We start from the raw sequence: 112,627 nt of genomic DNA, 5'->3' as shown, positions 1-112,627 counted from the left end.
GAACGTCTTGCTGGATGACGCGGCGGGTGCCCTGGAGTTGATGAAGAAACTCAAGGCGCTGGGCGTGCGGCTGTCGATGGACGACTTCGGCACCGGCTATTCCTCGCTGAGCTATCTGCGCACCTATCCCTTCGACTGTCTGAAGATCGACCGCAGCTTCGTCTCCAACATCGAGGTGAGCGAAAGCAACGCGGCCATCGTCGAGGCGATCGTCAGCATGGGACGGGCACTGTCGCTGACGGTGGTGGCCGAGGGGATCGAGACTGCCGGCCAGCTGGCGCGCATCGCCGATCTCAAGTGCGACCAGGCCCAGGGCTTCCATCTGCAGCGGCCGTTGTCCCAGGCGCGTTTCGCGGCCTTGCGGCAGGAGCAGTCACAGCCGCGGGAAGCGTCGAACGATGCCAGCCGCACCTTGGTAGTCGCTGGGCCCTAAGCGGAATCCAGGGCCGCACCCAGCAGCAATGCCGCGAGCACCAGAAACAGCCCACCTGCCACCTGGTTCAGGCGCGCGAGGGTGGTACCCGAGGTCAGGCGGCCATTCAAGGCCGTCACTGCCGCGGCGTAGCTGCAGTGAATGATGAGGCTCAACAGGCAGAAGCTTGCCACGAGCGCCGCCAACTGCGGCAGCACCGGGCGGTCGGCCTGGATGAAGGGCGGAAACAGCGCCAGAAAGAAGATGATCAGCTTGGGGTTGGTGAGGGACACCAGCAAGCCCTGCAGGAGGTGTCTGCCAACGCAGACCGAAGGCCGAGTGGCGGCAGGCTGCCGGCCTTGGGTCGCGGGACTGCGCAGACGCCGCAGCCCCAGCCAACCCAGGTAGAGCGCGCCGACCAGCTGCAACCCCTGCAGGGTCCTTGGCAAGCTGCTCACCAGGGCGCCGAGCGCGGTGCTGGCCAGGATGGCCACCAGCAGTATGCCCAGCACCACCCTGAGGATGCCCGGCAGGGCGCCGCGCAGCCGCAGCTGCAGCGCATTGGTGATCGTGAGCAGTACGCCCGGGCCGGGGCTGGCGATGGTGAGGCCGCACAGCAGGAGGTAGAGGGCGAAGTGTTGCATTGACGTGTCTTAACCTGCTGGCATGGGACGACCGGAATGGCTGTCTACCTAGGGAGCTGACCGGTGCCGGCCATGGGTATCCAGTATGGCCGGCCGGCTTGCAGGGGTCGCGATGCAGAATCCCGGCTTTTGTACCGGACAGCCGCTCGGGCTGGCCAGGTGCAGCAGGTGCCGTCTTCTTCTATCTCAGGCTCAGGGCGGCGGGGGAAGCGGATTGCCAGCCTCCGCCCAACGCCTTGAAGGTGCTTATTGCCGCCTGTGCGGCTGCCGTTTGCGCCTGGGCACGCGCATCGGCCGTGCGTAGCAGGCGTTCATCGGCCTGCAGAACATCGACCAGGGGCAGCACGCCCTTCTGGTAGGCGAGAGCGGCGGCCTGGCGGGCTTGGCTGAGCGAGGCCTCGCCCGCCGTCAGCAGAGTGACCTGCTCTTCGCGCTTCAACTGGCCGGTCAGGGCATCTTCCACGTCTTCGGTGGCGCGCAATGCCGCCAGCCGATAGGCCGCCAGCGATTCTGCGCGCTGTCCCTCGGCCGCCTGGATCTGCGCATCGATCCGGCCGAAGTCGAACAGCCGCCAGCGTACGCCCAGGGCAACGAGCGCCTGATTGGCGTCGTGGCTGAAGAGATTGCCACTGGAAATCGTGGTGGCGCTCCCGAGCAGAGCGCTCAGGGAGATCTTGGGATAGTACTCGGCCATTGCGGCGCCGATCCGGGCATTGGCGGCGGCCAGGCGGCGCTCGGCCGCGATCAGGTCCGGACGTCGACGGAGCAGGTCGGCGGGCGTGCCTGCCGTTTCGAGGCGGGGGGCGTCGGGAATGGACGCGGCGCCAGCCAGTTGGGTACGCCAGGTGCCAGGTGGCGCCGCCAGCATCACGTCCAGTGCATTCATGGCCCGCTCCAGCGAGAACTCCAGGCCGGGTATCGAGGCCTGGACCTCGGCCAAGCCTCCTTCGGCCTGGCGTAGCTCTCGGTCGGTCGCCAGGTCCTTGCCGTTCAGTAGCCTGACCATCGACAGCAAGCCCTGCTGGGTGTCCACCTGATGGCGAGCGATCGCCAGGCGTGTCTGCAGTCCGCGGATGTCGACATAGAGATCGGCGGTCTGGGCAGCCACGGCAAGGCGCACGGCACGGGCACCCGCCACGCTGGCCTGGTAGTCGGCCTGGGCGGCTTCACTACTTCGGCGCAGACCGCCAAACACATCAAGCTCCCAGCTTGAGTCAAGATTGGCCTCATAGGAAGAACCGCTCCTGGCGTAGCCGGGCGCTGAATCGAGCACCCGTCCAAGCGGTGTTTCCAGCGACTGATAGGCACGACCGGCTTGGCCACCAAGATCGCCTGCCGGCAATAGCGCGGCATCGGCTGCCCTAAGGCCAGCGCGAGCCTGGGTAATGCGTGCGCTGGCTTGCGCCAGATCGAGATTCTGCGCGAGGGCCTGGTTTACCAGGCGGCTCAGGAGCGGATCGTTGAAACGGTCCCACCAGCCAGCCAGCGCCTGATCGGCCAGGGGCGCTGGCATCGGCTCCCGCTGGAAGTTTGCTGGAAGCGCAACTTCAGGGGCGCGGTAGTCAGGCCCCACCGTACAGCCGCTCGCCAGGGTGGCGCTGGCGAGCAGAATAATCTGGAGTCTGGAACGCATGGGCTTTTATCCTGAGCAACGCCTGAACGGTTTTGGTGACTAAAGTGTATATTGGTCACCTTCCGCATCATTTTGCAACTGCCGGAACACCCAACCTCATGACTACCGAATCCGTTTCTCCTGGCCAAGCTCGTGGACCGGCCGAGCACGACGTTCGCCACCAGATCATGGTGGCAGCGAAAGACCACTTCAGCCACTACGGCTACGAGAAAACCACGGTGTCCGAACTCGCCCGGAGCATCGGGTTTTCCAAGGCCTACATTTACAAGTTCTTCGATTCGAAGCAGGCGATTGGCGAGGCCATCTGTGCGGATTGCCTGAGCGGAATCGAGGCAGAGGCCAGGGCCGCGGTGGCCTCGGCTACCCAAGCCCCCGAAAAGTTGAGAAGGCTGTTTCAGAGCCTTCCGGCGGCAACCCTGCGGCTGTTTTCAGACGATCGAAAGCTTTACGAAATCGCCATTTCTGCGGCGTCGGGCCGCTGGCCGGCCACGATCAGCTACGAAGCGCGGATGCAGGAGCTCCTCAAGGAGATCCTGGTGCAGGGCCGCGGGGAAGGACAGTTCGAGCGCAAGACGCCGATCGACGACGTGACGATGGCGACCTATCTCGTGTTGCGACCCTATCTGAATCCGCTGATGCTCCAGCACAGCTTCGAGCATTTCGATGTCGCTCTTACCCAGCTGTCCAACCTGGTGCTACGTAGCCTCTCGCCCTAAATTGTTTAGTGACTATTGACTAAAATGGTCACTAGTATCAAATTGCGCGCTCTGCTGGCATCCTCTCGGAGCTTCCATGTTCGCGCGCCGTCTGCTTTCCACCGCTGTGGGGGCTACCGTCCTTTCGCTGTCCCTTGGCGGTTGCAACGCCCCTTCCCAGGGCGATCCCCGCACGCAGGCGCCTTTGGTGCGAGCTGCGGTGGCGGAGCCCGCCGAGAGCGCTGGTCGTACCTTTACCGGTATCGTCGCCGCGCGGATCCAGAGCGATCTGGGCTTCCGCGTGACAGGCAAGGTCGCCGAACGGCTGGTGGACATCGGTGAAACCGTCAAGCGCGGGCAGCCGCTGCTGAAGCTTGATCCCATCGATCTGCAACTGGCCCTGCAGGCGCAACGCGAGATCGTGGCCGCTGCCCAGGCGCGGGCCCGCCAGGCGGCGGACGATGAGGCGCGCTACCGGGATCTACGGGGCACGGGGGCGATCTCGGTCTCCGGCTACGATCAGATCAAGGCTGCGGCGGATACGGCCAGGGCCCAGCTCAAGGCTGCCGAAGCCCAGGCGGAAGTCGCCCTCAACGCCAGCCGTTATACCGTCCTGGTGGCCGATGCGGATGGCACCGTGGTCGATACCCTGGCCGAGCCCGGGCAGGTCGTAGCCGCTGGACAGAGCGTGGTGCGCCTGGCTCGTGCGGGCGCCCGGGAGGTCGTCGTCCAGCTGCCGGAGACCTTGCGTCCGACGCTTGGCTCCGTGGCCCAAGCCAGCCGTCTGGGCGCTACGGAACAGCCGGGACCGGCACGGCTGCGGCAGTTATCCGATAGCACCGACCGCGAGACGCGTACCTTCGAGGCGCGCTATGTGCTCGAAGGGACGCTGGCCAGTGCGCCCCTGGGCACCACCGTGAGACTGCGTATTCCGGAAGAGTCCGTGCCGCGGGCGAATGCCTTGCAGGTGCCGTTGGGCGCCCTGTACGACGCGGGCAAAGGCGCGGGGGTCTGGCGTATCCAGGGCTCGCCCGAGCAGGTCGCCTGGGTACCCGTGCAGATTCGTCAGGTATCGGATGACACTGCCTTGGTGGAGGGGCCGCTGCAGCGGGGTGACCGGATCGTAGCCCTCGGCGTTCATCTGCTCCACGAAGGCCAGACGATCCGCTTGGCCACAGCTGCCAACAGTGCCCTGGAAGGTAAGCAGCCGTGAGCGACAGCCGATTCAATCTGTCGGCGCTGGCCGTCCGCGAGCGCTCCATCACCCTGTTTCTGATTCTGCTGATCTCGGTCGGCGGGGTACTGTCGTTCTTCAAGCTGGGCCGGGCGGAAGATCCGGCCTTCACGGTCAAGGTCATGACTATCGTCACGGCCTGGCCGGGTGCCACGGCGCAGGAGATGCAGGATCAGGTCGCCGAGAAGCTGGAAAAGCGTCTGCAGGAATTGCGCTGGTACGAGCGCTCGGAAACCTATACCCGTCCGGGCTTGGCCTTTACCACCCTGACGCTGCTCGACAGCACACCGCCGGCCGAGGTGCCGGAGGAGTTCTACCAGGCGCGCAAGAAGATCAGTGACGAAGCCAAGACCTTGCCCGCCGGGGTGATCGGGCCAATGGTCAACGATGAATACGCCGACGTCACCTTCGCGCTCTTCGCACTCAAGGCCCGGGGCGAGCCGCAACGGCTGCTGGCACGCGAGGCGGAAACGCTGCGCCAGCGTCTGCTGCATGTACCGGGGGTCAAGAAGGTCAATATCCTGGGTGAGCAGACCGAGCGCATCTATGTGGAGTTTTCCCACGATCGCCTGGCGACCCTGGGCGTGGCACCGCAGGACATCTTCGCCGCGCTCAATGCCCAGAATGTCCTGACGCCCGCGGGCTCCATCGAAACCCGCGGCCCCGAGGTCTTTGTCCGTCTGGATGGCGCCTTCGAGCAGCTCGATGCCATCCGCGACACCCCGGTGATCGTCAAGGGCCGCACCTTCAAACTGGCAGACATCGCGACGGTGACGCGTGGCTATGAGGACCCCGCCACCTTCCTTATCCGCAGCGGTGGCGAGCCGGCGCTGCTGCTTGGCATCGTCATGCGCGACGGCTGGAATGGCCTGGATCTCGGCAAGTCACTCGAAAGCGAAGTCGGCGCCATAAACGCTGAGATGCCTTTGGGCATGAGCCTGACCAAGGTGACCGATCAGGCGGTCAACATCGCCTCGTCGGTCGATGAGTTCATGGTCAAGTTTTTCGTTGCGCTGCTGGTGGTCATGGTGGTGTGTTTCGTCAGCATGGGCTGGCGGGTGGGCATCGTCGTGGCCGCTGCGGTACCCCTGACGCTGGCCGCTGTCTTCCTGATTATGGCCGCCACAGGCAAGAATTTCGATCGCATTACCCTAGGCTCGTTGATCCTGGCCCTGGGGCTGCTGGTGGACGATGCCATCATCGCCATTGAGATGATGGTGGTGAAGATGGAGGAGGGCTATAGCCGGGTCAAGGCGTCGGCCTATGCCTGGAGCCATACCGCCGCCCCCATGCTGGCCGGCACCCTGGTAACGGCCGTGGGCTTCATGCCCAATGGCTTCGCCCGCTCAACCGCAGGCGAATACACCAGCAACATGTTCTGGATCGTCGGCATCGCGCTGGTCACCTCCTGGGTCGTGGCGGTGGTGTTCACGCCCTACCTGGGCGTCAAGCTGCTGCCAGAGACCAAGACCGTCGAGGGTGGCCACACCGCGCTTTACGACACGCCGCGCTACCACCGCTTCCGCCGCGTTCTCGGCCAGGTGATTGCGCGCAAGTGGCTGGTCGCGCTGCTGGTGATCGGCCTGTTCGTGGCCGCCATCCTGGGCATGGCTGTCGTCAAGAAGCAGTTCTTTCCCATCTCCGATCGCCCCGAGGTGATGGTGGAGGTGCAGATGCCCTATGGCACCTCGATCACCGAGACCGAGCGGGCGACGGCCGAGGTCGAGGCCTGGCTCGCTCAGCAGGACGATGCCCGAATCGTGACCTCGTACATCGGGCAGGGCGCACCGCGCTTCTTCCTGGCGATGAGCCCGGAACTGCCGGATCCGTCCTTCGCCAAGATCATCATCCGCACCGACAACCCGGAGGCACGCGAATCGCTCAAGTTGCGCCTGCGCGAGGCAATTGCCGCTGGGCTTGCGCCCGAAGCACGACTGCGGATCACCCAGCTGGTGTTTGGGCCCTATTCACCGTTCCCGGTCGCCTACCGGGTCAGCGGCCCTGATCCGCAGGTGCTGCGTCGGGTGGCAGGGGAGGTGGAGCAGGTGATGCGTGCAAGTCCGCTGATGCGCACCGTCAACACCGACTGGGGCACCCGTACGCCGGTGCTGCGCTTCAGGTTGCAGCAGGATCGCCTGCAGGCCATGGGACTGAGCTCCAGCGCCGTCGCGCAGCAGCTGCAATTCCTGCTCAGCGGCGTGCCGGTTACGGCGGTGCGCGAAGACATCCGTACCGTCCAGGTGGTGGCGCGCGCGGCGGGCGACGTTCGTCTCGATCCTGCGCGGTTGGGCGATCTCACGCTAGTTGGGGCTCAGGGCCAACGCATTCCGCTGTCGCAGATCGGCGATTTGGAGGTGCAGCTGGAAGAGCCGCTCATGCGGCGGCGCGATCGGGTGCCGACGATCACCGTGCGCGGTGATATCGCCGAAGAGCTGCAACCGCCGGACGTTTCCACCGCCGTGCTCCAGCAGCTGCAGCCGATCATCCAGCGGTTGCCGGCGGGCTATCGGATCGTACAGGCGGGCGCCATCGAGGAGTCGGGCAAGGCGATGGCGGCGATGCTGCCGATCTTCCCGCTGATGATCGCCTTGACGCTGCTCATCATCATCCTGCAGGTGCGTTCCATGGCCGCGATGATCATGGTCTTCCTGACCAGTCCCCTGGGGCTGATCGGGGTGGTACCGACCCTGATCCTGTTTCAGCAACCCTTCGGCATCAATGCCCTGGTCGGGCTGATCGCGCTGTCGGGCATCCTGATGCGCAACACCCTGATCCTGATCGGCCAGATCCATCAGAACGAACAGGACGGCCTGCCCCCCTTCCAGGCGGTGGTCGAGGCGACCGTGCAGCGCGCAAGACCGGTGATCCTCACGGCGCTGGCGGCGGTGCTGGCCTTCATCCCCCTTACCCATTCGGTGTTCTGGGGCACCCTGGCCTATACCCTCATCGGCGGCACCCTCGCGGGTACCGTGCTTACCCTGGTGTTCCTGCCGGCGATGTATGCCATCTGGTTCAGGATCAAGCCATCTCCTGAGCACGGCTGATCACTTCTGTCCCCTTCATTCCACTCAAAGGCACCGACATGTCGAACGCAGAAGTTGTCCTCATCACCGGGGTGTCGTCTGGCATCGGACGCGCTACCGCCATCCGATTGGCAGCGCGCGGGTGCCGGGTGTTCGGAACGGTTCGTAACCAGCAAGTCGCCCAGGCCATCCCGGGCGTGGAGCTCGTCGAAATGGATGTCCGCGACGAAGATTCGGTAGGGCATGCCATTGCCGCCATCATCGCCCGGGCCGGACGGATCGATGTCCTGATCAACAATGCGGGCGGGACCTTGCTCGTCGCCCTGGAGGAAACATCGATCGGCGAAGCCCGGAGCCTGTTCGACACCAACGCCTTCGGCCTCCTGCGCACGATCCAGGCGGTGCTGCCACACATGCGTGCGCAAGGCGCCGGTCGCATCGTCAATGTCAGTTCGGTGCTCGGCTTTCTGCCGGCACCGTACATGGCGCTCTATGCGGCCTCCAAACATGCGGTGGAAGGGCTTTCGGAAACGCTGGACCACGAGGTACGCCAGTTCGGGATTCGCGTGGCCTTGGTCGAGCCCTCGTTTACCCGGACGAACCTGGATCTCAATGCGCCCCAGACCGCCGTCAAGATCCCGGAGTACCAACAACAGTTTGAATTGGTCGCCCACGCCATCCAAAAGAATGTGCAGAAGGCACTCGATCCCGATGGTGTAGCCGGCACGATCGTCGATGCCGCGCTGGGCGCTTGGAAGATGCGGAACACCCCCAAAGGAGAGGCAACGCTCCTGTCCAGGCTGCGTCGCTTCATGCCAGCCGGTCCCGTCGAGAAGGGCTTGCGAAAGACCTTCGGGCTGGCCTGACCGGATACGCGCCAACCTGCGGGCCACCTCCCTTGCAGGACACGCCCTTGAGTCCACTGAGCGAAGACCTCCCATGACACACCTGGACAGCACCCCTACCGACGTGCCACCGGCTCCCGGCGAAAACGCACCGACAGGTGTGGCGGCCGGTACGCCATCACCCTGGCCAGTGTTCTGGGTAGCCGCCATCGCGGTATTTCTCGTAGCCATGGATGGCACCATGCTGTTCGCGGCGTTCAGCGCCCTGCGGGCCGGGTTCGCGGACGCGACGCCGGCAGATCTTTCCTGGGTACTCAACGCCTACACGGTGATATATGCCGCCATGCTCATTCCGGCGGGTGGCTTGGCGGACAGGCATGGACGCAAGAAGGTATTCCTCGCCGGGGTCTGGTTGTTCGTGGGTGCGTCCGTTGCCTGCGGCCTTGCGGGCTCCGTCGAATGGCTGGTGGCGGCAAGGGTGGCGCAAGCCATCGGGGCTGCCTTGCTCACGCCCGCGTCGCTGTCGCTGGTCCTGGCCGCCTTTCCGATCACCAAGCGGGCGGTGGCGGTAAGCCTGTGGGGCGCGGTCGGGGGCCTGGCCGCGGCCGTCGGTCCCAGCCTCGGCTCTTTCGTCGTCGCCTCGCTCGGTTGGCAGTGGGCGTTCTACCTGAACGTACCCCTGGGCGTCTTCGCGCTCTGGCGTGGAACAAGGCTGCTGACTGAGACGAAACAACAGACCGAAGGGCGGCCGCTGGATCTGGTGGGCATGGGCTTGCTGGTGATCGGCATTGGTGCCCTGGCGTTATCCCTCGTGCAGTCCGACTCTCCCGCCTGGTCACGGCAGGCGCTGCTGGGCGCACTGGGCATCGGGCTGGCGTGCCTGATCGGATTCGTGGTCTGGACGCGCTTCACCGCCGCCCCTTTGGTGGATCTGCGCCTCTTTCACAACCGCACCTACAGCTACGTCAATCTCGCGACCCTGAGCTTCGGCATCGCGTTTTCGATGATGTTCTTCGCCTTCTTCTTCTACATGAGCGCGATCTGGAAGTACCCGCTGCCCCTGGCCGGCCTGGCCATGATGCCGGGACCGCTGTTGGTGGTACCCACCGCTGCACTGTCGGGCCGGGTAGCGAGCCGTTATGGCCACCGCCGGCTGCTGCTGATCGGGTGCCTGGTCTATGCCATGAGCGGACTGTGGTTCCTCCTGGTTCCAGGGCTCGAACCCGCCTATCTGACACAGTGGCTGCCGGGCATGGTGCTCAGTGGCGTGGGCGTCGGCCTGGTGCTGCCCTCGCTGGCGGGCGCAGCGGTCAGTCGCCTGGCCGCCGATCACTACGCCGTGGGCGGTGCCATCAACCAGGCCATCCGCCAGATCGGATCGGTCATGGGCGTGGCCTTGACCGTCCTGCTCCTCGGCAGTCCCAACCTGCAACGCGCTGACTTCGATTCCGTTTATCTGTGCCATATCGGTTTGGCGCTACTCACCGCAGCTCTCTGTATCCCGGTCAACACGCTGCCTGCGGCCGCACCTGTCCGCAATCCAGATAAGCGCTAGGTAACCTGGAGGTGGATCGTGCGAAAGGCATTCAGATACCGCCTTGGAGACCTTCAGCCGTCATCTCCCTAACAGGAGCATCGGGCATACGCGCCTTGATCGGGCGCGAACAAGACACGAGGCCGCCCGCAGGCGCTTCGTCCATCGAGAGAAGAGGTAATGCAATGCAAGGCAACGACAGAACACGCATCGTGGTCACCGGCGTGGGTACCGTCAGTCCGCTGGGATGCGGTACCGAGGCCGTCTGGGCGCGGCTGCTGGCCGGTCGCTCGGGACTGAGCCTGTTGCCGGCCGAGGTCAGCGACGGGGTGGGCAGTCTCATCGCCGGTCAGGTACCGAGCCGCGCCGAAGATCCGGAAGCGGGCTACGACCCCCTGGTGGCCATCGCCGCCAAGGACCTGAAGAAGATGGATCGCTTCATCGAGTTCGCTCTGGTGGCGGCCAAGGAAGCGCTCGACCAGGCCGGCTGGCAGCCGATCAGCGAGGCGCAACGGGAGCGGACGGCGACCATCATCGCGTCCGGGGTCGGCGGTTTCGGTGCCATCGCCGAGGCGGTACGGACCACCGATGCGCGTGGCCCACGGCGGCTCTCGCCGTTCACCGCACCCTCGTTCCTGGCCAATATGGCGGCAGGCAACGTTTCCATCCAGTACGGCTTCCGCGGTCCGCTGGGCGCGCCGATCACCGCCTGCGCCGCCGGTGTCCAGGCCATCGGCGACGCCGCCCGGCTGATCCGCAGCGGCGAGGCCGACATCGCTCTCTGCGGCGGGGCGGAGGCGGCAATCAATCGTGTGAGCCTGGGCAGCTTCGCCGTCGCCCGCGCCCTGTCCACGGGATTCAACGAGCGTCCGCAGGAGGCTTCGCGTCCCTTCGACAGTGATCGCGACGGCTTCGTCATGGCCGAAGGCGCGGGGCTGCTGGTGATCGAGACCCTGGAGCATGCCCTGGCACGGGGCGCCACACCCCTGGCCGAATTGGTGGGCTATGGCACCAGTGCCGATGCCTACCACCTCACCGCCGGCCCGGAAGATGGCAGCGGTGCCCGCCGCGCCATGACGCAGGCGCTGCGCCAGGCCGGGATCGACGCGACCGAAGTCCAGCACATCAACGCCCACGCCACCTCCACCCAGGTGGGTGACAAGGGCGAGCTGGCCGCCATCCGCGCAGTGTTTGGCGATGCATCTCCGGTAGCCATCACCTCCACCAAGTCGAGCACCGGGCATCTGTTGGGTGCCGCGGGCGGCATCGAGGCCATCTTCACCGTGCTCGCCCTGCGTGACCAGGTCGTGCCGCCGACGCTGAATCTGCACCATCCGGATCCGGCTGCCGAAGGCCTGAACCTCGTTGCCCTGCAGGCACGGCAGATACCGATTGAGTACGCGCTGTCGAATGGCTTCGGTTTCGGTGGGGTGAACGCCAGCGTGCTGTTCAGGCATTGGATGGGGAGCTGATAGTTGCTGAACGTGCTTGCACGGGTGGCCCGGCCGGCCACGCGCGCGGCGGTGCACATGATTTTTGGACTCGCGTAGCGGTAGGAACGGCGTTTCCCTGCGTCGTTTCAGATAAGAAATGAGTCCACCAGGAAGAGAAGGCTCTCTTCCTGTTTTTCTCCAGCCGCTGTCCAAAACCTGACTGGGCAGCCGGCACCCACGTAGCTCCCAGGAATGACGAGTGCGCATCGATGTAAGTGCCGAAGAGATGCGCTAGGTAAGCATACATGCAAGAATGTTTGTAAAAGGCCGGCGAAACGTTAGACTGCCAAAACAGACGCCTTTGAAACGAGATAGCGATGCGCCGTACAAAAGAAGACGCTGAGCAGACACGCCAGACCATTCTGGATGCAGCCGAGGCGTTGTTTCTCACCAATGGTGTTTCACGCACCAGCCTCGAAATGATCGCCAGAGAGTGCGGGCTCACGCGAGGAGCGGTGTATTGGCATTTCAGGGACAAGGCGCAGCTGGTCCACGAGATGCTCAATCGCATCCGCATTCCGCTTGACGAAGTCACCCAGCAGCTGAGTATGGATGGGGAGGGCGATTGCCTGATGAGGCTGTACGAACTGTGCGTCGAGTGCATGGAGAAATTCGTTCAGCCGGGACGGGAGCGTCGTGTCATGACCATCCTGATGCACCGTTGCGAATTCACTCAGGAACTGCAGGAAGTCGAACAGCGGGAAAATGCCCTGACCCGTGAATTCGTGGCGCTCGTCGAGCGCCTCTTCGATGGCCAACGGCAGCGCCTGCAGGTCGCGGTGACGCCGAGAAGTGCCAGCCTACAGCTGCATAGCCTGTTTTGCGGCACGCTGGCTGGCATCCTTCGTGACCAGGACATCTTCGCGCCGCTCATGGATGTACGGCTGATCTTCACCCTCTACTTCAGGTCGCTGGTGAAAGACTGGCCCTGAAGGTGGGCGAGCGGCGCCAGTGGCGCAAGGGACCGGCACTGACGCCTTGCTCCCACTGGACGCGGTACTGAGCTGTCCCGGGCGTCGGTTTTCAGCCTTCAGGGGCGCTCCTGCAGGGCGATCGCTCTTTTCCGGCAGCGACCCGCACAATTTCGGGACGCTACGCCGTTCAGGCCGGCGCGCTCCCGGTCGCTACTTAAAACGAGCGGTGTAATCCGCCAGGTTGCCGGGCGTGATCAGCTCGTACGGCACCCAGACATCCGCCTGGACCGGTTCCTTGCGGATCATCCTGAGCGCGGATTGCACCGCCTGTACGGCCTGGCCGCGGGGGTCCTGGAACACCGAGGCGGCCAGCAGTCCGCGCTTGATGGCCGCCTGACCATCGGGCAGACCATCCACCCCCACCACCGGAACCTGACCCTTGCCCATTCCGGCCTGTTGCAGCGCCATGGCGGCGCCGATGGCCATCTCGTCGTTGTTGGCGACGATGGCGTCGAAATGGGTCCCGGCAGTCAGCCAGTTGCTGGTCAGGTCCATGCCCTTGCTGCGGTCCCAGTCCGCGTTCTGCTGGGCGATCACCTTGATGTCGGGATAGGCCTTAAGCGCTTCCTTGAGACCTTCGGAGCGACCGCGGGTGGCGTTCTGGGTCAGCTCGCCCATGATCAGGGCGATGTTGCCCTTGCCGTTCAGCTGCTTGGCGATGAACTGCCCCTGCAACTGTCCGGCCTGCAGGTCGTCCGAGGCCACTGCGACCACCCCAGCGGGCAGCTTGGGATCGTCCGGGCGCCGGTTGACGTACACCAGCGGAACCTTGGCCGTGGTGGCGGCGCGGGTAATGTTGACGGTGGCGGCGGTGTCCACCGGCAGCACGATCACGGCGTCCACGTTCTGCGCCAGGAAGCTCTGCACCTGGTTCAGCTGGCGAACGACGTCGCCCTGGGCATCCTCGAATTGCAGGCTGATCTTTTCCGCCTTGCCCGCCTCTTCCAGATTGCGGCGGACATAGGTCATGAAGTTGTCGTCGACCTTGGCGATGCTGACCCCGATACGGTAGTCGGCGAGGGCCAGGGGCGTCAGGGCGAAGGCGAAGGCGGCGCACAGCAGGTTGCGAAGCAGCATGTTCAGTTCCTCTTGTTGTTATGCGAGCGGAAACATCTAGCGGGGACTACAGGGTGAAGGCCGTTCTGAAGCGCTCCAACGCACGCTCGGTATCACCTTCGGCAGCCCAGCCTTCGAGGCCGACCACACCGCGATAGCCGAGCCTGGCGAGGGCCCGGGCAATGGCCGGGTAGTGAATCTCGCCGGTCCCCGGCTCGCAGCGCCCCGGGACATCGGCTACCTGGATCTCGCCAATGGCCGACCCGGCCCGATGGATCAGCTCGATCAGGTTCCCTTCGCCGATCTGGGCATGGTAGAGGTCCAGGTTGAGCCGCAGGTAGGGACTGGCCACCGCCTCGATCAGGGCCAGGGTCTCTTCGGCGCGGGCGAAGGGCACGCCGGGATGGTCCACCGCGGTATTGAGGTTCTCCAGCAGGAAGACCCGGCCGGCGGACTCGCCCAGGCGGGCGATCTCGGCGAGGGCGTCACGCGCCGCCAGCCAGTGATGGCCGCTCACCTCGGCCAGCGGCTTGACCGGCAGGCCGCGTGGGTCCAGGCCGGTGCCATGCAGATTGAGCGAAGGGCAGGCCAGGCGCTCGGCCACGGCCAGGGATTCCCGGGCACTGGCCAGCAGGGCGGCACGGCCTTCGGCGCTCACCAGGTCGCCTGAGACATAGCCGGTCATGGAGGTGAAGCGCGCGCCGGTGGCCGCCAGGGCGTCGATGTCGTGGCGCGTCCAGTCCCAGATCTCCACGGCGAAGCCCAGGGCGTGCAGGCGGCGGACCCGCTCTACGAAGGGCAGGTCGAGAAAGACCATTTCGGCGCTGACAGCCAGGATGAAGGGCGATGAGGTCATGGGCTTCACTCCGCGACGGCGACCGGCTGGCCGGTCTGCACCGATTCGATGGCGGCCAGGGCGATGGCCAGCGCCGCCCGGGCATCGTGGCCGCCCACCGGCACCGGGGTGCCTTCGCGCACGGCATCGACGAAGGCGCGCAGCTCGGCCAGGTAGGCGTCGCGCAGCAACTCGGCGTCGGAGCGCTGGGTGGTCTGGCTGATGCCTTCGGCGCCGTAGTAGACCAGCTCGCTGGTCCGGGCGTCCCCGGCGGTCAGCATCCCCGCGCTGCCGAACACCTCGCCGCGCACGTCGTAGCCGTACACCGCCTGGAAGTTGGCCTCGGCGGTGGCGATGGCGCCGTTGTCGTAGCGAATGGTCACCACGGCGGTGTCCAGTAGGCCGCGGTCACGGAAATCGGGGCGCACCAGGGCGTCGGCCACTGCGTAGACCTGCACGGCGCGGGCGCCCGGATTGAAGAAGTTGAGGGTGTCGAAGTCGTGGATCAGGGTCTCGAGGAAGATGGTCCAGGGTTTCACCGCCGCCGGATCGTGCAGCGCCGGATCGCGGGTGAGGGAGCGCAGTAGTTGCGGTGTGCCGATCCGCCCCTGGACGATCAGCTCCCGTGCGCTGCGGAAGCTGGTGGCGAATCGCCGGTTGAAGCCCACCTGCAGGGCCACGCCAGCCTCCGCGCAGGCGGCGATGGCCCGGTCGGCCTCTTCCAGGGTCACGGCCATGGGTTTTTCGCAGAACACCGGCTTGCCGGCGCGGGCGGCGGCCACCACTAGTTCGGCATGGCTGCGGGCCGGGGCGACGATGACCACGGCCTCGACGGCGGGATCCTCGATCAACGCCTGGGGGTCGGTGTGGATATGGGCGACATCCAGGGTTTCGCCAAGCCGGGCAGCGGCGCCAGGCGCCGGATCGGCCAGGGCGACCAGCCGCGCGCCATGCAGGTGCCGGGCGAGGGCGGTGGCATGAAAGGTACCCATGCGACCGGTACCGATGAGGCCGAGGGCGAGGGGGGGCTTCGTCTGGGGCATGAGGCGTTCTCTTGTGGTTGTTATAGGCGTGGGCGATGTGCCCGACGGGGAGGGAGCAACCGCCATGCCAGGGCAGAAAAGGCAGCCAGGTCGCGGCCTACGGGACTTGCCAGTCCGCGTTTATGTCTATAAAAAAGACATGTCCAGCTTGACATGTCCAAAGGTTGGACGAGGAGCCGAAGATGCAGGAGCAGGTCGCCCCGAGCGAGCTGACGCGGGAATTGCAATTCGTCAGCGAGCTGCAGCGGTCGTCGGTCGCCGAAGGTTTCCAGCGCGAGCTGGATGCCGCCTGGACCGACTGCCTGGCGGGGGCCACGGAACTGGTCCCGGTGCGGCCGGTGATCCGGGCGTCCTGGCTGCGCAGCCGCGCGGCGGGCATCGTCGCGGAGGAATTCCACTACGAGTTCGTCGAGTCGCAGGAACTGGCCCGCCGGCTGCAGCGGCAGCGCGAGCTGCTGGACATCGCCGCGCCGGTCATGGCCGAGCTGTTGCGCTACAACCCGGACGGGCACCTCAACCTGGCGGATGCCGAGGGCGTGACCCTGGCCGCCTGCGGGCTGGATCTCACCCCGCTGGGCAGCCGTCTGCTGGAGTCGGTGCAGGGCACCAACTGCACCGGCCTGGCCCTGCGCGAGCAGCGGCTGGTATTTGTCCTGGCGGGCGAGAATTTCAAGCGCGAGCTGCGCGAACGGCGGATGCACTGCGCCTCGGCACCGGTCCGCGACACCCAGGGACGGCTGCTCGGCGCCCTGACCCTCACCGCGGCGGTGGGCAACTTCCACTGCCATACCCTGGGCACGGTCCAGGCCGCGGCCGATGCGATCTCCCGCCAGCTGGCGCTCACCGCGCTGCTGGACGAGCAGCAGCGGGTGCTGGAGGTCCTCAACGAAGGCGTCATCCTGCTCGACGACGACCGCTGCATCCGTAGCCTGAACGGCTATGCGCGACGCCTGCTGCAGCTCGACGATCCACAGCGGGGGCGCCCCTTCGCCAGCCTCATCACCCAGGACACCGACCTGGACCTCTGGCTGGATCGTCGCTGGGAACGCCAGGACCGCGACCTCACCCTGTTGCTACCAGACGGCAGCGGCTTGCCGTGCCTGGCCTCCGCCGCGCCCATCGCCCAGGGCGGCTGGGTGCTGTCGCTGCGAGAGAATCGCCGCATCCGCGAGATCACTCGGCAACTGCTGGGTACCCGGGCGCGTTACAGCTTCAGCGATATCCAGGGCCGCTCGCCAGCCTTGCAGAACGCCTTGCGCGTGGCTCAGGCAGCCAGCCACAGCGAGGCCACGGTGCTGGTACTGGGAGAAAGTGGGGTAGGCAAGGAGCTGTTCGCCCAGGCGATCCATAACGCCAGCGCCCGGCGGCATGGGCCCTTCGTCGCTGTGAATTGCGGCGCCATCCCGCGCGACCTGGTGCAGAGCGAGCTGTTCGGCCACGTCGAGGGCGCCTTCACCGGCGCCGCCCGCGGCGGTGCGGCGGGCAAGTTCGAGCTGGCCGATGGCGGCACGCTGTTTCTCGACGAGATCGGCGACATGCCCCTGGAAGCCCAGGCGAGCCTGCTCCGGGTGCTGCAGGAGGGCGAGGTGACCCGGATCGGTGCCAAGAAGGCCCAGGCGGTGGACGTCCGCGTCATCGCCGCGACCCATCGCGACCTGGCCCAGGCCGTGACCGGCGGGAGCTTCCGTGGGGATGTCTTCTATCGCCTCAATGTGCTTCCCCTGCAGGTACCGCCATTGCGGGAGCGTCGCGAAGACATTCCGCTGCTGGTGGCTACTCTGCTCAAGGCGCTGAGCCGTCACCTGGAACGGCCACCGCCGGCCATCGCGGACGAAGCGCTGACGTTGCTGCTGGCCCATAGCTGGCCCGGCAACGTGCGGGAGCTGGAGAACGTCATCGAGCGGGCGGTCAATCTGGCCCAGGGGCCGCTCATACAGCCGGGAGACCTGCCACCTTCGATGGTCGCCAACACGCTGTCCACGGATACCGAGGGCGAGCGCCTCACCCCCCTTGAAGCGGGGCAGCGGGACCTGATCCGTGCCACCTTGCAGCAGACCCGCGGCAACCTTCGTCAAACCGCGACCCGGCTCGGGATCTCGCGCGCCGGGCTTTATGTGAAGCTGCGCCGCTACGCCTTGAATCCGGCGGATTTCCGGCCAGGACGCTGAAGTCCGGCAGCGCCCAACTGAAGCGAGCCACGTTCTGGCGAGCGCGTCCTGGCCTGCCGCTCGCTGGCAGCCCCGGCAGCATCAGGCCACCCGGAAGCGGCCGACCAGGGCTTGTTGCTGTTCGGCCAGACGGGCCAGTTCGCGACTGGTGACGGCGGTCTGTTCGGCGCCGGCGCTGACCTGGATCACCAGGTCGTTGATGTCGTTGACGTTGCGGCTGATCTCTTCGGCGACCTGGCTCTGCTGTTCGGCGGCCGAGGCCACCTGGATGTTGCGGTCGTTGATCAGGGTCACGCCCTCGGCGATCTCGCCCAGCAGCTCGCCGGCGCGGACCACGTTGCTGGCGCCGGTCTGCACCTGGCTCAGGGTCTCCTGCATGGCCTGGGTAGCACGGTCGGAGCCGCTCTGCAGATGAGTGATCATCTGCTGGATGCTGCCGGTGGATTGCTGGGTCTTCTGGGCCAGGGAGCGTACCTCGTCGGCCACCACGGCGAAGCCACGCCCGGCTTCGCCGGCGCGCGCGGCCTCGATGGCGGCGTTGAGGGCCAGCAGGTTGGTCTGCTCGGCGATGCCGCGGATCACGTCCAGCACCGAGGAGATGGCATCGCTTTCCTGCTTGAGTTCGGCGATGATCTCCGAGGTCCGCTCGGCCTGCACCGACAGCCCCTGAACCAGGCCGATGGTGGCCTGCAATTCGCGGCGGCCCTGGCTGGTGTTGCCCTCGACCTGGCGCGAGCCTTCGGCCGCCTCGGTGGTACTGCGGGCGACGTCCTTGACCGTGGCGCTCATCTCGGCGATGGCGGTGGCGACCTGATCGGTCCCCAGACGCTGCTGGGCGACGTTCTGGCTGGTCTGGATGGCGACCGCCGACGCCTCTTCGGCGGCGGTGGCGACCTGCACGGTGGCGGCGCCGATCTCCTGGATGACCTGGCCGAGCTCCTGGCTCATCAGATTGAGGTTGCCGGTGATGGTGCCGAACTCGTCCTTGCCCTGGTAGGCGCAGCGGGCGGTGAGGTCCCGGGTGGCCAGGCGGGTAAGGGTGCCGTTGACCTGTTCGACCGCCTGCTTGATGTTGCGAATGATCACCCAGGCCAGCGCCGAGACGGCCACCAGCACCAGCAGCACCAGGCCGAGGGTGGTCCAGAGATCGCGACTGGCGCCCGCACGGGCCTGTTCGGCCTGGGCGCCGACGCTGGCACCCAGGTCCGCCTCCACCTGGCCCATCAGGTCGATACGTTGGGTGGCCAGGTTGAACCAGTCCTCCGGCTTGACGCCCAGGGCATCGCCAAGCGGCACGGTGAAGGCCAGCTGTTGCAGGCGGGTGACTTCCATGGCGCTGGGCTGCTTGAAGGTGTCGTCAAGCTGACGGATGAATTCAGGCGTGGCCTTGCGCTGGAAGGCGTCGGCGTAGGCGGAGAATTCGCCCAGGTTGCGGGCGAAGCGCGACAGCAGGCCAGCGTCGAAGCGATTCTGGTTGAAGGCCAAGCCCAGCAGTACGCGCTCGCGGCCGGCGCGTTCCTTCATCTCGACGAAGAGATTGAGGGCGCCCAGGGCGCGCAGGATTTCAGGATCATCAACACCCGCTTCGAGGGCATGGGTGTAGCCGATCAGCGCCTTGATCAGGTCGGTGTAGGCCGCGCCGGACTGGGTGCTGTTGAGCGCCAGGCCATCGACCTTGCTGCGCAGGTCACGCAGGGTGTCCAAGGCGCGCATGGCGGTCTGGATGGCGGCGTCGTTACCGGTGGCCAACGCACGTAGGTTGTTCTGTGCCTTATCGCTATCTTCGCGGAAGGTCTTGAGCTTGTCCTGCATCGACTTGCCACCACTGCCGAGGAACACGCCGCTGGCACCGCGCTCGCGCTGCAGGCTGGTGACCAAGGCACTGACGCGCTCGGCCGTGGCACTGGCGGTCACGGTGTGCTCCATGTTCTTGAGCGTTTCGTAGCGATCGGCGGTGTAGAGGCCCGAGATCACCAGGAAGCCGGCCAGGGGCAGGAGCAGGATCAGCAGGAGTTTGGTACTGAGAGGGGCGTTCCTGAGCATCGTGAAAGTCTCTGAGGCGGTCAGCGGGTGCGCCGACGACAAGGTAAGGAGCCGGCGAGTCGAGGTCGATTCCGAATATGTCGGCACCTGCAGACGAACCTTTATCGTCAGATTATTTTTTGCTGCGAGCGTGGGGGTGAGACGCACTGCCAGGCGATAAACCTGGTGGTCTGAGCGGCGTCCGGGAATGCCGGACGCTATCATCAGACTTCAATCAGCCCAGCTGTGCCCTGATGAGCAGGGCGTAGCCCAGCACCAGCAGCGGCCAGCCCACCACTGGCCCGAACACCAGGCGCCACAGCGACAGGCGCGGCACGAAGCCCACGCCGTGGACCAGCCCGGCCGAGACGCCGAGCATCACCGCCATCAGCAACGGATGGCTGTACTGGCCGCTGGCGTCGAGCATCAGCCCCGGGTGGATCAACAGCAGCAGCGCCAGGGGCGCCGCCAGCAGCAGGGACAGCGTTCGCCCCAGCGGGTGGACGCGGGGCAGGGCCTCAGCACTCGGCATCGTCATGGATATCGAGCTCCCGGGTGCTTTCCAGCCAGAGGGCGTTGATGATGCCGAAGCTCGCGGCGAGCAGGACACCGAGGATCCAGGTGAAGTACCACATGAAGGAGTCTCCTTGAGAGGGGCTGATCAGTAGAGGCCGTGGGGGTTGGCGTCGATGAAGCGGTCGTCGACCTTGCCCCACATGCGCACGTAGCTCCACAGGGTGTAGGCCAGGATGAGCGGCACGAAAATGGCCGCGGCGACGAACATGATGCCCAGCGTCTTGTGGCTGGAGACGGCGTCCCAGATGGTCAAGCTCGAGGCCGGGTCCAGGCTCGACGGCAGCACGAAGGGAAACAGCGCGCAGCCGGCGGTGGCGAGGGTGCCGACGATGGCCAGGGACGTGCCGGTGAAGGCCAGGCCGGCCTGACGCCAGCTGCTGCCGAGCAGCGCCAGGACGCTGCCGAGCGCGGCCAGCACCGGGGCGAGCAGGGTCAGCGGCTGGGTATGGTAGTTGGCCAGCCAGCCCGGATTGCCGGCGGCTACCACCTTGTGCAGCGGATTCAGGGCGCTGCCTGGATCGCCCTGGCTGACCAGCATGTAGCCGTCGAAGCCGTAGGCCAGCCAGACACCGGCCAGACCGAAGGTGACGAGGTGGAGCAGGGCGCACAGGCCGGTGGCCCGGCGGGCGCGCTCGCCCAGGGCATGGTGGGTGCGCAGCATCAGCCAGCTGCCGCCATGGGCGCAGAGCATGGCCAGGCTGACCGCGCCGCTGAGCAGGGCGAAGGGGTTGAGCAGGGCGAAAAAGCTGCCGCTGTAGGTGGATCTCAGGGTGTCGTCGAGTTGGAAGGGCACGCCCTGGAAGAGATTGCCGAAGGCCACGCCAAACACCAGGGCCGGTACCAGGCTGCCGGTGAACAGGCCCCAGTCCCAGGCGTTGCGCCAGCGGGTGTTGTCGAGCTTGCTGCGGTAGTCGAAGCCCACCGGACGCAGGAACAGGGCGAAGAGCACCAGTAGCAGTGCCCAATAGAGCCCGGAGAAGGCGGTGGCATAGACCATCGGCCAGGCGGCGAAGAGGGCGCCGCCGGCGGTGATGAACCAGACCTGGTTGCCGTCCCAGTGCGGCGCGATGCTGTTGATGGCGGCGCGGCGTTCCTTGTCGGTCTTGCCGATCAGGGGCATCAGGATCATGGCGCCCATGTCGAAGCCGTCGGTGAGGGCGAAGCCAATCAGCAGGACGCCGATCAGCACCCACCAGGTGAGCTTGAGCACTTCGTAGTCGAACATGGCAGTCTCCTCAGGCGTTGGCCGGTGCGACGGGCTTGGCGGTGGCGGCCTGGCGCAGGGCGTCGCCGACCTGGGCAGCCCGTTCGTGGAAGTAGCGGCCGGTGTGCAGGCTGCTCGGGCCGAGGCGAGCGAAGCGGATCATCAGGTACATCTCCACGATCAGCAGCAGGGTGTAGAAGGTCACCAGGGCGCCGATGGAGCCCCACAGATCGGCCGGGGCCAGGGTCGAGGCCGACAGGTGGGTGGGCAATACCTCGCTGATGGTCCAGGGCTGGCGACCGTGCTCGGCCACCCACCAGCCGGTCTGGGTGGCGACCCAGGGCAGCGGCAGGCTGAACAGGGCCCACTTCAGCAGCCAGGGCTTCTTCAGCTCGTTGCGCCGGGTCGAGGCCCAGAAGGCGCAGATGAACAGCGCCAGCATCAGCACGCCGCTGGCGACCATGATGCGGAAGGTCCAGAACAGGCTGGCGACCCCAGGGATGGTGTCCCGCGCGGCCTGCCGGACCTGCTCGGGGGTGGCCGTGGCGGGATCGTTGACGTATTTCTTCAACAGCAGGCCATAGCCCAGGTCCTGCTTGTGGGCGTCGAAGGCTGCGCGGGTGGCGGCGGAGTCGTCGCCGGCACGTAGCCGCTCCAGCAGCGCGTAGGCCTGGGCGCCGTTGCGGACGCGGGCCTCGTATTGGCTGACCAGATCCTTGATGCCGGTGACCTGTTCGGTGGTGGAGCGGGTGGCGATCAGGCCCATCAGATAGGGGATCTTCACCGCGTAGTCGGTGCGCATCTCCTGTTGATTGGGGATGCCGAACAGGGTGAAGGAGGCCGGGGCTTCCTCGGTGTTCCACTCGGCTTCGATGGCGGCCAGCTTGACCTTCTGGACCTCGCCCACGCGATAGCCGGATTCGTCACCCAGCACGATCACCGAGATGACCGCGGCGGTACCGAAGGCGGTGGCCACGGCGAAGGAGCGCCGGGCGAAGCCGATGTCGCGGCCCTTGAGCAGGTAGTAGCTGGAGATCGCCAGCACGAAGATGGCGCCGGTGACGTAGCCCGAGGCGACGGTGTGGACGAATTTCACCTGGGCCACGGGGTTGAGCAGTAGGGCACCGAAGTCGGCCAGCTCCATGCGCATGGTCACGTAGTTGAACTCGGCGCCGACCGGGTTCTGCATCCAGCCGTTGGCCACCAGGATCCATAGGGCGGAGAGGTTCGAGCCCAGCGCCACCAGCCAGGTCACCAGCAGGTGCTGACCCTTGGACAGGCGATCCCAACCAAAGAAGAACAGCCCGATCAGGGTGGATTCGAGGAAGAAGGCCATCAGGCCCTCGATGGCCAGGGGCGCACCGAAGATGTCGCCGACATAGTGGGAGTAGTAGGCCCAGTTGGTGCCGAACTGGAACTCCATGGTCAGGCCGGTGGTGACGCCCAGGGCGAAGTTGATGCCGAACAGCTTGCCCCAGAACTTGGTCATGTCCCTGTAGACCTGTTTGCCGGTCATCACATAGACCGACTCCATGATTCCCAGGATCACCACCAGCCCCAGGGTCAGGGGCACGAAGATGAAGTGATACAGCGCGGTCATGCCGAATTGCAGGCGTGACAGGTCCACGACGGATTCCGAGATCATCCCGGCAATCTCCTCAGAAGGGGGAAAGGGTGCTAGTCCAGCAGGTGGGCGCTGACCGCCTGGGTGGCGTCGGGCGGGACCGTGGGGGCGCTGAACCAGAGGCTCTTGATCACCATCAGCAGTGCCAGCTTGATCAGCAGGATGACCAAGAGTTCTTTGACCAGGCGTCCGTTCATGGCGACCTCGCGAGCCGTGGCGCCCCTCCAGGGCGGAGTGGCGGCTGCATGCAGGATGCGCCTGCTGGCCCTGGGCAAAACTGATCCAGATCAATTGGCCAGTGGCCATCGCCTGGGGCAGGTTGTCGCAGCCGTTCAGGTCGGGTTCAGAGGCGTTAAGACAGCGTTAAGACGCCAGGGCGCAAGGTAGCACCGTGACTGACGCCGGACCGCTTCCGCGGTGACGCCAGCCCCCATGTTCAAGACCGGAGAATCCACCATGAACGTCTTCAACAAGATGGCCGCACTCGCCCTGCTCAGCACCGCCAGCTATACCGCCATGGCCGCCGAGATCAATGAAAGACGCGCCCAGGCGGCGCTGCAACCCAAGGCGGCGCACGCCGAGGTCGTGGCGGTTCAGCAGCAGGCATCGGCACGCTGGGACCAGGTGCTCGATCCCCAGGCCTATGGCCAGGCCGCGGTGCGCTATCAGGCGCGGGCCGTGGATCCGGCGTTGCTGCGAGGCGTGAACGTCGGCTAGCGCCGAGGCCGGCCCGCCTGGGCAGGCGACAGCGCGGGCCGGGCGGATGCCGGGCCCAGTCTGCATGCTATGTTGAACCCCTCGAGACGTGTGGAGGGGGACGAAGATGCAGACTGTCGCGGCCATGGCAACAGGCCTCAAGCCGCTGCGCTGGGAGGCACATGCCTGCCTGCCCCTGGTGCCGGGACAGGACATGTCTAGCTTGAGTCGCTATCGCGACGCCGGCTTCCATCATGTGTCGATCAATGTCGGCATGGACATGACGCCTTTCACGACGGTGCTGCAAACCCTCGCCGGCTTCCGTGCCTGGCTGGCTCGGCATGACGCGCACTTCTGTCTCGTCGGCGAGGTGGCCGACCTCCACCGGGCGCACGAACAGGGCAAACTGGCCGTTTCCTTCGATCTCGAAGGCTCGACCATGCTGCTCGACGACCCGGCGATGGTCGGGCTCTATGCCGCCCTCGGGGTACGCCAGATGCTGCTCGCCTACAACCGCGACAACGCCTGCGCCGGGGGTTGCCATGGCGAGGGCGGCGGTCTGACGACGCTGGGTCGCGCGGTGGTGGCGGCCGGCAACGCCGCGGGCATCACCCTCGACTGTTCCCATGCCAGCGAGCGTGCCAGCCTGGAGATCATGGCGGTCTCGACCCGGCCGGTGGTCTTCTCCCACACCAACATCAAGGCGCTCCATGATCATCCCCGGACGATCAGCGATCGGCAGATCCGCGCCTGCGCGGAACAGGATGGCGTGATCGGCCTGACCGGGCTAGGCATCTTTCTGGGTGATCCCGAGGCGTCGGTGGCCAGCTATATCCGCCAGATCGACTACCTGGCGGAACGGGTCGGGACCCGTCATATCGGCATCGGACTGGATACCGAGTTGTGCCCTGACGACCATGACCTTCCTGCGGGAGTCGACGCTGAAGACTGGTGGCCAGCACGTCACTATGGACAGCCTCACGGTCATACCCAGCTGCAACCGGAGGCGCTACCCGAGCTCAGGCAGCAGCTGGCCGGCAGGGGTTACAGCGACGTCGATATCGATGCCATCCTGGGCGGTAATTTCCTGCGCATCGCAAGTCATACCTGGCCGTCTTCGGCTGCCTGAGTCCTTGCGTAGACGGCGGAACGTTCGGCGCGGCGGCGTGCTCAGCGCAGGCAAAGCCCCTTCGTGGTGATCCCTGGGTTAGACGTACTGCGCCGCCGCGTAGCCCGAAGCCCAGGCCCACTGGAAATTGAAGCCGCCCAGATGGCCGGTGACGTCCAGCACCTCGCCGATGAAGTACAGGCCAGGCGACTTGAGCGACTCCAGGGTCTTGGACGAGACCTCGCGGGTGTCGACGCCGCCCAGGGTGACCTCGGCGGTGCGATAGCCTTCGGTGCCCGCCGGGATCAGCTGCCAGTCGTGCAGCCGCGCCGCGATGGCCTTGAGTTCGTCGGGGGTGTACTGCTTCAAGGGCTTGGACTGGAACCAGCTGTCGGCGAGCAGGGTAGCCATCTTCTTGGTGAACAGCTCGCCCAGCAGCGTCTTGAGTTCGCTGTTGGGGCGCGCCTGGCGCTGTTCGGCGAGCCATTGCACCAGGTCGAGGTGGGGCAGCAAGTCGATGCTGAGGGTGTCGCCCGGTTGCCAGTAGGAGGAGATCTGCAGGATCGCCGGACCGCTCAGGCCACGGTGGGTGAACAGCAGATTCTCGACGAAGCTCTGGCCATTGCAGCTGATCCGGCAGTCTTCCACCGCCGTGCCGGACAGTGCGCTGCAAAATTCCTTCAGCTGGGGATCGGTGATGGTGAAGGGCACCAGGCCGGCGCGGGTCGGCAGCAGCTGGTGGCCGAACTGGCGGGCGACCTGATAGCCGAAACCGGTGGCGCCCAGGGTCGGGATCGACAGGCCGCCGGTGGCGATCACCAGGGATTCGCCGCGCACCGGGCCCAGGCTGGTCTGCAATTGATATCCGCCTGGGTCGAGGCGGGTGATCTCCTGCACCGAGGTATCGAGGCGGATGTCGACGCCGCCCTGTTCGCACTCGTCCAGCAGCAGGGCGAGGATGTCGCTGGCCTTGTTGTCGCAGAACAGCTGGCCGAGCTTCTTCTCGTGGTAGGGCACGCCATGCTTGGCCACCAGGGCAATGAAATCCCACTGGGTGAAACGCGCCAGGGCCGATTTGCAGAAATGCGCATTCTGCGAGAGGAAGTTGGCCGGCTCGCAATAGAGGTTGGTGAAGTTGCAGCGGCCGCCCCCGGACATGAGGATCTTCTTGCCCGCCTTGTTGGCGTGATCGAGTACCAGCACCTGGCGCCCGCGCGCCGCGGCGCTCAGGGCGCACATCAAACCGGCCGCGCCGGCCCCGATGATGATGACCTGGGTATCGAACACTCTTGACTCCTTGCCTGCAGATAGGGGGCCACCGGCCCGCGGCGGCGCATGTTACCTGATCGCCCGCGCTGCAGGGGTGGCCGCTGTCGGCCCGCCCTGGTGCTCCGTCGCGCCCGCTCCTGCGCGGTCGCCGCGGGCGGCGCAGGGCGGTCGTCACCTAAGCGTGGGCCAGTGCCTCAGCGTTGCCGGGACCGTGCTAGGTCGCCAGATGCGTCTCGGGCTCGGCCAGGATTCCCTGCAGCCGGCGCGACAAGGCTTCCGCCGAGTAGGGCTTGTGGAGCAACTCGAAGCCCTGGGCGCCATTGGTCGCCAGCACCTGGCTGTAGCCGGAGGTCAGCAGGATCGGCAGGTCGCGATAGAGGCGTCTGATCTCGATGGCCAGTTCGAGTCCGCTCATGCCGGGCATGACGACATCCGAGAAGACCACGTCGAACTGGTCTGGCTGGTCGGCGAGCAAGGCGAGGGCGCTCTCGGCAGTTACGGCCAGCACGGCGTGGTAGCCGAGATCGCTCAGCAGATCGACGGCGAAGGTACCGACCTCGAGATTGTCTTCGACCACCAGGACGGTGATCCCGCCACCGTCGGCCGTTGCCGTGGCGTCATTGAAGGATGACGGCTGCCCGGTCGTTGGGGCGACCGGCAGATAGAGGTGGAAGGTCGTCCCGCGGCCGATCTCGCTCGTGACCCGTACCTCGCCACCGGACTGCTTGATGAAGCCGAACACCTGGCTCAGGCCGAGACCGGTGCCCTGGCCCACTCGCTTGGTGGTGAAGAAGGGCTCGAAGATCTGCTCCAGGTGCTCCCGGGCGATGCCGCTGCCGTTGTCCGCCAGGGCGATGGCCACCGCCGGCAGGGCGAGTTCGGGCTGTGCCGCGTTGGCCGGGATGCAAGCGACGGTGCTGACGCTGATGATCAGGCGACCGGCACCGCTCATGGCGTCGCGGGCGTTCACCGCGATGTTCACCAGGGCGGTATCGAACTGGCTGGGGTCGGCATAGACCAGGCAGGGGTCGTCGCTCAGGTCGAGTTCGATGCCGACGTGCGAGCCGAGCAGGGTTTCCAGCATGTCGCTCATGGCCAGCACATTCTCCCGGGCGGAAAACACCTCGGGTGCCAGCGTCTGGCGGCGGGCGAAGGCCAGCAGCTGGCCGGTCAATCTGGCGGCGCGATCCACGGTGGTGGAGATCGCTTCCAGGTAGCGCTCGCGGCGGGCTTCGCTGAGGTTCGGGCGCTTGAGCAGGTCGCAGGAGGTACGGGCGACTGTGAGCAGGTTGTTGAAGTCATGGGCGACGCCGCCGGTGAGCTGGCCGATGGCTTCCATCTTCTGCGCCTGGCGCAGGGCGTCCTCGGCGGCCGCGAGATCCAACGTCTGCTGGCGTTGCTGGGTCACGTCGCGCACAGTGGCGTAGATCAGTTCGCCATTGCGCGTGGCATTCCAGGAAAACCAGCGGTAGGAACCGTCGCGATGGCGGTAGCGGTTTTCGAAGCCGACCAGCGCAATGCCCTGCTTGACGTCGCGGAACGCCTGACGCGTGGCAACGAGGTCGTCGGTATGGACAAAGGCCAGGAATGGCTGGGCCTTGAGTTCTTCGAGCGACCAGCCCAGGGTCAGCTGCCAGGCCGGATTGAGGTTGACGAAGAAGCCCTCGAGGTCCGCCACGCACAGTGGATCGGTCGAACAGTTCCAGATCTGATCGCGCTCGGCGGTGCGCTCCGAGATGCGCTGCTCCAGTTCGCTGTTGAGCGCGGCGATGGCTTCGGCTCGGGCCTGCTGCGCCTGCTGGGCGAGGATGCGGCTGCTGATGTCGCGGGAGATGCAGACGATCTTCACCTCGCCGGTGCCGGCCACCGCGAAAGGCGAGCAGGACACCTCCCACCAGCGTGGCTCGCCACGGGCCGTGGGGCAGAAGCCCTCGACCCGGGTGGTCTGGCCGTCGACGGCACGCTTGACGGCATGGCGGATCTTCTCGACTTCCTCGTCCGGCCAGAGCGCCGCGTACTCGCGGCCCATCACCTGATCGACGGACCGCAGCTGGTTCAGCTCCAGGCCCTGGGCGTTCATGAATTCGATATGACCCCCGGCGGAGAGGACCTTGACGCAGTCCAGGCTGGCCTGGAGCAGGCTGCGGGAAAAGCCCTCGCTGTGCAGGACGTTGCGGGCGGCGAGGAAGCGGCGCTGGGCGCCGATCTCCAGCGCGATCATGCCGGCGAAGAGTTCGAAGGCGGCCAGTATCTCGGGGCTGCTCGGTGTGGCCGGTCGCGGGTCGATGGCGCAGAGGGTGCCGAAGAAACAGCCGTCGTCCAGCACGATGGGGACCGAAATATAGCTGCGCAGGCCGTAGCGCCGGGGCGTGTGATGGTGACGGTAGCGGTCGTCCAGCGCGACGTCGTCGATCGCCACCGGCTGGCGATGGTCGCGGATCTCGTCGCAGATGGTCGATTTGAGTTCCAGCTCGCCCCCGGGCTGGAGGCCGAAACCGATGAGATCGAGGGTGCTGCAGGCGATCCAGTGGTCGTCGGTCACCCGGGCGACGGCGGCGAAGCCCATGCCGGTCATCCGGCAGACCACGTCCAGGATCTTGGGCACCGCAGCGATCTCGGCGATGAGCTCGAGGTCCTGGGCCAGGGCGTACGAGGGGACGGGAGTCGAGGTGAGAATGCTCATCGGGTCGCTCGTACGGTTGCCTGCCCGGGCAGCAGGGAAGATGGCGAGCGACAGGCTGAAGCCTCCAGGAACGATGCCAGAGGGATTCGTCACAGGCCGTGCGCGGCCAGTATAGCGAGCATCCAAGCGAAGCGGGGGACGGGATGCCCGCTAAGTTGCGAGGGGCATCTCCGTCTTTGGCCTGCGGCCGCCGTCGGCGTTGCCGTGCGGCCGGGGTGGCGGGTCGAGCGCCGACGGTCAGCGGATTCCCGCCAGCGGCGGCCGTCGGTCCGCCCAGGGCTGGACGCGTTCCAGCTGGGCAGCCAGCGCCAGCAGGGTCCCTTCCTCGCCGAAACGCGCGGCGAAGTGACTGCCCAGCGGCAGGCCATTGCCGGTCCACCAGAGCGGCACCGACATGGCCGGCTGGCCGCTGGCATTGAACAGGGCGGTGAAGGGCGAATAGCTGTGGAAGGCCGCGATGACCTCGGCCAGCGGACGCTCCCCGTTGCCACCGTCCAGTTCGCCCAGGCGTGGCGGCTCGCGGGTCAGGGTCGGGGTGAGGATGAGGTCATGGTCGGTGAGGAAACCGGCCAGGGTGCGACCCAGGGCATGCAGGCCTTCCACCGCGGCGGCGTAGCGATGGGCGGGGATGTCGCCCCGCTCGCGCAGGATCACCCGGGTCCGCGCATCCAGCTCCTCTTCGCTGACCGCGGCACCGCGCATCGCGCTGAGCACCTGCAGGTAGTGACGGGTGCTGGGACCGATGATGTCGAACACCTGGTCGAGAAAGCGTGGCAGGTCCACCGGCAGGGTCGCCGGTTCGACGTGATGGCCAAGGCTTTCGCACAGCCGGGCGGTGTGGCGCACCGCGGCCAGGGCCTCGGGGCCGCTCGGCCAGGGCGCCAGGTGCTCGACCAGGGCGATGCGCAGCGGTTTCGGATCGCGCTCCAGCAGGCTGGCGAAGGGGACGGCGTGGGCCGGAGCCGCATAGGGCGCGCCCAGATCGGCACCGGCGGTGGCATCCAGCAGCAGGGCGTTGTCGCGCACCGACAGGCTCATGGCATGGGGCGTGCCCATGCCGGCCCAGCCTTCACCGACCATGGGCCCAGAAGGCATCCGGCCACGACTGGGCTTGAGACCGAAGATCCCGCAGCAGGACGCCGGCACTCGCAGCGAGCCGCCACCGTCGTTGCCATGGGCGAAGGGCACCACTCGCGCGGCGACCAGGGCGGCCGCGCCGCCGCTGGAGCCGCCGGCGCTGTGGGCGGGATTCCAGGGATTGGCGGTGGCGCCGAAGCGGCGGGACTCGGTGCTGTAGGAGGTACCGAATTCCGGCGAGGTGGTGGTACCGACGAACAGGCAGCCGGCCCGACGCAGGCGGGTCACCAGTTCGCAATCGAAATCCGGTCGGGCTTCGCCCAGGGCGAGGGAGCCATTGGTCATGCGGGCACCGGCCAGCGGGGTGAAAAGATCCTTCACCAGGGTCGGTACCCCGGCGAAGGGCGCTGACAGGTCGAGCGGTGCCTTGGCCGCCGCGCGGGCCTGGTCATACAGCCGTTCGCTTACGGCATTGAGGTCGGGTTCCACGGTGTCCAGGCGTTCGATGACGGCTTCGAGCAGCTCGCTCGCCGTGATCTCGCGCTGCCGCAGCAGCGTCGCCAGGCCGTGGCCGTCTTGGGTGTCCAGCAGGGGTTGCAGGCTATGCATGGAAGATCCTCGAGCAGAAGTCAGGAAGAGCGCGACGGGGTCGGCAGGGCGGTCTTGCGTCGCAGCAGGCCGACGGCGGCCCAGGCGAGGGCGGCGACCAGGGCGGCGCTGGCCAGGGCGCGGATGGCCAGGTGCAGATCGCCGGCGAAGGGCAGGACCGCGGCCACCACCAGGGGGCTGGCGAACGGGCCGAAATAGAGGCAGCCGGTATAGCCGCCCATGCCGCGACCCCGGGCCCGGGCGCTCAGGGCGCCCATCACCGGTGCCATGGTGTTGGGCACCAGCATGCCGACGCCGAGGCCATGGATGGTCACCGCCACCAGCACGGCTTCGTAACTGCGGGCGTTCACCAGCAGCCAGAGCCCGATGCCCATGCAGGCCAACAGCACGGCATTGCAGCCGGCCAGGCCCCACCAGCGGCGCAGCAGCGGCCACAGCAGCGGCCCGCCCAGGGTCGCCAGCAGGCCAAGGCCCGCCGAGGCGCCGATCAAGGTGCTGGAGGTCACGCCCAGTTGCACCAGCAGCAGCGGACTCTGGATGGGCACCACCACGCTGAGCACCATGCCGGCGAAGACCAGTAGATAGTTGACGATCAGCGGCAGCGGCGCGCTGTGCTGGGGGCCCTCATCGACGTGGCTCTGGGCGCTGGCGTGGCTGGGCTCCCACAGCAGCCGCAACATGAAGGGCACCAGCAGCAGCGGCAGCAGATAGAGATAGAAGGGCGTGCGCCAGGAATGCTCGCCGAGCGCGCCACCGACCACGAAGAACAGCGAGCCGACCAGGCTGATGGTGATGACCTGGCCATTGACATAGGCCAGGCGCTTGCTGCCCTGCCAGTAGTCGGCGATCAGGGTCACGCAGCAGGTCATCACCGCCGCCTCGGCCAGGCCGAAGACCAGGCGGGTGAGGGTGATGGCCGGCAGCGACTGCAACAGTGCCGGCAGCATGCCGAGCACGGCGTAGCACAGCGTCGCCAGGACCAGCAGGCGCTTGCGACCCAGGCGGTCGGCCAGCCAGCCGGCCAGGGGCGCGAAGAGGGCGATGGCCAGGGCGGGGCCGGTCATCGCCAGGGGGATCAGCAGATCGGCACGAGGTTCGACCGGGCCGAATTCGGCACCCAGCTTGGGAATGATCGGGGCGACCATCACCGAACCCATGATGGTCAGGCTGCTGCCGAGCAGGAGCACGGCGCCCTGGCGCCGACCGGCCAAGGGGCTGGAGGAGGCTTTGAGTGTCATGGGCGGATCCTCAGAAGCTGTGGGAGAGCCGCACGGCGAGGGTATAGCCCTCGGCGCGGTTGCGGGCGTCGATGTCCTTGTAGAAATGCACCCAGACCGGCGGCAGACCCGGCTGGAAGAAGCTCAGCGCCGGACCCAGCGCCAGTACCCGGGCACGATTGCCACGGCTGAGGCCGGGGGCGTCGTCGTCGGTGAGCTGGCGGTAGTAGTAGCCGCCCAGGCCTAGGGTCCAGGGGCCGATGTGCTGGCCCACGGCGAATTCGTGGCGGTATTCGGTGCCGCTGCGGTAGTCGGTGGCGTGGTTGCGGCTGTTGAAATCGGCCTGGAAGCTGGACGACACCTCGAAGCCCGAATCGGTGATGTAGCTCAGGTTGAGCATCGGCGAGATGGTCCAGTGGTTGGTGCCCGGATTGACCAACCGATTCTTGTCATAGTCACCGGTGGGCGCCTGCACCTGGAACCAGAAGTTCACCCCCAGGTTGCGCGAGGGCTCCCACTGCAGGATCAGTGGAATCACCTGGAAATCGGCCTGGCGGAAGAGGTCGGCGCTGTCGGAAAACACCGGGACGCCATTGGCCTTGATGGTGAGGTCCGCGTCCATCTTGAAGAAGGGCGCCACCCCGCCGAAGCCGTAGCGGGCGCCGAGCACCCGGGTATCTGTCATCTTCAGGTAGGCCAGGCCCAGGGACAGGACATCGATGGAAAAGTCGTTGCCGTTGTCGCGGCCATGACTGTCGCGAATGGACGTCGCCCGGTAGTAGTTGGCACGCAGGCCAAGGGTGCCATGGGGCGTGGGCGGCGGGGTAAAGCCGGCGCCGAAGTTGTAGACACCGAAGGCGGTGGTGGGGGAGCCGTTCTCGGTGGCAAGGCTTGCTGCGGTCATCCCCAGGGCGGCGAGGCCGACGGCGAGGACGTGAAACGGACGGGTAACGTTCATGGAGTTCCCTCTTCTTATTGGCCAGTTCAGCCTGAGGGAAAGCCGTTACCCGCCGTTAGCCAGATTCAGCACTTTTGCCCGGCGGCCTTGAGGGTGGTGGAAGGCAGTTGCCCGAACAGCGTCTGGTAGTCGCGGGCGAAGCGGCTGAGATGGCAGAAGCCCCACTGGGCGGCGACGTCCTGCACCGACTCGCCTGCGCCCCGGCGCAGGGCACGATGCGCCGCATTGAGGCGCAAGGTACGCAGATAGGCCAGCGGATTGATGCCCAGGGTCTCCTGGAAGCAGTACTGCAGCTTGCGGCGACTGGCGCCGACTCTATTGCACAGTTCGAGGATGCTGGGCGGCTGATCCGGATGGGCCAGGGCGTACTCTCGTGCCCGCCGGATCACCCGCAGTCGAGCGCTCGGTGCCAGTTCGTGGGGCTCGCCGGTGTCGAGCAGATCGAGCAGGTGCATCAGCACGGTGTCGCGCAGCATGGCACGCGCGCGCGGCTGCGCCAGCCAGGTCAGGATCTGCGCCTCGGGGGTGAAGAGCTCTTGGGCCAGCCGTGCCAACTCCAGATAGGCACCCCCTGCCGGTAGCCGATAGCAGCCGGGCAGGTCGCGCACGCCCAGGGTGCTGTGCTGGCAGGCCAGCAGTCGCGCCATCTCGGCTTCCTGCAGGTTGATGCAGAGCAATTCGAGATTGGCCGGGGTACGCAACTCCGGCAGGTTGTCCCCGCGTGCCACCAGCAACTGGGCCTCGTGGAGGGTATGACCGGCGCAGTGCAGGGCGCCAGCGTTGCGGATGGGCAGGCTGAAGGTCAGGGTTTCTCCCTGGGCCTCGCCGCTCTTGAGCATGGCCTGGTTGGATCTGTCCCGCAGCAGGCTGATGTCGTCCAGCCAGAGGTCGCTGAGTTCGCCCTGGAAGCGGCCCGCGGACAGCTGATCGTATTGCATGCGCCAGCCCTCGACGCAGAGCGCGTGCTCGTCGATGTCACCGGTATACCGATGCCGGACGCGCGGCGGTAACGCGAGGGAGCCGTCTTGGTGCATTTAGGAAACCTTTTGGGTAGCAAAGGGCCGTTGGCGCGGGAGCTACAAGTTTCGTACCTCAAGGCGGGAGTGCGCGGCAAAGGTGCCAAATTTGGCTAGTGCAGCAGGTTCTGCTCACCGCCTCCGCAGCAGGGCGCCGTTGATTGGCTACCCTGGGAGGACCCCACAAGAAGGATGCAGCCGATGCGCCATCTGTCCTCTGGATCTTTGCGCCCCGCGCTCGGGACCATTGCCTGCCTTACCTGTGCCACCATCTGTGCCGCCACCTCGCCGGCAACCGATATCCCCGCTCGGCAAGAGGTGTTGACCTTCACCTCGCTGACCCTTAGCGATCAGCAATTCCTGACGGGGGACAAAGGCGGTACCGAGGTCCTGCTCGGTGGCGTGCTGTCGCTGCCTCCAGGCGCGGGCAAGGTCCCGGTGGTGATCCTCCAGCATGGTTCGGGAGGCCTGGGCGCCAACATCACCTATTGGCAGCGGCGGTTCAATCAGGTCGGCATCGCCACCTTCGCCGTGGATGGCTTCTCGGGCCGGGGCATCACCAGTACCGCCACCGACCAGGCCCAGCTGGGGCGGCTCAATTTCGTTCTGGATGACTATCGCGCCGGCGCCCTGCTCGCGCGGCACGCGCGAATCGATCCAGGCAAGATCATCCTCATGGGCTTTTCCCGCGGTGGGCAGGCCTCGCTCTATGCGGCCATGGCGCGCTTCGACAAGCTCTGGAAAAGCCAGGATTTCCAGTTCGTCGGCTACCTGTCGTTCTATCCCGACTGCTCGATCACCTTTCGCGAGCAGGACAGGGTCGTCGCCAAGCCGCTGCACGTGTACCACGGACTGGCCGACAACTACGATCCCTATTCCCGTTGCGAGGGCTATTTCGCGACGCTCAAGCAGCAGGGCGCCGATCTCCGGGTTCATACCTATCCCCACGCCGAGCATGGCTTCGACAATCCCTATGTCTGGAGTCCGGTGGTGGTCGCGAAGGACAGCCAGACCGTGCGTGACTGCCGGATCGCCGAGAACGCCAAGGGTGAGTTGATCAATCAGCAGACTGGCAAGGTCTTTTCCTATAAGGACAGCTGCGTCGTGCTGGGCCCCAAGGTCGGGCCTGATGCGGCGGCGACCCGGCAGGCCACCCGGGATGTCCTGGAGGCGCTAAAGGCCCTCGTGAACTAGGGCTGACCCCTGACCAGCCCTGGTCTCGCCAGAGGGTGCCCATCCAGGTGCGGCGGAGCAGCACGCCGTCAATGGCTGGCGGCTGCTGGGAGCGATGGTCCTGGGATGATTGCAGGCCTGCGCCAAACAGCTGGCAGCCTCATTTCCCCTATGTCCTTGTTGCGACTACAGTTGTCTGACTAATCCAATAAGGCCAACAAGGAAAGTCCGATGTCCGCTCCGTTCTTGCGTACCACCCTCGCTGCCGTTCTCACCTGCTGCATCGCCTTGCCCGCCAGTGCCGCGCTCGACGCGCGCATCCAGACCGCCGCGGAGCAGGCCAAGGCGCCGACGCTCACGTTGCTGGAGCGGTTGGTGAACATCGACTCGGGGTCCGGCTACGCGCCCGGCCTGACCGAGGTGGGCAAGCTCGTCAGCGCGGAATTGCAGAAACTCGGCGCCACGGTGCAAGAGGTGCCCAACACCGCGCCGGACAAGAGCCAGCACCTGGTGGCGACGCTCAAGGGCAGCGGCAAGGCCAAGATCCTCTTGCTGGCGCACATGGATACGGTGTTCAAGGAAGGCACGGCCAAGGCCCGGCCGTATCGTACCGATGAAAAACGCGCCTATGGCCCGGGCGTGTCCGACGACAAGGGTGGCATCGTGGTCGCCCTGGCGGCGCTGCAGATTCTCAAGGCCCTCGACTTCAAGGACTACGGGCAGATCACCCTGTTGCTGGATGCCAGCGAAGAGACCGGCTCCCAGGCCGCTACCGAGCTGATCGCCAGCACCGCCAAACAGCACGACGTGGTGCTGAATCTGGAGCCGGGGCGGCCGGCCGATGGCCTGGTAGTGTGGCGCAAGGGCAGCGCCACCGCCGTGGTGGAGGTCAAGGGCAAGTCGTCTCATGCCGGCGTTTCCCCGGAACTGGGGCGTAACGCCGCCACCGAGGTGGCGCACCAGGTACTGCAACTGGGCAACCTGGGCGATGCGGAGAAGAAGACTTCGGTCAATTTCACGGTGATCGAAGCGGGTGACCGCATCAATGTGATTCCCGATCACGCCGTCGCCAAGGCCGACGTTCGCGCCGCGCTGCCCGAAGAATTCGACCGGGTGGAAAAGGACCTGGCGCGGATCGCCGCCAACAAGCGGATTGCCGACACCGAGGTGACCACGCGGCTGGAGCGTGGCCTGCCGCCGATGCCGCAGACCGCAGCGAGCGATCGGCTGCTGGCCACGGCCCAGGGCATCTATGGCGAGCTGGGCCGCACCCTGACCGTCGAGGGCAGTGGCGGCGCCGCGGATGCCAGCATCGCAGCGGGTGCCGGCGTACCGACCCTGGACGGCTTCGGCATCGTCGGCGGCAAGCTGCATACCCCCGAGGAATACGTGGAACTGGACAGCGTGACACCGCGCATCTATCTGCTCACGCGGATGCTGGTGGAGCTGTCCAAGGGGCAGTAACTGCCGAAGCGGCTCAGGACCCCTGGGTGCTGCAGGTCAGCGCCTGGGGCTGGCGATCAGGGCGCGCAGTTGCCCGCCTTGGTGAAGCCTGCCGCCTTCGCCTCGGCTTCGGAGGCGAACTTGACCTGGTTCTTCGGCGACACCTGGGCGTAGCTCGGGCAGCCTTGCGGCAGGTGATAGACGTGACTGTTGCGGTTGCCGATGATCGCGCCCTGGCTGGCCGCGGCGGGGCTATCGGTCTTGGCCGGTGCTGAGGGCGTTGACGGCGCTGGCTTGGCCGCCGGCAGAGGACTGACGATGCCGTCACCAACCGGCTGGTAGCCCAGCGTCCAGTGTCGCTCGCCGGACACGAAGGGGTTGCCATGGCCCATCACCGCGGCGATGCGACTATCCCGTTCGCGCTCCCAAGCGGTGACCGGTTGCTGCTTGTCCCAGGCCATGAGCAGTTGCTGTTGCTGGCGCGACATGTTCAGGCCGTAGCGATCGAACATATAGAAGGTGACCCGGGCGACCAGACCCTTGACCTCGTCGCGCGGTTCGGCGGCGCGTTCCTGGAAGTCGATCTTCGTCGTGCACCGGCCGTATTGCGGTTGCACGCCCTGGGCCATGCCGTAGTTGAAATTGGCCCGGTCCCCATTCACCTCGCCCACGGCGGGGTAGAGGTTGAAGAGGTCGGCCTCCATGGCGCGGAACACCGGGTCATCCGCCACGCAGTGTTCGCGACCGCCGTTCTGCCAGCATTGGCGCTGATGACCGAAGGTCCAGGCCGGCACGATGTGCTCCCACTCGGTGCGTTCGCCGCGGGTTTCCTGCTTGCGCGCCTGGAAACCGCAGGAGGCGGCATCGACCCGTCCGCCGGATTTGCCGACCCACTCCCACTTGCAGCCGCAATAGAGGTCGCCCTGGGCGCTGGTGTTCTGATCGAAATAGACTTTTTGTCTGGCGATTACCTTGGCCTCGACAAAGGTATCGGGCGCCGCGGCGAGCGCGGAGGAGGCCACCAGTGTGGCCAGGAGAAGCGAAAGCAAAAGGCGCATGTATCTTCACAGCTCGATTAGGGCGCCGAATTGTATAGCTTTTGCCTCGCTGATAGCGGGTGCAGGGTACGGAAGTCTCGGGGAGACGCTCTAGCGCGGGGGGCGGTACAGCACCGGGTCGAAACTCAGCTTTCAGTAACAATGAGATTCGCTAAGATTTGTGAACCAAATCTCAAAACCTTGTCTGATGACGCAGTCTGCACTTCTGTCCGGAGTTTTCTATGAATGGCCCCAACCCCTGCTGTGATCTGGGCGGCATGAGCACCTCGGTGCTGGAAGATGAGCTGGCCGAGCGCAAGACGCGTTTGGCCGAGGCCCAGGCCGATGCGCAGCGCCAGTTCCTGTCCTATGCGGACGACCACGCCTGCATCGCCGTCCTGGAGCGGGCCCTGGCCAAGGCCTATCGGTTTTTCTAACGGTCCGCATGCCGACCCGTGGCGTGCGCTACTGGCCCAATAGCCTTGGATTCTGGTGGCGGAAGGGGCCGTTACAGGCGCCCCCTTGGCCAGCACAGCGGTGACCGCCGCGCTTCGGTACCGGGTCGAAAGACGCCTCAATTCTGGTTGTAGCAGCCGTTGCCAGACACCAGGTAGTCCAGCTCGTGCTCCCGGCCGGCGTGATCCAGGTAATCGAGGCGGGCCGGCACGATTCCGCAGTGGGCGTCGAGGTCGGTCTGGCTGACGACCTTGGCGACGTCGAGCGGGACGAAGAAGCCGGGCTTGTCGTGAACCATGGCGGGATGATCGGGAGCAGCCAGGGCGGAGCCGGTGGCGAGCAGGCCGAAGAGGCCGAGCAGCAGCGCTTTCATGGAGAGTCCTCTTGAAGGGGTGGGTAGCTATTCGCTGACCGGGCCACTCTAGGAGGACAGGGGGGACACCAGCCTGACCGGCGGATGACAAATCGGTCATGGAGGTTGTCGCCTGGTCGCGCAGAAGGCCAAGAGATCCGCGCGGACCTCTTACCAGGCGCCCAACGCTCAGACCGAGCAGTCCAGCGCCTTGCCCGGCACCCGGCGCCGTCCGCAGGACAGCATGACGATCACCAGGACGCAGCCGATGAGGATGGCCCCTGAGGACAGCACGAAGAGGCTGCGCCGGTCGTTACCTTCGATGATCAGGCCCAGCAGGGTCGGCGCCGCCGCGGCCGAGGCGACCTGCACCACGCCGACCAGCTTGGTCAGGCGACCGCTCGGATCGTGGGTTACGACCGACGACATGTAGTAGGACAGCGCCAGGTTCCAGCCGAAGTTCATCAGGAACACCGCGAGCATTAGATCCGCCGCCGTGTGGATGCGCGTGGCCAGCAGGTAGATGGCGCCAAGTACGGCCAGGGAGCCGGTGAGGATCATCGGCACGCGACCCAGATGTCGCCCGGCCACGCTGGGCAGGGCCGCGCCGGGCAGGCCGCCGAGCAGGCCGATGCTGATCGCCCAGCCGATGTCGACCGGGGCTACCCCGGCATCGCTGGCGATGCCTTCGACGAAGCCCCACAGCGAATAGATCGACAGCTGCAGGAACAGCATGCCGAGCAGCGAGCAGACGCCGATCACCGTCAGGCCGGATCGCAGCGGCAGGCGGGCGACCTGTCGCTCTTGCGGACTCTGCCTGGCCGGCAGGCAGAGGCTCATGAGGCAGACCAGGGCGAACCAGGCCGCCAGGTAGTAGATCGACCCGGCGAAACCCTGCCATTGGGCGATCATCGGCATGATCACCGCGCTGCTGGCGAACAGGGCGGTCTGCACGAACAGTAGGATGCCGAACGACCTGTCCTGCCCCGGCATGCTGCCCAGCCAGTAGATGGCATAGGAATAGAGCACGCCCGAGCAGAGGCCGGAGAGACCGCGCAGTGCCAGCAGCGGATCGAGAGTGGTGACCCCAGCGGTCGCGGTGTTGGCGAACAGCAGCAGCAGGGCCACGCTCAAGGCGAGGGTGCGCGGGCCGAGAACGCAGATGAGCGGCAGGTACAGCAGCGTTCCGACGACTGAGCCGCACATCTCGACGGACAGGGTCCAGCTCTGCTGCGCCAGGGTCAGGCCCAGGCGTTCGGTCAGCAGGCCGATGAAGATCGGCTGCACGCCGATGACGAGGATCGAGGCGGCGGCGATAGCGATGCACGCGGCGCGTACCAGGGTCTGGTTGGCGATGGTCATGGTCATGGTCATGGTCATGGTCATTTACCTGCCGGCTCGGCCACCGGATGGCCTGCCGCTTCAGTGAAAAGCCTTGATGCGATAGGGGTGGGCGGTTAGGCGAGGCGATAGCAATGGATGGCGACCTGGTCGATGGCGGGATAATCCACTTTGCCGATCATCACGCTGCGGGTCAGCCAGTCGAGCCTGCCGCAGGCCACCTGGAAGCGCGGCGAGCAGCTGCACCGGTAGTCCTCCTCAGCGATGGGCCAGATGCCCTGGTCGACCTGCGCGTGCCCTCTGTCACTGAAGGTGATCACGCCGGTGTTGTGGATGTTGATCCACTCGCCCTGATCGCTGAGCAGGCTGTAGCGCGCGTCCAGCTCACCCACGCCGTCGCTGCGCAGCAGATAGAAATCCGCGCCGCCGGCGACCACGTCGCCGCGCACGTTCAGGCCCTCGAAATGCCCGCCGGTGATCCGATAGTTGCTGCGCTGGCCATCCGTGCAGGCGCCCAGGCCATCGGCCGGATCTATGAGGACATGAAGGCTCAGTACCCATTCCAGCGTCGGTACGGCGATTCCGGTCGTTGTCTTGGTATTCATCACGCTCTCCTGTGCCCCCGGGGGGCAGTGGTGGCTGGTGGTCAGTAGCGATAGGTGAAGTACAGCTCGAGGGCGCTGAAACGTTCGCTGTCGCCGAACGCCTGGCGGGCGGCCGATCTGGCCTGCACCCAGTTGTACGAGAGCGAGCCGTAAAACTGCCGGTTGGGCGTCCAGTCCAGATACACCGAGGTCTCGTCGGCGAAGCGCCGATCGCTGACCGCGGCGCCGCGGAAGTTGGCCTGGTCGAGCCAGAACTGGTAGTGGATGACGCCGAGGGTGAGGGTGTCGTTGAGGCGGTTCTTCAGCGAGAACTGCTGGACGCGCTCGTTGCTGTTGAACAGCAGGTAATTGCCCACCACGTCGCCGATCAGCCAGGTACTCCAGTCCGTGAAGCCCTTGCTCAGCGGATCCCAGGCTTTCTGGCGGTTGTCGGTCGGGTTGTCGTCGCCGGAGAAGACCGCGTAGCGATAGCCAAGGGCGGGGGTGAAGGGCAGATCCTGGAACTGGTAGTCGGCCTGTGCGTACCAGGCCCTGGCGTCGTAGGTCAGGGCACCGTTACCGCCGCGCTGCACCGCGTATTCCCCGTTGAGGGTCAGGTTCGGCAGGCCCGGCAGGTGACCGCGCAAGGCCCGCAGGTTGTACACCCGCATGCCATCGCGGCGGACTGCGGTGCTGTCGCTGTTGGCCAGGGTGTCGACCGTCATGGCCAGGGCGCCGAGGGTGACCTGGCCGTCGAGGTCGTAATCCAGGTTGGCGCCCCTCAGGCGGAAGTCGCCGTAGTGATCGTCGGTGCGCAGGGTGAAGGCTTGCGCCTGGGCCGGACCCCGGCTCCACGCCAGGATCGCCGAGTCGCGAAAGGCGGTACGCGGACCGAGCCAGTAGGCGCCATCGCCGAACAGATCGAGATTGCCGTCCATGACGATGAAGCCGGTGCCGACCATGAAGTTCTGGCGGCCGGCGGTAAATTTCCAGTCGCCCAACTGCACCCCGGCGTAGCCTTCTTCGGGGGCGAAACGGCCGTCCGAACGACGGGTGAAGCCACCGGCATCCCCGTCGCCAAGGGTGGTGGCGCCGACCACCGAGCCACCGGCGAGCAGATGGAGCCTGTCGCCGAGCGAATAGTCGAGGGTGACGCCGGGTTTGACGTAGACCTCCTGCCAGGCGCTGCGGCTGCCGTCGTTCTGGCCGCTGCGGGCATCCACGCGCCCGGCACCGAAGTTGACGCCCCGGGTGGTGATGGAACCGGCGCCCACCGTCAGGTTGAGGTCACCTTTGAGATTCTCGTAATCGAACGCATAGCCCGCCAGGGCCGGCTGGCTGGCCAGCGGCAGGCTGAGCGCCAGCAGCACGCCGGGAAGGCGCTTGGTTGTGCACATGTGGAGCTCCTGACTATTTTTCTTGTATTACAGGGCAGTGAAGGATGGCCAAGGCGACCACCGGATACCTGACAGCGCAGGTGGGAGCGCTGGCGAACCGGCGCTCTTCGATCTCGTTAGGGGTGGATCAGCCGCACAACCGGGCGGCTATGGCGCGCAGCAGGCGCACGGTATCGATGTCCAGTTCGGTGACCGCCTCGGGCAGCGACGACTGCTTGACGATCACCACCTCCGAGGCGAAGTCGACGAACAGGTACTGGCCGTGGATACCGCTGGCCATGAGGGCCGGGCTATGGTCGTTGAAGACGTACCACTGGCTGCGATAGGAGGCGCCTGGGGTCCAGTCGGAGAAGTCCTGGTGCACGCCATAGACGGCCGGATCCCCGCCGGCCGCAATGGCCTCGATCACCGCCTGGTCGATGACCTGCTGGCCATCGACCACACCGCCATTGGCCAGCATCAGGCCGAAGCGGCCCATGTCGCGCAGGGTGGCGTTGAAGCCGGCGCCGGCGACACTGCGACCCCAGGGATCGGCCATGAAGTAGGCATCGCGCTCGCAGCCGAGTTGCTGCCATACCCGCTGCAACTGCTCGGCGCAGCCCAGGCCGCTGGCGCGCTCCATCACCCAGGCCAGCACCTCGGTGGTGGCGGTCACGTAGTGGAAGTGACCGCCGTGCTCGCCTCTTTTGCGCAGCGACGGCAGGTACTGGTACAGCGACTCGTACTGGGCGTACGCGGGCAGGGCCGGCTTGAAGCCACAGGCGTAGCCGTACTGGGAGCTTTCCGAGGTGGGATCGTCGTAGAGCTCGGTGTAGTGGGCGCCCACGGCCATGTCGAGCAACTGGCGGACGCTGGCGTCGCCGAAGGCGCTGCCGGCCAGTTCCGGCACATAGTGCTGGGTCAGCGCCTGGGCATCGAGCACGCCATCGTGGATGAGTTGCTCGCCGAGCACCCCGATCAGCGACTTGGTGACCGAGAACATGATGTGGCGGTCGGTAGCGACCTGGCCGTTGAAGTAGCGCTCGTACACCACCCGGCCCTGGTGCAGCACCAGAAAGCCGTCGGTCTTGCTGGCTTGCAGATGGTCGAGGGCGCTGACGCTGCGGCCGCAGCTGCTCGCGAATCTCAGTGCTTCGAGGGCCTCGGGTGCATGGGCCAGCACCCTGTCCGGTCGCGGTCCGGCCGCCACCTCGATGGTAGGGCGCAGGCGCGCCAGATTGCGGAAGCCCCAGCGATTGAACGGCGGTGACATCCAGTTGGCCCAGGTCACGCGCCGGTCCGGCTCGGCCGGAAAACCCTGCATCAGTACGGGCTCTTGTTCTTGTTGGTCGTACATCTCGCTGACTTCCCGACTCCGGGAAACCAGGGAGCGATCGAGGCTCTGGTTCATCAGACTCATCCTGGCAGTGGCCCTGCGTAGAGCAGGTACGAGAAAATAATTAACCCTGTTAATTTCTTTAGTCAATAAAATATTTTCATTGCCGAAGCCTAGCCAGCTATCCTCTCGGGTACCTAAGGAACCAGGAGCGACGGTGAGCGGGCTACGCGAACGTCAGAAGGAATCACGCCGCACCGCCATCTCGGCCGCGGCGGTCATGCTGTTCCAGCGCCAGGGCTTTCGCGAGACCACGGTCGAGCAGATCGCCCGCGAGGCCGGGGTCTCCGCGCCCACGGTGTTCAAGTATTTCGGCAGCAAGCACGAGATCATCCTGGAGATGATCAAGGAGTCCGATCGCCGCGCCCTGATCGACGTGCGCCGGCACATCCGCGACTTCGCGGATCCCGTCGAGGCGCTCTGCCATCTGGAGCACCTCCTCGTCAGCTACGCACTGGAGGTGCTGCCCGCCGCGCTCTGGCGCGAACTGCTGCCGCTGGTGCTGGTGGGGGGCGACAGCGGTCTGCCCCAGGCCTACCGGCAGATGAACCGCGGCCTGCAGGGCGAGATCGCCAGTGTGCTGCACGAGCTGCAGGCCGCCGGCAAGCTGCGCGCCGATCTGGACGTGGAGCTGGCGGCCTTTCTACTCAACGATTACTCGCACCTGCAACTGCTGCGCCTGACGGCCAGTGACGAGATGGATCGGGAGGGACATGCCGCCAACGTGCGCAACACCACGCGCCTGATCTTCGAGGGCATGCGCGCGGTGCCGGGTTGCAGCGCCAGCGACTTGAATCAGGGTTAGACGGGTGGCGCCAGCGGTTCAGCGGATAACGTCCGCGATCGCCGCAGACACGTAGGCGAGCTTTTCCTCGGTCAGGCCCGCCAAGCACAGGCGGCCATTGTCGACCAGATAGATCCCATGATCCTGACGGAGCCGCAGCACCTGCGCCCGGGTGAGATGCGTATAGGAAAACAGGCCCCGGTGGCGACGGATGCGCTCGCCGAGTGGCAGGCCCGCCTCGACCAACGCCTGTGCCAGCGACTCGCGCATGGCGGCGATGCGGGTACGCATGGCGTCCACCTCGGTCCGCCAGAGATCGGCCAGTTCGCTGCCCAGGACCAGATCCACCAGCAGAGCGCCATGCCGCGGCGGACTCGAGTAATGCCGTCTCACCGTGGCTTGCAACTGCCCCAGGGCCTTGGACGCCAGTGGCGCAGAAGAGCAGACGACCGACAGGGTGCCCACCCGCTCGCCGTATAGCGAAAAGTTTTTCGAGAAGGAATAGCTCACCAGGAAGCTCAGACCCGCGCGCTCCATTTCCCTGATGGCGAAGACGTCCGCTTCCAGTCCTTCGCCGAAACCCTGGTAGGCACAGTCGACGAAGGCGATGAGTTCGCGTTCGGCCAGTACCTGGATAACCGCCAGCCACTGGGCGTTGGTCAGATCCAGTCCGGTGGGATTGTGACAGCAGGGATGGAGCAGGACGATGCCGTGCCGGGGGAGGGTGCTGAGGGTGCCGAGCATGGCCTCGAAGGCGAGCTCGGCTGAGGCCGGCCGGCAATAGGGGTAGGTGCCGACGGTGAAGCCGGCCCCGGCGAAGAGGGCGAGGTGATTGTCCCAGGTCGGGTCGCTCACCCAGACCCCTGAATCCGGAAACCATTGACGCAGGAAGTCGGCACCGGTTCGCAGGGCGCCCGATCCGCCCAGGGTCTGGATGGTCGCGATCCGCCCCTCCGCCAGCGCCTGGCTCTGGTCACCGAACTGCAGGCGCTGAGCGTTCAGGCGATAAGCGTCGTGACCCGCCATGGGGAGATACATCGAAGGTGCCGGCGCTGCTTTTCTCAGCTGCTGTTCGGCCGCCGCCACCGCCTGCAGCACCGGTAACCTGCCCTGCGCATCCAGATAGACCCCGACACCCAGATTTACCTTTTCGGGTCGGGTGTCGTCCTGATAGGTCTTGATCAGCGACAGTATCGGGTCGCCCGGGTACTCGGCTAGGTGTTCGAACATGGTTGTACGGATATCCGATTGGCAGGGCAGGGTACGGCGACCTGGATCGAGGCGCTATTCATGGCATCGAGCCGAACGCACCGGGTACCTTTCGCCGACCTCAGCATGGATTTGCACAGGCATTTTCAGCTGTGCCTATAGTGAAAAGGCTAGCATGGGCCCGCTCACGCCAGGCGTAGCAGGTGAGCTGCGGAAAGGCCATATCAGCGGCGATTTCCATGCTTTCCGGCGGAGCGCAGGTCCGCAGCTCGATGCGGGTCTTCCATCTTGGACGTTGCCGCGCACGCCGTTATTGAAGGCTATTCAACAAGAAAGCTATCACTCAGGGTGGTTATGAATATCTCGGGTTTTTTGACGCTTGTAGGTTGCTATCTGCTGGGCTCTGGGATGACGAACGTCATAGGTGGCATTCCGGCCAGTGTCTTGGGGATCATCGTTCTGTTCACCCTGTTGATGCTCTTGCGCAGGGTGCCGGAAGGCGTGGAGACCATGGCGGGCAATCTGCTCAGGTACCTGCCTTTGATGCTCGTGGTGCCCGCGGTGGGAATCGTCGATTTCAGCAGTATCGAGGCCTCGGTCTGGTTACGCCTGGTGCTGGTCATCGCCCTGTCTCTGCTGGTCACCGTTCCCCTGTGCGGCTGGCTGCTGCAGTACCTGATCGGTAGAAACAAAGACCATGTCTGATCAAGCCCTGGCGCCCCTGCTGGCCTTGTCCCTGACGCTCGCGGCCTATCAGTTGGCGCTCGTGCTGCAACAGCGCCTGCGCCTGATCATGCTGCAACCCGTGCTGATCACCACGGCGATCGTCGCCACCGTGCTCTGGGTCGGGGGGATTCCCTACGAGACGTATCGCGGCGCCAGCGGGATGCTCTCGATGCTGCTCGGGCCCACCACCGTAGGCCTGGCCGTTCCGCTCTACAAGAACTTCCCGCGCGTGGTGGCGCTCTGCAAGCCGCTGCTGATAACCCTCACGGTAGGGGGCGTCGTGGGCGTTTCCCTGACCCTGGCGTTGGGCTGGCTGTTTGGCTTGTCGGAGACCCTGCTGATGAGCCTGGTGCCGAAGTCGGTCACCATGCCGATCGCCTTGCCGCTGGCGGATCATTTCGGTGGCATCGCGCCCTTGACCGCCGTAATCGTGATGCTGACCGGCGTCATCAGCACCACGCTGGCGCTGCCGCTGCTCAAGGTCTTCAAGGTGGAAGATCCCGCGGCTCGCGGCTTGACCCTGGGCATGAACGGCCATGCCATCGGCACGGCCCATGCCTTGCGCGAGGGCCAGGAAACGGCAGCCTTCTCGGCGCTGGGCATGATTCTGTTGGGCATCGTCACCGCGCTGGTGCTGCCTCTGGTGCTGGGCTTCTAGGTTGCAGGTAGGGCAGGCTCGCCGGGGCCTGCCTGGCGCGGAGAGCCCAAGCCAACCGCCTTGGACGCGGCATCAACTGCCGCTCAGTCATCATTCTCGACACTTCGTGCAATAACCATTGCCAGCCCAGACCCTGTCCGGAAGATGATGGCGATAGGCCAGTCGGTGTGCGGCAGCCGTGCTTACAAGGACAGACGTGATGGGCATGGAAGACAACGAATCTCAGACCCCGCTCCAGCGGCTGGGGCAGCTGAATCTGACCAGGCTCATGGAGCAGGCTCGCATCGATCGAGACTTCATGAGTCGAGTGGTGACCGTACTGGAAGAGTGCGGTGTCGATGATCGTACCGACGAAGAAAACAGCCTGCTCGAATGGGCGCGTGCCTACCAACGGCGGCCGGGTAAAGACACTGGCGGATAGGCGGCTTCACACAGCGCCTGTCATTCCACTCGCGCCCGTGCATCTCGGTCTGGCAATGCAGCTCGGGATGTCTGTCACGACGTTTCGCCGGCTCCTCGTCCGGGACCCGGTGAAAGGTCGAGTCGACAAGGGCGGTGAGTCAGGATTGGCGGGTACCGTCGCATGAGCTGCCGTTGGTGACTGAGTCCAGTTCCAAGGGCGCCAGCAAGGCGGTTTCCGCCACCAGGTCGGCAACTCTCTGATTGAGATCATGTACCGCCTGCAGCACGGCTCGGACGTCCGGGTCATCGCAGTCGACCTGGCTCAGCTGACTGGCGTTTTCCTGGAGTTGGCGATGAAGGCCAAGTAGCGCTTCGCGGGCTTGGCCTTGGGGATCAGGGTGCATGATCAGGTCTCGAACATCGGTCAGGTAAATGGCACCAGGCCACTATGATTCGCCCGTTCGAATATCGCAATAATCATTTGGGCGATGTCGCTGAATTTCGACAAGTGGCTGGCGCGCCACGATCTTCACAGCCTGGGTGGCCCCTGGCTTGACGTGCCGAAGGATAGGACTGATGACTCACACGCCTGGTGAAAGCGCCCAATCGTGACGTCGGGCCGCAGTGACAGCGCGATGCTGTTCTCCAGCCGATCTGATGTCAGGCGCCGCGCTGGCCGATGAAGGAAGCCAGCTTTCTTCAATATGGCTGTCTTGCTCTCCGAGGATGCGCTACGACGCAAGTGGCACGCGGTCAGGTACCGGTGAACGCTGAGCCGCGGTCAGCTCAGGAACAGTCAGATTGATTTCGAAGACCAACTGCCGATGCGGACACGCAAGCGGGCCAAGATCGACTGACCTGCTGGCGGAGATTCGCCAGCCCAGCTTAGGGACGTCGATGGCCCGGTGCAGCGTGACAGGACTGTCTAAGAGATCAACACCGATGCCGGCGGCTTGCAGAAGACCCAAGGCCAGCGAGGCGGCAGTTCATAATGTGGCAGCGGTAGGGGGGGACCGAGAGAGCGTCGATCTTCTACGACCTTCCATGGCGATCGACGCAGCCTCTGTCGAAGGGGTTGTCAGAAGCGAAATGCCTGACGACCGATCAATAGCCACTGGCCATTCTGCTTCTGCCAGATCTGAAAATTCTCGATTTCAGTTGGCACGACTTTTCCGCTGTTTACAGCCTGGGCCGAGAAGTGATTGCGAACCAGCGCGACATCCCCCGACAGGGTGATCTTCTGGTTGAGCATCTTCAGTTCGTTGAACGCGCTCTTCCCCGTTTCGATGTCGGCGATGAACGCCTGCTTGTCCTGAATGTTGCCGCTTGAATGCCCATACGTCAGGTTGTCAGCGGTCAGTGCCTTGAGTTGCGCTATGTCCTTGTGCCACATGGCTTGGGTCAGCTTGTCCACGGCGGCAGCTACGTCACTTTCATCATGGGGAGCGGCGGCGACATAACCGGTGAACAGGCAGAGGAAGCCTACCAGGAGCGTCAGCTTTTTCATGTCGAGATTCCTTTGTTGTAGTTATTGGAACGAAGCGAGGCGTCGTCGATGATTTTGTTTGTCCGTCATCGTACAACTAAATTAATTCTGCCTGCCTGACAGGCGTGAATGCAACCGCTCGTAACTCGCCATCCCGGGGTGCGCGGTGATGTGATAGGGCGCATGGGTGAAGATGAGTTCGCTGTCGCTTCGACATGCAGCGATCGCACCGACGCAGCGGTCATTATCCAACGTCTGCTCCATAGCCCGAAGGCGCCTTTCGACAACCACGGCGCGGATGTGCGGGTCGCCGCGTCGATTGGCATAAGCCGCTCGGGGCCAGGGGCGGCAATAGCCAGGGGGCGCGTAACGGATCGTACGAGGTTCACGATCGGGCGACGGACTCCATCGACTGACCGGCGCCTGCGTTTGCGCTTCGGTCGAGTGACGTCCTGCGGTCCATGGCATGAGCCGAGCCGTCAGCACGAACCTGCACACCGAACGGTGGGACGGTTTCATCGCCAAGCCGCGACTCATGGCGCGTGCCCTCAAATGAAGCCACGCAGCGGGTACTCGACGATGAGATACAGCCGATCAAGGTCTCGCCCGTCCTGGGCGTCGTTGCCTCGGTGACTCACGTGGGAAAGCGTCACCCGCAGATCCTTGGCCGCGCCCTGCTGGACCCGGTAACGCAGGTCGAGATCTCGCTCCCAGTGGCGTCCGCCCGCCTCCAGTGAACGGGCATAGGCGCTGTCAGCACTGGTATGGGTACTGTCGATGCCCCGACCGCTGACGTACCGCGCCATCACACTCAAGCCGGGATGACCGAATACCGCGAGATCCAGATCGTACCGCGCCTGCCAGGACCGCTCGCCGGCACCGTTGAAATCGGCGTATTTGACCGAGTTCGCCAGGTAGATAGAGTCGCCACCCACGAAGTCGAAAGGGGTCCGTCCTTCGACCCGTTGGTAAGCCAGGGTGAACGTCTGAGCACCGATGCGATGGCTGCCTAGCAGGCTGTAAGCGAGCGTATCGATCGCGCCAGCGGTGGCAGATCCCTGGTCCCGCGTACGGTAGGCGTTGGCCTCCAGCGTCCAGCGGGCATCGCTCATCCTGAGGTTGAGATAGTCCTGCCGCCAACGGTCATCCAGTTGTGCGGCGTAAAGGGCAGCGCTGAACGTCCGGGTGACGGCGAAGCGCGCGCCGACGAGGCTGACGGCACTACCGCGGGTAGAGACTCCTGCTCCTTCCAGATCGTCATGAGAAGAGCGACCAGCCTGATTCTTGAAGCCTGTGAAGTGTCCAAGTTGCAGCTGCATGTCCGGTCGCGGCGTACCCTCGAGCATCCATCCGGTGGCGTATTCCGGTTGCAGGCGCTTGTCAGCCGTATCGAAAACGGGCGTCTCGACCATCATTTCGCCATAACGAAGTTGATAGGTCCCCATTCGGACTTTCAAGGCTCCACCAGCGGACGCGTAATTCCCACTACGCCCCTTGCCATCGACCGGCAGCAGTCCAGTACCCGTGTGTCCGCGGCCGCCATCGAGCTTCAGTCCAAGGAAACCATGTACATCGAAACCCACGCCAAGCACCCCGTCGGTGTAGCCGGAGCGCAGCTCGCCGATGACGCCCTGCGCCCATTCCTGCTGATAGCTCTGCTGGCCGGGACCGACCTCGTCGCGCAGGTCGCTGTGCAGGAAGTAGTTGCGCAGCAAGACATCCCAGCTTGCGGGAGCGGGTGTTTCGGCCGCGGCGGCGGACTGGCCAGTGGCCGTTGCCAGCAACAGACCCAGCAGCCAGCCTCGCAGGACCGAACCCTGCCAGCGCTTTCCCAGGTAACGATGCCCGAGCACTCGACTACCGGTCGCCACTGCGGTGGAGGGGGCTGACGGCAGGTTTGCCGTGTGCAGGTGGCGGTCGAGTAAGGCTGCGGCGGCGCTCATGGGTATTCCTTATGAACGAACGGAAGGGCTATCGCGGACGAAGGGGAAGAGGGCGGCGGAAGGGCTGGCGCGCTATGGGGTGTCAGCGCTGAGCCAGGGATTCAGCGCGCGGGTGGCCAGCGGCATGAAGAGGTACACCACCAGCACCACGATGCTCAGAGTGATCAGCAGGTTGCTCATCAGGTAGCCGGCGAGCCAGGGGACGACGCCGAATACGGGTCGCCAGAGGGCGGGTACCAGCAGACTCAGGGGCAGAATGACCAGGAAGCTGACGACCACCTGTTTCCAGCGTGCAGGTGCCTGGTCGGCCTCCCAAGGCGCGAACCAGAAGTCCTTGCCGAGCTGGATTTCGGTGTTGTCGCCATCCTGCAGCCACGGGCGTGCCTGACTGACGAGCCACTGACGGGCAGAGGATTCGAGCCATAGCTGCAGGTGCTGCATCTCGTCGAAGCGCAACACCGAGGTGAAATCAAGGACATCTCCATGGCGTTCGCGGCCTACGTCCACCCCGAGGTGGCCCGGGAATTGACTGGCGGCCTCGATGGTCTGGTGCAGCCAGGTTTCGTAGCGCTGTTCGTGCTGCGGGTGGACCTGATGGCGCACGACCAGGGTCGCGGTAGTGGAAGAGGGATTCATGAGTAGGACTCCTGCCTGGGCAATGGAAGTGCCAGCACCGCCCGAGACGGTGGGGCTGGCAGTGGCTCAGACGGCCGCGGCGACCGGTGCCAGGGTGGGGCCGTGAGCGACACGCTCGGGGGCCTTGTGCACCATGGTGTAGGCATAGTCGACACCCATGCCGTAGGCGCCGGAATGCTCCTTCACCAGGCCCATGACGGCGTCATAGGTGTCGCGGTTCTTCCAGTCGCGCTGCCATTCCAGCAGGACCTGCTGCCAGGTCACCGGGATCACGCCGGCCTGGATCATGCGCTGCATAGCGTAGTCGTGAGCGGCCTGGGTGGTGCCGCCCGAGGCGTCGGCGACCATGTAGATCTCGTAGCCCGCGTCATGCATGGCGGAGAGGGCGAAGGTGGTGTTGCACACCTCCGTCCAGAGGCCGGAGACGATGATCTTGTTGCGGCCATTACGCTTGAGCGCATCGCGCACCTTCTGGTCGTCCCAGGAGTTCATCGAGGTGCGCTCGAGCAGCGGCGCCTCAGGGAACACGGCGAGCAATTCGGGATAGGTGTGGCCGGAGAAGCTTTCGGTTTCGACCGTCGTGAAGATGGTGGGCACGTTGAAGATCTTGGCGGCCTTGGCCAGGCCGACGGTGTTGTTCTTCAGCGTCTGGCGATCGATGCTCTGGACGCCGAAGGCCATTTGCGGCTGCTGGTCGATGAAGATCAGCTGGCTGTTCAGGGGAGTTAGGACTTCGGTTTTGGAGTTGTTCATGGCTTCACCTATCGATTGAGTGTGGTTTGGGCTGTGCTCCGTGCGGCGATCTCGGCGGCTCGCCCTCAAGGGGGCGACGGCCTCGTTCGCAGCGGTTGTGACCGGAACTGGTATCCAAGGTAAGGGATCGATCGAGGCTGTGCTTGTGCACTTTTGCACCTTTGAAAGCGCAAATTTGCGCCATAAAAATCGTCAGTGCGCTGCTAGGGTTTGGCCTTCCAATCACCCGGATTCCGCATCGCGAATCCACTTTCCGCGAGGAACAGGCAATGGCAGCAGCACACTTGAAGGACAAGGACACGGCGTACTGGGGCGTACCGTGGGAGCAGGCCTACGGCTATCCGCAGGCCCGTAGGGTGGGTGACGAAATCTTCGTCTCAGGGCAGTTCAATCATGACGCAGACGGCAATCTGGTAGCGCCCGCACCGCTGGACAGCGAGGGTCGCCCCAGCGATTTTTCCACCATGGGCGAGCAGATGCGCACCGCCTACGACAACATCGCCAGACTGCTCGCGCTCTATGGCGCAAGCCTGGAAGACGTGGTCGAGGAAACTCTCTATGTGCTGGACATGGACGCCGCCTTTGCCGTCGTCGGTAAGGTGCGCAAGGCGGCCTACGGTTGTGAGGCGCCGCGCTGCGCCAGCAACATCATTGGTGTTTCGAGGTTGGCCCAGCGCCCGCAGCTGATCGAGATCGCCTGCCGGGCGGTGATTGGCAGTCGCGCGTGCTAGGTAGAGGCTTCGCTGTCTTCGAGCGCAGTGGCAAACGGGCGCTGACCTTCCACCAGCGCCTTCTGCTCGGCTACCGCCGCCGCACAGAACGCCATGAAGGCCTTTACCCGCCAGGACTTGCGGATGTCCTGATGAGTCAGCAGCCAGAGTTCGTCGTTGAGCTCTGGCACCACCGGCCCCACGCGCACCAGACCGGGCGTGCTGTCGCCCAGCATGCAGGGCAGAAAGCCGAAACCCAGCCCTGCCACGATGGCCGCACTGGCGGCGGCGACCGAATCAGTCCGGTAGGAGACGTCCTCAGGGGCAACTCGGCATTCCAGGTAGGCAGCCGCCTTGAGGTTGGCCAGGGCGGAGGCGTAGGACACCCAGGCCTGGCCGGCCGCATAGGGATCCTCCTGCCGCACCCTGTTGCGACTGCCATAGGCGGCCCAGGCAATGGTGGCCAGCCTGCGACCGACCAGGCTGTCGGCGGGCTTCCTGGTGGCCCGGATCGCGATGTCGGACTCGTCCCGTGCCAGACTCAAGGTCTGATTCCCCACCAGCACCTCGATGGTCATGCCATCGTTCGCCGCCTTGAAGTCGGCGATGATCGGGGTCAGGAAGTACAGCAGCAGCGAGTCGCTGGTGGTGATCCGCAGTTTGCCCAGTGGACCCTGTGCAGCGCGGGAGACACGTCGTGCGACGCTGACGATATCCAGTTCGACCCGCTCGCCCAAGGCACGCAGTTCCTCGCCTTCGACCGTCAGCTGATAGCCGGAGCGACGGTGGTCGAACAACGCGACGCCCAGGGTTTTCTCCACCTGCGCCACTCGCCGGGAAACGGTTGAGACGTTGATGCCCAGTTTCTTGGCGGTAGCCGCACGGTTGCCGGACTCGCTGAGCGCCTTGATGATGCGCAGGTCATCCCAGGACAGCTGGTTGACCGCGGCCCCCGCGTCCCAGCGCGCTATCCTCGGGTCGGGTTGGCTTGAAGAAGCCGGTTTTGCTGAAGCGTCCACACCGGAGGTTTCCGTCTGCTGTTGACGGGCATCATACGAAAAAGGGTGCTGCGGAACCAAGGTGACAACCAAGGGGGTAGATCTTCCAACAGAGGATCAGTCCATACGCGTGGGGCCATCCAGCATTCGGCATCTACGCGGGTTGCCGCGCGCTTCTGCAGCTTCGAACGTCCCGATTAGCGCTCGTCCTGGTCCTATCAGCCGGGCTTCTTCTCCAAAGGACCAAGACGTTAATTAACGTAAATGTGCTGGATTAACGTTAATTAACGCTCAGGCGATATCTCCCCCGTTTAATCTGCTCGCCAGCGTGTCCGTCCATTTGCTGCGCCTGCACCTGTGCCCCAGCTGGACGAATGTTGCGACGGTGTCGTACGCGGCAGCCGATTCGACGGCGCGCTCCAATGACGCGTACCGATGGACGGAACATTCAGGCTTGCCGGTCCGCGCGTTGGCGGATAGCGCCGTAGCCTTGAACCACGGGACCGAAGCGTTAATGCCAATTTCAATAGTAATACTATCGATAGATAACTGACGTCATACTTTGATCGTCAGCCACTACCGAGCCGGCTAGGAGCTTATGATTCGTCTAGGAGATGTGTGGGTATCGATCGAGCGCCGTGAGGCGTTTCGCCACGACCAGCCGGTTCGGCTTGGCAGCCGCGCCTTTGACCTGCTCGAGTGTTTGCTGGCAGCGCCTCAGCGGTTGCTTACCAAGGACGAACTCATCGAAGCGGTATGGCCGGATACGGTGGTCGAGGAAAACAATCTCCATGTCCAGATGTCTTCGTTACGCAAGCAGCTGGCGCTGGATCGCGATCTGCTCGAAACCGTGGCCGGCCGTGGTTATCGACTGAATCTGCCCGTCGCACAGCTCGCCTCCGCCAAGGACCATCCGCCAGCGGTCGCCAAGGCGGATGACCGATCGCCCGACTGGAGAGCCCTGGCTACCGTGCATATCGTCGACGATGAATCGACGGTACGTAACGGCCTGGTTCGCCAGCTTAGATCGGCGGGGTTCAGCGCGCTCGCCTACGCCTCCGCCGAGGCCTACCTGTCGACCTGCTCCTTCGAGGATCCCGGCTGTCTGCTGCTGGACGTGCGCCTGAGTCAGAGCAGCGGTCTGGATCTGCAGGCGGAGCTTGCCCAGCGTGGTATCAAGGTGCCGATCGTCTTCATGACGGGCTTCGGCACCATCGACCTGTCGGTACGGGCCATGAAGGCGGGAGCGGTCGGCTTCATCACCAAGCCCTTCGACGAGTCAGCGCTGTTCGACAGCCTGCAGGAAGCCCTGGAAACGGCGCATCGACTGCATGTGCAGGCGCGACGCGAAGATGCGATCCGCGCGCGCTTCGCCACCCTGTCGCCGCGCGAACAGGAGGTTTTCGGTCTGCTGGTCGAGGGCCGACGCAACAAGGACATCGCGCTGGCGCTGGGACTCCAGGAGGTCACCGTCAAGCTGCATAAAAAGCACATCATGACAAAACTGAGCACACGCACCCTAGTGGAGCTGGTCCTGCTGGGTAGAATGGCGGGAAGGCTGCCTGATAGCGCGACGCTCGACATCCAATCCGCCTGAACAGGCACTGGATTCGGCGTACCGTTCGGCACTTCGTATCCTCCGCTCAAGGCTGCCCATGGACGCCGTCTGTGTCGTTGATGATGAACTATCCGTCCGCAAGGCGGTGGTGAATCTGCTCAAGTCGGAAGGCTATCAGGCGGTGTCCTTCCCGTCGGGAGAAAGCCTGCTGAATTCCGAATGGAAGGCGCGGGCCTCCTGCCTGCTCATGGATCTGAACATGCCAGGTCTGTCAGGCCGGGAGACCTATGGGCAGCTGTGCATCGCGGACTACCGCATTCCCATCGTCTACATGTCGGCCGAGGCCGAGGGGGTGGATGTCGAAGCGGTGCGCCTGGATACCAGCGTCCAGTTCCTCGCCAAGCCCTTTACCGCGGAAGCGCTGCTCGCCACGCTGGCTCGGGCCACGGCGCCCTGGGAGTCCTGATGGCAGGAGGACTCGATCGGCCCTGGTGTGATCGCCTGGATTTCAGCGATGAATGGCCGAGCAAGGCGACCTGGATCGCGATCGACGAGGTGGACGGCCTGCACCGCTGGCGTACCTATGACGAGCGTACCCAACGACCCTGGTTGTTGATCACTTCGGCCTCCGCCCAGGTCAACGATCCACGACTGGATCGCGAATATGCGCTGACGCCGCGCCTGGCCGCGGCCTGGGCGGTACTGCCACGCGCCTTGCTCAATACCGCCAATGGACCGGTGCTGGTCCTGGACGATGCGGACGGCGTACCGCTGTCCGCCCTGAGGGCCGTCGATCTACCCATCGATCGCTTCTTCCGGCTGGCCATCGCCGCGACTGCCGCGCTGAACGACGTACACCAGGCGGGTATCCTGCATCGGGACCTCCAACCCGGGAATCTCCTCTGCGGTGCCGGGGATTCGGTGCGTATCACCGGTTTCGCCTATGCCGCCGAGACCGAACGCGTGCCAGGCGCGGGAAGCGACATCGGCTCGTCGAACCTGGCGTATCTGGCACCCGAACTCGCCAACGGCGGACAGGCGGCGGCCACGGTCCGCAGCGATCTCTACGCCCTGGGTATCACGCTGTTCGAACTTGCCACAGGTGACCGACCCTTCGAAGCGGTCGATGCGCCCAGCTGGCTGCACACTCACCTGGCGGTCGAACCACCCTCGGTGACGTCGCGGCGAAGTGACCTGCCCAGCTGTCTGGATCCGCTCATCGCTCGCCTGCTATCCAAGCAGCCGGGTTTACGCTACGCCTCGGCACTGGAGCTCGAGGCCGAACTCCGGCGCTGCCATGCCGATTGGCAGGAGGCTAGTCGCCCGAGTCGGGACGCCTCTGACGTATCGATACAGGTGGCGGAGGCGTCCCCACGCGCCTTGATCGGCAGGACGCAGGACCTTGGGCTACTCCAGGACGCCCTGGATGACCTGCTGGCGGAGCAGGGGGGGCTCGTGCTCGTGAGTGGCGAAGCCGGGCTGGGTAAGACGGCGCTGGTGACTGGATTCTTCGCGAATGCGCCCGGACGACAGCTGTATGCGATGGGCAAGGGCAGGGCGCTGGGACATGCCAGCCCCTATGGTTTGCTCGCCAATGCGCTCTCCTCGCTATGCAAGTCGCTGCGCGACGATCCACGCCAGAGCGGCGAATACTGGGCGTCGCGACTCAGGGTGGCGATCGGCGAATTCGGCAGCGCCGTCACGCGGCTGGTGCCGGAACTGGAGCAACTCGTAGGACCTGCGCGCCTCAGCGTGACGCCCAACATGAGCGAGGCACGCCGTCACCTGCATGGCACCCTGCAGCAGCTGCTGCAGGCCGTAGCCACGCCCGATCATCCCCTGGTGCTGTTTCTGGATGACGTGCACCGGGCCGATGCCGAGTCCCTGACATTCCTGCGCGAACTCGAGCCCGGGCAATTCCGGCACCTGTTGCTGGTGGTCGCCTATCGAGCCAGTGCCTTGCGTCCCGAGGCGGCCGCGGCGGCCTTCCTGGCGCATTGCCGCTCACTGAGGTGCCGGGTCAAGGAGGTGCCGCTGGCACCGCTGGATGACCAGGCGCTGACCGAGCTCCTGGTGCAGGAGACCTTCCTCACCGACGCCGAACGGGCGTTCCTGAAGGCGAAGATCGGGCAGGACGGCAGCGTGAATCCGCTGTACTTCCGCCAGGCCGTGGCCGCGTTTCGCGAAAATGCCATGGGCGCCGACATCCCTTCCGGTGGCATGTCCTCGCTGGTGGACCTGCGCGTCGAAAAGCTGCCGATGCGTACGCGCGAGCTGATGGAAAAGCTCGCGCTGCTGGGCAATGAAACCGCCGTGGCGGAGTTGGCGCTGATTGCGGAGCTGGATCCGGCATCTGTCATTCGCTGGCTCAAGCCGGCGTTCGTGGCGGGCCTGATCGTCGAGCACCGCGCCGGATTGTCGTTCGTCCACGATTCCATCTGGGAAGCACTGGCAGCACGGCTGGCACCCGGTGCCCGGCAGGCGATGCATCAGGACTTCGCCCTGCGCCTTACCGCCGCGGTGGCCTCCGGCGACCAGCCCAGCCTGGTCCACCGTGCGGCGTCCCATGTGCTCGAGGTGCCTGCCGATGCCTTTCCCGCGGAACAGACGGCGGCCCTGGTAGCCCTGCTGGTGGACGGCGCGCAACAAGCGCGTGGCCTGGTGGCACCAGCGGTCGCCCTGGATTATCTGCACTATGCCGAGCGACTGAATCCCGCGCTCGCCGTCGGCGATGAGGAGCCAGCCTCCCAGGTCAGGGTCCTCTACGGACAATGCCTCATCCTCAATGCGTCCTACGAGGTGGCCAAGGACTACATCGACACGCAGCTGCAGGCAACTCGCCGCGCCGACCATCGTGCCGAATTGTACCGGCTGCGCTGCGAGATATTTTCGCTGCAGGGGGACTACCGGGGGGCGCTCCAAACCCTGGCGCAGGGCCTCGCCCACCTGGCGCCTGACATCGACCTGCTACTGTCGGATCATGCCGCCGAAGCCTTGGGCCGGAGCGTCGCCGAATCGCTCGGTACCGACCCGGCAGCTGCCTTCGGTCAGCTGGCGCCCTTGACGGACGAGCGCATCAAGGCGAGCGTCGACCTGCTGCGCGCAGTCATCGTCCCAGGTGCCTTCGTCGAACCCAACCTGATGTGGGTGGCCGCCAGCCAGATCGTCCGGCTGACGCTCGCGCATGGACTCAGCGTCGCCGGCGTCGAGGGGCTTGCCTGGTTTGGCGTGGCGACAGCCCATCATCTGGGACGGCATGGCGATGCCTTCCGCTACGCCGAAGTCGCCTCCGAACTCAGTGCCGAGCCGCGCTTCACCAAGGCGCGCGGCGCGGCCCTGATCGCACTCGAGCGGGTGAGCGTCTGGACCAGACCATTGCCCTATTCGGTGGAGTGTGCCGAGTCCGCCTACCGGTTTCTGGTGTCAAAAGGCAGTCCTAGCTTCGCCTGCTATGCGAACAACCACATCATTTCCGACCTGATCGTGCTGGGGGCGCCGATCGAACGCATGCTCCGGCAGATCGATACCGGTCTGCAGTACGCGCGGCACCTCGAATTCACCGATGCCCAGAGCATCCTTTTCATCCAGGCGCTCTACATTCGGCGGCTGGCCGGTGACATCGGCAAGTCCATCCCCATTCCCGATCATGCGGAGCTTGCGCAGCGTGTCGCCCGCTCGCAGATGGGTGAGCTGCACTTCCTGTGGGAGCTGTTCGAGGGGCTGTATCTGTTTCTGGACGGCAGTCTCACTCGAGCGGCGGGGCATCTGGATCGGGCCTGGGCGCTGGCTTGGGCAGCCCCTATACATGTCCATCTGGTAGATCTGGCGTTGTTCACGGTGCTCACCCGCGCCGCTCTACAGACCCAAACCGGCACCACCGAGGATTTCAGTCGCCCGCTCCAGTGCCTGAGATCCGCAGCGGAGCTGAACCCGCGCTATTTCGGCGACCGCCTGGCGCTGGCCGAAGCCGAGATCCAGCGCATCGAAGGTAATCATCTGCAGGCCCTGCTGCACTACGAGGACGCGATCGACAAAGCCACCGCCTGCGGGGCGATCCACATTCAGGGGCTGGGCCACGAGCTGGAAAGTCGCTGCCTGGCCCTGGTCAGCATGCATTACGGGGCTCGGGTACACCTGCGACTGGGACGTGACGCCTGGTGCCGGTGGGGCGCCAAGCGCCTGGCCGAACGCCTTGAATTGACCCATCCCGACTTGCGGGAAGCGCCCGCCTTGGCGCCCAGCCTCGCGCTTCCGGGCAAGCATGAACTCGACGTTCTCGCCATCACCAGGGCCTGCCAGGCGCTCTCACGGGAGATCGAGCCGGAAGCCCTGATCAAGACGCTGTTGGCCAACGCGACCACCCACGCTGGCGCGACCTTCACCGCGCTGTTGCTAGGCGCCGAGGATGACCTGGAGGTCGAGGCCATCGGCGTCGCCCAGGCCAGTGGCGTGGAGGTAAGGCTTCGAGGCGAGCTGCCCCGTGACCTGCCAATACCTCGTTGCCTGGTCCGGCATGTGCTCGAACATCGCGAGCCGCTCGCCATCAATGGCACCGAAGCCCTGCGCCGTTTCACCCAGGACCCGCACCTGTTGGAGCTCGAACGCGGCTCGGTGGGCTGCATTCCCCTGCTCAAGCAGAACGGGGTCATCGGCGTGCTCTATCTGGAGAACGCCCTCATTCCAGGTATCTTCGAGCCGGCGCGCGTGGACGTCCTGGAGCTGATCGCTGCCCAGGCTGCCATTTCGCTGAGCAACGCCCAGCTCTACAGTGACCTCAGCGCCGAGAACGAGCGGCGGCGAGCCAGCGAAAGCACCTTGCGGCGGATGCAGGCCCTGCTGGCGCTGGGCCAGGCGGTGAGTCGCTATGCAACCTTCTCCTGGAAACCTCAGGCATCCGCCTCGCTGTGGTCGCGCCAGCTGCTCGATCAGCTTGGCTTGCCTGCCCCGGGTGATGCCGGCTACCTGCACGACGCGGCGCTGCTGGTCCATCCGGACGATCGAGAAACGTTCGGCGAGCAGTTGCGCCAGGGTGTCCAAAGCCACGATGCCTTTCGTCTCAAGTTCCGGACGGTGGCACTCGACGGCAATCACCATTTCCTGGAACTGGCCGGGGAGCCGGACGACACGGGCAATGGCTTCATCGGCGTACTGCTGGATATCACCGAACGCAGCCAGACCGACATCGCGCTACGTGCCGCCCGCGGTGAACTGGAGCGGACCTCCCAGGCGAGCGTGCTGGGCGAGCTGGCAGCATCCATCGCCCACGAGATCAATCAGCCGCTGGCTTCCATCCTGTCCAATGCCGGTGCGAGCGTGCGTTGGCTGGATCGGGCGGTCCCCGCAGTGGAAGATGCCCTGGAGGGGATTCGCGATATTCTGTCCGAGGGTCAGCGAGCGGCGGACATCGTCAATGCCATGCGCTCCCTGGCGCGCCAGGCGCCTCCGCAGCGCCAGCCGATCGCGGTAGATGGCGTCATCAATCGGGTGCTGTCCGTCACCCGGGCCGATATTCAGGACCAGAACGTGGGGCTGGTCATCGACATTGCCCCTCATGCCTATGCTCTGGGCGATGCTACTCAGATCCAGCAGGTGGTGCGCAACCTGATCATTAATGCGGTCGAGGCGATGCAGGATCTGCCGCCTTTGCGGCGACGGCTGTACATTTCAGCCCGTCCGGTGCGTGAAGACATCCTGGTGATCGTGCAGGATAGCGGGCCTGGCGTTGCGCCCGGCTGCGAAGATCGCGTTTTTCAGGCGTTCTACACCGACAAGCCCACCGGGATGGGAATGGGCCTGGCCATCTGCTGGTCAATCATCAGTGCCCACGGTGGCTCGCTGCGCTGTACCCGCGGTCGGCGCGGGGAAAGTCTGTTTTTCTTCACGCTGCCGCGCATGGGGGAGGGGATCGCCCAACTTCCTGCAGCCGCGCTTAAATGACCTTTAAGAACGTTTCACATCGGCTAAAGGGCAGCGCCGCGCGATGTCCGGCACGCTCTCTCCATCAGTTTCAGGAGAGATCTCATGCCCAGCTCTTACTTGCCTCACGCCCGCGCCCTGGACGCCGAGACCTACCAACTGGTCGACTTGCTCAAGGACGCCCTGGAGAATGCCTGCGCAGTGGAGACGCGGCGCCTGCTGGAAGCCGGGCGAGAGCTGTGCGGTCACCTCTTGCAGCACTACGCGCGGCCTGAAGGTGAACCACAGGCACGTATCGCGCTGGCACCCTGGCAGGAACGAAAGGCGAAGGAGCTACTGGGCAAGGACCAGGGCGACAGCAGCCGGCTGATGGTCGCGGAAGTCGCGAAAAGCTGCTCGCTCTCGCGTAGTCACTTCTCCCGCGCCTTTAAGAAAGCCACGGGCGTATCCCCTCAGGAGTGGGCCCTGGCCTGCCGAATCGACAAGGCCAAGGGTCTGCTGGTGGAGACAGATCTTTCCGTTGCCTACGTGGCTCTGGAATGCGGCTTTTCCGACCAGTCCCACTTCTGTCGGACCTTCGCAAGGTTTGCCGGTCATACCCCGCGCCGTTGGCGATCCATGCGGCAGGACGTGATGCACGACGCAAGTGATATCCCTGCGGATACTATCCGTACGGCTAGTTGATGTTATTGGTGCAAGTGGAAAGCATGCAGGGACGGCACCGGGCGGCGGCCACGCCGGGCGCGCACTCCGGGCGACAGACGACCCGGCCGTTCTGCCATGCGACGTCATGACTACAGCGCTTTCCGACAGGTTCCAGGCACTACGGCACCCTGCTGCCGAAAGGTCTCGCCGACGCTGCGCAGTTCGCTTCAGCCTATCTGCAGGGCGATTTGTTCGAGTCGCGGAGACGAGTCACGAGGTAGTTCGATGGCCAATGGCGTTCGACGCCGCGTTGCGAACGGCGTGGGCGAATAGCCGACCGCTCCAGCAGAGCGGTCAAAGCGGTGGTTGGCTGGGACGGACGCGCTTCACATCCAGGCTCAGGTCGAGCCGATGGAGAGCGGGTAATGACCCCGATCCCGCCCCCGTTGTGTCTGATCCGCGGTACCTGCATGCAACAGGGCGTCGCAACGCGGGATCGCTGGCCCTGCACATTGTCCGGGCCGCGGTTTTCCGGTGCTTTCCAGGCGTGTTCTCGAGGTGGCAGGCACCTGTCGGTGCAAAGGGGACAGGGAGTCTTTCCCGTGCGCAGCAGGTCCGAAAGAAGAACATTCGACCCACTGTCTCTATACCCGTCCCAGCTTCCTCTTTCACAACCAGGAGCTTGTCCATGGAATCGGTAGGCAAAGACTACATCGCTGGCGTTCAGATGCTTGCATCGTTCGGAAAGGACCTCAGGCGGGCCAAGGCGCATACGGCCAGGTATTTCGACATCATGGCCGATCTTGCGGGCGGTGAAGACGTCGCTGAAGTCTGGACGCACATTCAGGCAACTGAAGATCGTTTCAAGGCCGTTGTGCTTGGCCGATTCTTCGAAATCATTACTCACCCGCTTTCCCACGACGACGAGGGAAAGATTGCCTGCATTGTCTTGATCCGAAACGCGGTCACCAACGAACCTATCGAGCTTTATCGTTTCATGATCACGAGGGCCGGGGAGGCACAAACCGAGAAAAGAGAAGAGTTGATCAGTCATCGATCAGAAGCCGGCCCCGAGATGCTTTTGGTGCAGATCAGCCTCGCTGTGCTGCATTCGCGTCCCAGTTGAATTACCAAAACATGATAATCACCGCAGCTAGTCGCTAGTCGCTAACCGGCGGCACCTCGACGAAGAGCATGCTCATGGCCAGGCCAGACGAGCTGCCGCCAGACAGTACGAAGCTCTGAAGGTGGACAGATGCTCGCTCTCGAAAGTCTAGGGACCCTACCGGACTGATGTACGCAGCAGTAAGGACTCCAACAACGTCACGTCAGCGGTGGCCATGGAGGCTACTGAGGAACATTGGAGATCTGTCATGGGAGAACATGTATCTGCCTTATCCATCACGGCTGATGGGTAAGCGTTCTTTCAACGTCGGTAAGCGTCTGGTTCATGGCATCGGCATCCGGCCGGCTGATCGTTCCGTCGCGAGCCTGTAGATGCCCGGCACGTGTCTGCACCTGGCCTACGGCCATTTGCAAACGTGCTGCCTGTTGCTTGGACACCTGGTGACCCTTGACGGCAAGGTTTATCCGCTCACTCAACGAGGCTGCCCGGTGCTGGAGGTAGTCGCTATCCGTTTCCAGCGCCTGCTGGCCGAAGGCGGGGCTGCTAAGCAGAATCGCGGGTGCTAGGAGTAGTGGTAGCAACAGATGGCGCATGGCGATTTTCTCGTGGTGAAAGAGGTGTCTTACCATGCCGTGCCGGCATCCTCATAGGTGGCACTCGACAGCCCTGCTCACCCCTTAGACGACAGGCAAAAAAAGCCCCGCTCTCTGGCAGGGCTGAAGTCAATGAGGGTTGGAGCACTCATGCTAACTCTGATCGCGATGTCTAATAGGAGTTCCGGCGGGGTTCTGGACGATTCGTGCCCGGCGATGTTCGCACTCGCTCATGTTGAGGTAGATAGGGCGTGCGCGGCCTGCCGGGCAGCGTGAAGGGCGAGCGGCGTGCGACTTCTGTCCTAGCGATCCTGCAGGGCTCGACGCAACCCGGCGTTGCCCAGCGACACGGCCAAGCAGTCCTCGGCCAGGCCAAGACCCGCATTGACCCAGGCATTGGTGCCGTAGCGCTTGCGTAGATCGATCGCCAACTTGGCGGCAAGACAGGCGGCGCTGGAGCCGATCAATGCGGGCAGCAGTATCGGTTGTCGCCGCGCACCTGCGAGCGCTGCCGCACTGATGCCGCCGGATAGGGCACGGACCAGCAGCGAAGGCGCAATGGTGCGATCCGGGGCGAAGGGCATCTTGTCGCCGAACAGCTCACCGGCGGCCAGGGGCATCACGTAGCGCCGTACCTGGCGCGACGCTAGGGTACGTGCAGGTTCGCCCGCGCCCTCTATGTCCGCACGGTCGGCCAGCGCCTGGCTGACCATGGTCGGCGCCAGCATGCTGCGCATGCCTGTCACCACGCCAATAGCCAAGGCGCCCCACAAGAGGTTGCTGGTTGTCGTCATCGTCGATTCTCCCGGTGGTCGTTCCCATACGGACCGGGTGCGCGCGGGACTGTTCAGCTCGATGGAGCCGCAAATCGCGCGCGCTTTCGTAATCCAAAGTGAACGATGCCGCTACCGACTCAACTCATAGGCGCACATGTTCACCGTCGCCGCCAGATTCAGCGATTCGATGGCGCCCGCGCCAGCGATGGTGAAGGGCTGGGCATTCAGGGCCGCGAGGTGCTCGCGGGGAACGCCGCGGGCCTCGTTGCCGAACAGGTAGCAATCGAAGGCCTTGAACTGGGCTGACTGCACCGGCGTGCCTTGCATATCGAGGCAGGCGAGGCGCGGGAAGCGCTCCTGCAGGCCGTCGAGTGTGACATCCAGCTCCAGCGGCGTGTGGAAGATGGCGCCCATGCTGGCGCGGACCACCTTGGGGTTGTAGGGGTCGACGCTGCCTGGGCTGAGCAGGCAGCGGAAGCGCCCGAACCAGGCCAGGGTGCGCAGGATGGTGCCCAGGTTGCCCGGATCCTGGATCTCGTGCAGATAGACGGCGCGCTCGCCCTCGACCGCTGCTGCCACGGGCTCCCGGGGCATGGGCACCACCGCAAGGATGCCCTGCGGGGTCTTGGTGTCGGCGAGCTGGGCCATCTGGCGGTCGCTGATCAGGTGCGTGCGGAATGGACTCTGCCAGTGTTCGTAGGCGCCCGTCACATAGAGTTCGGCGCGCTGCAGCGCGGGATGCTGCAGCGCGGCCTTTTGCAGTTCCAGCGCCAGGTGCTCGCCCTCCACCAGGAAGTGGCCGAATTCGGCGCGGTACTTCTTCTGGTGGAGCTTCTTGATGTCGTCGAGCTTCATCAACCCGCAGCCCGAACCAGCAGGGCGTCCTGGGCGTCGCCTTCCGCGAGCATCGCCTTGGCCAGGGCCTCGGCAACCTTGATGCCGTCCACGCCGGCGGAGAGGATCCCACCGGCATAGCCGGCGCCTTCCCCGGCCGGATACAGGCCGCGCATATTCAGGCTCTGCAGGCTGTCGTTGTCGCGGGTGATGCGCACTGGCGACGAGGTGCGGGTCTCGATGCCAGTCAGGATGGCGTCATGGCGATCGAAGCCGCGGATCTGCTTGCCGAAGGCGGGCAGGGCTTCGCGAATGGCCTCGATGGCATAGGCGGGCAGCGACGGCGCCAGATCGCCCAGGCGTACGCCGGGCTTGTAGGAGGGCTCGACTTCACCGAATTCGGTGGAGGGCACGCCGCGAATGAAGTCGCCGACCAGTTGGCCGGGCGCGCAATAGTCGCTGCCGCCCAGTTCGTAGGCGCGCGATTCCAGGCGCTCCTGCAACTCGACGCCGGCCAGCGGATCGCCGGGGAAGTCCTGCTCGGGATTGATGCCCACCACGATGCCGGAGTTGGCATTGCGCTCGTTGCGCGAGTACTGGCTCATGCCGTTGGTGACCACGCGGCCCGGCTCGGAGGTGGCGGCCACCACGGTGCCGCCCGGGCACATGCAGAAGCTGTAGACGGCGCGGCCGTTCTTGGCGTGATGGACCAGCTTGTAGTCGGCAGCGCCCAGTTCCGGGTGGCCGGCGTACTTGCCCAGGCGGGCCTGGTCGATCATGCCCTGGGGGTGTTCGATGCGGAAGCCGACGGCGAAGGGCTTGGCTTCGATGTACACGCCCTGGCGGTGCAGCATGCGGAAGGTGTCGCGGGAGCTGTGGCCCAGGGCGAGGACCACGTGGCGGCTGTGCAGGGTTTCGCCACTGGCGAGCACCACGCCTTCGAGCTGGCCGTCGTTGATCACCAGGTCGGTCACCTTGCTCTCGAAGCGGACTTCGCCGCCGAGGGCGATGATCTCTTCGCGCATGGCGGCGACCACGCCGGTCAGGCGGAAGGTGCCGATGTGCGGCTTGCTGACGTAGAGGATCTCTTCCGGCGCGCCGGCGCGGACGAACTCGTGCATCACCTTGCGGGCGTAGAACTTCGGATCCTTGATCTGGCTGTAGAGCTTGCCGTCGGAAAACAGCCCCGCACCGCCTTCGCCGAATTGCACGTTGGATTCGGGGCTCAACACCTTCTTACGCCACAGCGCCCAGGTGTCCTTGGTGCGGCTGCGCACGTCCTTGCCGCGCTCCAGCACGATGGGCTTGAAGCCCATCTGGGCCAGCAGCAGGGCGGCGAACAGGCCGCAGGGACCGAACCCCACCACCAGCGGGCGCTCGGTCAGATTCGCTGGCGCCTGGCCGACCGGATAGTAGCCGGTGTCCGGCGCCGGACGCACGTGCAGGTCATTGGCGAAGCGCGCCAGCACCGCCGCCTCGTCGCGCACTTCCAGGTCGATGATGTAGATGAACAGGATGACGCTGTTCTTCTTGCGCGCATCGTAGCTGCGCTTGAACACGGTGAAATCGAGGAGGTCGGCGTCGCTCAGCTTCAGGCGTTCCAGGATGGCCTGGCGCAGCTCGGCGGGGGTGTGGTCAAGCGGCAGAGACAGTTCGTTGATGCGAATCATGACAATAATCCTGGCCGGTGACTCCGGCAAAGGAAGGGACGAGGAGGGGTAGGGCGGCGATTGTACCCGGCGGCTCCAGCGCTGTCAGGCCGGGACGATGGGCGCTCCACTGGGCGGCCTGGCGGTCGCTTGGGCGATCCCCGATTCGTCCCCGGGCGTTATCGGCTTATAATCGCCGCCACTTTGCGGCTGGCCAGACCTGGCGCGCGTCCGCTCCTCACCCGCTTTCCCGTGGTAGCTCCAACATGAAAAGATCCAAAAGCAGCCGTCGCTGGCTGGATGAACACGTCAACGATCCCTACGTCAAACGCGCTCAGAAAGACGGCCTGCGCTCGCGCTCCAGCTACAAGCTGATCGAGCTCAACGAGAAGGACAAGCTGATCCGTCCCGGCATGCTGGTCATGGACCTGGGCTCCGCGCCCGGCGGCTGGTCGCAGGTGGCCGGCGGCATCGTGGGCGACAAGGGCCGCGTGGTGGCCACCGACATCCTGCCGATGGGAGCCCTCGACAACGTCGACTTCGTCCAGGGCGACTTCACCGACGATGCCGTCTTCCAGAAGATCCTCGGCGTGCTCGATGGCCGCCAGCCCGATCTGATCGTCTCCGACATCGCGCCCAACATCAGCGGGGTCGCGGCGGCCGACCAAGCGGCGGCGATGTACCTGGTGGAGCTGACCCTCGACATGGTGCGCCAGGTGCTCAAGCCGGGCGGCAACTATGTGGTCAAGGTCTTCCAGGGCGAAGGCTCCGATGTCTTCCTGAAGGACGTACGCACCTCCTTCGAGAAGGTGTCGATCCGCAAGCCCGAAGCCTCGCGTCCCCGCTCGCGTGAGGTCTACCTGGTGGGCAAGGGTTTCAAGGGCTAGGGCCGCTCCAGCATCAGGCGCGGGCCTGTCGATGGCCCGCTGAGATGCCTGCCCGCCACGCGGTGGAGTCCACGGCGAAAGCCTGGTTGATCATTAATTCCTACCGTGACTTGTCGAGGTCTGCACAGGATCCTGAGACAGGTACGGCGCATCGTCGTGTCCTTCGTCAAGACGTTCCTTAGCCCTGTGGGCCGGGAAACTGCGTGGCCAGGATCTGATTCGCCTATCTATCCATATCTAGCAACTGTGAGGCGATGTTTCCGTCGGGAGTTAATTCCTGAACGACTGCTAGGGTTCTCTATGATCCGCGCCCATACCGGTGTTGCCGCGATCTTTTGCCGAAAAGCAGGGAGCTGGATAGATGGATGGGTATGTGTTCGAGACGGCCAGAAGATTGCTCACGGATATCTACGGCGCCTTGTACGAAATGGAAAACGGGCAGGGCTTTCGCTGTGTAAAGGCCGAGCGCGGCCAGCTCTTCCTCTACCGGCCCGCTGCAGGTCTGGCGGAGGGCAATCTGGGCGAGATTGCCTTCGACGTCGAATCCCATGCCAGAAGGGCAGGTCGAGGGATCGTTGAAACCAGACACTTCTTCAAGCAGCTGAAAGCCGGCAGCGGCCATGCCACCGAATGTGACAGCCGCTATGACTGGCCACGGGTCGGTTTCTCCGAAAAGGCGGAGGTCAGACTGATAGCGCTGCGACTGCAGGAGTTTCTCGGCCTACGCAGCTGAGGTTTTGCAGGCGTACCCCTTGTTTCGCCGATCCCTGCAGTGCAGGGATGATAGGGCAGGCTTGACAGCTCCCGTGGAGCGTCCTCCAGCTGAAGATGCTCACCCGGGGTGAACACCTTCGCCAGGGTCGGCTCGCTATCAGGCAGGCTCCTCGAAAAGCGCATAGCCAGTGGGTACGCGACCTTGGGTAGTGTGCCGGGAGCTGTCGACCAGCGCTGCGGCTCGCTTGGCCAGGCCCGGTTTCGACCCCTTGGTAGCGGGGTGCGCCAAGCGTTGCGTGGACGAGGCGCCGTTCAGGACGAAGAACTCCATCAGTTGCTGCAACTGCTCGGCCTGGCTGCTCATCTCTTCGGCGGTGGCGGCCAGTTCCTCGGAGGCCGAGGCGTTCTGCTGGGTCACCTGGCTCAGTTGCAGCATGGCGCTGTTGATCTGGTCGACGCCAGCGCTCTGTTCTTCCGAAGCGGCGGTGATCTCCTGCACCAGGTCGGAGGTCTTGCTGATGGAGGGCACCATGTCGTCCAGCAGCGAGCCGGCGCGTTCGGCCAGGGCCACGCTGCCCTGGGCGACATTGCTGATCTCCTGGGCCGCCACCTGGCTGCGTTCCGCCAGCTTGCGCACCTCGGAGGCCACCACCGCGAAGCCCTTGCCATGCTCACCGGCGCGCGCCGCTTCGATGGCCGCGTTGAGTGCCAGCAGATTGGTCTGGTAGGCGATGTCGTCGATGATGCCGATCTTGGCGGCGATGGTCTTCATGGCCACCAGGGTGTCTCTCACGGCCTGACCGCCTTCGTTCGCCTCGCGGTTGGCCTTGCCGGCCATGCCGTCGGTGACCTTGGCGTTCTCGGTGTTCTGGGCGATGGAGGCCGACATCTGCTCGACGCTGGCGCTGGTTTCCTCGACCGAGGCGGCCTGCTCGGTGCTGGCCTGGCTGATGCTCTGGGCGGTGGCGGAGATCTCTTCCGAGGCGCTGGCCAGGCCATCGGAGGCACTGCGGACGTCACTGATGATCTGCCCCAAGCGCTGGTTCATGCCGCCCATGGCGCGGAGCAGGGCCGCGGTCTCGTCACGGCCCTCGGCCTCGATGCGCTGGGTGAGGTCGCCGGCGGCCAGGCGATCGGCGATCGCGACCGCGGCGCGCAGGGGGCGGGTGATACTGCGGCTCATCAGGAAGCCGAGCAGGATGCCAAAGGCCACGCCCACCGCGATGAGGCCGATCAGCATGACCCGGCTGCGGGCATAGATCTGGTCGGTGAGGTCGTTGGCGTCGCTGGCGTTCTGCTCCTTGCGTTTGGACAGTTCGGTCATCAGCACACCCACCTGGTCGCCATAACGGCGGACACTGACCAACTGACTGTCCAGCTCAGGATCGGCATCACGCAGCGTCCGCTTGCCGGCGATCGCCATGGCCTGGTCCAGCTGAGAGGTATAGCTGCCGAGCAACTCGTCGATCTGCCGGAAATTGGCGGCCGATGCCTCGCTGCTAAAGAGAGGGCGAGCCTTGGCGAGATTGTCCCGCACATTGGCCAGCCCCAGCTTGACCTCCGCCTGGGCACGAGTGCGATCCTCTTCGGAGGTTGCCAGCAGGTAGTTGCTGCGCGCGCGGCCGATAAAGACCAGATTCATGTTGGCCTCCTTGATGTAGGAAAGCCCGAGCAATTCGTTCTGATAAAGCTGAGTCGCGAGATCGTTGATCTGACTGCTGTTGCTGAGGCCCGCCAATCCCACCACCAGGCTGATGGACGCCACGGCGATGAAGGACACGATGAGGCGGGTGCCAATCCGGAAATTCTTGAACATCTGAAAGCTCCTCGGAGAAGGACTAGCGGTCACAGCTAGCTGCAAGCGACGACGGGATAGTGACGTCAATAGTCAGGCTTTCGGTGCGAATATCTGGAAGTTTATGGTGGCTCTTTGCCGCTTTTACAAATGGCAGCCAATTCGCCGAACTTTCCTGAAGTTTGGCCAATAAACGTTGTTGCAATAGCTTTTCGGAGGGGGTAGACGTAGCGAAGGCGTTCTGAGAACTCATTGATCAGCTGGCCTGATCATTCGTCTTCGCACCCGAACGGCTTACTCGCGCCTCGTCCATGACCGCCTCGGCCGGTGAGCCTTGGCGCGTGCGCCAGGCGGCGATGGCGGCACCTGGCTTTAGGCCTGGCGTTACCACAGGGCCTCGATGAAGCCGCGAATCTCTTGGGACAGGTCGTCATCCTCTGCTGTTCCGCCCATGAAACCGCCGTGGGGCATGCCTTCGCCGAGGTAGAACTCGACAGGCACCCGGGCGCGGCGCAGCCCACGATGCAAGCGCGCCGCGTTGGACAGGAACAGGTCGCGGGTACCCGTTTGCAGGAAGGTGGGCGGCAATCCCTCAAGCTGACCGAACAAGGGCGAAAGATAGGGTTGGGCGAGATCCGCGTCGCCCGCATAGAGTTGATTGATGGGCATCAGGGGCAGGGGCAGCATCACATCCACATGGCGGTTGGTGTGGAAGCTGTCGCCGGATTCGGTCAGGTCGACCTCGGGTGACAGCAGCACCAACCCGGCGGGCATCGGCAGACCTTCGTCGCGACCGCGCAAGAGCATCGCCAGCGCCAGGTTGCCACCCGCCGAGCGTCCGATGAGAACGATATCGGCGGGGGAGTACTGGCTCAGCACATGCCGATAGGCCACAAGGCAGTCATCCAGCGCGGCAGGAAAGGGAAAGTCAGGCGGCAGGCGATAATCCACGCCGAAGCACCGAACGCCGTAGCGGTCGGCCTGTTGCTGCGCGCCGACGCGGCAGGCCTCGCCACCGCCGAACAACAGGGCACCACCGTGCAGGTCGATACAGGCTCGCTGGGGGTGTGCCGATCCTTCAGGCGTGGCGACATGGATTTCGGTATCACCGAGGATCAGGGTGTCGACACTGGCGCGGGGGTGGCTCGCCATGCCTTTCACCGCCAACGCATAGTGGTCGTTCACCTGGTCCTTGAGCGCTTGCCAGGCTGCCTTGTCCGCTAACGGCGGTAGCGGCTGAAGCGCATTGACCGGAAGACCCTGGGCAGTGACCAGGCGTTGCCGCGCAGCCCTCGCCGGCGCGCTGATCGAGGTGGGAAAGGGCACGATGCGTTGCGGCACCAACACGCCTTCAGACGGAAGGGTGGTCACGGCCTTGGCCATAAGCGACTCCGGTATTGGGTCCAGTGGGGGACGGCGATGGAGGGGCGAGTCGCCACTTCCGGTAGTCGGGCATCAGGCATGAATCACGGACATTGCAGCGCTCAGCGCCCCGAGCGCCTCGTCGTCAGGCGCCGCATCCGTCACCAGGGTGCTGACATCGGCCAGCGGGATGATGCCGTAGGGCGAGGCCGCGCCGAGTTTTTCCCGCGTTGCCAGCACAAAGGTCTCCGCCGCTTGACGGCTGATGATGCGCTTGATCGCGGCTTCCTCGGCATTGCCGGTGGTGGCGCCCGTCTCGGGATGCAGCCCGGTCACGCCCATGAAGTAGCTGTCGACTCGTACCCGAGCGATGGCCTCCGCACAGGCTGTGCCAAGGGTCACGATGGAATGCTTGAACAGGCGGCCACCGATGAGTTCGACCTCGATCAGCGGATGCTCGACCAGCTCTACCGCGATGTTCGGGCTATGGGTGACCACGGTGATCTCAAGCTCCTTGGGCAGGTGGCGGACGAGTTGGACATTGGTCGTGCCGCCATCGATAAAGATGATCTGTCCCGGTTGGATCAGGCGGATGCCCGCCTGGCCGAGCGTTACCTTACTGGCCATGGACGCCTCTTCGCGCCTGGCGTAGTCCGCGACGGCAGCCGAAGCCGGCAAGGCGCCGCCATGCACGCGTTGCAGCACGCCTTCCGCTGCCAGCTCCCGCAGATCACGGCGAATGGTGTCTTCCGAGACCCCCAATTGCTGGCTGAAGGTCTTGGCCACCAGCCGGCCTTCCCGGCGCAGCACCTGCTGGATAAGCGCCTTGCGTTCACGGGTCAGCATCGGGGACTCCTGCACGAAAATTCTTGACGTTGCACGAAACTGCACGAATTCTAGCGCGAAGCCCTAGAGTGGTAAATACCGCTCGCCAACCCAGAGGATCGCCTATGAGCATCGCCCCGCGTATTCGTGTCGAAGAGGTCAAGGTGTTGTCTGACGACTGGTTCATCCTGAAGAAGACCACCTTCGCCTTCCTGCGCAGTGACGGCACCTGGCAGCGGCAATCGCGAGAGACCTACGATCGCGGCAATGGCGCGACCATCCTGCTCTACGATCCCCGGCGGCGCACCGTGGTGCTGACGCGCCAGCTGCGCTATCCGGCTTTCGTCAATGGGCACGACGACCTGCTGATCGAGGCGCCCGCCGGCCTGCTCGACGCCGCCGAACCCGAGGTGCGAATCCGCGCCGAGGTCGAGGAGGAGACGGGCTTTCAGGTACGGGAAGTGCGGCAGGTGTTCGATGCCTTCATGAGTCCCGGTTCGGTGACCGAGCGGCTGCATTTCTTCGTCGGCGAGTACGCCCCGGGCGATCGCAAGTCGGCCGGGGGTGGCAATGCCGCGGAAGGCGAGGACATCGCCGTGCTCGAGGTCGACCTGGACGAGGCGCTGGCGATGATCGATGCCGGGACCATTCGCGACGGCAAGACCATCATGCTCCTGCAGTACGCGGCCCTGAAGCTCATACCACACCTGGCGGTCAGCTGATCTCCAAGGCTGACGACCAGGGCTCCAGCGGCCTGTCTCGGATCCCGGAGACGCGGCTTCCGGCGCTGGCCGCCTGGCGGCTAGGACGACGCGCCGGGCCTCAGGAGGGGCAGTACATGGGCGACGTAGTCGGCCTTGCCCAGCTCGACGCCTTGCGCGCGGAGGATGGCGTAGGCGGTCATCACGTGAAAGTAGAACTGCGGCAGCGCCCAGTCGCGGACGTACTGTTCGGTGGTGAAGTCGAACACCAGTCCCTGAGGCAGTTCGTGGGCGATGGGTTCTCCCTCCGCGACGGCAGACCCTTGGGCCGAGAGGGCCTGTACCCGCTCCAGGGTTTCGCGGATGCGGGTCTGTGTCTGGGCCAGCGTGCCCGGCTGTTCGGCCGCGTTGCGTCCTTCGTCGAGCAGAACCTTCAACTCGGGTGGAAAGCTCTGGCCGTACAGGCGCAACAGGCCTTCCTGGGCCTGGACGCAGGCGAAGCGGACCTGGGTGGCGAGGGGAAACATGTCAGGCGCCAGGCGGGCGACCAGTAGCGCCTCGGCCGCACCGCCCGACCGCTGGGCTTCGGCCTTGGTAAGCCAGGCCGAGAGAGCGCCCAGCAGGTTGGTGTAGGTGGGGACGAGGATATCGGCGAAGGTCATGGCGGGTCCTTGATGGGGCTGGAGGCAGTGCCGGGCAGCCCTAGTAGAGCGTGCTGGCGATGCGCTGCGGCAGGGCCTGGTCGTAGGCGTCGCCGTCCACCTGGGTCGGGCAGAGCTGCTTGAGGATGGTGCCGGGAGAAGGCAGCGCGCTGCGCGCCAGGTGCCTGGCAGGATCCCACAGGCCGGCCCGGATCACCGCGCGACTGCACTGGAAGTAGACGCTGGTGACCCTGATTTCCAGCACCGTTCGCGGGCACTGGCCCTTGACCTCGAAGCGGGCCAGCAAGGTCGGATCGACCGCTATGCGGGCGGTGCCGTTGACGCGCAGGGTTTCGCCGATACCAGGGATCAGGAACAGCAGCGCCACCCGGGGATCCTGGAGGACATTACGCAGCGTATCCAGGCGGTTGTTGCCCCGGCGGTCCGGCAGGTAGAGCGTCCTGGCGTCCTCAACCTGCACGAAGCCCGGCGCATCGCCGCGGGGAGAGGCATCGAGCCCCTGAGGTCCTGACGAGGCCAGGACCACGAAGGATGCCGCCTCGATGAAGGGCTGGTACGCGGGGTGGATATGATCGATTTCCTTGAGGATCGAGGGTGCCGCGACCTCACCGTAGAGGCTTTCCAGCGACTCCAGGGTGGTGAGGTAGTCCTGTTGCTGATTGTCCTGCTCCATGCGTGACTCCTGGCGTGTGGTGCTCTGCGCACCTTGGCTAACGCGTGGCTCTTCTGGTGCCAAGCCTTCGCGACAGACAAAGGGTTGGCTGAACTGTAGCCGATACGGTGGAGGAGAGCTCAGTCTGTGGGCAAATTCCCGCGGGCGTCGCCTGGCTAGGGACCTTCGCCATAGCCACCCAAAGAAAGCGCAAGCGGTCGGGTACTTATAGCGGTTTGCCGCTGTCCCAGAAGACCTGATCGGCGCCTGTACCTGCCCCGACAGTCGCCCGCGAACCTCCCATTGGTTGACCAAGAGGAACCTCCTGATGACCCTTCCGCTACGCCTATACGAACTGACCGGTGCCGACGACAGTTGCCGCTTCAGCCCCTATTGCTGGCGCATACGGCTGGCGCTGGCCCACAAGGGGCTGCCGGTCGAGACCGTTGCCTGGCGCTTCCACGAGAAGGAGGCCATTGCCTTTTCCGGGCAGGGCAAGGTGCCGGTACTGGTCGACGGCGAACGCTGTGTGACCGACAGCTGGGCCATCGCCGAGTATCTGGATCACCAGTACCCCGATCGGTCCTCGCTGCTGGGCGATGCCTCGCTCAAGGCGCTGACGCGCTTCGTCAATCAATGGGTTGCCGACAGTGTCCATCCGGCGCTGGCGCGCTTGATCCTGCCCGACGTCCATGCGGTGCTGGATGAAGCCGACAAAGACTATTTCAAGCGGACCCGGGAGGCGGCGTTCGGCGTGTCGCTGGATGCCCTGGCCGCCCAGCGCGAGCGCTCGCTGCAAGCATTTCACGAGGTCCTGAAGCCCCTGCGCAGTACCCTGGCCGTGCAGGATTACCTGGCCGGTGCAGCCCCGGCCTACGCCGATCACATCGTCTTCGGCGCCTTCCAATGGGCTCGGGTCGTCAGCGCGCAATCGCTATTGGCCGAGGACGATCCGCTCACCGCCTGGTGCGAACGCATGCTCGACGCCTACAACGGCCTGGCCCGCCAGGCGCCAACGGCAGCCGAGCGGTAATTCACTGCGACGCTAAGCCATTAGTCCGTCCTTGCACGCCATTGGGACGTCTGCGGAGACAAACGCCCCAGTGGCCAGCATCGGCAGCTTTCGTTTCCTGGCAGGGTCCTACTGCATCACCGGTTGGCGCTGGGCGACCGACTGAGCATCTTCTTGTCGAGTCTGTTCGGAGAGGAAATCCGCGGGCAGGGTTTCGACATAGAGACTGCGGCTGGACAGGGCGAAACGCACGCCGATCCTGGCGAAGGCTTCCATCATCTCGATATTGATCGCCTGCTGGATGTCCATGTACACGTTGTAGCTGGCATCCAGCACGATATAGACGACTTCGAATTCCAGCGAACTGTCACCAAAGGTCAGCAAGTGGGCGCGGTCGAAGCGCGTCTTGTCCTGCCGTTGAATGATTTCCTTCAGGGCAGCGGTGACCTGTTTTATCTGGCTTGGCTGGCTGGCATAGGTCAGCCCGAATTTGAAGACGATGCGACGCTCCTGCAGCTTCTTGTAGTTCTGGATGGTGCTGCCGATCATCTCGGCGTTCGCCATGACGATCTGCTCGCCGCCCAGGCTTCTGATCCGCGTCGTCTTCAGGCCCACATGTTCGACGGTGCCTGCCAGCGAGCCCACGACGATGAAGTCACCCACCTCGAAGGGTTTGTCCACCGCGATGGACAGGGACGCGAACACATCGCCCAGAATGTTCTGCACGGCCAGGGCGATGGCGATGCCGCCCACGCCAAGGCTGGCGACGAAGGCGGTGATGTTCACCCCCAGATTGGACAGCATGGCCAGGCTGACCACGGCCCAGAGCAGCACCTTGGCGCCCCAGAGCGACAAGGTGGCCAGGGCGCTGCCCTGATAGACGTCGGCCTGGCTGTGCTTGACGAAGTAATGATGCACCGCCAAGGCTACCGCTCGGTTGGCCCATAGCCCGACCTGCAAGGCCGCTACCACGAACCAGAGGCTGCTGACCCGCGTCAGCCAGCGCTCGGGCAGATCCAGTATCCCCACGCCGATCAGAATGGCGGCCAGCAGCAGCAAGGTATTGCTCGTGCTGGAGAGCACCTGGATGGCGATCTGGCTGACATGAGCGCCCGGCTTTTCCGCGCGGGTCCGCAGATTTCTCAGGACGAAACCGATGACGGTGCGGGCGAGGGTGAAGCTGAGCAGGATGAGGCACAGCATGGCGAGCCAGTTGGCCAGCGAGATGCCGAGCAGACTGGTCGATAGCAGGGTGTTGAAAAATCCGAGATCCATAAAGCAGGGGGTCTTCTAGCCGGTTCAGAAATCGCCACGACTCGGCCGCGCAGGCGCGGTCGCGACTCGTTTTATCCCAGCGCGCTCTTGGTCAACTGGAACACAGGACACCGTCCGCCAGCTCGGCCATTCAGCCAGGAGCCCACGGATGGCATCAGCCAGGTTTGAGTTCTTTGAGCTGGTGCCGTGCACTTTTTTTCACGGGCGGGCGCGATTCGACTCGTGGTGACAGCACTGCTGGCGACGGCGAGCGCCTCTGGCCCAGGCGTTACGGCAGGCGCTGCCGACTCGATAAAAAGTCGCTTCACCCACCTTTTGCCAGGCCGTGCTGGAGGCGATGAGCAGCGAGGAGATTCGCGCTCGATTGAGCGGGGAATGGCGATTTCGCGAGCGGGCCGACAGCACGTCGACCGGCCGGGCTCCCGAGGCGATGATCTGGCGGGCGAGACCAGATCGACCCTGGGAGCCCACTCGGGCTCAGTGACTGTAGCCGGTCGGCTTGTTGCGGATGGTCTTGAGCAGGTCTTCCGGGCTGATGCTGGCGAGCGCCTTGGCCGCGGCCTGGCTGCCCGGCAGCGGCAGGTCGAGGATATGGCCCTTCATCTTGCCCACCACGTGCATCTCGCAGGGCTTGCAGTCGAACTTCAGGGTCAGCACCTCATCACCGTGGACCAGCTGCATGGGCGCGACCTTGGTGCGCACGCCGGTGACGCCCTTGGCCTGCTTGGGGCAGAGGTTGAAGGAGAAGCGCAGGCAGTGCTTGGTGATCATCACCGGCACCTCGCCAGGCTCTTCATGGGCCTCGTAGGCCGCGTCGATCAGTTGCACGCCATGACGATGGTAGAAGTCGCGGGCCTTCTGGTTATAGACGTTGTAGAGAAACGACAGGTGCGACTCGGGATACACCGGCGGCGGGCTGGTCTCGGCCTTGCGGCGACCGCGCGGGTGAGCGGCGACGCGTGCGGCGGTCAGCTGTTCGATGGCCTCGCGGCGCAGTGCCTTGAGTTGCGAATTGGGGATGAAGAAGGCCTGGGGCGCATCCAGCGTCACGTCCAGGGCGTGGTACTCGGTGGTGCCCAACTGGGTCAGCAGGTCGCGCAGACCATCCAGCGCCTGTTCTGGCTTGTTGGTCACACCGAAGGGACCGTCCAGGGCAACACGGGCGCTGACGCCTTCCTCGCTGGTGGCGGTCAGCTGGAGCCGTTGCTCGCGCAGCTCGACCTGCCAGCGCACGCCGATACGACGCTCGGCGCTGGTCTTGAGCAGGGCCTGCTGCCAGTTGTGGTCCAGGTTGCGCGACAGCGGGTGATTCGGCCGTAGGCGATACAGTCCCTCGGGCATCTCGTTGGGTTCGACGCGATAGCGGTAACGCTTCGCCCCGTCTTCCTCGCCATCTTCATAGAACGTGCTCTTGAGCTCGGCGACGTTGGCGCGAAAGCCCACCACCTCGCGCTTGACCAGCACATTGAGGCCATCACCGTTGGACAGCGGCTCCTCGGTCACGGCGATGAAGTCGCGCTTGCTGACCTTTTCCACCTGACCCACCGGCAGACCGGTAAAGGTCGGCGAGTCGAAGGCGCCGATGTCCACCTTGCGGTCGGTGACGAAGTAGTCGGTGCTGCCGCGGTGGAAGGTCTTGTCCGGGTCGGGCACGAAGAAATGCGCGGTACGGCCGCTGGAGGCACGGGCCAGGTCGGTGCGATCTTCGAGGATCTCGTCGAGCAATTGGCGGTAGTAGGCGGTGATGTTCTTCACGTAGCCCATGTCCTTGTAGCGCCCCTCGATCTTGAAGGAGCGCACGCCGGCCTCGACCAGGGCACGCAGGTTGGCGCTCTGGTTGTTGTCCTTCATCGAAAGCAGGTGCTTCTCGAAGGCCACCACCCGACCCTGGTCATCCTTCAAGGTGTAGGGCAGGCGGCAGGCCTGGGAACAGTCGCCCCGGTTGGCGCTGCGGCCGGTCTGGGCGTGGGAGATGTTGCACTGGCCGGAGAAGGCCACGCACAGGGCGCCATGGATGAAGAATTCGATGGCCGCGTCGGTCTCGGCGGCGATGGCCGAGATCTCCTGCAGATTCAGCTCACGCGCCAATACCAGCTGCGAGAAGCCGGCCTGATCGAGAAACCTGGCCCGCGCCAGGGTGCGGATGTCGGTCTGGGTGCTGGCATGCAGCTCGATCGGCGGGATGTCCAGCTCCAGCACGCCCAGGTCCTGCACGATCAGCGCATCCACGCCGGCGTCGTACAGCTGATGAATCAGCTTGCGCGCTGGCTCCAGCTCGTCGTCATGCAGGATGGTATTGATGGTGGTGAACACCCGCGCGTGGTAGCGCCGGGCGAATGTCACCAGCTCGGCGATCTCGCTGACCTCGTTACAAGCATTATGCCGCGCCCCAAAGCTCGGCCCGCCGATGTAGACGGCATCGGCCCCATGCAGGATGGCCTCCCGCGCAATCCCGACATCGCGGGCAGGGCTGAGCAATTCCAGATGGTGCTTGGGCAGGGACATGGCAATTCTTCTCGATCAGGCGTGGCACGGCAAGGCGCGCATTGTAGCGGGCGAGGGGGAGGAGGGCACGCCTGGGGTGCTGGGTGGTTGAGGCATGCGGATCGTCTGGGGGCAGGGGACACACGCCTGATGGCCCAATAGACATCAGTCCGCGTTTCCAGCCTGTACGGCCTTGATCAGAGGGCCGCTGCCGCGACCTGAGCGGCGACCGTAAAGGGCTCAACCATCGATATCTAACTGTATATGAGTTATTGGCATTCCAAAGGGGAATGAATGCCTGTGCCTATTTATCGCTTTTTCAATTAATGGGTCGTCGTAAAACTTCCGTCACCTTTAATAAACATAAAAAACGGAGGACTCATGACCGAATCCCTAGCTTCAAAACCGGCACCGGCATTGGCGGAACGGGCAGTGCTACAGACGCGGTCCAGGACCCGCTATCGCTGGGTGGTGCTGGCGGTCATCGTGGTCGTGTACATGCTCGCTGCAGCCGATCGGGCCAATATCGGCATCGCCTTGCCCTATATCCAGAAGGAGTTCGGCGCGACGAATGCCGAGGTGGGTCTGCTGGTCAGTGCCTTCTTCCTGTTCTACTCGCTGGGTCAGATACCGGCAGGTTTTCTACTGAGCAAGGTCAGCGTGCGCGTGGTCGCCCCCGCAGCGATTGGCCTGACGTCGCTGGTGACGCTGTTGATCGGCACCTCCCACAGCATCGGCATGCTCAAGGTCTATCGCTCGGCGCTGGGCGTGGCAGAAGCTGCCTTGCCGCTGTCGATGCTGAGCACCATCAACCGCTGGTTTCCGCCGCGGGAAAAGGGCACGGCTACCGGAGCCTTCTTGTCCGCCGCGAAGATGGGTGCGGTGATCGCACCGCCACTGGGGGCGGCGCTGATTCTGCTCGATGGCTGGCGCACCATGTTCATCGCCTTCGCCCTGCCAGGCGTGCTGCTCGCCTTGCTGTGGTGGTGGCTCGTCCCCAATGACCCGCGGGCCTGCAAGCAGGTCAGTGACGCCGAAGCCGAGCACATCGAAGACCAGACGACTGCGCACAGCGAGTCGGTCCGTAAGCACCGGGAATTCGGCAGGCTCGACCGCGCGCTGCGCTATGAGCGCACCCCCGTTCTGGATACGTCCCGCTCCGTGTTCAGATCCTGGAACATCTGGGGCTGTGGTCTGGGCTACCTGCTCATGACCGGTGTGGTGAACGTGCTCCTGGCCTGGCTCCCCAAGTACCTGGGTGAGGTGAAGCACTTCGAACTGATGCAGGTCGGCTTCGTGGCGTCCTTGCCCTTCGTTGGCGGGGTGCTTGGCAATATCGTCGGCGGCTGGCTGTCGGATCGTATTCTGGATCGCCGTCGCAAACCGACCATGATGATCAGCGCGGTAGCGACCTGCGTGATGATGGTCGCGCTGGTTTACGCGCCCAACGGGCTGCTCGCGGTCAGTCTGTTGCTGTTCGGTACCGGCTTTCTGCTCAACATCGGCTACTCGTCGTTCTCGGTCTACTCGATGGGACTGACGACCAGAACGACCTATCCGGTGGCTGCATCCGTGGTCAACAGCGCGGGCCAGGCAGGGGGCGCCATGGCGCCGCTGATCACCGGCTTCCTGTTGGACAGCTACAGCTGGACGGCGGTGTTCATCTTCCTCGGCGTCTGCTCCCTGGCCGCGCTGGCCTTCGTGCTGACCATTTCCGAACCGGCTACCGCGCCGGTCGGCGAGTCGGGTGCCTAGCGGGTCGAGTGACCCCGCAAGGCCTTGGCCGTTGCCCCCACGAAAGTTCCGCGCGGGGCGATGCAGCTGTCCCTGACTAACGCTGCAACTGTTTCGTGAAGTCGCAGAGTTGCGTCGCCAGCGCGGCGATCTCGGCGACGAAGGTCGAGGGCCGATCGTTGCGGTACATCGCCATGTAGGGAACCGGTGGCAGCTCGGGATCGGTCTCGACGATGACGAGCTTGCCTTCGTCCACCAGCGGGCGGAAACATTCGCGCGGCAGATAGGTGACGCCCAGGCCCGCCGAGGCCAGGCCGAGCATGGCGGTAAGGCTGTCGGAGGAGAGGATCCTGGGTAGCTCTATTCCGCGTGCATGCAGCCAGCGGTTCACGAACAGGCCGGATCCTGACTTCTTGCCCTGCATCAGCATGGGATACTTGGCCAGCTCGGCCAGGCTCACCACGCCTGAATTCCCCACCAGTCCCGGCGCGGCCATCCAGGCATTCTCCACGGTCGCCAGGGGCACGCTGGTGACCTCGGGGGCGGTGAAGGTGTCCGGGATCACGATGAGGTCGACCAGGTCGTCCATCAGGCGCTCATGCAGGTTGCGACTCATGTCGACTTCCGGCTCCACGGTCAGCCCGGGAAAGTCCTCGACCAGTCGCGTGACCAGGCGCGGTAGCCAGGTCCAGGCGGTGAGTTCGGTAACGCCCAGTCGCAGGCGGCGCGTGGTGACGTGCTTGCCGTCCTTGAGCGAGGTGATGCGCTCGCTCAGATCGAGCATTTCTCGCGCGATGACCAGCAGCTCCTCGCCCTCGGCGGTGAAGCGGGCACCCCGCTGCGAGCGATCGAACAGCTGCAGGCCGGTGGAAGACTCCAGCTCCTGCACCCGTTTCGAGATGGCTGATTGGGTGGTGTTGAGATGCTCGGCGGCCTTTTCGAAGGTACCCAGACGTTCGATCCAATGCAGCGCCAACAACTGGCGTAGCGTGACCATTAGCATTCCTCCAGGGCATGAGTGACCATACCTTAATATCGCTTTTTCTATTTGGCCACCGGCCTATCCTCGACGTTATCCAACAAGAGGAGCCTTCATGAACGTCAACGCTTCCAGTCCGACCTTGCTGGTCGAAGCCTTCGCCCGCACCTCCACCTCGATCATCAGCGACTGTCTCGACCGACTTCCAGGCGCTCGGCTGCGGCCTTTCCATCGGATCGAAGGCACCATGGCGGGCCTTGCCCTCACCGTCAAAGTACCCGCCGGCGACAATCGGGCGATCCACCAGGCGCTGGAGTTCCTCGTCCCTGGCCAGGTGCTGGTGGTCGATGGCGGCGGCGACCTGAGTCGCGCCCTGATGGGCGATATCATGGCGGCTATCGCGGAAAAGCGCGGTGCCGCGGGGGTCGTCGTCGATGGGGCGATCCGCGACCTGGCGACCATCAGCAAGGGCAGCTTTCCCATCTTCGCGCGTGGGGGCTATCACCGGGGTCCCTACAAGAACGGCCCGGGCGAGATCAACGTGCCGGTGAGCATTGGCGACATGATCGTGTCACCAGGAGACCTCGTCGTGGGTGACCATGACGGCATTGTCGCCTTTCCCATCGCCCAGGCGGCGGAGCTGCTCGACCGTTGTCTGGCGACCGAGCGCAAGGAAGCGGAGATGCTCGCGCAGATTGCCGCTGGAACCTACCGGGGCGCCTACGCGGCCCATTGATTACGGAAGAAGCAAATGAAGCTAGCGATTATCGGCGCAGGCGAAGTGGGTCTTACCTATGCACACCCCTGGGTGGCAGCGGGCCACGAGATCCTCCTGTGTGACCTCAAGCCCTCACCCAGAGCCCAGGCCTTCGCGAAAGAACATGACCTGGCACTCGTCACCTCGATAGAAGACGCGGTGACCGCTTGTGACGTCGTCGTCTCCTGCGTTTTCGGCACCGTCTCGCTCCCGGTCGCCGAGCAGGCGCTTGCCCTTATGCAGGCGGGTGCGCTGTTCATCGACATGACCACCGCGGATCCGGAGCAGATCAGGCGAGCCGCGGCCATCGCGGACGAGCGCTCGATCCCCTATGTGGACGTGGCCATCCTGGGGGCCATCGCGTTGACGCACGCGAAAACCAATCTGCTGGGCGCCGGCATTGGCCTGGAGCGCGCGGTCGCCCTCTTTGCGGAAGCCGGCGCACCGCTCAAGCCCGTCGAGGGAGGTGCCGCGGGCGATGCCGCCGCCCTGAAAATCCTGCGCAGCGTGTTCACCAAGGGACTGGAAGCCCTGACCATCGAGTGCTTCATGGCGGCCGAGAAGCAGGGCGTCACGGAAAAGCTCCACGATGCCCTTAGCGATATCGACCAGGCCTCGCTCAGGGACTTTCTCGGTGCCCTGATCAGGACGCATGTGGTCCATGCTCCGCGCCGTCTGAAGGAAGTGGAAGAGGCCGAACGCCAACTGCGGGCTGCCGAGCTACCGGTCGCGGTGCTGCCCGGGGTGAGGGAAGTGTTTGCGCGGACATCCGCGCAACTGCAACGGGAGCCTATCGACACCGCATCGCCAACCTTGGACCAGGCGTTCGATTGGCTGTTCAAGGCCAATGGCGTGGTGAGGTAGCGGGCACTTGATTAAGCACCAAGCGGCTATTGCCGCTCGGTGCTTTCATTACCCAGGGTCAAAGCGTCTCTGGCCCCGAGGTCGCATCCAGCACCGCCGGCTGCCCCAGCAACTCCTCCAAGATACTCAACCTGAACTGCCGCTGCAGCGTCACCGCATAGAAGCGCTCGGCGATCTCCGGCACCTCGGCGTAGAGCTGCAGCGCACCGCTGCGCAGTTCGTCCTGCACCACCACGGCGGGCAGCAGGGCCATGTCGCCGGAGTCGCGGGCGAGCAGGCGCAGCAGGGCCATGTCGTCGACCTCGGCGCAGATACGCGGCGTCAGCCCCTGGCCGCTGCAATAGACGTCGAACTGGCTGCGCACGTCGCTGCTGCGCCCGGGCACGATCAGGCGGGCCTGTTGCAGGTCGCGGTGGAGGTCGAAGGGGCGGCTGTCCTGGCGCGGTGGACCGATCAGGCACACCGGCTGGCGATGGAGCAGGCGGCACTGCCAGGTGCGCTGGCTGTCGGCGCTCACCGCCTGGTTGGTCAGCACCACGTCGAGCTTGTGCAGGGCCAGGCGCTCCAGCAATTCGTCCACGCTGCCGGATTCCAGGGTGAGCACCAGGTCTTCCCGGCCAAGGAAGGGGCGCAGCAGGTTTTCCTGGAAGTTGCGCGACAGGGTCGCGACGGAGCCGATGCGCAGCCTCTGGTTCGCCTCCTGGGCGTTCTGCAGGGTGTTCTGCAATTCGCTGCCCAGGGCGAAGATGGTTTCGGCATAGTCCAGCACCAGCTGTCCGGCTTCGGTTAGCCGCAGGCTGCGGCCGGAGCGGATGAACAGGGGATGGCCGAGCTGGTCTTCCAGCACGCGGATCTGGGTGGAGAGGGCGGACTGGGAGACATGCAGCGCCTCGGCAGCGCGGGTGAGATTGCCTTCCTTGGCGACGGCCCAGAAGTAGTGCAGGTGATGGAAATTGAGTCGGCGCATGCTTCGTTCTTCAAAAGTGAACGTTAGGTTCTGATCAATCTATTTTAAATAATTCGTACACATCCTGAAACTGGTGCCCTCTGGTGTTCAAGGAGTGTGCACGATGTCTAGCCCGCTGTTTCCCCTGGCTCCACTGTTGCCCTGGGTCTATGCCCTGGCGCTGCTGCCGGCGGCCTTTCTCGCTTCACCTGGCCAATTCTGGCGGCCTGCTCGTGTCGCCGGCTATCTGGGCGTCTTGCTGGTTCTTGCCGCCTGGCTACAGGCGGTCTTCGAAACCCAGCACCCCGACCGCCTCGGCCTGGCGATGGCCGGACTCGTCAGCCTGCTGGCGCTGGTAATCATCGAGTACTCCCAGCGCTATCTGGAAGGAGAGCCAGGTCAGCGGCGCTATGTGCTCGCCCTGCTGGCCACCCTGGCGGCGGTGGCCACGGTGGTCACCAGCGGCAACCTCTTGCTGCTGGCGGGTGCCTGGGTCCTGTCCAGCCTGTGCCTGCATCAGTTGCTGACCTTCTACCGCGAGCGTCCTCAGGCCGTGGTGGCGGCCCACAAGAAATTTATCGCCAGTCGCCTGGCCGATGTCAGCCTGCTGCTGGCGATCCTGCTATTGGTACAGGCGGGCGGGAGCAGCAAGCTTTCACTGATCCTCGCCGCCGTGGAGGCCCAGGTGCAGGCGGGTAGTCCGCTCGGCTGGGAATTGCAGGGCGCGGCGCTGCTGCTGGCGCTGACGGTGATCCTCAAGTCGGCGCAATTGCCGGTGCATGGCTGGCTGATCCAGGTGATGGAGGCCCCCACGCCGGTTTCGGCCCTGCTGCATGCCGGGGTGGTCAATCTCGGCGGCTTCGTGCTGCTGCGCTTCGCCCCGCTGTTTTCCGCCGCCGTACCGGCGCAAAGCCTGCTGGTGCTGGTGGGCGGCCTGACCGCGGTCCTCGCGGCCCTGGTGATGATGACCCGCATCAGCATCAAGGTCCGCCTGGCCTGGTCGACCTGCGCGCAGATGGGCCTGATGCTGCTGGAATGCGGACTAGGGCTGTACGAACTGGCGCTGGTGCACCTGCTGGCCCATTCGCTGTACAAGGCCCATGCCTTCCTGGCCGCCGGCGAGACGGTGGCCCATGCCCGGCAACAGGCGCTGCAACCCCAGGCACCTGCGCTCGACCTGGCCGGCCTGCTGCGCGCGCTGTTGGTGGCCGCCCTGATGCTGATCCTGCTGCAAGGGCTCTGGGCCTGGCTGCTGCCCGGCCATGAGCTGCCCCTGGTGGCCCTGACGCTCCTGGCGATCGGCCTGGCGCCCTGGTGCCTGCGCCGCGGCCAGTGGGCGCACGGACTGCTGATGTTCGGCCTGCTGCTGGGCGCCTATCTGCTGTGGCATCAGGCGGCCGGCTGGATCCTCGACCAGCACCTCGCCGAGGCGCCGCTGCCGCTGGCCCTGCTGGCGATGGGCCTGCTGGTCGGTCTCTACCTGCTGCAGGGCCTGCTGCTGGCTCGGCCGCGCGGCGCTCTGGCGCAACGCCTCTACCCGCTGGCCTTTGCCGGCTTCTACCTGGACGAGCACTTCATCCGCCTGACCTTCCGCCTCTGGCCGGCGCATGCGCCCCAGCCCCTGAGCGCCACCCTTGGAGACCACTCATGACTGCCTTCGAAGCGCTTCCCAGCCTCAAGCACCAAGCTCTGCACGAGGCCGCCCGGCAGGCCTGTGCGCGCATCGCGCCGACCTGGCCGCTGGATCGCATGATCGCCGTCAGTCCCCTGTGGGAGCGGCGCGATCAGGCCTGGCAGACCGTCGCCGCGCAACTCTGGCAACGCGCCGGCAGCCGCCTGACTCTGGACACCGCCGACTATCGCCAGGCCTGGCAGGACGGCCGCATCGCCGAGCGCCATCTGCAGCAGGCGCTGGCCGAGCAGGGGGCGTCCTGCACGCCGGTACGGCTGCTGGAGGTACTAAACGCCCCTACGGAGGTCGGCCAGGGGCTGCCGCTGCTGGAAGACCTGGCGGAGCCAGGCGTGCCGCTTCCGGGCTGGCCGGCGCTGATCACCCAGCAGATCGGCCAGAGCTGCGCGGCCTGGTTCGATCACGAACAGGCCGATTGGCGGCCGGCGGACAGCGCCGGGCTGTACCAGGCCTGGCGCGCCAGTCTGTTGGCCGACCGGGGTCTGAGCGTGCTCAGCGCCTGTCGCGACCTGCACCCGCGCATTGCCGAGTTGCCAATGCAACCCGAGGCGGCCCTGGAGGCGGCGGTCGAGCAGCTGGGTCTACCGGCGGAAGACTGGGCCCTCTGGTTCGACTGCCTGCTGTTGCGCAACCTGGGCTGGGCCTCCTGGTGCGCCTATCGGCGCTGGCAGGCCCGGTTGCAGGGCGAGGACGACCAGACGCTGCTGGAGCTGCTGGCCATCCGCGCGGCCTGGGAGTGGCTGGTGGATGATCGCCGGCGCGATGCCGGGAGCCGCTGGCACAGCTGGCGGGCGGCCTGGCAGGAGCGCTCGCAGCAGGCGCCCTCGGCCAATTGGCGGGCGCTGCAGCTGTGGCAGCGCGCCGACGAACTGGCCTGGCAGGAGCAACTGCAGCGGGCCCTGTGCCAGAGCACTCCCGCCGGCGCACCCACGGCACCGCTGGCCAAGCTGTTCTTCTGCATCGACGTGCGTTCCGAGCCGCTCAGACGCGCCCTGGAGCAAACGTGCCCGGAGCTGGAGACCGGCGGTTTCGCCGGCTTCTTCGGCCTGCCCATCGCCTATACCCCGCTGGGTACCCAGGCCACGCGCCCGCAATTGCCGGGCCTGCTCGCGCCGCAGCTGCAGGTGAGCGACGGCAGTGGCGATGCCGAGCGGGATCGGCAACTGGCAGAGCTGCGTCAGGAGCGCCTGGCCCGTCAGGGCCGCTGGCGGCTGTTCGAGCGGTTGCCGGCCTCGACCTTCACCCTGGTCGAAAGCGTGGGGCTGGGCTATGCCGGGGCGCTGCTGGGGCGGACCTATGGCCTGGCCGGTGGCGCGCCGTCGCCAGAACTCAGTGCCTGGCGCCGCCGCGAGCGGCAGCAGCTGCAACCACGGCTGCCGGCCCTGTCGCGGCTCCAGCAGGTCGACCTGGCCGAGCGCATCCTCAAGGCCATGGGGCTCAGCGGACAACTGCCGCCTCTGCTGGTACTGGTCGGTCATGGCAGCCAGAGCGCCAACAATCCTCAGGCGGCAGGCCTGGACTGCGGCGCCTGCTGTGGTCAGAGCGGCGAGATCAATGCGCGACTGCTGGCCGGCCTGCTCAACGATCCCGAGGTCCGCATCGGGCTACGGGTGCGCGGCCTCGACCTGCCGCCGCACTGCCAGGTACTGGCCGGGCTGCACAACACCACGACGGATGAGGTGCAGGTCTTTGGTCATGCGGCGCTTCCTGCTGCGCTCCAGCCCAGCTGGCAACGCCTGCGGGCAGCCCTGGACGGAGCGAGCGCCGAGGTGCGTCGGCAACGGGCCAGCACCCTGGGCCTGGCGCCGCTGCAGGAGCAGCCGGCCAAGTTGCTCGGACGGCTGCGGCGGCGCGCCCGCGACTGGGCGCAGACCCGGCCGGAATGGGGACTGGCCGGCAACGCCGCCTTCATCGCCGCGCCGCGGGCACGCACCCGCGCGGTGGATCTGCAGGGCCGCGCCTTCCTGCACGACTACGACTGGCGGCAGGACGCAGGGGGCAAGGTACTGGAGCTGATCATGACCGCACCCATGGTGGTGGCCCACTGGATCAACCTGCAGTACTTCACCTCGACCACCGACAACCTGCGCTTCGGCAGTGGCAACAAGCTGCTGCACAACGTGGTGGGCGGCCGTATCGGCGTGTTCGAAGGCAACGGCGGCGACCTGCGCATCGGGCTGGCGCGCCAGTCGCTGCACGACGGTCAGCAGTGGATGCATCGTCCGCTACGGTTGCACGTGGTGATCGAGGCGCCGCGCGCGATGATCGATCAGGTGATCGCCAACCATGCCGTAGTGCGCGATCTGGTGCGCAACGGCTGGCTGCACCTGCTGCGTCTGGATGGCCTGCCGGCCTGCCTCGAGCTGCGTACGGCGGGAGGGTGGCGGCCGTTACCGGAAGTCTGACGCCTATCGCTGCCAGAGCGGCCTGATGCCTCAGGCCACTCTGGCAGGGCGGTTGCGGCGCGGTCGGGCCTGACCGAGGGCGATTGCTAGTGGCTCAGCAGCTGCCGCTGCAGCAAGGGCCAGATCACCTCGCCCGTCAGGGGCGCCAGCGGCAGAGCGCCGGGCTCGTCTACCGCTACCCATAGCGCCTCCTCGATTTCGGCGGCCGGCAGCGGCTGATCTTGCGCGCCCATGGCTACCTGATACAGCGCGCAATCGACCCTGAAGCCGGGTTCATTGGCGGCCGGCGCCTGGTAGTTGCCAAGAAAGGTCGCGGCGTCCGGCGTGATGACCAGGCCAAGCTCTTCTTCCAGTTCGCGGATCAGGGCCTCCAGGGGTTGCTCCCCCGGATCCACCTTGCCGCCCGGTTGCATGAAGGCGGTGGTGCCCCGCTTGCGCACCAGCAGCACCTGCTGGCGGTCGTTCAGGAGGATGGCGGCGGCGATGTGCAGGGTAGGGGTCAAGGCGAGCGTTCCAGACTAGGTGGGCGGGTCACCGTGCCGGGAGACGGGCGGAAAGGCAACTGGCGGCGATCCTGGCTCAGCCTGCCCGCGAGGGCCTGTGGTGGCTGTCAGAGGTCAAGGGCATCGAACAGGATCTTGAACGGCTCGCCTGTGGGCAACAGGCTCATGGGCAGGTATCACGTCGGGCTCGTCGAGATCGATCAGGCCGAGCATGGCGGAGAGGCAGGCCAGCAGCAGAGTCATAGAGACGCCGAAAGCGCGCATTAGCCAAGGCTCATGAAATGTCCTGGGAGCGGAGACGTGTTCCCGTGGATCGACGAAAGGAAAGGTCGCGTCGGCCTCACAGATCGGTATGCAGGGAATAGCCGTTGAAGCCGGCGGCGAACAACATGGCGCCCCAGAGAAAGAAGTCGGTTTGCAGGAACTCGCGCTTTATCGAAACCAGCTTGATGCCGTTGTTCAAGGCGACGGTGGGGTCTATGAGCCACCCCACGAGTACGGCCACCCCGCCCAGTATCATGGCGATGAAGCCGATGCTTTTTACGACGTGCCTCACTGGCGTCTCCTTTTGTGCGAACGCGCATCCGATAGATGGGCGCCTGAAATTCAGGATATCGAGCTGCAGAAGGGCCCGTGTAAAACCTCATGAAGGCCGGTAAACAAGTGTTAACGCGAGGCCATGGGCGACGGGGTCGCAGCGGGTGAAGCGGCTAGATCCGCTTCGCCGCTCCGCTCCCACGCGCCGCCCAGTGCCCGGAACAGGTCGACGTGGGCGATCATCAGCTGCAGCCGGGTTTCGATCAGCGCGTTATCGGCCTGGTAGAGGCTGCGCTGGCTGTCGAGCAGATTCAGGTAGTTGTCCAGCCCTTGCTGATAGCGCTCGCTCGCCAGTTCGACACTGCGCGCGGTGATGTCATGCAGGCGCTGCTGGGCCGCGAGCTGCCGTCTCAAGGGCGCCTCGGCGACGAGTTGATCGGCCACCTCGCGAAAGGCGACCTGGATGCTCTTCTCGTAGCGAGCGATATCCTGATCGCGCCGCACCTCCGCCAGGTCCAGGTTGGCGCGGTTGCGACCGCCGTCGAACAGCGGTACCTGCAATTGGGGGACGAAGCTCCATACCTGATTGCCGAGGTTGAACAGGCCGTTCAGATCGGAACTCAGGTAGCCGGCGCTGGCCGTCAGGGTGATGCGCGGGAAGAAGGCAGCCCGAGCGGCGCCGATATTGGCGTTGGCCGCACGCAGGCGGTACTCGGCCGCGCGAATGTCCGGACGGCGTTGCAGCAGGTCAGAGGGCAAGCCCGCCGGGACGGGCAGGTCGAGACCTTGGCGCGCAAGCGGCAAGGGCGCGGGCAGGTCGCTGCGCGGCTCTCCGCCGAGCAGCAGGCGCAGGCTGTTGTCCGCCTGTGCCCGACTTCGTTCCAGGACGGCGAGATCGGCTTCGGTGGTCTCTAGCGCCGTTTGAGCCTGGGCCAGGTCCAGCGCCGAACTCAGGCCGGCGGCATGGCGCTGTTCGATCAGGGCGAGGCCTCGCTGGCGACTTTCCAGAGTACTGCGACTCACGAGCAGTCTCTCATCCAGGGCGCGCTGATTCAGATAGGCCGTCGCCACCTCGGCGATCAGCGACAGCTCCACCGCGCTGCGCGTCTCGCGTTGGGCCAGGTACTCGTCCAGAGCGGCATCACGCAGGTTTCTCAGCCTGCCGAACAGGTCCAGTTCGTAGGCGTTGGTACCCAACCCGACGCTGTATCGGTTGGCCGTCTGGCTGCCGCTTCGCTCCTGGTCGGTACGCGAGGCGCTATCCAGGCTCTGAGTCCGTTCCCGCGTCCGGCTGGCGGTGGCGCCCAGTTCGAACATGAGGTCGGCACGACTGATGCGATAGCGGGCGCGTGCCTCCTGGATATCCAGCGCGACCAGCCGCAGATCCCGATTTCCGTCCAGGGCCTGATCGATCAAGGCGTGCAGGTGCGGATCGGCGAACAGGCTTTGGCGGTCAGGCGACAGGTCCGCGGACGCCGTCGGCACGGGATAGCGCTCCGGGACCGGCGCCTGCGGTCGTTCATGGCGGGGTGCCAGGGAGCAGCCCGCGAGCAGGCCACTCAGGGCCAGGACGGTCACTCCAGTCATGACGAGCCTGCTTGCCGCGAGCTGTTCGCCCCAGGGCAGGGCTGGGCGGCAGAGCCGAGCCAAGGCGTGCGATGGCACCAGGATCCGCTTTTTTTCGGAGTGCCAAGAAGGAAAGAGTGGGTAGTGAAACATCGGGCGTCCTCGTGGAGAACGCCATGGTAGAGGGCGCGCCTGGGCGGCCTTGTAAAGGTCTGTAGGTCTCTTGTGAAAGAGTGTTAAGGGCGGTCCTTGAGGGCTTGGCGCTCCGTTATGCTCGCCGCCTGCTTGCCCTGGGACCTACCTGTGAAACCCTTTTTTCGCGTCGAAACCGTCGCCGCCTCGGCCGCGCCGATGGCCACCGATCAGCGTCGCCAAAGCACGCTCGTGATCCTGCCTGGTCAGCGCCAGGAAGGCGCCGCCTACCGTTCGCGCTGGCCGTCGTTCAGGCTGTCAAAACGGGCCGGATGCGTCTCGCAGCAGGGACGACCGCGCCTCGGCGTCGAGTCCGCCTAGATGTTCAAGATCCTGATAAGGCTCTATTGCGTGCTGCTGGTGACCTATGGCGCAGCCAGCTATCTGGTCCCGGAAGCCCTGCAGCAGATGTTCAGTGATCGCTATAGTCGCGTCAGTCTGGAGCAGATGAATGGCCCGCTGAAACTGGTGGAGCGGACCTTCGTGGAGACGCCGATCTCTCGTTGGCCGGCGCTGCTGGCTGAGCTGAACGCCGACATCGCGCCCGTCACCTTGCAGCTGGGGCTGCAGACCGATCCTCGGTTGACGAGCGCCGAGCGCCACCGTTTGGCCAAGGGCGAACGGCGCGTCCGCCTGACCGACGATGGCGATCCCAGCGTCGCCCTGATCCCCCTGCCGGGCGGGCACGTCCTCTGGGTCGGCTTCGCCGAGGTTCCGACCGACATAGCCCTGACGTATTGGGCCATGAACGCCCTGATCGGGGCGGCGCTGCTCATCTGTCTGTATGTCTGGCTGCGGCCGCACTGGCGCGATCTGGAGCGGCTCAGGCGCACGGCGGCGCGCCTGGGCAAGGGGCATTTGCAGGAGCGTACCGCGATCTCGCCGCGCTCGGACATCGGCCAGCTGGCGAGGGCCTTCGATGACATGGCCCAGGACCTCGAAACCCTGATCGTCCAGCAGCGCGACCTGCTCAATGCGGTCTCCCATGAGCTGCGCACGCCCCTGTCCCGTCTGGAGTTCGGCCTGGCCCTGTTGCAGGCTGACCCACTGCCCGCTGAAACACAGCGACAGCTGGAGCAGCAGATTCGCCACGTCCGCGAACTGGATGCGCTGGTGAACGAGCTGCTTTCCTACGCGCGGTTGCAGTCCAGTCAGCAGCCACCCGAGCGTCAAGCACTCACGCTCGGTGCCTTCCTGGACAGTGTCCTGGCGGATTTCAGCGAGGAACAGGAAAGGCGTGGAGTCACCCTGAGCCTGGACATGGCCGCTGCGCCCGAGCAAGCCCTCTTGGCACCAAGACTCACGGCCCGCGCGTTGCAGAACCTGATTGGCAATGCCCTGCGCTATTGCCAGCGTGGGGTCTGGCTGACCGTTGGCCGCGACGCCGACAGCCTGCTGATCACCGTCGAGGACGATGGCGAGGGTATTCCACCGGGCGAACGGGAGCGGGTGTTCGAGCCCTTCTATCGCCTGGATCGCAGTCGGGATCGTGCTACCGGCGGCTTCGGCCTGGGGCTGTCGATCAGCCGTCGCGCCATAGAAAAGCAGGGCGGGCAGTTGGCGCTGACGCAAAGCGAAAGAGGCGGCGCGCGCTTTGACATCCGGCTGACCGACGCCCTCGCGTCCTGACCCCCAGACAGCCCAAGGCTTCCTTGGCACCCGATGACGCGGACTCGAGTCCGCTCCTTCCTCTGACCGACCTGAAAGCACGCAAATGTCCAGTTCCTCTTCTTCCCCACCATCGCCGGCTGAAACCGAGACCCTCGACGACTACGGCGACCTGGCCAGGCGGCATGTCACCTTCGCGCGAGTTCTCGAGCTACTGGCTCCACATCGGGCCGCACTGGTGCTGGTGGTCTTGCTGATCGCGGTCGCCGGGATCAGCGGCGTGATCAGTCCCTTCCTGATCCGCAGCATCGTCGACGATGCCTTGCCGGCGAAGGACCTGACGCTGCTGGTCTATCTGGCCGCCGGTCTGGTCGGGGTGGCGCTGTTCAATGCCATCGCCAACCTGACCCAGACCTATGTCGCGATTCGGGTGGGCCAGAGCGTCATGCACGACCTGCGGACCCGCCTGTACGGCCACCTGCAGAGCCTCTCGCTGGCGTTTTTCGCCGGTACCCGCGCGGGCGAAGTGCAGGCGCGCCTGTCCAGCGACATCGCCGGTCTGCAGACCCTGTTGACCCACTCCGCCACGGATCTGGCGAAGCACCTGAGCGTCGTGGCGGCGACCCTGGTGGCGATGCTGCTGTTGGACTGGCGCCTGGCGTGTGTCTCCTTCGCCGTCATTCCCTTGCTGGTCTGGATCAATGGCCGCGTCGCCCAGCTGCGGGAGCGGGTGACCTACCGGCAACAGGAACAGGTGGCTGACCTTTCCGCCAACATCGCCGAGTCCCTGTCGGTCGGCGGCATCATCCTGTCGCGTACCCTGGGCCGCGTGCACTATCTCGTGCAGCGCTTTCAGCGTGACTCCGCGCAGCTGGCGCGCCTGGAATCCCAGGCCAGCACGGCGGGACAATGGGAATTCGCGCTCGTCTTCCTGGCGCTGGATCTCCTGCCGGCGCTGACCTTCCTGGGCGGCGGTCTGTTCATCGGCCTGGGCCTGCAGGTGTCCATTGGCACCCTGGTGGCCTTTATCGCCTTGCAGGAGCAATTGCTCTGGCCGCTGCTGGAGATCTTTGAAACGCGGATCGAATTCGCCAAGGGACGCGCCTTGCTGGCGCGGGTGTTCAGCTACCTGGATACGCCGGCGACGGTCGTCGAGGCGAGCTCACCGACGACTCTTGCGCGGCAAGATTTCCAGCGAGGCATCCGTTTCGAGAACGTCAATTTCGCCTATGGCGATCGCGCCGTACTCAAGGATCTGACGTTCGAGATACCGGCCGGAAAGCACACGGCGCTGGTTGGCCCCACCGGCTCTGGCAAGACCACCATCTCCTATCTCCTCGCGCGCCTGTACGACGCCGATCAGGGGCATATCCGCTACGACGGCATCGATATCCGGGAGCTGAGCTTCGCGACGCTGGCCAGCCTGGTCGGCATCGTGACCCAGGATACCTTCCTGCTCAACGCCAGCATCGAGGCCAACCTGCGCTTCGCCAAGCCCGACGCGAGCGAGGCGGAACTCTGGTGGGCGCTGGAAAGGGCGCAGCTGGATGCTACGGTGCGCGGGCTTCCCGAGGGGCTGGGGGCCGGGGTCGGTGACCGGGGCTATCAACTGTCCGGCGGCGAGCGCCAACGTCTGTCCCTCGCCCGCATGCTGCTGCGCGATCCGCCGATCATCCTCCTGGATGAAGCGACCAGCGCCCTGGACAGCAGCACCCAGGCAGCGATGGCCGCGGCCCTGGCTTCGTTGCAGGGGCCGCGGACCCTGATCTCCATCGCCCATCGCCTCAGCACCGTCAGGCAGGCGGATCGGATTCTGGTCATCCAGGCTGGGCAACTGGTGGAGCAGGGCACTCACGAAGAACTGGTCAGGCAGGATGGCCTGTATGCGGCCATGGCCCTGAATGCCTGAATGCCTGAATGCCCTGGGCGGAGGAGCTGCCTGCAATCTATCGCCCGACAGGCTTCCCGCAGGGGCATCCCGACCTGCGGTCCTCACTCCTCGCTGGACGCAAATCCCTCCAGCCAGCGCGCTTCCGAGCAGAGCAGGTGGTGGCGAATGCGGGATCGCGCCGGACACTTCACTGCCCCGGAACGCTGCGGCTGCTGGCCGCTAATGAGCCTCGGTCGCCAGTCTCACGGCGACTTCCTCGACCAGTTGGATGGTCTCTGCCGTCAGGGCTTCGAACTGGAAGAGAATCTCCTGCAGTTGCGAGCTGCCCATGTCGACATTGCGCAGTTGATCGATTCTCAAGGTGAGAAGCCGGTGAATGTTTAACAGACAATCGCGATCGGGGTTATCGGGTATGGCGAAGCGGCTGCTCATCGTTGTCTCCGTGGAAGTTGACCACCATGACTCTCGATATCGCCTAACCGGCTTGTTTTTTAAGGCAATTCGTCGCCGACGGCCTACCTGGAAACAGCACTTTTCGTACTTGACTCCGCGTGTCTGCAGAGCACTTGAAAGCGTTAGGTCGCGTTGATGACCTTAACTTCAAAAAGCTCGTCAAGAAGGCGTGAAAAATTCGTTAAAACTGCTGTTCAAAGGGTGTTCGGGTGGAACGCGGTACTGGGAAAGTTACCGGTAAGTTGCCATTAAAGCCGACGAACGAGCGCTTCGTTTCAGTCCTGGCAAACATCCGCTATCCGGGTTTTCAACAGATTCGCCAGCTCATCGAAGAGGATCTGCACCGAGCGCAGCGACAGATTGTCCGGGCGGGTCAGCAGCCAGATATCGGTGTCGCAGCCTGGCAGCGCCGGACCCAGGCGTTCGACGCCGTCCAGGCTGCTGATCATGAAGTCGGGGAGGGCGGCCACGCCAAGACCGGCACCTACCAGGCTGCCGACCGAGGACATGCTGCTGCAGCGATAGCGCGGGGTGAGGCTGGGATAGGCCTGGCGCAACCAGGTGACCGAGACGTGATCGGCCAGGGAGTCGTCCGGGGCGATCCAGGGCAATTCGGTGGCCAACGGGCCATAGCCGCTGCGATAGCGCTCATGGCCGCAAACGAAGTAGGAGCTGCGACCGAGTCGCCGGCCGATCAGGTGTTCGGGCGGCGCGTTCGACAGGCGCAGGGCGATATCCGCATCCCGCCGACTCAGGCTGGCGAAGGTGTTGGAGGTGGCCACTTCCAGGGCGACCGCCGGATAGCGCGGCGTGAGTTCGGCCAGGCCCGGCAAGAGCAGGCTGCGCAGCACGGCGTCGGTGCAGGTCAGGCGGACGGTGCCACTGATGACGTTCTCGCCCTGGGTGAGGGCGATCCGCGCCGCCTCGAGGGCCTGTTCGGCGCGCTCGGCCTGTTCGGCAAGAGCCTTGGCGCTCTGGGTGGGGGTGTAGCCACGCCGGGTCTTGTCGAACAGCGCGACCTGCAGATTGGCTTCGAGCTTGCGGATGGCGCGAAACACCGTGGAGACATCCACCTGCAGCTGCTCGGCCGCTCGGGCCAGGGTCCGGCCACGCACCAGGGCAAGGATCAGCTTGAGATCGGCATGGCCTATTTGATATTGCATCCGTGCATTCTTCCTTTGCCGATTCGCCAATATGGGTTGCGCTCATGCCAATTTATACTGGCCCAGCCCCGCGAGGGCAATCAGGTGGAAGGGCGGACCTTGGCAGACGGGGTCGGCGCCTGCAGCGACCACCGCCCACAGCCACGCTGCCAGACCCGCACGAGCAAGCACAACGAAGCGGGCCAGCGTCAAGGATGCCTCCCATGAATTCGATATCCCCCCGCGTCGTCCAGCTCACCGAAGCCAACGGCTTTCTCAAAGAGCACCCCGAGATCCAGTACGTCGATCTGTTGATCACCGACATGAACGGCGTCATCCGGGGCAAGCGTGTCGAGCGGGCCAGCCTGTCCAAGGTCTATGAGCGCGGCATCAATCTGCCGGCCTCGCTGTTCGCCCTGGACATCAACGGTTCCACGGTGGAAAGCACAGGCCTGGGCCTGCACATCGGCGATGCCGACCGCACCTGCTTTCCCATCCCCGGCACCCTGAGCTACGAGCCCTGGCAGAAGCGCCCTACCGCGCAGTTGCTGATGACCATGCACGAGCAGGACGGCTCGCCGTTCTTCGCCGATCCGCGCGAGGTGCTGCGCCGGGTGGTGAAGAAGTTCGATGACCTGGGGCTGACCATCTGCGCCGCCTTCGAGCTGGAGTTCTACCTGATCGACCAGGAGAACGTGAACGGTCGGCCGCAGCCGCCGCGCTCGCCGATCTCCGGCAAGCGACCGGTCTCGACCCAGGTCTATCTGATCGACGACCTGGACGAATACGTGGATTGCCTGCAGGACATGCTCGAAGGTGCCAAGGAGCAGGGGCTGCCGGCGGATGCCATCGTCAAGGAATCCGCGCCGGCGCAATTCGAGGTCAACCTGCATCACGTCGAGGACGCCATCAAGGCCTGCGACTACGCGGTGCTGCTCAAGCGGCTGATCAAGAACATCGCCTACGACCATGAGATGGACTCCACCTTCATGGCCAAGCCCTATCCCGGCCAGGCCGGCAACGGCCTGCACGTACACATCTCGCTGCTGGACAAGCAGACCGGGCAGAACATCTTCGCCACCGAGGATCCCGAGCACCACGCACCGCTGCGCCATGCCATCGCCGGCATCCTGGAAACCCTGCCGGCGTCCATGGCCTTCCTCTGTCCGAACGTCAATTCCTATCGCCGCTTCGGCGCCCAGTTCTATGTGCCCAACGCCCCGAGCTGGGGCCTGGACAACCGTACCGTGGCGGTGCGCGTACCCACCGGCAGCAGCGAGGCGATCCGCATCGAACACCGGGTCGCCGGGGCCGACGCCAATCCCTATCTGATGATGGCCTCGATCCTCGCCGGCATTCATCACGGCATGACCCAGCAACTCGAACCCTGCGCGCCGGTCAGTGGCAACTCCTACGAACAGCTCGAACAGAGCCTGCCGAACAACCTGCGCGACGCCCTGCGCCGCCTGGACGACAGCGCGGTGATGAACCAGTACATCAGCCCCGAGTACATCGACATCTTCGTCGCCTGCAAGGAAGCCGAGCTGGAGGAGTTCGAGACCACCATCTCCGATCTCGAATACAACTGGTATCTGCATACAGTCTAGGAGGCGCAATCATGACCGTGCTGACACGACAGGACTGGGAGCGGCGCGCCCAGGCATTGACCGTCGAATCCCGCGCCTTCATCGACGGCCGCTACCAGGACGCCCTGGGCGGCGCCACCTTCGACGACCTGAGCCCGGTGGATGGTCGCCACCTGGCGCGGGTGGCCAGTTGCATGGCCGAGGATGCCGAGGTGGCCGTGCAGGCTGCGCGGGCCAGCTTCGCGCGGGGCGATTGGGCGCATCAGGCGCCGGTGCAGCGCAAGCGGGTACTCATCGCCTTCGCCGAGCTGCTGCTGGCCCATGCCGAGGAGCTGGCCCTGCTGGAAACCCTGGACATGGGCAAGCCCATCGGCGATGCCCTGGGTATCGACGTCCCGGCGGCGGCCAATGCCATCCGCTGGAGCGCCGAGGCCATCGACAAGGTCTACGACGAGGTGGCGCCCACGCCGCGCGACCAGCTCGGCCTGGTGACCCGCGAACCAGTGGGGGTGGTCGCGGCCATCGTGCCCTGGAATTTCCCCTTGATGATGGCCTGCTGGAAGCTGGGCCCGGCGCTGGCGACCGGCAATTCGGTGATCCTCAAGCCCTCCGAGAAGTCGCCGCTGACCGCCATCCGCATCGCGGGGCTGGCGCTGGAAGCCGGCATCCCGGCAGGGGTGTTCAACGTGCTGCCCGGCTATGGCCATACCGTCGGCCAGGCGCTGGCGCTGCATGCGGACGTCGACACCCTGGTCTTTACCGGCTCCACCCGCATCGCCAAGCAGCTCTTGGTCTATGCCGGCGAGTCGAACATGAAGCGGGTCTGGCTGGAGGCGGGCGGCAAGAGTCCCAACATCGTCTTCGCCGATGCCCCGGATCTGGTGGCCGCTGCCGAAGCGGCCGCGGCAGCCATCGCCTTCAACCAGGGCGAAGTCTGCGTGGCCGGCTCCCGGCTGCTGGTCGAGCGCTCAATCAAGGAGCGTTTCCTGGCCTTGGTGGCAGAGGCGCTGCAGGCTTGGGCGCCCGGCCATGCGCTGGACCCCAGCACCCGCGTCGGCGCCCTGGTGGACGAAGGCCATCTGCGCACCGTGCTGGGGTTCATCGAAGCGGGCCGTGCCGAGGGTGCCCGGCTGGTGAGCGGCGGCGCGCGCGCCCTGACCGAGACCGGTGGCAGCTACGTGACCCCGACGATCTTCGAAGGGGTGGACAACGCCATGCGCATCGCCCGGGAAGAGATCTTCGGCCCGGTGCTGGCGGTGATCGAATTCGAGGATGAAGAAGAGGCCGTGCGCATCGCCAACGACACCCCCTATGGCCTGGCCGCGGCCGTCTGGACGCGGGATATCTCCCGTGCCCATCGCGTGGCGCGGGCCTTGCGTGCGGGCAGTGTCTGGGTCAACCAGTATGATGGCGGCGACATGACGGCGCCCTTCGGCGGCTTCAAGCAATCCGGCAACGGACGCGACAAGTCGCTGCACGCCTTCGACAAATACACCGAACTCAAGGCGACCTGGATCAAGCTCTGAACAGGCGCGGCGATTCCGGCGCAGCCGCCGGAGTCGCAGGCAGAGGAATCTCACCATGCAACAACATGTCGGCAGCTACTACGCGGCTTCGCGTAACCTCCACACCGAATACCCGGCGCTGCACGGCAGTGTCGAGACCGATGTCTGCGTCATCGGCGCCGGTTACACCGGGCTTTCCACTGCGCTGTTCCTGCTCGAGCACGGCTTCAGCGTGACGGTGCTGGAGGCGGCGCGGGTCGGCTTCGGCGCCTCGGGGCGCAATGGCGGTCAGATCGTCAACAGCTACAGCCGCGACATCGATGCCATCGAGCGCCAGTTGCCGCCCAAGCAGGCGCAACTGCTGGGCGAGATGGCTTTCGAAGGCGGGCGCATCATTCGCGAGCGCATCGCCCGCTACGACATCCAGTGCGATCTCAAGGACGGCGGCGTCTTCGCCGCCCTGACCGGCAAGCAGCTCGGCCACCTGGAAGCCCAGAAGAAGCTCTGGGAGCGCTATGGCCATACCCAGCTGCACCTGCTCGACAAGGCCGGCATCGGCGAGGTGGTCGGCACCGATCGCTATCTGGGCGGCCTGCTGGACATGAGCGGCGGCCATATCCATCCGCTCAACCTGGCCCTGGGCGAGGCGGCGGCGGTAGCCTCCCTGGGCGGCAAGCTTTATGAGCAGAGCGCGGCCACCCGTATCGACCGCGGTGCTAACCCCATGGTGCATACCGCCAATGGCCAGGTGAAGGCGCGCTTCGTGGTGGTGGCCGGCAACGCCTACCTGGGCGGGCTGGTGCCGGAGCTGGCTGCCAAGTCCATGCCCTGCGGCACCCAGGTGCTCACCACCGAGCCGCTGTCCGAGGACATGGCGCGCAGCCTGCTGCCCCAGGACTATTGCGTGGAGGACTGCAACTACCTGCTCGACTACTTCCGCCTCAGCGCCGATCGCCGGCTGATCTACGGCGGTGGCGTGGTCTATGGCGCGCGGGATCCGGCGGACATCGAGGCGATCATCCGGCCGAAGATGCTGCAGACCTTCCCGCAGCTAAAGGGCGTGAAGATCGACTTCACCTGGACCGGCAACTTCCTGCTGACGCTGTCGCGACTGCCCCAGGTGGGGCGTCTCGGCGACAACATCTACTACTCCCAGGGCTGCAGTGGCCACGGCGTCACCTATACCCACCTCGCCGGCAAGGTGCTGGCCGAGGCCCTGCGCGGCCAGGCCGAGCGCTTCGATGCCTTCGCCGGCCTGCCGCACTATCCCTTCCCGGGCGGGCAACTCCTGCGCGTGCCCTTCACCGCGCTGGGCGCGACCTACTACCAGCTGCGCGATCGCCTCGGTATCTGACCCTGTCCGCCCGCCTGATCCAGGCGGGCACTCTGGAGAATAGCCATGTCCCCTATGCCCCTGATCGGCGTGACGGCGTGCCGGCAGACGCTCGGCAAGTACGATTCCCATACCGTCGGCGACAAGTACGTCGAGGCCGCGGGTCACGCCGGCCTGCCTGTGGTACTGCCGGCGCGCAGCGTGCCGAGCGATCCGCAGGCGCTGCTGGCGCACCTGGACGGCCTGCTGTTCACCGGCTCGCCGTCCAATGTCGAGCCCCATCATTACCAGGGGCCGGAAAGTCTCGCCGGCACCCAGCACGATGCCGCGCGCGACGCCTACACCTTGCCGCTGCTACGGCTGGCCATCGATCGCGGCATTCCGGTGTTCTGCATCTGCCGCGGCTTTCAGGAGCTCAATGTGGCCCTCGGTGGCAGCCTGCACCAGCGGGTGCAGGAGTTGCCCGGGCATGCCGATCACCGCGAGCCCCAGAGCGAATTGCTGGCCGAGCAGTACGCGCCCACCCATCCGGTCCAGGTGCCACCGGGTGGGGTGTTCGAGCGCCTCGGCCTGCCGGCCAGCTTCCAGGTGAATTCCCTGCACAGCCAGGGTATCGACCGCCTGGCGCAGGGGCTGCGCATCGAAGCCCTGGCGCCGGATGGTCTGGTGGAAGGGGTGTCCCTGGCCGACGCCCCCGGCTTCGTCGTCGGGGTGCAGTGGCATCCCGAGTGGAATTTCCGCGAGAGCCCCGAATCCCTGGCGCTGTTGGACGCCTTTCGCGACGCCTGCCAGCGCCATGCCGCATCGCGTTAGGCACCTTGCCGCGCACGCTGGACTCTGAACAACAATACCAACAGCAGGGCAGAGACCTATGACTGAACAGAGCAAGGGCGCACCTGCAGGCGCTCCGGCCAACGCCGGGCCGGAAGCCCTGACCGATCCGTCCGCCAAGGGCCTGGCCGCCGGCTCCCTGGGGCTACTCGCCTGCGTGGTGCTGGGCATTTCCACCATCGCCCCGGTCTACACCCTGACCGGCGCCCTGGGGCCGACCGTGCGCGAGGTGGGCGTCTACCTGCCCGCGGTCTTCATCGTCGGCTTCCTGCCGATGCTGCTGGTGGCCCTGGGGTATCGCGAGCTGAATGCCGTGGATCCGGACAGCGGCACCTCCTTCACCTGGTCGACTCGCGCCTTCGGCCCCATGATCGGCTGGATCGGTGGCTGGGGCCTGGTGACGGCCACCACCATAGTGCTGTCCAACCTCGCCGGGGTGGCGGTGGACTTCTTCTATCTCTTTCTCGCCCAGCTCAGCGGTCGAGCGGAGCTGGCGGCGCTGTCGCAGCACCTGCTGGTGAACATCGTCACCTGCTGCGTGTTCATCGCCATCGCGGTCTGGATCAGCTGCCGCGGCATCGGCATGACCATGAGCGTCCAGTACGGGCTGGTCGCCCTGCAACTGCTGGTGCTGGTCGGCTTCTCGCTGGCGGCCTTCAACGCCGCGCCAGCGGCGGCGCCGGTGGTCTTCCACCCCGAGTGGTTCAACCCCTTCAACGTCGAATCCTTTTCCGCCTTCGCCGCCGGGCTGTCGCTGTCGATCTTCATCTTCTGGGGTTGGGATGTCTGCCTGACGGTGAGCGAGGAGTCGGTGGGCAGCCAGAAGGTGCCGGGGCGCGCGGCGACGGTCACGGTGCTGCTGATCCTGCTGCTGTACCTCTTTACCGCCGCGGCCACCCTGCAATTCGCCGGCATCGGCGACGCCGGCCTGGGGCTGGGCAATCCCGAGATCCAGGAAAACGTCTTCGCCCACCTGGCGGGACCGGTGATGGGGCCGCTGGCGATCCTGATGTCCATCGCGGTGCTGGCCAGTACCGCCGCCTCTCTGCAATCCACCTTCATCTCCCCGGCGCGCACCCTGCTGGCGATGGGGTACTACGGTGCGGTATCGCGCCGCTTCGCCCACATCTGCCCGCGCTCGCGCACGCCGCGCTATGCCACCATCGCCGCCGGTATCGCCACGGGCGGTTTCTATGTGGTCATGCGCACCCTCAGCGACAACGTCCTGGCGGACACCATCACCGCCCTGGGCATGATGATCTGCTTCTACTACTCGCTGACCGCCTATGCCTGCGTATGGTATTTCCGCCGCAGCCTGTTCGACAGCCTGCGCCATGCGCTGCTGCGGGGCCTCTGCCCGCTGCTCGGCGCCATCATCCTCTCGGTGATCTTCTGGCAGACCGCCATCGCCAGCCTGTCGCCGGACTTCGGCAGCGGCTCGCACCTGGGCGGTATCGGCCTGGTGTTCATCATCGCCGTGGTGATCCTGGCCCTGGGTCTGGTGCTGATGCTGTTCGCCCGGTGGCGTGCGCCGGCCTTCTTCCAGGGCGAGACGCTGGAGGCGGTCCCGCACCGGGGCTGAAGGGCGCGGGCCGGGTGCCCGCGCGGACGGTCAGTGGCCCAGGACGGGTAAGACGCTCGCCCGGGTGCCCGCCGGAAAGCCGCGGTGCCGGGCAGCCGTCGCGATGGCTAGGGCGCCCAGCGACAAGGCCACCACGGCCCAGCTCAGGGCCTGGGGGCCGACGCCTTCCAGCAACAGGCCGCCCAGGATGCCACCCCCGGCGATGGCGCTGTTCCAGGTCACCACGTTCATCGCCAGGGCCGCATCGGCGCCGCTGCCCGCGGTATCCGCCAGGGCGGTTTGCAGCAGCGTCGCCGCGCCGCCGAACGTCAGCCCCCAGGCGAAGATGCCCAGGTACTGCGCCATCGCCGAATCACGGTTGAGCCCCAGCAGCAGCGCGACCGCGGCGAAGCCGGCAAGACTCACCAGTCTACCCTCAACCCACCAGCGGCGGCGTCCGCGGCGGTACCTGGCGTTTGGAGCCGGTCGCCTCGTAGGCGGCGGCGAGCCTGAGCAGATTCGAGTCGTCATAGGCCCGCCCGGCGAAGGTCAGGCCCACCGGCATGCCGATGTCGGCCATCACGCCCATCGGTACGGTGACGGTCGGCACGCCCAGGTGGCGGATGGCGAGGTTACCGTTGGCGACCCAGACGCCATTGCTCCAGGCGATGTCGGCCGAGGCGGGATTGATCTCGGCATCCGCCGGGGCCACGTCGGCCACGGTGGGAAAGAGCACCGCGTCCAGGCCCTGGGCCTGCAGCCAGTCTTCCAGGTCGATCTTGCGCGTGTGCTCCAGGCCGCGCAGGCCGTCGGGGAGGGTGGTGATCTCGTCCAGGGTCTTGAGCCCCTGCTCGGCCATGCGCACGTATTCGGCCATGCCGGCGGCCAGGTCGCCTTCACGGTTGGGCAGGGTGCCGGGTTCGTGGGGAAAGATCAGCTCGCCTTCGACGTCCACCAGCCGGTTCAGGTTGGGATCGTTGTTGTCGCGCAGGAAGGTGTCGAAGCCCCAGGCGGACAGGTCCCAGAGTTCGTCGTGGAGAAAGGCCTGGGAGACGATGCCGCGGTTGAACACCGTGGGCGCGCCGGGGCGGTCGCCTTCGCAATTGGACACCAGCGGGAAGTCCACCTCCACCACGGTGGCGCCGGCCGCTTCCAGGACGGCGCGGGCCTGTTCCCAGAGGGCGATGACCGAGGGCCGGGTATGGATGCGCTGGCCGGTGGGGCCCCCGATGCCGGGATTGTCGCTGGTGCCGGCCTCCGGGTCCTGGTTGATGAACATGCGCGGCACGCCGAGGCGCTTGCCGGCCAGGGCGCTCGCGTCGACGGCCAGGTCGCTATAGCGGGCCGGGCGGACCTCCGAGGCCTTGGGCAGTGGCACCCAGGGCTGCAGGCGCCAGAGGTCGCCGGAGGTGTCGGGATCGTCCGCCACCACCACGTCGAGCACTTCCAGCAGATCGGCCATGGTGCGGGCATAGGGCACCACCACGTCCATGGTCGGCGTCAGCGGCCAGTTGCCACGCACCGAGATGACCCCGCGCGAGGGGGTATAGGCGCAGAGCCCGTTGTTGGACGCCGGGCCGCGCCCGCTGGACCAGGTTTCCTCGGCCAGGCCGAAGGCGGCGAAGCTGGCCGCGGTGGCGGTGCCGGCGCCGTTGGAGGACCCGGAGGCGAAGGGCGCAGTGAGATAGCCAGCGTTGTAGGGGCTTTCCGCGCGGCCATAGACACCACGCTGCATGCCACCGTTGGCCATGGGCGGCATGTTGGTCTTGCCCAGGCAGATGGCACCGGCGGCGCGCAGCCGTTCGATGGTGAAGGCATCGCGCTGGGCGACCAGGTCCTTGAACGCCGGACTACCGGAGGCGGCGGTCAGCCCCTTGACCAGATAGCTGTCCTTGGCGGTGTAGGGGATGCCATCCAGCGGCCCCAGGGTCTCGCCCCAGGCGCGACGGCGATCGGACTCGGCGGCTTCGGCCAGGGCCTCGGGATTGCGCACCACCACGGCATTGAGCGCGGTGGCGCTGGCGGGCGGGTCGTAGGCATCGATACGGGCCAGGTAGGCCTCGACCAGCTGCACCGCAGTGGTCTGGCCGGTTTCGAGTGCGTGACGCAACTCGGCGATGGAACGTTCGGTAACTTCGATCATGGTGGGTCGCCGTTGAGGATTCTGGGATACGGAAGAGGCTGTTGTCAGAGGCCTTGAAGGAAAGAAGCACCGGTGCAGTGTACACCCGAAGCCTGCCGGCTTTTGATTGCGTCCGTGCATGGAAGCCTTGCCGAACTGCCCATGCAGGCTAGCCTGCTGACCTCTATGATTGGCCTGAATTGAACCTGTTTGCCGCCCTTGGCGGCGATCCCGTGGCTGGAGTGAATCATGCTGAAACGCCTAGGCAACGAGCGCACGGTGCTGCGCTTCTCCATCGTCGTCACGGTGGTCCTGGCGATCGTGGGCATCGCCTTCGGGGTGCTGTCGGGTTCTTATGCCATCGTCTTCGACGGCTTCTATTCGCTGACCGACGCCTTCATGAGTGGCGTGGCACTGTTGGTGGCCATGCTGATCCATAGACACGGCCAGGAGGCGGAGGGCGACCGGCGACTGGCCGAGCGCTTCAACATGGGGTTCTGGCACCTGGAACCCATGGTGCTCGCCCTCAACGGCAGCGTGCTGTGCATCGTGGCCTGTTACGCGTTGGTCAACTCGATCATCAGCCTGATGAGCGGCGGCAAGGCGCTGGCGTTCGGCATGGCGCTGCTCTATGCACTGGTCGCTGCGGTATGCTGCTTTGGCTTCGCCGCCCTCGTGCATCGCTTGAACCGGGACATCCAGTCGGACTTTCTCAAGCTCGACATCAAGAGCTGGATCATGTCGGGCAGCATTTCGGCCGCCCTGGTACTGGCCTTCCTGGTTGGCGCCCTGGCCGAAGGCACGGCCTATGCCTGGATCACGCCGTACATCGATCCCCTGGTGCTGGCGATCATCTGCGTACTCATCATTCCCATACCGCTGAAGCTGGTCTGGCAGGCCTTCACGGAAATCCTCATGGTGACCCCGCCGCAACTCAAGCAGCAGGTCGATGAGGTCGCCCAGGGCATGGTTTCGCGCTTCGGCTTTCTCGACTACCGTGCCTATGTGGCCAAGGTCGGCCGGGCCCGGCAGATCGAGCTGTACTTCATCGTGCCGCTGGGCTGGCCGGCCAAGACCCTGGACGAATGGGACGCCATCCGCGACGAGATCGGCGAGGCCATTGGCGGCGAGGGCCCGGACCGCTGGCTGACCATCGCCTTCACCACCGACCCGGCCTGGTCGCGCTAGCCTTGCCGGGCTAGCGGGAGGCGCAGAGGCGTTCGACGTCCGCAGCCAGTTGCTGGAGGATGACGCGGTCTTCGGCCTGGCCCAGGGTGGCTTCGGCCCGAGCCAGCGCCAGGCGGGAATGCCGCAGGCACTCGCGCCTGATCCGCGCATCGCCCTGGACCGCCAGGCGCGCCAGGGATTTCTGCAGCCGCATGCCCACCTCCACCAGGGGCGCCGCGTCGCGGCCCACCGGTAGAAAGAAGTCGTCGAAGAGATCGTCCAGCGACAGCTCCGGCACCTCGATCCGCGGATAGCGAGGCTCGACGGGCTCGCGCCTTTCGGTGAGTTCGGTGAGCAGCCGTTGGGCGCGACCGAGGATGGCGATGGCGGTGCCCGAATCGCTGCGCGAAGGCACCAGCGCCCCGGTGGCGATCTCGCCCAGCACCGTCAGGCCGAAGCGCGGATCCTGGTCGTGCACCCGGCGCGCATCCAGGGTGAAGGCGGCACGCAGGCGAGCGTCCTTTTCCGGCGGCAGGCCTTCCACCCAGAGCAGCGGCTGCGCCGGATCGAGAAAGGCGCCGGGCAGGGCGGCTAGGCGCAGGCGACCGTGGTCGCCGCAGAGGTCCGCCAGCAGCGGCATGTCTACCCGTTGCAGATAACCGGTGCGGTCCGCCAGGACCGGGCGGCCGTTGGCGGGTTCATCGACCGGCGCCGCCACCCCACCCAGGTAAGGATGGGTCAACCAGCGCTGCAGGCTATGCCGGGCGGCGTCTTCGATGCTGTCGCTGGTGGCATCCAGCTGCCCCAGCCGGGAGAGGTGGTCGATCCAACGCAGCAGGGTGAAGACGATCAGCAGGATCACCACCAGGGTGACGGCGAAGAGCACCACGCGGCCGTTGTCGCCGTAGAGGCCGGTGCTCAGGGCGATGATGCCGACCAGGCTGAACAGGAAGGAGCCGAGAAAGGTGGCCAGGGCGTTCTGGGTGGTGCTGTCTTCCAACAGCAACGGATAGGCCCGGGGCGTCACGCTGCTGGCGGCGGCGTTGTAGGCCGTCACCATGGTGCTGAGGGAAAAGGTGGTTACCGCCAGCATGCTGCTGGCGATGATGGTGAGGATCTTGTCGACGGCATCGGCGCCGACTTTGGCCGGCAGACTGGCCGGGATGTGGTCACGCAGGAGCAGGGCGAGGAGGGCGGTCGCCACCCCGGCGACCGAGAACAGGGTGGCGCGGAACCACAGGCGTCGCTGGAGTCCGCGCAGGACCCAGCCCAGGCGGGCCAGCACCGGCCGTCAGCCCATGGCCGGCGGAACGGGGGTGGCGCTCAGCTGGGCAAGACGCTGAGCGGCCTGCTGCTGGAGCTTGTCGCGCATCTGCCGCGCGGCTTCCCGGGCGTCGCCGGATTTCAGGCCATTGCGGTCGGCATCCACGGTGGTCAGCACCGCACCGAGGGCACCATGCACCAGACGACCGCCGGCCAGGGTGTCGCTGCGCAGCGGTTCGACGGTGAGCGGCGTGGCGATCACGGCGAGATCCAGGGCTTCCAGGCACAGCTGAGCGGTAGCGATGGGGATCTGCACGGCGTTGGCCGCGGCCAGGTTGAGCGCCTGCTGGCGACGTTCGCCCTCGGCCCCGGCGCCACTGGCCTGACGATCGGCTTCCAGGTAGTTGGCGAAGGCCTGCACATCGGCATCGGCACAGGTGCTCAGAGCTTCCTGCAGGCGCTCGCCCAGGGTGATCAGCTCGGCGTGGCGGGTCACCGGCTGGCGCTGCTGGCTGAGCTTCAAGCCCTTGAGGACCAGCGCGACGCCCAGGCAGGCCGCCACGGTCGCCGCCGCGCCACTGCCCGGGGTGGGCAGGGTGGAACCGGTGCCGTCGCGGAACTGGGCGAGGGTCTGCTGCCAGAGAGTAGAGGTTTCGTTCATGCCAACCGCCTGCGAGCAAAGGGTAAGGGATTCGGTCATGACCGAACGCAGTTTGGATCGTGCGAAACGGCTGAGGTTCGCAAGCTAAGTGCAATAAGCGAAAGGGGTTATTTCGATTTACGTCGTACCTCGGACCTTGTTTCGGTTAAGGTGATCCTGAAACAATAAGTTACAAGGAGTCACCTGTGGATCCTGCTGCGCTCGCCTGGGTCGCCCACGACACCCGGCTGATCTCTTGCTGCCTGGCCGCCATCCTGGCCATCGTCCTGCTGATTGGCGTCACCCGGTTGCCACCCTTCCTGGCCATTCTCATCGGCACCTTCATCGCCGGCCTGGGGGCCGGGCTGCCCGCCGAAGCCGTGGCCAAGGCCTTCAGCAAGGGCGCGGGTGGCATCCTCGGCGAGGCCGGCATCATCATCGCTCTGGGCTCCATGCTCGGTGCGCTGATGGCGGAGTCCGGTGCCGCCGATCGCATCGCCAGCACCCTGCTGGGCCTGGGCAAGGGTCGCAGCCTGCCCTGGGTCATGGCCCTGGTGGCCATGGTGATCGGCCTGCCGCTGTTCTTCGAGGTCGGCCTGGTACTGATGGTGCCCATCATCTTCGTCATGGCGCAGCGCTCCGGGCAGCCGTTGCTGCGCATCGCCATTCCGGCCCTGGCCGGGATGACCACCCTGCATGCGTTGCTGCCGCCGCACCCCGGTCCGCTGATCGCGGTCGGGGCATTGCACGCGGACCTTGGCCTGACCATGCTCCTGGGCCTGGTGATCGCCATCCCTGCGGTGATCCTGGCCGGTCCCCTGTACGGCGGCTGGCTGTCGCAGCGCATGACGATCCAGCCGCCGGCGGAGCTGGGTGAGTTGTTCAGCGCCCGGGATCAGGGCGCGCGCCAGCCGGGTTTCGGTCTGTCGTTGCTGGTGATCCTGTTGCCGGTGCTACTGATGCTGGGCAGCACCTTCGCCAAGGTCGCCCTCGACCCGCACAGCGGTCTGGCGGAGGGGCTGAAGTTTCTTGGCGAACCCCTGATCGCCCTGGGGCTCGCCGTGCTGGCGGCCACCGTGCTGCTCGGCTGGGGCAGTGGCATGCCGCGCGAGCGCGTCGGTGGCGTGCTGCGCAAGAGCCTGGCGCCCATCGCCGCGTTGCTGCTCACCATCGGCGCCAGCGGTGGCCTCAAGCAGACCCTGCTCGACGCCGGGGTCAGCCACACCGTGGCCAAGGTCGCCGAGGGCGCCCATCTGCCCTACATCCTGCTGGCCTGGCTGATCGCCGTGGCGCTGCGCCAGGCGACCGGCTCGGCGACGGTGGCGACCACCACCACGGCCGGTATCCTGGCGCCGGTGGTGGCCGGGCTGGCCGGGCCGCAGGCCTCGCTGATCGCCCTGGCCATCGGCGCCGGCTCGGTGTTCTTCTGCCACGTCAATGACGCCGGCTTCTGGATGGTGCGCGAGTATTTCGGCCTGGAGCTCAAGCAGACACTGTGGGTCTGGTCGGTGCTGCAGACCCTGGTTTCCGTCACCGGTCTTGCCGGTACGCTATTGTTGTCACTCTGGATCTGACGAACCCCTGCCCATGGACAACGACTCCACCCTGCACCGGCCGCGGCGCCGCGATCTCTTCCTCGGTTTCTTCGGCCTGGGCATCACGGCCTTCGGTGGGGTGCTGCCGCTGGCGCGGCGCTACCTGGTGGAGAAGCGGCGCTGGCTGTCGGCGGAGGAATTCACCGAATTGCTCGGCCTCTGCCAGTTCTTGCCGGGCGGCAACATCATCAACCTCTCGGTGGCGGTGGGCATGAGATTCGCCGGCTGGAGCGGCGCCCTGGCCGCTGCCGCCGGGTTGCTGGTGGGGCCGACCCTGGTGGTGGTCGGCCTGGGCGTGTTCTACGACCGCTACCATGACGACCCCCTGGTGGGTCGCGCCTTCGCCGGTCTCGCGGCCGCGGCCGCCGGCCTGCTGGTAGCCATGGCGGTCAAGCTCATTCAGCCCTTGCGCGGTCGCTGGCTGGCTTTGGGCATCGCCTGCCTGGCCTTTCTCGCCTTGGCGCTGTTCAAGCTGCCGCTGCTCTGGACCATGCTGGTGCTCACCCCGATCAGCGTCCTGCTCAGCTATCGGCAGGGCCTATGAGCGCGACCCTGTTGGCCCTGACACTGATCTTTACCCAGCTCTCGCTGCTGGCCTTTGGCGGTGGCAACTCGGTGCTGCCGGAGATGCAGCGCCAGGTGGTGACGGTGCACGGCTGGATGAGCGCCGCCGACTTCGCCGCCCTGTTCGCCCTGGCCCAGGCGGCGCCCGGTCCCAACCTGATGATCGTGCCGCTGATCGGCTGGCACGTGGCCGGCTGGCCGGGTCTGCTGGTGACCTCCCTGGCCAAGTTCGTACCGTCCTCGCTGTTGACCCTCGGCGTGCTGCACCTCTGGCAACGCTTCGCCGACCGCCCCTGGCGCCGTCATCTGCAGGCCGGACTGGTGCCGGTCACCGTCGGCCTGGTAGCCGCCAGTGCCTGGCTGGTGGGCGTGAGCGTGGCCACCACGCCGCTGTGGGTGCTGATCCTGGCGGCGGGTGCTCTGGGGTCGCTATTTACCCGCTGGCATCCGCTGTGGCTGCTGGCCGGCGGGACATTGGTCGGGATAGTGTTTGGTAGCTAAGCCAAAAAAGCTGGGCAAGATCGTCTAGCCATCGACCCGAGGACCTCACCTTGCAGCTAAGCCATCGGCCGGTCCAGGACAGTGACCTGCCCGCCCTATGCGAATTTTCCAAAAACCCCACGGAGCTGATGTTCTGGTTTCCCCGTGCCCAATTCCCGCTCACCCCAGTTCAATTGCAGGCCGCCATCGCGGAGCGTCGCGACAATCGCGTCGTGGTGGCGGATGGGCGAGTGGTGGGATTTTCCAACTTCTGCAGGTGGGCGGATGAGGTGTATGCGATTGGCAATGCCATCGTTGATCCCGCCTATCGGGGGCAGGGGGTCGGACGTTACCTGCTGAAGATGATGATAGGGCGCGCGTTCGAGACACACGGCGCTCGTGAAGTGGTCCTTTCCTGTTTCAACGCCAACGTGGTGGGGCTACTGCTCTACCAAGCCTTGGGCTTCACCCCCTATGCCATCGAAGAGCGACGTTCGGTGGCCGGTGAGCGGGTGGCGCTGATTCATCTCAGACTGCCTCGGCCTTACCGGTGATCACCCGCCCCCAGAATCCCTCGCTGCGCGAACTGCTGTTCACGGTACGCGGGTCCATCGTCCAGGCGATCTGGCGCAAGCTGCTCTATGTGATGCTGCTCAGCCTGGCGGTGACCCTCAGCCATGGCGTCATCCTGCGCTTCGACTTCGGCCTGACCACCACCCCGCTGACCCTCTGGGGCCTGACCCTGGCGATCTTTCTCGGCTTTCGCAACACCACCGCCTACCAGCGCTTCTGGGAAGCGCGCGGTCTGTGGGGCGAACTGCTGATCGCCGGACGCAACCTGGCGCGCCAGGTCGAGACCCTCTTGCCCAGCCTGAATGCGGTCGAGCGCCGCCAGCTGCTGACCCCGCTGTTGGCCTTTGGTTATGCGCTGCGTGATCACCTGCGCCGGGAAGCACCGTCTGCCGATCTGCAGCGCGTGCTGGCGGGGGAGGAAACCCTGCTCGCGGCCCCTCACCGACCCAGTGCGCTGATCCGCCGGCTGGGCACGACGCTGGTTGCCCGGGCACGACAGGAAGGGCTCGGTGACCCGCTGATCGCCAACGTCGATAACCAGCTGGACCGGCTGACCACGGTGCTCAGCGGCTGCGAGCGCATCCGCCAGACCCCCATTCCCTATCCCTACATCCTGATGCTGCACCGGGTGGTGCACGTCTATTGCTTCCTGCTGCCGTTCTGCCTGGTGGACAGCCTGGGCTGGTTCACGCCGCTGGCGGTGCTGGTGCTCGCCTACACCTTCTTTGGCCTGGATGCCCTGGGCGACCAGATCGCCGATCCCTTCGGCACCCAGCCCAACCACCTGCCGCTGGACGCCCTCAGTCGTGGGCTGGAAATCGCCGTGCTGGATCTGCTGGGCGAACCCACCCCGGAGCCGATCCGCGCGGAGGCGGGGTTGTTGCGGTGATGGCGTGATGATTCGCGTTGATGCGATCGCGGCCATGGGCCGCTCCTACAGCAGAGGTGTATCTGTAGGAGCGGCCCATGGCCGCGATCAGCAGTGTGCCTCAGAGCGGTCACATCGGCGGATCGCCATGGCCGTGCCGTGCCGTGCCTTGCTGTCAGGTGTCTTGAGCTTCTTTCGCTACCCGCCGTGGACGCCTGACCAGCTCCCCGCGACAATTCGGACACTGCTCCTGCAGCGGCCCCGCCGCGCATTCCGTGCAAAAGGTGCATTCATAGGAGCAGATCACCGCCTCCTTGCTCTCCATCGGCAACGCCTTGGCGCAGTGCTCACACGAAGTCCGCATGTCCAGCATGGCTGTCGCTCCCTGATCAGGCGCCGAAGCGCGCTGCGTAGTCCTGGGGGCTGACCGCCAGGTGCTTGTGAAAGGTGCGTCGCAGATTTTCCGGATGGCCGAAGCCGCACAGGCGCGAAACGGTGGCGATGGAGGCCTGGCCATCCTGCAAGAGCACCCGCGCCGTCTCCAGCCGGACCTGCTCGACATAGCGACCCGGACCCATGCCCACCTCGCGACTGAACAGCCGCGACAGCGTACGGGGCGCCATATGGGCGCGTTCGGCCAGACGTTCCAGCCCAAGGTCCTCGCCGAGGTGGCCGGGAATCCAGTCGAGCAGGGC

The 112,627-nt window shown here is 65.4% G+C and carries 100 protein-coding genes and 1 pseudogene (2 of these 101 only partly in view); 47 read left to right on the top strand and 54 right to left on the bottom strand.

The window, feature by feature from the left end:
• Positions 1–433, top strand: the final stretch of a protein-coding gene (locus FEZ61_RS06690) for an EAL domain-containing protein (protein WP_017641435.1). It extends 2,144 nt beyond the left edge of the window; only the last 433 of its 2,577 coding nucleotides appear in the window; the start codon falls outside the window, past its left edge; the stop codon is at positions 431–433.
• Here FEZ61_RS06690 and FEZ61_RS06685 read toward each other — a convergent pair.
• Positions 430–1,056, bottom strand: a complete 627-nt coding sequence (locus FEZ61_RS06685; RefSeq protein ID WP_173147912.1) for a LysE family translocator — start codon at positions 1,054–1,056, stop codon at positions 430–432. The genes FEZ61_RS06690 and FEZ61_RS06685 overlap by 4 nt on opposite strands.
• A 181-nt stretch (positions 1,057–1,237) precedes the next feature.
• Positions 1,238–2,689: an efflux transporter outer membrane subunit gene (locus tag FEZ61_RS06680; protein WP_026083886.1), complete on the bottom strand. Its 1,452-nt coding sequence runs from the start codon at positions 2,687–2,689 to the stop codon at positions 1,238–1,240.
• Between the two features lie 98 nt (positions 2,690–2,787).
• Here FEZ61_RS06680 and FEZ61_RS06675 point away from each other — a divergent pair, with 98 nt between their 5' ends.
• From FEZ61_RS06675 to FEZ61_RS06645, 7 genes are all read left to right on the top strand, one after another.
• Entirely contained in the window at positions 2,788–3,405 is a 618-nt protein-coding gene (locus FEZ61_RS06675; RefSeq protein WP_017641432.1) for a TetR/AcrR family transcriptional regulator, read from the top strand.
• Between the two features lie 76 nt (positions 3,406–3,481).
• Positions 3,482–4,597, top strand: a complete 1,116-nt coding sequence (locus tag FEZ61_RS06670) for an efflux RND transporter periplasmic adaptor subunit (RefSeq protein ID WP_017641431.1) — start codon at positions 3,482–3,484, stop codon at positions 4,595–4,597.
• Positions 4,594–7,662 carry an efflux RND transporter permease subunit gene (locus FEZ61_RS06665; protein ID WP_173147910.1) on the top strand — a complete coding sequence of 1,023 codons (3,069 nt, stop codon included), beginning with the start codon at positions 4,594–4,596 and terminating at the stop codon, positions 7,660–7,662. The genes FEZ61_RS06670 and FEZ61_RS06665 overlap by 4 nt, the downstream gene beginning before the upstream one ends.
• Positions 7,663–7,700: 38 nt before the next feature.
• On the top strand, positions 7,701–8,507 hold the full coding sequence (locus FEZ61_RS06660) for an oxidoreductase (RefSeq protein WP_173147908.1): 807 nt from the start codon (positions 7,701–7,703) through the stop codon (positions 8,505–8,507).
• Between the two features lie 73 nt (positions 8,508–8,580).
• A complete protein-coding gene (locus FEZ61_RS06655) occupies positions 8,581–10,041 on the top strand; it encodes a DHA2 family efflux MFS transporter permease subunit (RefSeq protein WP_173147906.1) in 1,461 nt (486 codons plus the stop codon).
• Between the two features lie 164 nt (positions 10,042–10,205).
• A complete protein-coding gene (gene fabF, locus FEZ61_RS06650; RefSeq protein ID WP_173147904.1) occupies positions 10,206–11,492 on the top strand; it encodes a beta-ketoacyl-ACP synthase II in 1,287 nt (428 codons plus the stop codon).
• A 338-nt stretch (positions 11,493–11,830) separates the two neighbouring features.
• Positions 11,831–12,445 carry a TetR family transcriptional regulator gene (locus FEZ61_RS06645; protein ID WP_173147902.1) on the top strand — a complete coding sequence of 205 codons (615 nt, stop codon included), beginning with the start codon at positions 11,831–11,833 and terminating at the stop codon, positions 12,443–12,445.
• Positions 12,446–12,637: 192 nt separating this feature from the next.
• Here FEZ61_RS06645 and FEZ61_RS06640 read toward each other — a convergent pair whose 3' ends face one another.
• The 3 genes from FEZ61_RS06640 to FEZ61_RS06630 are packed head-to-tail and all read right to left on the bottom strand — an operon-like array spanning position 12,638 to position 15,421.
• The gene (locus FEZ61_RS06640) at positions 12,638–13,564 is read right to left on the bottom strand and encodes a sugar ABC transporter substrate-binding protein (protein ID WP_173147900.1); all 927 of its coding nucleotides are present in this window, start codon (positions 13,562–13,564) and stop codon (positions 12,638–12,640) included.
• A 46-nt stretch (positions 13,565–13,610) separates the two neighbouring features.
• On the bottom strand, positions 13,611–14,399 hold the full coding sequence (locus FEZ61_RS06635) for a TIM barrel protein (protein ID WP_173147898.1): 789 nt from the start codon (positions 14,397–14,399) through the stop codon (positions 13,611–13,613).
• 5 nt (positions 14,400–14,404) lie between these two features.
• Entirely contained in the window at positions 14,405–15,421 is a 1,017-nt protein-coding gene (locus tag FEZ61_RS06630) for a Gfo/Idh/MocA family oxidoreductase (protein ID WP_173147896.1), read from the bottom strand.
• Between the two features lie 182 nt (positions 15,422–15,603).
• On the opposite strand from FEZ61_RS06630, the gene FEZ61_RS06625 reads away from it, so the two are divergent.
• On the top strand, positions 15,604–17,589 hold the full coding sequence (locus FEZ61_RS06625; RefSeq protein WP_064309020.1) for a sigma 54-interacting transcriptional regulator: 1,986 nt from the start codon (positions 15,604–15,606) through the stop codon (positions 17,587–17,589).
• 81 nt (positions 17,590–17,670) lie between these two features.
• Here FEZ61_RS06625 and FEZ61_RS06620 read toward each other — a convergent pair whose 3' ends face one another.
• The 6 genes from FEZ61_RS06620 to cydP form a co-directional block, all read right to left on the bottom strand.
• Complete coding sequence (locus FEZ61_RS06620; protein ID WP_017641421.1) at positions 17,671–19,632, bottom strand: methyl-accepting chemotaxis protein; 1,962 nt, start codon at positions 19,630–19,632, stop codon at positions 17,671–17,673.
• A 214-nt stretch (positions 19,633–19,846) separates the two neighbouring features.
• Positions 19,847–20,143, bottom strand: coding sequence for a cyd operon YbgE family protein (locus FEZ61_RS06615; protein WP_173148111.1), 297 nt, complete (start codon positions 20,141–20,143; stop codon positions 19,847–19,849).
• Complete coding sequence (gene cydX, locus FEZ61_RS06610; protein WP_017641419.1) at positions 20,130–20,246, bottom strand: cytochrome bd-I oxidase subunit CydX; 117 nt, start codon at positions 20,244–20,246, stop codon at positions 20,130–20,132. Before cydX ends, FEZ61_RS06615 begins: the two co-directional genes overlap by 14 nt.
• A gap of 26 nt (positions 20,247–20,272) precedes the next feature.
• On the bottom strand, positions 20,273–21,412 hold the full coding sequence (gene cydB, locus FEZ61_RS06605; RefSeq protein WP_173147894.1) for a cytochrome d ubiquinol oxidase subunit II: 1,140 nt from the start codon (positions 21,410–21,412) through the stop codon (positions 20,273–20,275).
• Positions 21,413–21,422: 10 nt separating this feature from the next.
• A complete protein-coding gene (locus tag FEZ61_RS06600) occupies positions 21,423–23,036 on the bottom strand; it encodes a cytochrome ubiquinol oxidase subunit I (protein ID WP_173147892.1) in 1,614 nt (537 codons plus the stop codon).
• Between the two features lie 32 nt (positions 23,037–23,068).
• A complete protein-coding gene (cydP, locus tag FEZ61_RS06595) occupies positions 23,069–23,212 on the bottom strand; it encodes a cytochrome oxidase putative small subunit CydP (protein ID WP_017641416.1) in 144 nt (47 codons plus the stop codon).
• A gap of 259 nt (positions 23,213–23,471) precedes the next feature.
• Here cydP and FEZ61_RS06590 point away from each other — a divergent pair, with 259 nt between their 5' ends.
• Together FEZ61_RS06590 and FEZ61_RS06585 are read left to right on the top strand one after the other, a co-directional pair.
• Positions 23,472–23,732: a hypothetical protein gene (locus FEZ61_RS06590; RefSeq protein WP_160922747.1), complete on the top strand. Its 261-nt coding sequence runs from the start codon at positions 23,472–23,474 to the stop codon at positions 23,730–23,732.
• Positions 23,733–23,838: 106 nt separating this feature from the next.
• Positions 23,839–24,840: a membrane dipeptidase gene (locus FEZ61_RS06585; RefSeq protein WP_173147890.1), complete on the top strand. Its 1,002-nt coding sequence runs from the start codon at positions 23,839–23,841 to the stop codon at positions 24,838–24,840.
• A 78-nt stretch (positions 24,841–24,918) separates the two neighbouring features.
• Here FEZ61_RS06585 and FEZ61_RS06580 read toward each other — a convergent pair whose 3' ends face one another.
• The 6 genes from FEZ61_RS06580 to FEZ61_RS06555 form a co-directional block, all read right to left on the bottom strand.
• Positions 24,919–26,106, bottom strand: coding sequence for an NAD(P)/FAD-dependent oxidoreductase (locus tag FEZ61_RS06580; protein WP_173147888.1), 1,188 nt, complete (start codon positions 26,104–26,106; stop codon positions 24,919–24,921).
• A gap of 196 nt (positions 26,107–26,302) precedes the next feature.
• Positions 26,303–28,771 (bottom strand): PAS domain-containing protein, encoded by a 2,469-nt coding sequence (locus FEZ61_RS06575; RefSeq protein ID WP_173147886.1) that lies wholly within the window; start codon positions 28,769–28,771, stop codon positions 26,303–26,305.
• 237 nt (positions 28,772–29,008) lie between these two features.
• Positions 29,009–30,457, bottom strand: a complete 1,449-nt coding sequence (locus tag FEZ61_RS06570) for an amidase family protein (protein ID WP_173147884.1) — start codon at positions 30,455–30,457, stop codon at positions 29,009–29,011.
• A gap of 20 nt (positions 30,458–30,477) precedes the next feature.
• Complete coding sequence (locus tag FEZ61_RS06565; protein ID WP_173147882.1) at positions 30,478–31,695, bottom strand: MFS transporter; 1,218 nt, start codon at positions 31,693–31,695, stop codon at positions 30,478–30,480.
• A gap of 10 nt (positions 31,696–31,705) precedes the next feature.
• Positions 31,706–32,632, bottom strand: a complete 927-nt coding sequence (locus FEZ61_RS06560; protein ID WP_017641409.1) for a transporter — start codon at positions 32,630–32,632, stop codon at positions 31,706–31,708.
• A 65-nt stretch (positions 32,633–32,697) separates the two neighbouring features.
• Positions 32,698–33,666, bottom strand: a complete 969-nt coding sequence (locus FEZ61_RS06555; protein WP_017641408.1) for a helix-turn-helix domain-containing protein — start codon at positions 33,664–33,666, stop codon at positions 32,698–32,700.
• A 183-nt stretch (positions 33,667–33,849) separates the two neighbouring features.
• Between FEZ61_RS06555 and FEZ61_RS06550 the strand changes: the two genes are divergently transcribed.
• Both FEZ61_RS06550 and FEZ61_RS06545 read left to right on the top strand, forming a co-directional pair.
• A complete protein-coding gene (locus FEZ61_RS06550; protein ID WP_242455104.1) occupies positions 33,850–34,842 on the top strand; it encodes a dienelactone hydrolase family protein in 993 nt (330 codons plus the stop codon).
• Between the two features lie 210 nt (positions 34,843–35,052).
• Positions 35,053–36,285: a glutamate carboxypeptidase gene (locus FEZ61_RS06545; protein WP_064309028.1), complete on the top strand. Its 1,233-nt coding sequence runs from the start codon at positions 35,053–35,055 to the stop codon at positions 36,283–36,285.
• A 56-nt stretch (positions 36,286–36,341) separates the two neighbouring features.
• Here the strand turns inward: FEZ61_RS06545 and FEZ61_RS06540 are convergent, their stop codons facing one another.
• Positions 36,342–37,313, bottom strand: coding sequence for an endonuclease (locus FEZ61_RS06540; protein WP_026083883.1), 972 nt, complete (start codon positions 37,311–37,313; stop codon positions 36,342–36,344).
• A 230-nt stretch (positions 37,314–37,543) separates the two neighbouring features.
• On the opposite strand from FEZ61_RS06540, the gene FEZ61_RS06535 reads away from it, so the two are divergent.
• Positions 37,544–37,738, top strand: a complete 195-nt coding sequence (locus FEZ61_RS06535; RefSeq protein WP_017641404.1) for a hypothetical protein — start codon at positions 37,544–37,546, stop codon at positions 37,736–37,738.
• Positions 37,739–37,875: 137 nt separating this feature from the next.
• Here FEZ61_RS06535 and FEZ61_RS06530 read toward each other — a convergent pair whose 3' ends face one another.
• From FEZ61_RS06530 to FEZ61_RS06510, 5 genes are all read right to left on the bottom strand, one after another.
• Positions 37,876–38,130: a DUF2790 domain-containing protein gene (locus FEZ61_RS06530; RefSeq protein WP_173147881.1), complete on the bottom strand. Its 255-nt coding sequence runs from the start codon at positions 38,128–38,130 to the stop codon at positions 37,876–37,878.
• Between the two features lie 168 nt (positions 38,131–38,298).
• Positions 38,299–39,489 (bottom strand): MFS transporter, encoded by a 1,191-nt coding sequence (locus FEZ61_RS06525; protein WP_242455103.1) that lies wholly within the window; start codon positions 39,487–39,489, stop codon positions 38,299–38,301.
• Between the two features lie 77 nt (positions 39,490–39,566).
• The gene (locus FEZ61_RS06520) at positions 39,567–40,055 is read right to left on the bottom strand and encodes a DUF3237 domain-containing protein (RefSeq protein ID WP_173147879.1); all 489 of its coding nucleotides are present in this window, start codon (positions 40,053–40,055) and stop codon (positions 39,567–39,569) included.
• A 41-nt stretch (positions 40,056–40,096) separates the two neighbouring features.
• The gene (locus tag FEZ61_RS06515; protein WP_173147877.1) at positions 40,097–41,431 is read right to left on the bottom strand and encodes an alginate export family protein; all 1,335 of its coding nucleotides are present in this window, start codon (positions 41,429–41,431) and stop codon (positions 40,097–40,099) included.
• Positions 41,432–41,558: 127 nt separating this feature from the next.
• Positions 41,559–42,767 carry a serine hydrolase gene (locus FEZ61_RS06510; RefSeq protein WP_242455116.1) on the bottom strand — a complete coding sequence of 403 codons (1,209 nt, stop codon included), beginning with the start codon at positions 42,765–42,767 and terminating at the stop codon, positions 41,559–41,561.
• A 196-nt stretch (positions 42,768–42,963) separates the two neighbouring features.
• Here FEZ61_RS06510 and FEZ61_RS06505 point away from each other — a divergent pair, with 196 nt between their 5' ends.
• On the top strand, positions 42,964–43,611 hold the full coding sequence (locus tag FEZ61_RS06505; protein ID WP_173147873.1) for a TetR family transcriptional regulator: 648 nt from the start codon (positions 42,964–42,966) through the stop codon (positions 43,609–43,611).
• A gap of 18 nt (positions 43,612–43,629) precedes the next feature.
• Here the strand turns inward: FEZ61_RS06505 and FEZ61_RS06500 are convergent, their stop codons facing one another.
• A complete protein-coding gene (locus FEZ61_RS06500; RefSeq protein WP_173147871.1) occupies positions 43,630–44,820 on the bottom strand; it encodes an amino acid aminotransferase in 1,191 nt (396 codons plus the stop codon).
• Positions 44,821–45,153: 333 nt separating this feature from the next.
• Between FEZ61_RS06500 and FEZ61_RS06495 the strand changes: the two genes are divergently transcribed.
• From FEZ61_RS06495 to FEZ61_RS06485, 3 genes are all read left to right on the top strand, one after another.
• Entirely contained in the window at positions 45,154–45,504 is a 351-nt protein-coding gene (locus tag FEZ61_RS06495) for a CidA/LrgA family protein (RefSeq protein WP_274601654.1), read from the top strand.
• Positions 45,497–46,183 carry an LrgB family protein gene (locus tag FEZ61_RS06490; RefSeq protein ID WP_064309034.1) on the top strand — a complete coding sequence of 229 codons (687 nt, stop codon included), beginning with the start codon at positions 45,497–45,499 and terminating at the stop codon, positions 46,181–46,183. The genes FEZ61_RS06495 and FEZ61_RS06490 overlap by 8 nt, the downstream gene beginning before the upstream one ends.
• Before the next feature lie 205 nt (positions 46,184–46,388).
• Positions 46,389–46,604 (top strand): hypothetical protein, encoded by a 216-nt coding sequence (locus FEZ61_RS06485; protein ID WP_231893098.1) that lies wholly within the window; start codon positions 46,389–46,391, stop codon positions 46,602–46,604.
• 139 nt (positions 46,605–46,743) lie between these two features.
• Here the strand turns inward: FEZ61_RS06485 and FEZ61_RS06480 are convergent, their stop codons facing one another.
• The 5 genes from FEZ61_RS06480 to FEZ61_RS06455 all read right to left on the bottom strand — a co-directional run bounded on the left by FEZ61_RS06480 (position 46,744) and on the right by FEZ61_RS06455 (position 51,403).
• Positions 46,744–46,989 carry a hypothetical protein gene (locus FEZ61_RS06480; RefSeq protein ID WP_064309036.1) on the bottom strand — a complete coding sequence of 82 codons (246 nt, stop codon included), beginning with the start codon at positions 46,987–46,989 and terminating at the stop codon, positions 46,744–46,746.
• A 674-nt stretch (positions 46,990–47,663) separates the two neighbouring features.
• Positions 47,664–48,092, bottom strand: a complete 429-nt coding sequence (locus FEZ61_RS06475; RefSeq protein ID WP_064309037.1) for a nuclear transport factor 2 family protein — start codon at positions 48,090–48,092, stop codon at positions 47,664–47,666.
• A gap of 527 nt (positions 48,093–48,619) precedes the next feature.
• The gene (locus tag FEZ61_RS06465; RefSeq protein ID WP_173147865.1) at positions 48,620–50,014 is read right to left on the bottom strand and encodes an OprD family outer membrane porin; all 1,395 of its coding nucleotides are present in this window, start codon (positions 50,012–50,014) and stop codon (positions 48,620–48,622) included.
• A 72-nt stretch (positions 50,015–50,086) separates the two neighbouring features.
• Positions 50,087–50,650 (bottom strand): antibiotic biosynthesis monooxygenase, encoded by a 564-nt coding sequence (locus FEZ61_RS06460; protein WP_173147863.1) that lies wholly within the window; start codon positions 50,648–50,650, stop codon positions 50,087–50,089.
• Between the two features lie 66 nt (positions 50,651–50,716).
• Positions 50,717–51,403, bottom strand: coding sequence for a hydrolase (locus tag FEZ61_RS06455; protein ID WP_173147861.1), 687 nt, complete (start codon positions 51,401–51,403; stop codon positions 50,717–50,719).
• 269 nt (positions 51,404–51,672) lie between these two features.
• Between FEZ61_RS06455 and FEZ61_RS06450 the strand changes: the two genes are divergently transcribed.
• Positions 51,673–52,134: a Rid family hydrolase gene (locus FEZ61_RS06450; protein ID WP_017641388.1), complete on the top strand. Its 462-nt coding sequence runs from the start codon at positions 51,673–51,675 to the stop codon at positions 52,132–52,134.
• Here the strand turns inward: FEZ61_RS06450 and FEZ61_RS06445 are convergent.
• Entirely contained in the window at positions 52,131–53,084 is a 954-nt protein-coding gene (locus tag FEZ61_RS06445; protein WP_093252802.1) for a LysR family transcriptional regulator, read from the bottom strand. The two genes, FEZ61_RS06450 and FEZ61_RS06445, sit on opposite strands and share 4 nt — an antisense overlap.
• A 625-nt stretch (positions 53,085–53,709) precedes the next feature.
• Between FEZ61_RS06445 and FEZ61_RS06440 the strand changes: the two genes are divergently transcribed.
• From FEZ61_RS06440 to FEZ61_RS06420, 5 genes are all read left to right on the top strand, one after another.
• A complete protein-coding gene (locus tag FEZ61_RS06440) occupies positions 53,710–54,708 on the top strand; it encodes a response regulator (RefSeq protein WP_173147857.1) in 999 nt (332 codons plus the stop codon).
• A 58-nt stretch (positions 54,709–54,766) separates the two neighbouring features.
• A complete protein-coding gene (locus tag FEZ61_RS06435) occupies positions 54,767–55,135 on the top strand; it encodes a response regulator (protein WP_173147855.1) in 369 nt (122 codons plus the stop codon).
• Complete coding sequence (locus FEZ61_RS06430; RefSeq protein ID WP_173147853.1) at positions 55,135–60,606, top strand: AAA family ATPase; 5,472 nt, start codon at positions 55,135–55,137, stop codon at positions 60,604–60,606. Before FEZ61_RS06435 ends, FEZ61_RS06430 begins: the two co-directional genes overlap by 1 nt.
• A gap of 84 nt (positions 60,607–60,690) precedes the next feature.
• Positions 60,691–61,269: an AraC family transcriptional regulator gene (locus tag FEZ61_RS06425; protein WP_173147851.1), complete on the top strand. Its 579-nt coding sequence runs from the start codon at positions 60,691–60,693 to the stop codon at positions 61,267–61,269.
• Between the two features lie 649 nt (positions 61,270–61,918).
• A complete protein-coding gene (locus tag FEZ61_RS06420; protein WP_017641382.1) occupies positions 61,919–62,356 on the top strand; it encodes a hypothetical protein in 438 nt (145 codons plus the stop codon).
• 275 nt (positions 62,357–62,631) lie between these two features.
• Here FEZ61_RS06420 and FEZ61_RS06415 read toward each other — a convergent pair whose 3' ends face one another.
• The 4 genes from FEZ61_RS06415 to FEZ61_RS06400 form a co-directional block, all read right to left on the bottom strand.
• Entirely contained in the window at positions 62,632–62,949 is a 318-nt protein-coding gene (locus FEZ61_RS06415; protein ID WP_093252168.1) for a hypothetical protein, read from the bottom strand.
• Positions 62,950–63,251: 302 nt separating this feature from the next.
• A complete protein-coding gene (locus tag FEZ61_RS06410) occupies positions 63,252–63,743 on the bottom strand; it encodes a DUF4126 domain-containing protein (RefSeq protein WP_173147849.1) in 492 nt (163 codons plus the stop codon).
• A 111-nt stretch (positions 63,744–63,854) separates the two neighbouring features.
• Complete coding sequence (locus FEZ61_RS06405; RefSeq protein ID WP_173147847.1) at positions 63,855–64,580, bottom strand: RNA methyltransferase; 726 nt, start codon at positions 64,578–64,580, stop codon at positions 63,855–63,857.
• Positions 64,580–66,229: an NAD(P)/FAD-dependent oxidoreductase gene (locus tag FEZ61_RS06400; RefSeq protein WP_173147845.1), complete on the bottom strand. Its 1,650-nt coding sequence runs from the start codon at positions 66,227–66,229 to the stop codon at positions 64,580–64,582. Before FEZ61_RS06400 ends, FEZ61_RS06405 begins: the two co-directional genes overlap by 1 nt.
• 245 nt (positions 66,230–66,474) lie before the next feature.
• Here FEZ61_RS06400 and rlmE point away from each other — a divergent pair, with 245 nt between their 5' ends.
• Positions 66,475–67,095, top strand: coding sequence for a 23S rRNA (uridine(2552)-2'-O)-methyltransferase RlmE (gene rlmE, locus FEZ61_RS06395; RefSeq protein WP_007158737.1), 621 nt, complete (start codon positions 66,475–66,477; stop codon positions 67,093–67,095).
• Positions 67,096–67,456: 361 nt separating this feature from the next.
• On the top strand, positions 67,457–67,828 hold the full coding sequence (locus FEZ61_RS06390; protein ID WP_173147843.1) for a hypothetical protein: 372 nt from the start codon (positions 67,457–67,459) through the stop codon (positions 67,826–67,828).
• 138 nt (positions 67,829–67,966) lie between these two features.
• Here FEZ61_RS06390 and FEZ61_RS06385 read toward each other — a convergent pair whose 3' ends face one another.
• The 3 genes from FEZ61_RS06385 to FEZ61_RS06375 all read right to left on the bottom strand — a co-directional run bounded on the left by FEZ61_RS06385 (position 67,967) and on the right by FEZ61_RS06375 (position 71,812).
• Entirely contained in the window at positions 67,967–69,625 is a 1,659-nt protein-coding gene (locus tag FEZ61_RS06385) for a methyl-accepting chemotaxis protein (RefSeq protein ID WP_173147841.1), read from the bottom strand.
• Between the two features lie 363 nt (positions 69,626–69,988).
• Positions 69,989–70,987 (bottom strand): alpha/beta hydrolase, encoded by a 999-nt coding sequence (locus tag FEZ61_RS06380; protein WP_173147840.1) that lies wholly within the window; start codon positions 70,985–70,987, stop codon positions 69,989–69,991.
• Positions 70,988–71,059: 72 nt separating this feature from the next.
• Positions 71,060–71,812 (bottom strand): DeoR/GlpR family DNA-binding transcription regulator, encoded by a 753-nt coding sequence (locus FEZ61_RS06375; protein WP_173147838.1) that lies wholly within the window; start codon positions 71,810–71,812, stop codon positions 71,060–71,062.
• 104 nt (positions 71,813–71,916) lie between these two features.
• Between FEZ61_RS06375 and FEZ61_RS06370 the strand changes: the two genes are divergently transcribed.
• Entirely contained in the window at positions 71,917–72,513 is a 597-nt protein-coding gene (locus FEZ61_RS06370) for an NUDIX domain-containing protein (protein ID WP_017641350.1), read from the top strand.
• 80 nt (positions 72,514–72,593) lie between these two features.
• Here the strand turns inward: FEZ61_RS06370 and FEZ61_RS06365 are convergent, their stop codons facing one another.
• The gene (locus tag FEZ61_RS06365; protein ID WP_173147836.1) at positions 72,594–73,154 is read right to left on the bottom strand and encodes a DUF1993 domain-containing protein; all 561 of its coding nucleotides are present in this window, start codon (positions 73,152–73,154) and stop codon (positions 72,594–72,596) included.
• A 40-nt stretch (positions 73,155–73,194) separates the two neighbouring features.
• Positions 73,195–73,827, bottom strand: coding sequence for a pyridoxamine 5'-phosphate oxidase family protein (locus FEZ61_RS06360; RefSeq protein WP_173147833.1), 633 nt, complete (start codon positions 73,825–73,827; stop codon positions 73,195–73,197).
• Between the two features lie 307 nt (positions 73,828–74,134).
• Here FEZ61_RS06360 and FEZ61_RS06355 point away from each other — a divergent pair, with 307 nt between their 5' ends.
• Entirely contained in the window at positions 74,135–74,839 is a 705-nt protein-coding gene (locus tag FEZ61_RS06355) for a glutathione S-transferase family protein (protein ID WP_160922700.1), read from the top strand.
• A 108-nt stretch (positions 74,840–74,947) separates the two neighbouring features.
• Here the strand turns inward: FEZ61_RS06355 and FEZ61_RS06350 are convergent, their stop codons facing one another.
• Complete coding sequence (locus FEZ61_RS06350; RefSeq protein ID WP_160922699.1) at positions 74,948–76,093, bottom strand: mechanosensitive ion channel family protein; 1,146 nt, start codon at positions 76,091–76,093, stop codon at positions 74,948–74,950.
• A gap of 477 nt (positions 76,094–76,570) precedes the next feature.
• Entirely contained in the window at positions 76,571–78,598 is a 2,028-nt protein-coding gene (locus FEZ61_RS06345) for a U32 family peptidase (RefSeq protein WP_173147832.1), read from the bottom strand.
• A 447-nt stretch (positions 78,599–79,045) separates the two neighbouring features.
• Here FEZ61_RS06345 and FEZ61_RS06340 point away from each other — a divergent pair, with 447 nt between their 5' ends.
• Positions 79,046–80,332 (top strand): MFS transporter, encoded by a 1,287-nt coding sequence (locus FEZ61_RS06340; protein ID WP_346342860.1) that lies wholly within the window; start codon positions 79,046–79,048, stop codon positions 80,330–80,332.
• Positions 80,333–80,408: 76 nt separating this feature from the next.
• Here the strand turns inward: FEZ61_RS06340 and FEZ61_RS06335 are convergent, their stop codons facing one another.
• Complete coding sequence (locus FEZ61_RS06335; protein WP_064308537.1) at positions 80,409–81,308, bottom strand: LysR family transcriptional regulator; 900 nt, start codon at positions 81,306–81,308, stop codon at positions 80,409–80,411.
• Between the two features lie 97 nt (positions 81,309–81,405).
• Here FEZ61_RS06335 and FEZ61_RS06330 point away from each other — a divergent pair, with 97 nt between their 5' ends.
• Positions 81,406–82,026 (top strand): RraA family protein, encoded by a 621-nt coding sequence (locus FEZ61_RS06330; protein WP_093252049.1) that lies wholly within the window; start codon positions 81,406–81,408, stop codon positions 82,024–82,026.
• 15 nt (positions 82,027–82,041) lie between these two features.
• Entirely contained in the window at positions 82,042–82,911 is an 870-nt protein-coding gene (locus tag FEZ61_RS06325; RefSeq protein ID WP_173147828.1) for an NAD(P)-binding domain-containing protein, read from the top strand.
• Positions 82,912–82,969: 58 nt separating this feature from the next.
• Here the strand turns inward: FEZ61_RS06325 and FEZ61_RS06320 are convergent, their stop codons facing one another.
• The gene (locus FEZ61_RS06320; RefSeq protein ID WP_173147826.1) at positions 82,970–83,878 is read right to left on the bottom strand and encodes a LysR family transcriptional regulator; all 909 of its coding nucleotides are present in this window, start codon (positions 83,876–83,878) and stop codon (positions 82,970–82,972) included.
• A 103-nt stretch (positions 83,879–83,981) separates the two neighbouring features.
• Between FEZ61_RS06320 and FEZ61_RS06315 the strand changes: the two genes are divergently transcribed.
• Both FEZ61_RS06315 and FEZ61_RS06310 read left to right on the top strand, forming a co-directional pair.
• Positions 83,982–85,508, top strand: a complete 1,527-nt coding sequence (locus FEZ61_RS06315) for an NADH-quinone oxidoreductase subunit L (protein ID WP_064308533.1) — start codon at positions 83,982–83,984, stop codon at positions 85,506–85,508.
• Complete coding sequence (locus FEZ61_RS06310) at positions 85,505–87,952, top strand: DUF2309 domain-containing protein (protein ID WP_173147824.1); 2,448 nt, start codon at positions 85,505–85,507, stop codon at positions 87,950–87,952. Before FEZ61_RS06315 ends, FEZ61_RS06310 begins: the two co-directional genes overlap by 4 nt.
• Positions 87,953–88,038: 86 nt before the next feature.
• Here the strand turns inward: FEZ61_RS06310 and FEZ61_RS06305 are convergent, their stop codons facing one another.
• The 3 genes from FEZ61_RS06305 to FEZ61_RS06295 all read right to left on the bottom strand — a co-directional run bounded on the left by FEZ61_RS06305 (position 88,039) and on the right by FEZ61_RS06295 (position 90,579).
• Complete coding sequence (locus FEZ61_RS06305; protein ID WP_017641341.1) at positions 88,039–88,455, bottom strand: NUDIX domain-containing protein; 417 nt, start codon at positions 88,453–88,455, stop codon at positions 88,039–88,041.
• A 340-nt stretch (positions 88,456–88,795) separates the two neighbouring features.
• Complete coding sequence (locus tag FEZ61_RS06300) at positions 88,796–89,011, bottom strand: hypothetical protein (protein ID WP_160922692.1); 216 nt, start codon at positions 89,009–89,011, stop codon at positions 88,796–88,798.
• A 110-nt stretch (positions 89,012–89,121) separates the two neighbouring features.
• On the bottom strand, positions 89,122–90,579 hold the full coding sequence (locus FEZ61_RS06295; protein ID WP_173147822.1) for an efflux transporter outer membrane subunit: 1,458 nt from the start codon (positions 90,577–90,579) through the stop codon (positions 89,122–89,124).
• 249 nt (positions 90,580–90,828) lie between these two features.
• Between FEZ61_RS06295 and FEZ61_RS06290 the strand changes: the two genes are divergently transcribed.
• From FEZ61_RS06290 to FEZ61_RS06280, 3 genes are all read left to right on the top strand, one after another.
• Complete coding sequence (locus FEZ61_RS06290) at positions 90,829–91,071, top strand: hypothetical protein (protein ID WP_173147820.1); 243 nt, start codon at positions 90,829–90,831, stop codon at positions 91,069–91,071.
• Complete coding sequence (locus FEZ61_RS06285; RefSeq protein WP_173147818.1) at positions 91,072–92,379, top strand: ATP-binding protein; 1,308 nt, start codon at positions 91,072–91,074, stop codon at positions 92,377–92,379.
• Between the two features lie 85 nt (positions 92,380–92,464).
• Entirely contained in the window at positions 92,465–94,267 is a 1,803-nt protein-coding gene (locus tag FEZ61_RS06280; RefSeq protein WP_173147816.1) for an ABC transporter ATP-binding protein, read from the top strand.
• Between the two features lie 201 nt (positions 94,268–94,468).
• Here the strand turns inward: FEZ61_RS06280 and FEZ61_RS06275 are convergent, their stop codons facing one another.
• Positions 94,469–94,681 (bottom strand): hypothetical protein, encoded by a 213-nt coding sequence (locus FEZ61_RS06275; protein ID WP_017641334.1) that lies wholly within the window; start codon positions 94,679–94,681, stop codon positions 94,469–94,471.
• Between the two features lie 296 nt (positions 94,682–94,977).
• Positions 94,978–95,865, bottom strand: a complete 888-nt coding sequence (locus FEZ61_RS06270) for a LysR family transcriptional regulator (RefSeq protein ID WP_173147814.1) — start codon at positions 95,863–95,865, stop codon at positions 94,978–94,980.
• A gap of 203 nt (positions 95,866–96,068) precedes the next feature.
• Between FEZ61_RS06270 and FEZ61_RS06265 the strand changes: the two genes are divergently transcribed.
• From FEZ61_RS06265 to FEZ61_RS06245, 5 genes are read left to right on the top strand one after another with little or no spacing between them, the layout of a single operon-like run.
• Entirely contained in the window at positions 96,069–97,451 is a 1,383-nt protein-coding gene (locus tag FEZ61_RS06265) for a glutamine synthetase family protein (protein ID WP_017641332.1), read from the top strand.
• A gap of 11 nt (positions 97,452–97,462) precedes the next feature.
• Positions 97,463–98,956, top strand: a complete 1,494-nt coding sequence (locus FEZ61_RS06260; protein WP_017641331.1) for an aldehyde dehydrogenase — start codon at positions 97,463–97,465, stop codon at positions 98,954–98,956.
• Between the two features lie 55 nt (positions 98,957–99,011).
• On the top strand, positions 99,012–100,289 hold the full coding sequence (locus FEZ61_RS06255; protein WP_173147812.1) for an FAD-binding oxidoreductase: 1,278 nt from the start codon (positions 99,012–99,014) through the stop codon (positions 100,287–100,289).
• A gap of 45 nt (positions 100,290–100,334) precedes the next feature.
• The gene (locus FEZ61_RS06250; RefSeq protein ID WP_173147809.1) at positions 100,335–101,081 is read left to right on the top strand and encodes a gamma-glutamyl-gamma-aminobutyrate hydrolase family protein; all 747 of its coding nucleotides are present in this window, start codon (positions 100,335–100,337) and stop codon (positions 101,079–101,081) included.
• A 58-nt stretch (positions 101,082–101,139) separates the two neighbouring features.
• Positions 101,140–102,681: an APC family permease gene (locus tag FEZ61_RS06245; RefSeq protein ID WP_173147807.1), complete on the top strand. Its 1,542-nt coding sequence runs from the start codon at positions 101,140–101,142 to the stop codon at positions 102,679–102,681.
• Between the two features lie 30 nt (positions 102,682–102,711).
• Here FEZ61_RS06245 and FEZ61_RS06240 read toward each other — a convergent pair.
• Positions 102,712–103,083, bottom strand: a pseudogene (locus FEZ61_RS06240) (MFS transporter); the annotation flags it as partial.
• A 13-nt stretch (positions 103,084–103,096) separates the two neighbouring features.
• A complete protein-coding gene (locus FEZ61_RS06235; protein WP_173147803.1) occupies positions 103,097–104,803 on the bottom strand; it encodes an amidase in 1,707 nt (568 codons plus the stop codon).
• A gap of 228 nt (positions 104,804–105,031) precedes the next feature.
• On the opposite strand from FEZ61_RS06235, the gene FEZ61_RS06230 reads away from it, so the two are divergent.
• Positions 105,032–105,970 carry a cation transporter gene (locus tag FEZ61_RS06230; protein ID WP_173147801.1) on the top strand — a complete coding sequence of 313 codons (939 nt, stop codon included), beginning with the start codon at positions 105,032–105,034 and terminating at the stop codon, positions 105,968–105,970.
• Between the two features lie 10 nt (positions 105,971–105,980).
• Here the strand turns inward: FEZ61_RS06230 and FEZ61_RS06225 are convergent, their stop codons facing one another.
• Both FEZ61_RS06225 and FEZ61_RS06220 read right to left on the bottom strand, forming a co-directional pair.
• The gene (locus FEZ61_RS06225) at positions 105,981–107,234 is read right to left on the bottom strand and encodes a DUF2254 domain-containing protein (protein ID WP_064309582.1); all 1,254 of its coding nucleotides are present in this window, start codon (positions 107,232–107,234) and stop codon (positions 105,981–105,983) included.
• Between the two features lie 6 nt (positions 107,235–107,240).
• On the bottom strand, positions 107,241–107,873 hold the full coding sequence (locus FEZ61_RS06220) for a cyclodeaminase/cyclohydrolase family protein (RefSeq protein WP_173147799.1): 633 nt from the start codon (positions 107,871–107,873) through the stop codon (positions 107,241–107,243).
• A gap of 185 nt (positions 107,874–108,058) precedes the next feature.
• On the opposite strand from FEZ61_RS06220, the gene FEZ61_RS06215 reads away from it, so the two are divergent.
• From FEZ61_RS06215 to FEZ61_RS06195, 5 genes are read left to right on the top strand one after another with little or no spacing between them, the layout of a single operon-like run.
• On the top strand, positions 108,059–109,426 hold the full coding sequence (locus tag FEZ61_RS06215) for a gluconate:H+ symporter (protein WP_173147797.1): 1,368 nt from the start codon (positions 108,059–108,061) through the stop codon (positions 109,424–109,426).
• Positions 109,427–109,439: 13 nt separating this feature from the next.
• Positions 109,440–109,991 (top strand): chromate transporter, encoded by a 552-nt coding sequence (locus FEZ61_RS06210; RefSeq protein ID WP_173147795.1) that lies wholly within the window; start codon positions 109,440–109,442, stop codon positions 109,989–109,991.
• Complete coding sequence (locus tag FEZ61_RS06205) at positions 109,988–110,512, top strand: chromate transporter (protein ID WP_173147793.1); 525 nt, start codon at positions 109,988–109,990, stop codon at positions 110,510–110,512. The genes FEZ61_RS06210 and FEZ61_RS06205 overlap by 4 nt, the downstream gene beginning before the upstream one ends.
• A gap of 50 nt (positions 110,513–110,562) precedes the next feature.
• The gene (locus FEZ61_RS06200; protein WP_173147791.1) at positions 110,563–111,045 is read left to right on the top strand and encodes a GNAT family protein; all 483 of its coding nucleotides are present in this window, start codon (positions 110,563–110,565) and stop codon (positions 111,043–111,045) included.
• Positions 111,042–111,953, top strand: coding sequence for a bestrophin (locus tag FEZ61_RS06195; protein ID WP_173147789.1), 912 nt, complete (start codon positions 111,042–111,044; stop codon positions 111,951–111,953). The genes FEZ61_RS06200 and FEZ61_RS06195 overlap by 4 nt, the downstream gene beginning before the upstream one ends.
• 154 nt (positions 111,954–112,107) lie before the next feature.
• On the opposite strand, the gene FEZ61_RS06190 is transcribed toward FEZ61_RS06195, so the two are convergent.
• The gene (locus FEZ61_RS06190; RefSeq protein WP_256204540.1) at positions 112,108–112,296 is read right to left on the bottom strand and encodes a DUF1272 domain-containing protein; all 189 of its coding nucleotides are present in this window, start codon (positions 112,294–112,296) and stop codon (positions 112,108–112,110) included.
• A gap of 25 nt (positions 112,297–112,321) precedes the next feature.
• Positions 112,322–112,627, bottom strand: partial view of a GlxA family transcriptional regulator gene (locus FEZ61_RS06185; protein ID WP_160922678.1) — the 3' end only. It continues 681 nt past the right edge of the window; the window shows 306 of its 987 coding nt (coding positions 682–987); the start codon falls outside the window, past its right edge — the gene reads right to left on this strand; its stop codon occupies positions 112,322–112,324.

The organism is Pseudomonas sp. MS15a(2019), assembly GCF_013277805.1.
GTDB lineage: Bacteria > Pseudomonadota > Gammaproteobacteria > Pseudomonadales > Pseudomonadaceae > Chryseomonas > Chryseomonas benzopyrenica.
The sequence above is the reverse complement of the archived record's forward strand: the minus strand, read 5'-3'. Positions and strand labels throughout refer to the sequence as shown.

What these genes read in the sequence shown, in the direction of transcription:
- FEZ61_RS06285 (WP_173147818.1), top strand. Translation starts at nt 91,072, where the DNA reads ATGTTCAAGATCCTGATAAGGCTCTATTGCGTGCTGCTGGTGACCTAT.
- FEZ61_RS06500 (WP_173147871.1), bottom strand. Translation starts at nt 44,820, where the DNA reads ATGTTCGAACACCTAGCCGAGTACCCGGGCGACCCGATACTGTCGCTG.
- FEZ61_RS06310 (WP_173147824.1), top strand. Translation starts at nt 85,505, where the DNA reads ATGACTGCCTTCGAAGCGCTTCCCAGCCTCAAGCACCAAGCTCTGCAC.
- FEZ61_RS06245 (WP_173147807.1), top strand. Translation starts at nt 101,140, where the DNA reads ATGACTGAACAGAGCAAGGGCGCACCTGCAGGCGCTCCGGCCAACGCC.
- FEZ61_RS06670 (WP_017641431.1), top strand. Translation starts at nt 3,482, where the DNA reads ATGTTCGCGCGCCGTCTGCTTTCCACCGCTGTGGGGGCTACCGTCCTT.
- rlmE (WP_007158737.1), top strand. Translation starts at nt 66,475, where the DNA reads ATGAAAAGATCCAAAAGCAGCCGTCGCTGGCTGGATGAACACGTCAAC.
- FEZ61_RS06220 (WP_173147799.1), bottom strand. Translation starts at nt 107,873, where the DNA reads ATGAACGAAACCTCTACTCTCTGGCAGCAGACCCTCGCCCAGTTCCGC.
- FEZ61_RS06295 (WP_173147822.1), bottom strand. Translation starts at nt 90,579, where the DNA reads ATGACTGGAGTGACCGTCCTGGCCCTGAGTGGCCTGCTCGCGGGCTGC.
- FEZ61_RS06660 (WP_173147908.1), top strand. Translation starts at nt 7,701, where the DNA reads ATGTCGAACGCAGAAGTTGTCCTCATCACCGGGGTGTCGTCTGGCATC.
- FEZ61_RS06635 (WP_173147898.1), bottom strand. Translation starts at nt 14,399, where the DNA reads ATGACCTCATCGCCCTTCATCCTGGCTGTCAGCGCCGAAATGGTCTTT.
- FEZ61_RS06410 (WP_173147849.1), bottom strand. Translation starts at nt 63,743, where the DNA reads ATGACGACAACCAGCAACCTCTTGTGGGGCGCCTTGGCTATTGGCGTG.
- FEZ61_RS06250 (WP_173147809.1), top strand. Translation starts at nt 100,335, where the DNA reads ATGTCCCCTATGCCCCTGATCGGCGTGACGGCGTGCCGGCAGACGCTC.
- FEZ61_RS06405 (WP_173147847.1), bottom strand. Translation starts at nt 64,580, where the DNA reads ATGAAGCTCGACGACATCAAGAAGCTCCACCAGAAGAAGTACCGCGCC.
- FEZ61_RS06345 (WP_173147832.1), bottom strand. Translation starts at nt 78,598, where the DNA reads ATGTCCCTGCCCAAGCACCATCTGGAATTGCTCAGCCCTGCCCGCGAT.
- FEZ61_RS06315 (WP_064308533.1), top strand. Translation starts at nt 83,982, where the DNA reads ATGTCTAGCCCGCTGTTTCCCCTGGCTCCACTGTTGCCCTGGGTCTAT.
- FEZ61_RS06685 (WP_173147912.1), bottom strand. Translation starts at nt 1,056, where the DNA reads ATGCAACACTTCGCCCTCTACCTCCTGCTGTGCGGCCTCACCATCGCC.
- FEZ61_RS06480 (WP_064309036.1), bottom strand. Translation starts at nt 46,989, where the DNA reads ATGCACCCTGATCCCCAAGGCCAAGCCCGCGAAGCGCTACTTGGCCTT.
- FEZ61_RS06460 (WP_173147863.1), bottom strand. Translation starts at nt 50,650, where the DNA reads ATGAATCCCTCTTCCACTACCGCGACCCTGGTCGTGCGCCATCAGGTC.
- cydP (WP_017641416.1), bottom strand. Translation starts at nt 23,212, where the DNA reads ATGAACGGACGCCTGGTCAAAGAACTCTTGGTCATCCTGCTGATCAAG.
- cydB (WP_173147894.1), bottom strand. Translation starts at nt 21,412, where the DNA reads ATGTTCGACTACGAAGTGCTCAAGCTCACCTGGTGGGTGCTGATCGGC.
- FEZ61_RS06555 (WP_017641408.1), bottom strand. Translation starts at nt 33,666, where the DNA reads ATGCACCAAGACGGCTCCCTCGCGTTACCGCCGCGCGTCCGGCATCGG.
- FEZ61_RS06675 (WP_017641432.1), top strand. Translation starts at nt 2,788, where the DNA reads ATGACTACCGAATCCGTTTCTCCTGGCCAAGCTCGTGGACCGGCCGAG.
- FEZ61_RS06630 (WP_173147896.1), bottom strand. Translation starts at nt 15,421, where the DNA reads ATGCCCCAGACGAAGCCCCCCCTCGCCCTCGGCCTCATCGGTACCGGT.
- FEZ61_RS06400 (WP_173147845.1), bottom strand. Translation starts at nt 66,229, where the DNA reads ATGATTCGCATCAACGAACTGTCTCTGCCGCTTGACCACACCCCCGCC.
- FEZ61_RS06370 (WP_017641350.1), top strand. Translation starts at nt 71,917, where the DNA reads ATGAGCATCGCCCCGCGTATTCGTGTCGAAGAGGTCAAGGTGTTGTCT.
- FEZ61_RS06490 (WP_064309034.1), top strand. Translation starts at nt 45,497, where the DNA reads ATGTCTGATCAAGCCCTGGCGCCCCTGCTGGCCTTGTCCCTGACGCTC.
- FEZ61_RS06320 (WP_173147826.1), bottom strand. Translation starts at nt 83,878, where the DNA reads ATGCGCCGACTCAATTTCCATCACCTGCACTACTTCTGGGCCGTCGCC.
- FEZ61_RS06535 (WP_017641404.1), top strand. Translation starts at nt 37,544, where the DNA reads ATGAATGGCCCCAACCCCTGCTGTGATCTGGGCGGCATGAGCACCTCG.
- FEZ61_RS06385 (WP_173147841.1), bottom strand. Translation starts at nt 69,625, where the DNA reads ATGTTCAAGAATTTCCGGATTGGCACCCGCCTCATCGTGTCCTTCATC.
- FEZ61_RS06390 (WP_173147843.1), top strand. Translation starts at nt 67,457, where the DNA reads ATGGATGGGTATGTGTTCGAGACGGCCAGAAGATTGCTCACGGATATC.
- FEZ61_RS06640 (WP_173147900.1), bottom strand. Translation starts at nt 13,564, where the DNA reads ATGCTGCTTCGCAACCTGCTGTGCGCCGCCTTCGCCTTCGCCCTGACG.
- FEZ61_RS06375 (WP_173147838.1), bottom strand. Translation starts at nt 71,812, where the DNA reads ATGCTGACCCGTGAACGCAAGGCGCTTATCCAGCAGGTGCTGCGCCGG.
- FEZ61_RS06655 (WP_173147906.1), top strand. Translation starts at nt 8,581, where the DNA reads ATGACACACCTGGACAGCACCCCTACCGACGTGCCACCGGCTCCCGGC.
- FEZ61_RS06455 (WP_173147861.1), bottom strand. Translation starts at nt 51,403, where the DNA reads ATGAACAACTCCAAAACCGAAGTCCTAACTCCCCTGAACAGCCAGCTG.
- FEZ61_RS06550 (WP_242455104.1), top strand. Translation starts at nt 33,850, where the DNA reads ATGCGCCATCTGTCCTCTGGATCTTTGCGCCCCGCGCTCGGGACCATT.
- FEZ61_RS06440 (WP_173147857.1), top strand. Translation starts at nt 53,710, where the DNA reads ATGATTCGTCTAGGAGATGTGTGGGTATCGATCGAGCGCCGTGAGGCG.
- FEZ61_RS06475 (WP_064309037.1), bottom strand. Translation starts at nt 48,092, where the DNA reads ATGAAAAAGCTGACGCTCCTGGTAGGCTTCCTCTGCCTGTTCACCGGT.
- FEZ61_RS06275 (WP_017641334.1), bottom strand. Translation starts at nt 94,681, where the DNA reads ATGAGCAGCCGCTTCGCCATACCCGATAACCCCGATCGCGATTGTCTG.
- FEZ61_RS06495 (WP_274601654.1), top strand. Translation starts at nt 45,154, where the DNA reads ATGAATATCTCGGGTTTTTTGACGCTTGTAGGTTGCTATCTGCTGGGC.
- FEZ61_RS06585 (WP_173147890.1), top strand. Translation starts at nt 23,839, where the DNA reads ATGCAGACTGTCGCGGCCATGGCAACAGGCCTCAAGCCGCTGCGCTGG.
- FEZ61_RS06205 (WP_173147793.1), top strand. Translation starts at nt 109,988, where the DNA reads ATGAGCGCGACCCTGTTGGCCCTGACACTGATCTTTACCCAGCTCTCG.
- FEZ61_RS06530 (WP_173147881.1), bottom strand. Translation starts at nt 38,130, where the DNA reads ATGAAAGCGCTGCTGCTCGGCCTCTTCGGCCTGCTCGCCACCGGCTCC.
- FEZ61_RS06430 (WP_173147853.1), top strand. Translation starts at nt 55,135, where the DNA reads ATGGCAGGAGGACTCGATCGGCCCTGGTGTGATCGCCTGGATTTCAGC.
- FEZ61_RS06335 (WP_064308537.1), bottom strand. Translation starts at nt 81,308, where the DNA reads ATGGTCACGCTACGCCAGTTGTTGGCGCTGCATTGGATCGAACGTCTG.
- FEZ61_RS06235 (WP_173147803.1), bottom strand. Translation starts at nt 104,803, where the DNA reads ATGATCGAAGTTACCGAACGTTCCATCGCCGAGTTGCGTCACGCACTC.
- FEZ61_RS06590 (WP_160922747.1), top strand. Translation starts at nt 23,472, where the DNA reads ATGAACGTCTTCAACAAGATGGCCGCACTCGCCCTGCTCAGCACCGCC.
- fabF (WP_173147904.1), top strand. Translation starts at nt 10,206, where the DNA reads ATGCAAGGCAACGACAGAACACGCATCGTGGTCACCGGCGTGGGTACC.
- FEZ61_RS06485 (WP_231893098.1), top strand. Translation starts at nt 46,389, where the DNA reads ATGGAAGACAACGAATCTCAGACCCCGCTCCAGCGGCTGGGGCAGCTG.
- FEZ61_RS06680 (WP_026083886.1), bottom strand. Translation starts at nt 2,689, where the DNA reads ATGCGTTCCAGACTCCAGATTATTCTGCTCGCCAGCGCCACCCTGGCG.
- FEZ61_RS06435 (WP_173147855.1), top strand. Translation starts at nt 54,767, where the DNA reads ATGGACGCCGTCTGTGTCGTTGATGATGAACTATCCGTCCGCAAGGCG.
- FEZ61_RS06265 (WP_017641332.1), top strand. Translation starts at nt 96,069, where the DNA reads ATGAATTCGATATCCCCCCGCGTCGTCCAGCTCACCGAAGCCAACGGC.
- FEZ61_RS06280 (WP_173147816.1), top strand. Translation starts at nt 92,465, where the DNA reads ATGTCCAGTTCCTCTTCTTCCCCACCATCGCCGGCTGAAACCGAGACC.
- FEZ61_RS06415 (WP_093252168.1), bottom strand. Translation starts at nt 62,949, where the DNA reads ATGCGCCATCTGTTGCTACCACTACTCCTAGCACCCGCGATTCTGCTT.
- FEZ61_RS06355 (WP_160922700.1), top strand. Translation starts at nt 74,135, where the DNA reads ATGACCCTTCCGCTACGCCTATACGAACTGACCGGTGCCGACGACAGT.
- FEZ61_RS06420 (WP_017641382.1), top strand. Translation starts at nt 61,919, where the DNA reads ATGGAATCGGTAGGCAAAGACTACATCGCTGGCGTTCAGATGCTTGCA.
- FEZ61_RS06325 (WP_173147828.1), top strand. Translation starts at nt 82,042, where the DNA reads ATGAAGCTAGCGATTATCGGCGCAGGCGAAGTGGGTCTTACCTATGCA.
- cydX (WP_017641419.1), bottom strand. Translation starts at nt 20,246, where the DNA reads ATGTGGTACTTCACCTGGATCCTCGGTGTCCTGCTCGCCGCGAGCTTC.
- FEZ61_RS06615 (WP_173148111.1), bottom strand. Translation starts at nt 20,143, where the DNA reads ATGCCGAGTGCTGAGGCCCTGCCCCGCGTCCACCCGCTGGGGCGAACG.
- FEZ61_RS06290 (WP_173147820.1), top strand. Translation starts at nt 90,829, where the DNA reads ATGCTCGCCGCCTGCTTGCCCTGGGACCTACCTGTGAAACCCTTTTTT.
- FEZ61_RS06520 (WP_173147879.1), bottom strand. Translation starts at nt 40,055, where the DNA reads ATGAATACCAAGACAACGACCGGAATCGCCGTACCGACGCTGGAATGG.
- FEZ61_RS06625 (WP_064309020.1), top strand. Translation starts at nt 15,604, where the DNA reads ATGCAGGAGCAGGTCGCCCCGAGCGAGCTGACGCGGGAATTGCAATTC.
- FEZ61_RS06545 (WP_064309028.1), top strand. Translation starts at nt 35,053, where the DNA reads ATGTCCGCTCCGTTCTTGCGTACCACCCTCGCTGCCGTTCTCACCTGC.
- FEZ61_RS06525 (WP_242455103.1), bottom strand. Translation starts at nt 39,489, where the DNA reads ATGACCATGACCATGACCATGACCATCGCCAACCAGACCCTGGTACGC.
- FEZ61_RS06575 (WP_173147886.1), bottom strand. Translation starts at nt 28,771, where the DNA reads ATGAGCATTCTCACCTCGACTCCCGTCCCCTCGTACGCCCTGGCCCAG.
- FEZ61_RS06350 (WP_160922699.1), bottom strand. Translation starts at nt 76,093, where the DNA reads ATGGATCTCGGATTTTTCAACACCCTGCTATCGACCAGTCTGCTCGGC.
- FEZ61_RS06620 (WP_017641421.1), bottom strand. Translation starts at nt 19,632, where the DNA reads ATGCTCAGGAACGCCCCTCTCAGTACCAAACTCCTGCTGATCCTGCTC.
- FEZ61_RS06560 (WP_017641409.1), bottom strand. Translation starts at nt 32,632, where the DNA reads ATGAACGTTACCCGTCCGTTTCACGTCCTCGCCGTCGGCCTCGCCGCC.
- FEZ61_RS06645 (WP_173147902.1), top strand. Translation starts at nt 11,831, where the DNA reads ATGCGCCGTACAAAAGAAGACGCTGAGCAGACACGCCAGACCATTCTG.
- FEZ61_RS06270 (WP_173147814.1), bottom strand. Translation starts at nt 95,865, where the DNA reads ATGCAATATCAAATAGGCCATGCCGATCTCAAGCTGATCCTTGCCCTG.
- FEZ61_RS06380 (WP_173147840.1), bottom strand. Translation starts at nt 70,987, where the DNA reads ATGGCCAAGGCCGTGACCACCCTTCCGTCTGAAGGCGTGTTGGTGCCG.
- FEZ61_RS06570 (WP_173147884.1), bottom strand. Translation starts at nt 30,457, where the DNA reads ATGCATAGCCTGCAACCCCTGCTGGACACCCAAGACGGCCACGGCCTG.
- FEZ61_RS06365 (WP_173147836.1), bottom strand. Translation starts at nt 73,154, where the DNA reads ATGACCTTCGCCGATATCCTCGTCCCCACCTACACCAACCTGCTGGGC.
- FEZ61_RS06255 (WP_173147812.1), top strand. Translation starts at nt 99,012, where the DNA reads ATGCAACAACATGTCGGCAGCTACTACGCGGCTTCGCGTAACCTCCAC.
- FEZ61_RS06230 (WP_173147801.1), top strand. Translation starts at nt 105,032, where the DNA reads ATGCTGAAACGCCTAGGCAACGAGCGCACGGTGCTGCGCTTCTCCATC.
- FEZ61_RS06360 (WP_173147833.1), bottom strand. Translation starts at nt 73,827, where the DNA reads ATGGAGCAGGACAATCAGCAACAGGACTACCTCACCACCCTGGAGTCG.
- FEZ61_RS06330 (WP_093252049.1), top strand. Translation starts at nt 81,406, where the DNA reads ATGAACGTCAACGCTTCCAGTCCGACCTTGCTGGTCGAAGCCTTCGCC.
- FEZ61_RS06190 (WP_256204540.1), bottom strand. Translation starts at nt 112,296, where the DNA reads ATGCGGACTTCGTGTGAGCACTGCGCCAAGGCGTTGCCGATGGAGAGC.
- FEZ61_RS06565 (WP_173147882.1), bottom strand. Translation starts at nt 31,695, where the DNA reads ATGACACTCAAAGCCTCCTCCAGCCCCTTGGCCGGTCGGCGCCAGGGC.
- FEZ61_RS06510 (WP_242455116.1), bottom strand. Translation starts at nt 42,767, where the DNA reads ATGTACGACCAACAAGAACAAGAGCCCGTACTGATGCAGGGTTTTCCG.
- FEZ61_RS06515 (WP_173147877.1), bottom strand. Translation starts at nt 41,431, where the DNA reads ATGTGCACAACCAAGCGCCTTCCCGGCGTGCTGCTGGCGCTCAGCCTG.
- FEZ61_RS06425 (WP_173147851.1), top strand. Translation starts at nt 60,691, where the DNA reads ATGCCCAGCTCTTACTTGCCTCACGCCCGCGCCCTGGACGCCGAGACC.
- FEZ61_RS06465 (WP_173147865.1), bottom strand. Translation starts at nt 50,014, where the DNA reads ATGAGCGCCGCCGCAGCCTTACTCGACCGCCACCTGCACACGGCAAAC.
- FEZ61_RS06260 (WP_017641331.1), top strand. Translation starts at nt 97,463, where the DNA reads ATGACCGTGCTGACACGACAGGACTGGGAGCGGCGCGCCCAGGCATTG.
- FEZ61_RS06210 (WP_173147795.1), top strand. Translation starts at nt 109,440, where the DNA reads ATGGACAACGACTCCACCCTGCACCGGCCGCGGCGCCGCGATCTCTTC.
- FEZ61_RS06600 (WP_173147892.1), bottom strand. Translation starts at nt 23,036, where the DNA reads ATGATCTCGGAATCCGTCGTGGACCTGTCACGCCTGCAATTCGGCATG.
- FEZ61_RS06450 (WP_017641388.1), top strand. Translation starts at nt 51,673, where the DNA reads ATGGCAGCAGCACACTTGAAGGACAAGGACACGGCGTACTGGGGCGTA.